Annotated in this window: 108 protein-coding genes and 2 tRNA genes (2 of these 110 only partly in view); 63 read left to right on the top strand and 47 right to left on the bottom strand. The window is 68.4% G+C overall.

The genetic code is table 11. The annotated features are described in order from the left end of the window. The 3 genes in view from RS883_RS07250 to RS883_RS07260 are tightly spaced (at most 39 nt apart) and all read right to left on the bottom strand, a layout consistent with a single transcriptional unit that may run on beyond the window. Positions 1 to 320, bottom strand: partial view of a cyclopropane-fatty-acyl-phospholipid synthase family protein gene (locus RS883_RS07250; RefSeq protein ID WP_315764294.1) — the start only. The gene continues 907 nt to the left of window position 1, outside the view; 320 of the gene's 1,227 nt are visible here — the first part of the coding sequence; the start codon lies at positions 318 to 320; its stop codon lies off the left edge, out of view. Between the two features lie 36 nt (positions 321 to 356). Beyond that, positions 357 to 1,727 (bottom strand): deoxyribodipyrimidine photo-lyase, encoded by a 1,371-nt coding sequence (locus tag RS883_RS07255; RefSeq protein WP_315764297.1) that lies wholly within the window; start codon positions 1,725 to 1,727, stop codon positions 357 to 359. A gap of 39 nt (positions 1,728 to 1,766) precedes the next feature. Beyond that, positions 1,767 to 2,708 (bottom strand): histone deacetylase, encoded by a 942-nt coding sequence (locus tag RS883_RS07260; protein WP_315764299.1) that lies wholly within the window; start codon positions 2,706 to 2,708, stop codon positions 1,767 to 1,769. Between the two features lie 54 nt (positions 2,709 to 2,762). Between RS883_RS07260 and RS883_RS07265 the strand changes: the two genes are divergently transcribed. From RS883_RS07265 to RS883_RS07275, 3 genes are all read left to right on the top strand, one after another. Continuing rightward, a complete protein-coding gene (locus RS883_RS07265; RefSeq protein WP_315764302.1) occupies positions 2,763 to 3,263 on the top strand; it encodes an RNA pyrophosphohydrolase in 501 nt (166 codons plus the stop codon). A gap of 59 nt (positions 3,264 to 3,322) precedes the next feature. Beyond that, entirely contained in the window at positions 3,323 to 4,237 is a 915-nt protein-coding gene (locus RS883_RS07270; protein ID WP_315764304.1) for a DUF481 domain-containing protein, read from the top strand. Positions 4,238 to 4,351: 114 nt separating this feature from the next. Beyond that, positions 4,352 to 5,722 carry a tetratricopeptide repeat protein gene (locus RS883_RS07275; protein WP_315764305.1) on the top strand — a complete coding sequence of 457 codons (1,371 nt, stop codon included), beginning with the start codon at positions 4,352 to 4,354 and terminating at the stop codon, positions 5,720 to 5,722. A gap of 288 nt (positions 5,723 to 6,010) precedes the next feature. On the opposite strand, the gene acnA is transcribed toward RS883_RS07275, so the two are convergent. The 3 genes from acnA to RS883_RS07290 form a co-directional block, all read right to left on the bottom strand. Further along, on the bottom strand, positions 6,011 to 8,680 hold the full coding sequence (gene acnA / locus RS883_RS07280; RefSeq protein WP_315764308.1) for an aconitate hydratase AcnA: 2,670 nt from the start codon (positions 8,678 to 8,680) through the stop codon (positions 6,011 to 6,013). Positions 8,681 to 8,868: 188 nt separating this feature from the next. Next, positions 8,869 to 9,444 carry an SOS response-associated peptidase family protein gene (locus tag RS883_RS07285; RefSeq protein WP_315764310.1) on the bottom strand — a complete coding sequence of 192 codons (576 nt, stop codon included), beginning with the start codon at positions 9,442 to 9,444 and terminating at the stop codon, positions 8,869 to 8,871. A 21-nt stretch (positions 9,445 to 9,465) separates the two neighbouring features. Then, a complete protein-coding gene (locus tag RS883_RS07290; protein ID WP_315764312.1) occupies positions 9,466 to 10,320 on the bottom strand; it encodes a class I SAM-dependent methyltransferase in 855 nt (284 codons plus the stop codon). A 44-nt stretch (positions 10,321 to 10,364) separates the two neighbouring features. Between RS883_RS07290 and RS883_RS07295 the strand changes: the two genes are divergently transcribed. From RS883_RS07295 to RS883_RS07315, 5 genes are all read left to right on the top strand, one after another. Then, the gene (locus RS883_RS07295) at positions 10,365 to 11,021 is read left to right on the top strand and encodes a ComF family protein (RefSeq protein ID WP_315764314.1); all 657 of its coding nucleotides are present in this window, start codon (positions 10,365 to 10,367) and stop codon (positions 11,019 to 11,021) included. Between the two features lie 31 nt (positions 11,022 to 11,052). Next, positions 11,053 to 11,310 carry a glutaredoxin 3 gene (grxC, locus tag RS883_RS07300; protein ID WP_315764315.1) on the top strand — a complete coding sequence of 86 codons (258 nt, stop codon included), beginning with the start codon at positions 11,053 to 11,055 and terminating at the stop codon, positions 11,308 to 11,310. Next, positions 11,307 to 12,128 (top strand): carbon-nitrogen hydrolase family protein, encoded by an 822-nt coding sequence (locus RS883_RS07305; RefSeq protein ID WP_315764317.1) that lies wholly within the window; start codon positions 11,307 to 11,309, stop codon positions 12,126 to 12,128. The genes grxC and RS883_RS07305 overlap by 4 nt, the downstream gene beginning before the upstream one ends. Continuing rightward, the gene (locus RS883_RS07310) at positions 12,125 to 12,580 is read left to right on the top strand and encodes a DUF1178 family protein (protein ID WP_315764320.1); all 456 of its coding nucleotides are present in this window, start codon (positions 12,125 to 12,127) and stop codon (positions 12,578 to 12,580) included. Before RS883_RS07305 ends, RS883_RS07310 begins: the two co-directional genes overlap by 4 nt. A 34-nt stretch (positions 12,581 to 12,614) precedes the next feature. Then, positions 12,615 to 12,691, top strand: a tRNA-Arg gene (locus RS883_RS07315). 21 nt (positions 12,692 to 12,712) lie between these two features. On the opposite strand, the gene RS883_RS07320 is transcribed toward RS883_RS07315, so the two are convergent. Beyond that, the gene (locus RS883_RS07320) at positions 12,713 to 13,993 is read right to left on the bottom strand and encodes a c-type cytochrome (protein ID WP_315764323.1); all 1,281 of its coding nucleotides are present in this window, start codon (positions 13,991 to 13,993) and stop codon (positions 12,713 to 12,715) included. 219 nt (positions 13,994 to 14,212) lie between these two features. Between RS883_RS07320 and RS883_RS07325 the strand changes: the two genes are divergently transcribed. From RS883_RS07325 to RS883_RS07355, 7 genes are all read left to right on the top strand, one after another. Beyond that, positions 14,213 to 14,401, top strand: coding sequence for a hypothetical protein (locus RS883_RS07325; protein ID WP_315764326.1), 189 nt, complete (start codon positions 14,213 to 14,215; stop codon positions 14,399 to 14,401). Positions 14,402 to 14,465: 64 nt separating this feature from the next. Beyond that, positions 14,466 to 15,236, top strand: a complete 771-nt coding sequence (locus RS883_RS07330; protein WP_315764329.1) for an SDR family NAD(P)-dependent oxidoreductase — start codon at positions 14,466 to 14,468, stop codon at positions 15,234 to 15,236. Positions 15,237 to 15,312: 76 nt separating this feature from the next. Then, positions 15,313 to 16,170 carry an MBL fold metallo-hydrolase gene (locus RS883_RS07335; RefSeq protein ID WP_409977403.1) on the top strand — a complete coding sequence of 286 codons (858 nt, stop codon included), beginning with the start codon at positions 15,313 to 15,315 and terminating at the stop codon, positions 16,168 to 16,170. After that, positions 16,155 to 16,877 (top strand): DUF4230 domain-containing protein, encoded by a 723-nt coding sequence (locus RS883_RS07340; protein ID WP_315764335.1) that lies wholly within the window; start codon positions 16,155 to 16,157, stop codon positions 16,875 to 16,877. The genes RS883_RS07335 and RS883_RS07340 overlap by 16 nt, the downstream gene beginning before the upstream one ends. 201 nt (positions 16,878 to 17,078) lie before the next feature. Continuing rightward, positions 17,079 to 17,882 (top strand): hypothetical protein, encoded by an 804-nt coding sequence (locus tag RS883_RS07345; RefSeq protein WP_315764337.1) that lies wholly within the window; start codon positions 17,079 to 17,081, stop codon positions 17,880 to 17,882. 33 nt (positions 17,883 to 17,915) lie between these two features. Next, on the top strand, positions 17,916 to 18,926 hold the full coding sequence (nadA, locus tag RS883_RS07350; protein ID WP_315764339.1) for a quinolinate synthase NadA: 1,011 nt from the start codon (positions 17,916 to 17,918) through the stop codon (positions 18,924 to 18,926). 35 nt (positions 18,927 to 18,961) lie between these two features. After that, positions 18,962 to 19,123, top strand: coding sequence for a hypothetical protein (locus tag RS883_RS07355; protein ID WP_315764341.1), 162 nt, complete (start codon positions 18,962 to 18,964; stop codon positions 19,121 to 19,123). A gap of 141 nt (positions 19,124 to 19,264) precedes the next feature. Here the strand turns inward: RS883_RS07355 and RS883_RS07360 are convergent, their stop codons facing one another. The 3 genes from RS883_RS07360 to RS883_RS07370 all read right to left on the bottom strand — a co-directional run bounded on the left by RS883_RS07360 (position 19,265) and on the right by RS883_RS07370 (position 23,189). Next, entirely contained in the window at positions 19,265 to 20,881 is a 1,617-nt protein-coding gene (locus RS883_RS07360) for an ATP-binding protein (RefSeq protein ID WP_315764343.1), read from the bottom strand. Between the two features lie 93 nt (positions 20,882 to 20,974). Further along, complete coding sequence (locus RS883_RS07365) at positions 20,975 to 22,159, bottom strand: mechanosensitive ion channel family protein (RefSeq protein WP_315764345.1); 1,185 nt, start codon at positions 22,157 to 22,159, stop codon at positions 20,975 to 20,977. Between the two features lie 13 nt (positions 22,160 to 22,172). Further along, positions 22,173 to 23,189 carry a DNA topoisomerase IB gene (locus RS883_RS07370; RefSeq protein ID WP_315764346.1) on the bottom strand — a complete coding sequence of 339 codons (1,017 nt, stop codon included), beginning with the start codon at positions 23,187 to 23,189 and terminating at the stop codon, positions 22,173 to 22,175. Positions 23,190 to 23,335: 146 nt separating this feature from the next. Here RS883_RS07370 and RS883_RS07375 point away from each other — a divergent pair, with 146 nt between their 5' ends. Then, positions 23,336 to 23,890, top strand: coding sequence for a type 1 glutamine amidotransferase domain-containing protein (locus RS883_RS07375; protein WP_315764349.1), 555 nt, complete (start codon positions 23,336 to 23,338; stop codon positions 23,888 to 23,890). On the opposite strand, the gene RS883_RS07380 is transcribed toward RS883_RS07375, so the two are convergent. Genes RS883_RS07380 through RS883_RS07390 form a run of 3 tightly spaced genes read right to left on the bottom strand, consistent with a single transcriptional unit; the run spans position 23,887 to position 26,284 of the window. Then, entirely contained in the window at positions 23,887 to 24,960 is a 1,074-nt protein-coding gene (locus RS883_RS07380) for an acyltransferase (protein WP_315764351.1), read from the bottom strand. The two genes, RS883_RS07375 and RS883_RS07380, sit on opposite strands and share 4 nt — an antisense overlap. Further along, a complete protein-coding gene (locus tag RS883_RS07385; protein ID WP_315764354.1) occupies positions 24,957 to 25,088 on the bottom strand; it encodes a hypothetical protein in 132 nt (43 codons plus the stop codon). Before RS883_RS07385 ends, RS883_RS07380 begins: the two co-directional genes overlap by 4 nt. A gap of 44 nt (positions 25,089 to 25,132) precedes the next feature. Then, on the bottom strand, positions 25,133 to 26,284 hold the full coding sequence (locus RS883_RS07390; RefSeq protein ID WP_315764356.1) for an aspartyl/asparaginyl beta-hydroxylase domain-containing protein: 1,152 nt from the start codon (positions 26,282 to 26,284) through the stop codon (positions 25,133 to 25,135). Between the two features lie 113 nt (positions 26,285 to 26,397). On the opposite strand from RS883_RS07390, the gene RS883_RS07395 reads away from it, so the two are divergent. Genes RS883_RS07395 through RS883_RS07415 form a run of 5 tightly spaced genes read left to right on the top strand, consistent with a single transcriptional unit; the run spans position 26,398 to position 29,652 of the window. Then, positions 26,398 to 27,105, top strand: a complete 708-nt coding sequence (locus RS883_RS07395; protein WP_315764359.1) for a CoA transferase subunit A — start codon at positions 26,398 to 26,400, stop codon at positions 27,103 to 27,105. Beyond that, positions 27,102 to 27,959 carry an HAD family acid phosphatase gene (locus RS883_RS07400; protein ID WP_315764360.1) on the top strand — a complete coding sequence of 286 codons (858 nt, stop codon included), beginning with the start codon at positions 27,102 to 27,104 and terminating at the stop codon, positions 27,957 to 27,959. The genes RS883_RS07395 and RS883_RS07400 overlap by 4 nt, the downstream gene beginning before the upstream one ends. Further along, positions 27,956 to 28,267: a DUF5076 domain-containing protein gene (locus tag RS883_RS07405; RefSeq protein WP_315764362.1), complete on the top strand. Its 312-nt coding sequence runs from the start codon at positions 27,956 to 27,958 to the stop codon at positions 28,265 to 28,267. The genes RS883_RS07400 and RS883_RS07405 overlap by 4 nt, the downstream gene beginning before the upstream one ends. Next, entirely contained in the window at positions 28,267 to 28,914 is a 648-nt protein-coding gene (locus RS883_RS07410; protein WP_315764364.1) for a 3-oxoacid CoA-transferase subunit B, read from the top strand. Before RS883_RS07405 ends, RS883_RS07410 begins: the two co-directional genes overlap by 1 nt. Positions 28,915 to 28,941: 27 nt before the next feature. After that, a complete protein-coding gene (locus RS883_RS07415) occupies positions 28,942 to 29,652 on the top strand; it encodes a hypothetical protein (RefSeq protein WP_315764366.1) in 711 nt (236 codons plus the stop codon). On the opposite strand, the gene RS883_RS07420 is transcribed toward RS883_RS07415, so the two are convergent. The 5 genes from RS883_RS07420 to RS883_RS07440 form a co-directional block, all read right to left on the bottom strand. Then, complete coding sequence (locus RS883_RS07420) at positions 29,649 to 30,113, bottom strand: cupin domain-containing protein (RefSeq protein ID WP_315764369.1); 465 nt, start codon at positions 30,111 to 30,113, stop codon at positions 29,649 to 29,651. The two genes, RS883_RS07415 and RS883_RS07420, sit on opposite strands and share 4 nt — an antisense overlap. Before the next feature lie 4 nt (positions 30,114 to 30,117). Next, a complete protein-coding gene (locus RS883_RS07425) occupies positions 30,118 to 30,549 on the bottom strand; it encodes a DUF5991 domain-containing protein (RefSeq protein ID WP_315764372.1) in 432 nt (143 codons plus the stop codon). A gap of 69 nt (positions 30,550 to 30,618) precedes the next feature. Next, positions 30,619 to 31,848, bottom strand: a complete 1,230-nt coding sequence (locus RS883_RS07430; RefSeq protein ID WP_315764375.1) for an MFS transporter — start codon at positions 31,846 to 31,848, stop codon at positions 30,619 to 30,621. A 52-nt stretch (positions 31,849 to 31,900) separates the two neighbouring features. Further along, entirely contained in the window at positions 31,901 to 33,415 is a 1,515-nt protein-coding gene (locus RS883_RS07435; RefSeq protein WP_315764377.1) for a S10 family peptidase, read from the bottom strand. Between the two features lie 59 nt (positions 33,416 to 33,474). Continuing rightward, positions 33,475 to 34,032, bottom strand: a complete 558-nt coding sequence (locus RS883_RS07440; RefSeq protein ID WP_315764379.1) for a DUF3237 domain-containing protein — start codon at positions 34,030 to 34,032, stop codon at positions 33,475 to 33,477. Positions 34,033 to 34,165: 133 nt separating this feature from the next. On the opposite strand from RS883_RS07440, the gene RS883_RS07445 reads away from it, so the two are divergent. Beyond that, complete coding sequence (locus tag RS883_RS07445; RefSeq protein WP_315764381.1) at positions 34,166 to 35,503, top strand: AarF/ABC1/UbiB kinase family protein; 1,338 nt, start codon at positions 34,166 to 34,168, stop codon at positions 35,501 to 35,503. Here the strand turns inward: RS883_RS07445 and RS883_RS07450 are convergent. Both RS883_RS07450 and RS883_RS07455 read right to left on the bottom strand, forming a co-directional pair. Further along, complete coding sequence (locus RS883_RS07450) at positions 35,485 to 36,225, bottom strand: glycosyltransferase family A protein (RefSeq protein WP_315764383.1); 741 nt, start codon at positions 36,223 to 36,225, stop codon at positions 35,485 to 35,487. The two genes, RS883_RS07445 and RS883_RS07450, sit on opposite strands and share 19 nt — an antisense overlap. Before the next feature lie 165 nt (positions 36,226 to 36,390). Then, the gene (locus RS883_RS07455) at positions 36,391 to 39,291 is read right to left on the bottom strand and encodes a TonB-dependent receptor plug domain-containing protein (RefSeq protein WP_315764385.1); all 2,901 of its coding nucleotides are present in this window, start codon (positions 39,289 to 39,291) and stop codon (positions 36,391 to 36,393) included. A gap of 160 nt (positions 39,292 to 39,451) precedes the next feature. On the opposite strand from RS883_RS07455, the gene RS883_RS07460 reads away from it, so the two are divergent. Genes RS883_RS07460 through RS883_RS07470 form a run of 3 tightly spaced genes read left to right on the top strand, consistent with a single transcriptional unit; the run spans position 39,452 to position 42,425 of the window. Continuing rightward, positions 39,452 to 40,699, top strand: a complete 1,248-nt coding sequence (locus RS883_RS07460) for an extracellular solute-binding protein (protein ID WP_315764387.1) — start codon at positions 39,452 to 39,454, stop codon at positions 40,697 to 40,699. Next, positions 40,696 to 41,577 (top strand): sugar ABC transporter permease, encoded by an 882-nt coding sequence (locus RS883_RS07465; RefSeq protein ID WP_315764389.1) that lies wholly within the window; start codon positions 40,696 to 40,698, stop codon positions 41,575 to 41,577. Before RS883_RS07460 ends, RS883_RS07465 begins: the two co-directional genes overlap by 4 nt. Continuing rightward, the gene (locus RS883_RS07470; protein ID WP_315764391.1) at positions 41,568 to 42,425 is read left to right on the top strand and encodes a carbohydrate ABC transporter permease; all 858 of its coding nucleotides are present in this window, start codon (positions 41,568 to 41,570) and stop codon (positions 42,423 to 42,425) included. The genes RS883_RS07465 and RS883_RS07470 overlap by 10 nt, the downstream gene beginning before the upstream one ends. Here the strand turns inward: RS883_RS07470 and RS883_RS07475 are convergent. The 3 genes from RS883_RS07475 to RS883_RS07485 form a co-directional block, all read right to left on the bottom strand. Then, positions 42,422 to 43,501, bottom strand: coding sequence for an ABC transporter ATP-binding protein (locus tag RS883_RS07475; protein ID WP_315764393.1), 1,080 nt, complete (start codon positions 43,499 to 43,501; stop codon positions 42,422 to 42,424). The two genes, RS883_RS07470 and RS883_RS07475, sit on opposite strands and share 4 nt — an antisense overlap. Positions 43,502 to 43,629: 128 nt before the next feature. Continuing rightward, positions 43,630 to 45,222: an isocitrate lyase gene (locus RS883_RS07480; protein WP_315764396.1), complete on the bottom strand. Its 1,593-nt coding sequence runs from the start codon at positions 45,220 to 45,222 to the stop codon at positions 43,630 to 43,632. Between the two features lie 129 nt (positions 45,223 to 45,351). Next, positions 45,352 to 45,948, bottom strand: a complete 597-nt coding sequence (locus RS883_RS07485; RefSeq protein WP_315764399.1) for a peptidylprolyl isomerase — start codon at positions 45,946 to 45,948, stop codon at positions 45,352 to 45,354. 113 nt (positions 45,949 to 46,061) lie between these two features. Between RS883_RS07485 and trxB the strand changes: the two genes are divergently transcribed. Then, positions 46,062 to 47,033 carry a thioredoxin-disulfide reductase gene (gene trxB / locus RS883_RS07490; RefSeq protein ID WP_315764402.1) on the top strand — a complete coding sequence of 324 codons (972 nt, stop codon included), beginning with the start codon at positions 46,062 to 46,064 and terminating at the stop codon, positions 47,031 to 47,033. Between the two features lie 129 nt (positions 47,034 to 47,162). Here the strand turns inward: trxB and RS883_RS07495 are convergent, their stop codons facing one another. Together RS883_RS07495 and RS883_RS07500 are read right to left on the bottom strand one after the other, a co-directional pair. Continuing rightward, positions 47,163 to 48,470 carry a M28 family metallopeptidase gene (locus tag RS883_RS07495; RefSeq protein ID WP_315764405.1) on the bottom strand — a complete coding sequence of 436 codons (1,308 nt, stop codon included), beginning with the start codon at positions 48,468 to 48,470 and terminating at the stop codon, positions 47,163 to 47,165. 31 nt (positions 48,471 to 48,501) lie between these two features. Then, entirely contained in the window at positions 48,502 to 48,957 is a 456-nt protein-coding gene (locus RS883_RS07500; protein ID WP_315764408.1) for a universal stress protein, read from the bottom strand. Positions 48,958 to 49,115: 158 nt separating this feature from the next. Between RS883_RS07500 and RS883_RS07505 the strand changes: the two genes are divergently transcribed. The 9 genes from RS883_RS07505 (at position 49,116) to RS883_RS07545 (ending at position 55,459) form a co-directional block, all read left to right on the top strand. Continuing rightward, complete coding sequence (locus tag RS883_RS07505; RefSeq protein ID WP_315764411.1) at positions 49,116 to 50,441, top strand: pyruvate dehydrogenase complex dihydrolipoamide acetyltransferase; 1,326 nt, start codon at positions 49,116 to 49,118, stop codon at positions 50,439 to 50,441. A gap of 17 nt (positions 50,442 to 50,458) precedes the next feature. Continuing rightward, the gene (locus tag RS883_RS07510) at positions 50,459 to 50,662 is read left to right on the top strand and encodes a hypothetical protein (RefSeq protein WP_315764414.1); all 204 of its coding nucleotides are present in this window, start codon (positions 50,459 to 50,461) and stop codon (positions 50,660 to 50,662) included. Beyond that, positions 50,655 to 51,038, top strand: coding sequence for an acyl-CoA thioesterase (locus RS883_RS07515; RefSeq protein ID WP_315764418.1), 384 nt, complete (start codon positions 50,655 to 50,657; stop codon positions 51,036 to 51,038). Before RS883_RS07510 ends, RS883_RS07515 begins: the two co-directional genes overlap by 8 nt. Before the next feature lie 127 nt (positions 51,039 to 51,165). Further along, positions 51,166 to 51,531 carry an endonuclease domain-containing protein gene (locus tag RS883_RS07520; RefSeq protein WP_315764422.1) on the top strand — a complete coding sequence of 122 codons (366 nt, stop codon included), beginning with the start codon at positions 51,166 to 51,168 and terminating at the stop codon, positions 51,529 to 51,531. Further along, positions 51,524 to 52,942 (top strand): dihydrolipoyl dehydrogenase, encoded by a 1,419-nt coding sequence (gene lpdA, locus RS883_RS07525; protein ID WP_315764425.1) that lies wholly within the window; start codon positions 51,524 to 51,526, stop codon positions 52,940 to 52,942. The genes RS883_RS07520 and lpdA overlap by 8 nt, the downstream gene beginning before the upstream one ends. A gap of 233 nt (positions 52,943 to 53,175) precedes the next feature. Then, positions 53,176 to 54,600 carry a S41 family peptidase gene (locus tag RS883_RS07530; RefSeq protein WP_315764429.1) on the top strand — a complete coding sequence of 475 codons (1,425 nt, stop codon included), beginning with the start codon at positions 53,176 to 53,178 and terminating at the stop codon, positions 54,598 to 54,600. 45 nt (positions 54,601 to 54,645) lie between these two features. Next, positions 54,646 to 54,721, top strand: a tRNA-Val gene (locus tag RS883_RS07535). Positions 54,722 to 54,741: 20 nt separating this feature from the next. Then, positions 54,742 to 54,999, top strand: coding sequence for a hypothetical protein (locus tag RS883_RS07540; RefSeq protein ID WP_315764432.1), 258 nt, complete (start codon positions 54,742 to 54,744; stop codon positions 54,997 to 54,999). A 4-nt stretch (positions 55,000 to 55,003) separates the two neighbouring features. Beyond that, positions 55,004 to 55,459, top strand: coding sequence for a MarR family winged helix-turn-helix transcriptional regulator (locus tag RS883_RS07545; protein WP_315764435.1), 456 nt, complete (start codon positions 55,004 to 55,006; stop codon positions 55,457 to 55,459). Between the two features lie 3 nt (positions 55,460 to 55,462). Here the strand turns inward: RS883_RS07545 and RS883_RS07550 are convergent, their stop codons facing one another. Continuing rightward, positions 55,463 to 56,014 carry a hypothetical protein gene (locus RS883_RS07550; protein WP_315764438.1) on the bottom strand — a complete coding sequence of 184 codons (552 nt, stop codon included), beginning with the start codon at positions 56,012 to 56,014 and terminating at the stop codon, positions 55,463 to 55,465. Between the two features lie 335 nt (positions 56,015 to 56,349). Here RS883_RS07550 and RS883_RS07555 point away from each other — a divergent pair, with 335 nt between their 5' ends. After that, complete coding sequence (locus RS883_RS07555; protein ID WP_315764441.1) at positions 56,350 to 56,904, top strand: CHAP domain-containing protein; 555 nt, start codon at positions 56,350 to 56,352, stop codon at positions 56,902 to 56,904. 3 nt (positions 56,905 to 56,907) lie between these two features. Here the strand turns inward: RS883_RS07555 and msrB are convergent, their stop codons facing one another. Then, entirely contained in the window at positions 56,908 to 57,396 is a 489-nt protein-coding gene (gene msrB, locus RS883_RS07560) for a peptide-methionine (R)-S-oxide reductase MsrB (RefSeq protein ID WP_315764444.1), read from the bottom strand. A 72-nt stretch (positions 57,397 to 57,468) separates the two neighbouring features. Here msrB and RS883_RS07565 point away from each other — a divergent pair, with 72 nt between their 5' ends. Beyond that, positions 57,469 to 57,723 carry a hypothetical protein gene (locus RS883_RS07565; protein WP_315765024.1) on the top strand — a complete coding sequence of 85 codons (255 nt, stop codon included), beginning with the start codon at positions 57,469 to 57,471 and terminating at the stop codon, positions 57,721 to 57,723. 4 nt (positions 57,724 to 57,727) lie between these two features. On the opposite strand, the gene RS883_RS07570 is transcribed toward RS883_RS07565, so the two are convergent. Together RS883_RS07570 and RS883_RS07575 are read right to left on the bottom strand one after the other, a co-directional pair. Then, on the bottom strand, positions 57,728 to 58,960 hold the full coding sequence (locus RS883_RS07570; RefSeq protein WP_315764447.1) for an ABC transporter permease: 1,233 nt from the start codon (positions 58,958 to 58,960) through the stop codon (positions 57,728 to 57,730). Beyond that, positions 58,957 to 59,883, bottom strand: coding sequence for an ABC transporter ATP-binding protein (locus RS883_RS07575; RefSeq protein WP_315764450.1), 927 nt, complete (start codon positions 59,881 to 59,883; stop codon positions 58,957 to 58,959). The genes RS883_RS07570 and RS883_RS07575 overlap by 4 nt, the downstream gene beginning before the upstream one ends. Positions 59,884 to 59,952: 69 nt before the next feature. On the opposite strand from RS883_RS07575, the gene queG reads away from it, so the two are divergent. Beyond that, positions 59,953 to 61,008 carry a tRNA epoxyqueuosine(34) reductase QueG gene (gene queG, locus RS883_RS07580; protein WP_315764454.1) on the top strand — a complete coding sequence of 352 codons (1,056 nt, stop codon included), beginning with the start codon at positions 59,953 to 59,955 and terminating at the stop codon, positions 61,006 to 61,008. A gap of 213 nt (positions 61,009 to 61,221) precedes the next feature. On the opposite strand, the gene RS883_RS07585 is transcribed toward queG, so the two are convergent. Both RS883_RS07585 and RS883_RS07590 read right to left on the bottom strand, forming a co-directional pair. Beyond that, positions 61,222 to 63,045 carry a DUF885 domain-containing protein gene (locus RS883_RS07585; protein ID WP_409977404.1) on the bottom strand — a complete coding sequence of 608 codons (1,824 nt, stop codon included), beginning with the start codon at positions 63,043 to 63,045 and terminating at the stop codon, positions 61,222 to 61,224. Positions 63,046 to 63,232: 187 nt separating this feature from the next. After that, complete coding sequence (locus tag RS883_RS07590; protein WP_315764459.1) at positions 63,233 to 64,201, bottom strand: alpha/beta hydrolase; 969 nt, start codon at positions 64,199 to 64,201, stop codon at positions 63,233 to 63,235. A 115-nt stretch (positions 64,202 to 64,316) separates the two neighbouring features. On the opposite strand from RS883_RS07590, the gene RS883_RS07595 reads away from it, so the two are divergent. After that, a complete protein-coding gene (locus RS883_RS07595; protein WP_315764462.1) occupies positions 64,317 to 65,522 on the top strand; it encodes a saccharopine dehydrogenase family protein in 1,206 nt (401 codons plus the stop codon). A gap of 87 nt (positions 65,523 to 65,609) precedes the next feature. Further along, positions 65,610 to 66,782, top strand: a complete 1,173-nt coding sequence (locus tag RS883_RS07600) for a carboxynorspermidine decarboxylase (protein WP_315765026.1) — start codon at positions 65,610 to 65,612, stop codon at positions 66,780 to 66,782. 535 nt (positions 66,783 to 67,317) lie between these two features. Here RS883_RS07600 and RS883_RS07605 read toward each other — a convergent pair. Continuing rightward, positions 67,318 to 68,520: a type III PLP-dependent enzyme gene (locus RS883_RS07605; protein ID WP_315764464.1), complete on the bottom strand. Its 1,203-nt coding sequence runs from the start codon at positions 68,518 to 68,520 to the stop codon at positions 67,318 to 67,320. 149 nt (positions 68,521 to 68,669) lie between these two features. Here RS883_RS07605 and RS883_RS07610 point away from each other — a divergent pair, with 149 nt between their 5' ends. Then, entirely contained in the window at positions 68,670 to 69,659 is a 990-nt protein-coding gene (locus RS883_RS07610; RefSeq protein ID WP_315764467.1) for a threonine ammonia-lyase, read from the top strand. Then, positions 69,659 to 69,832: a hypothetical protein gene (locus RS883_RS07615; RefSeq protein ID WP_315764470.1), complete on the top strand. Its 174-nt coding sequence runs from the start codon at positions 69,659 to 69,661 to the stop codon at positions 69,830 to 69,832. The genes RS883_RS07610 and RS883_RS07615 overlap by 1 nt, the downstream gene beginning before the upstream one ends. Positions 69,833 to 69,866: 34 nt before the next feature. On the opposite strand, the gene RS883_RS07620 is transcribed toward RS883_RS07615, so the two are convergent. After that, a complete protein-coding gene (locus RS883_RS07620) occupies positions 69,867 to 71,267 on the bottom strand; it encodes an APC family permease (RefSeq protein WP_315764473.1) in 1,401 nt (466 codons plus the stop codon). A gap of 179 nt (positions 71,268 to 71,446) precedes the next feature. Here RS883_RS07620 and RS883_RS07625 point away from each other — a divergent pair, with 179 nt between their 5' ends. Beyond that, entirely contained in the window at positions 71,447 to 72,061 is a 615-nt protein-coding gene (locus tag RS883_RS07625; RefSeq protein WP_315764476.1) for a superoxide dismutase, read from the top strand. Positions 72,062 to 72,095: 34 nt separating this feature from the next. Here the strand turns inward: RS883_RS07625 and RS883_RS07630 are convergent, their stop codons facing one another. The 4 genes from RS883_RS07630 to RS883_RS07645 are packed head-to-tail and all read right to left on the bottom strand — an operon-like array spanning position 72,096 to position 76,378. Further along, positions 72,096 to 73,412, bottom strand: a complete 1,317-nt coding sequence (locus RS883_RS07630; RefSeq protein WP_315764479.1) for a Coenzyme F420 hydrogenase/dehydrogenase, beta subunit C-terminal domain — start codon at positions 73,410 to 73,412, stop codon at positions 72,096 to 72,098. Next, complete coding sequence (locus tag RS883_RS07635; RefSeq protein ID WP_315764482.1) at positions 73,405 to 74,442, bottom strand: polysaccharide pyruvyl transferase family protein; 1,038 nt, start codon at positions 74,440 to 74,442, stop codon at positions 73,405 to 73,407. The genes RS883_RS07630 and RS883_RS07635 overlap by 8 nt, the downstream gene beginning before the upstream one ends. Then, positions 74,442 to 75,416 (bottom strand): Gfo/Idh/MocA family oxidoreductase, encoded by a 975-nt coding sequence (locus RS883_RS07640; RefSeq protein ID WP_315764485.1) that lies wholly within the window; start codon positions 75,414 to 75,416, stop codon positions 74,442 to 74,444. Before RS883_RS07640 ends, RS883_RS07635 begins: the two co-directional genes overlap by 1 nt. Further along, on the bottom strand, positions 75,413 to 76,378 hold the full coding sequence (locus tag RS883_RS07645) for an MDR/zinc-dependent alcohol dehydrogenase-like family protein (protein WP_315764488.1): 966 nt from the start codon (positions 76,376 to 76,378) through the stop codon (positions 75,413 to 75,415). The genes RS883_RS07640 and RS883_RS07645 overlap by 4 nt, the downstream gene beginning before the upstream one ends. A gap of 116 nt (positions 76,379 to 76,494) precedes the next feature. Between RS883_RS07645 and RS883_RS07650 the strand changes: the two genes are divergently transcribed. Together RS883_RS07650 and RS883_RS07655 are read left to right on the top strand one after the other, a co-directional pair. Beyond that, positions 76,495 to 76,827, top strand: coding sequence for an SWIB/MDM2 domain-containing protein (locus RS883_RS07650; protein ID WP_409977405.1), 333 nt, complete (start codon positions 76,495 to 76,497; stop codon positions 76,825 to 76,827). Further along, positions 76,824 to 77,378 (top strand): DUF1003 domain-containing protein, encoded by a 555-nt coding sequence (locus RS883_RS07655; protein ID WP_315764491.1) that lies wholly within the window; start codon positions 76,824 to 76,826, stop codon positions 77,376 to 77,378. Before RS883_RS07650 ends, RS883_RS07655 begins: the two co-directional genes overlap by 4 nt. Positions 77,379 to 77,532: 154 nt before the next feature. On the opposite strand, the gene RS883_RS07660 is transcribed toward RS883_RS07655, so the two are convergent. Genes RS883_RS07660 through RS883_RS07670 form a run of 3 tightly spaced genes read right to left on the bottom strand, consistent with a single transcriptional unit; the run spans position 77,533 to position 80,398 of the window. Then, the gene (locus RS883_RS07660) at positions 77,533 to 78,636 is read right to left on the bottom strand and encodes an inositol-3-phosphate synthase (RefSeq protein WP_315764494.1); all 1,104 of its coding nucleotides are present in this window, start codon (positions 78,634 to 78,636) and stop codon (positions 77,533 to 77,535) included. Beyond that, positions 78,636 to 79,646 carry a glycosyl hydrolase gene (locus RS883_RS07665; RefSeq protein ID WP_315764497.1) on the bottom strand — a complete coding sequence of 337 codons (1,011 nt, stop codon included), beginning with the start codon at positions 79,644 to 79,646 and terminating at the stop codon, positions 78,636 to 78,638. Before RS883_RS07665 ends, RS883_RS07660 begins: the two co-directional genes overlap by 1 nt. After that, positions 79,643 to 80,398, bottom strand: coding sequence for a TIGR04290 family methyltransferase (locus RS883_RS07670; protein ID WP_315764500.1), 756 nt, complete (start codon positions 80,396 to 80,398; stop codon positions 79,643 to 79,645). The genes RS883_RS07665 and RS883_RS07670 overlap by 4 nt, the downstream gene beginning before the upstream one ends. Positions 80,399 to 80,652: 254 nt before the next feature. Here RS883_RS07670 and RS883_RS07675 point away from each other — a divergent pair, with 254 nt between their 5' ends. Further along, on the top strand, positions 80,653 to 81,633 hold the full coding sequence (locus tag RS883_RS07675; protein ID WP_315764503.1) for a glycosyltransferase family 9 protein: 981 nt from the start codon (positions 80,653 to 80,655) through the stop codon (positions 81,631 to 81,633). Next, positions 81,590 to 81,964, top strand: a complete 375-nt coding sequence (locus RS883_RS07680; protein WP_315764506.1) for a hypothetical protein — start codon at positions 81,590 to 81,592, stop codon at positions 81,962 to 81,964. Before RS883_RS07675 ends, RS883_RS07680 begins: the two co-directional genes overlap by 44 nt. Before the next feature lie 57 nt (positions 81,965 to 82,021). Here the strand turns inward: RS883_RS07680 and RS883_RS07685 are convergent, their stop codons facing one another. Then, positions 82,022 to 82,615 carry a histidine phosphatase family protein gene (locus RS883_RS07685; protein WP_315764509.1) on the bottom strand — a complete coding sequence of 198 codons (594 nt, stop codon included), beginning with the start codon at positions 82,613 to 82,615 and terminating at the stop codon, positions 82,022 to 82,024. A 205-nt stretch (positions 82,616 to 82,820) separates the two neighbouring features. On the opposite strand from RS883_RS07685, the gene RS883_RS07690 reads away from it, so the two are divergent. The 7 genes from RS883_RS07690 to RS883_RS07720 are packed head-to-tail and all read left to right on the top strand — an operon-like array spanning position 82,821 to position 90,326. After that, positions 82,821 to 83,933: an SDR family NAD(P)-dependent oxidoreductase gene (locus RS883_RS07690; RefSeq protein ID WP_315764512.1), complete on the top strand. Its 1,113-nt coding sequence runs from the start codon at positions 82,821 to 82,823 to the stop codon at positions 83,931 to 83,933. After that, the gene (locus tag RS883_RS07695) at positions 83,930 to 84,985 is read left to right on the top strand and encodes an NAD-dependent epimerase/dehydratase family protein (protein WP_315764515.1); all 1,056 of its coding nucleotides are present in this window, start codon (positions 83,930 to 83,932) and stop codon (positions 84,983 to 84,985) included. Before RS883_RS07690 ends, RS883_RS07695 begins: the two co-directional genes overlap by 4 nt. 11 nt (positions 84,986 to 84,996) lie before the next feature. Continuing rightward, positions 84,997 to 86,061 carry a glycosyltransferase family 4 protein gene (locus tag RS883_RS07700; RefSeq protein WP_315764518.1) on the top strand — a complete coding sequence of 355 codons (1,065 nt, stop codon included), beginning with the start codon at positions 84,997 to 84,999 and terminating at the stop codon, positions 86,059 to 86,061. Next, positions 86,058 to 87,167 carry a CgeB family protein gene (locus RS883_RS07705; protein ID WP_315764521.1) on the top strand — a complete coding sequence of 370 codons (1,110 nt, stop codon included), beginning with the start codon at positions 86,058 to 86,060 and terminating at the stop codon, positions 87,165 to 87,167. Before RS883_RS07700 ends, RS883_RS07705 begins: the two co-directional genes overlap by 4 nt. Continuing rightward, positions 87,164 to 88,252, top strand: coding sequence for a CgeB family protein (locus RS883_RS07710; protein ID WP_315764524.1), 1,089 nt, complete (start codon positions 87,164 to 87,166; stop codon positions 88,250 to 88,252). The genes RS883_RS07705 and RS883_RS07710 overlap by 4 nt, the downstream gene beginning before the upstream one ends. Beyond that, positions 88,249 to 89,328 carry a CgeB family protein gene (locus RS883_RS07715; RefSeq protein WP_315764527.1) on the top strand — a complete coding sequence of 360 codons (1,080 nt, stop codon included), beginning with the start codon at positions 88,249 to 88,251 and terminating at the stop codon, positions 89,326 to 89,328. The genes RS883_RS07710 and RS883_RS07715 overlap by 4 nt, the downstream gene beginning before the upstream one ends. Next, positions 89,328 to 90,326: an NAD-dependent epimerase/dehydratase family protein gene (locus RS883_RS07720; protein ID WP_315764530.1), complete on the top strand. Its 999-nt coding sequence runs from the start codon at positions 89,328 to 89,330 to the stop codon at positions 90,324 to 90,326. The genes RS883_RS07715 and RS883_RS07720 overlap by 1 nt, the downstream gene beginning before the upstream one ends. 9 nt (positions 90,327 to 90,335) lie before the next feature. On the opposite strand, the gene RS883_RS07725 is transcribed toward RS883_RS07720, so the two are convergent. Then, a complete protein-coding gene (locus tag RS883_RS07725; RefSeq protein ID WP_315764533.1) occupies positions 90,336 to 91,739 on the bottom strand; it encodes an exopolysaccharide biosynthesis polyprenyl glycosylphosphotransferase in 1,404 nt (467 codons plus the stop codon). A gap of 268 nt (positions 91,740 to 92,007) precedes the next feature. On the opposite strand from RS883_RS07725, the gene RS883_RS07730 reads away from it, so the two are divergent. After that, complete coding sequence (locus tag RS883_RS07730; protein WP_315764536.1) at positions 92,008 to 93,387, top strand: O-antigen ligase family protein; 1,380 nt, start codon at positions 92,008 to 92,010, stop codon at positions 93,385 to 93,387. Here RS883_RS07730 and RS883_RS07735 read toward each other — a convergent pair. Next, entirely contained in the window at positions 93,377 to 95,287 is a 1,911-nt protein-coding gene (locus RS883_RS07735) for an acyltransferase family protein (protein ID WP_315764539.1), read from the bottom strand. The genes RS883_RS07730 and RS883_RS07735 overlap by 11 nt on opposite strands. Positions 95,288 to 95,420: 133 nt before the next feature. On the opposite strand from RS883_RS07735, the gene RS883_RS07740 reads away from it, so the two are divergent. The 8 genes from RS883_RS07740 to RS883_RS07775 all read left to right on the top strand — a co-directional run bounded on the left by RS883_RS07740 (position 95,421) and on the right by RS883_RS07775 (position 105,989). Then, positions 95,421 to 96,581, top strand: a complete 1,161-nt coding sequence (locus RS883_RS07740) for a glycosyltransferase family 4 protein (protein WP_315764541.1) — start codon at positions 95,421 to 95,423, stop codon at positions 96,579 to 96,581. Beyond that, a complete protein-coding gene (locus tag RS883_RS07745; protein WP_315764543.1) occupies positions 96,578 to 97,573 on the top strand; it encodes a glycosyltransferase in 996 nt (331 codons plus the stop codon). The genes RS883_RS07740 and RS883_RS07745 overlap by 4 nt, the downstream gene beginning before the upstream one ends. Then, entirely contained in the window at positions 97,570 to 98,910 is a 1,341-nt protein-coding gene (locus RS883_RS07750; RefSeq protein WP_315764546.1) for an oligosaccharide flippase family protein, read from the top strand. Before RS883_RS07745 ends, RS883_RS07750 begins: the two co-directional genes overlap by 4 nt. After that, positions 98,907 to 100,076, top strand: coding sequence for a glycosyltransferase family 4 protein (locus RS883_RS07755; protein ID WP_315764548.1), 1,170 nt, complete (start codon positions 98,907 to 98,909; stop codon positions 100,074 to 100,076). The genes RS883_RS07750 and RS883_RS07755 overlap by 4 nt, the downstream gene beginning before the upstream one ends. Further along, a complete protein-coding gene (locus tag RS883_RS07760) occupies positions 100,073 to 101,191 on the top strand; it encodes a glycosyltransferase (protein ID WP_315764551.1) in 1,119 nt (372 codons plus the stop codon). Before RS883_RS07755 ends, RS883_RS07760 begins: the two co-directional genes overlap by 4 nt. A gap of 44 nt (positions 101,192 to 101,235) precedes the next feature. After that, positions 101,236 to 102,609, top strand: a complete 1,374-nt coding sequence (locus RS883_RS07765; protein ID WP_315764554.1) for an O-antigen ligase family protein — start codon at positions 101,236 to 101,238, stop codon at positions 102,607 to 102,609. A gap of 76 nt (positions 102,610 to 102,685) precedes the next feature. Beyond that, positions 102,686 to 103,507 carry a WecB/TagA/CpsF family glycosyltransferase gene (locus RS883_RS07770; RefSeq protein ID WP_315764557.1) on the top strand — a complete coding sequence of 274 codons (822 nt, stop codon included), beginning with the start codon at positions 102,686 to 102,688 and terminating at the stop codon, positions 103,505 to 103,507. A 46-nt stretch (positions 103,508 to 103,553) separates the two neighbouring features. Then, a complete protein-coding gene (locus RS883_RS07775; RefSeq protein ID WP_315764560.1) occupies positions 103,554 to 105,989 on the top strand; it encodes a hypothetical protein in 2,436 nt (811 codons plus the stop codon). On the opposite strand, the gene RS883_RS07780 is transcribed toward RS883_RS07775, so the two are convergent. The 4 genes in view from RS883_RS07780 to RS883_RS07795 are tightly spaced (at most 11 nt apart) and all read right to left on the bottom strand, a layout consistent with a single transcriptional unit that may run on beyond the window. After that, positions 105,979 to 107,793 carry a GtrA family protein gene (locus RS883_RS07780; RefSeq protein ID WP_315764561.1) on the bottom strand — a complete coding sequence of 605 codons (1,815 nt, stop codon included), beginning with the start codon at positions 107,791 to 107,793 and terminating at the stop codon, positions 105,979 to 105,981. The two genes, RS883_RS07775 and RS883_RS07780, sit on opposite strands and share 11 nt — an antisense overlap. Further along, the gene (locus tag RS883_RS07785) at positions 107,790 to 108,689 is read right to left on the bottom strand and encodes a glycosyltransferase family 2 protein (protein ID WP_315764563.1); all 900 of its coding nucleotides are present in this window, start codon (positions 108,687 to 108,689) and stop codon (positions 107,790 to 107,792) included. The genes RS883_RS07780 and RS883_RS07785 overlap by 4 nt, the downstream gene beginning before the upstream one ends. Beyond that, positions 108,686 to 110,383: a hypothetical protein gene (locus RS883_RS07790; RefSeq protein ID WP_315764565.1), complete on the bottom strand. Its 1,698-nt coding sequence runs from the start codon at positions 110,381 to 110,383 to the stop codon at positions 108,686 to 108,688. Before RS883_RS07790 ends, RS883_RS07785 begins: the two co-directional genes overlap by 4 nt. Before the next feature lie 11 nt (positions 110,384 to 110,394). Then, positions 110,395 to 111,564: the 3' portion of a polysaccharide biosynthesis tyrosine autokinase gene (locus RS883_RS07795; protein WP_315764566.1), read on the bottom strand. Its footprint extends 957 nt past the window's final position; the window shows 1,170 of its 2,127 coding nt (coding positions 958-2,127); its start codon lies off the right edge, out of view — the gene reads right to left on this strand; it ends in the stop codon at positions 110,395 to 110,397.

The following is a 111,564-nucleotide window of genomic DNA, read 5'->3' on the forward strand; positions in this document are numbered from 1 at the left end:
ACGAACAGCTCGAACAGCGCGGTCGGATCGGGGCTCGCCCATTCGCCCGCAACCCATGCCTCGTACCAGCCCGCCGAACCGCCGGTCGCGAGCCGGTAGAGCGCGCGCCACGATCGAAGGTCGACCACCGCCGCCGCGCCGGGGGCGCGCCCGCCCAGCCGGCGGAATCCGCCGCCAGGCAGCGTCGCGTCGAGCGACCCTGTCGCCAGCCCGCGGTCGATCCGGTCGAGCAGCGCGGCGAACAGCCGGTCGACGCCCGCCCATACGCGCCCGCGCACCTCGCCCGTCCGCCGTCCCCGATTGCGTAGCATTCCGCTCATCGCCGCTCCCTTGGGCAGGGGCGCGGCGAAGCGCAATCACTTCATTTGCTTCGCCGCGGCGAGCGCCCGCTCGCGCGCCTCGCGATGGCCGATGATCTTGGCGGGATAGTCGCGCGGGCGGCAGCCGGCTTCGTCGGGATCGTGGATCGCCGCGTCGCCCAGCGCCTTCAGCTCCGGCACCCATTCGCGGATATAGTCGGCAGCGTCGAACTTCGCCGACTGGGTGAGCGGCGCCATGATCCGCACGAACATGTTCGAATCGACCCCCGACCCGGCGGTCCACTGCCAGTTGACCGCGTTCGACCCGTAATCGGCGTCGACCAGGCAGTCCCAGAACCAGCGCTCCCCCTCTCGCCAGTCGATCAGCAGATGCTTGATGAGGAAGCTCGCCGTAATCATCCGCACGCGGTTGTGCATCCAGCCCGTCGTCCAGAGCTGGCGCATGCCCGCATCGACGATCGGGTAGCCGGTTTGGCCGCGCTGCCAGGCGCGCAGGTCCGCCGCCACGCCCTTGCCGCCTCGCCACGGAAGCTTGTCGAAGCTCTCCCGCGCGTTCTTCGTCGCGTAATCCGGGAATTGCAGGATGACGTTCTGCGCGAAGTCGCGCCAGGCGAGTTCGGACAGGAAGGTGTCGACCGATCCGCCGGCATCCTCTGTCCTGTGCCACGCCTGTGCCGCCGAGATCTCGCCGAAATGCAGGTGCGGCGACAGGCGCGAGCTGCCCTCGATCGAGGGGAGGTTGCGTTCGGCGTCATAGGCGTCGGCGTGGCGGCGAAAGGCGTCGAGGCGCTTGTGCGCGCCGGCCTCGCCCGGCTGCCACTCGGCAAAGCCGCCGGCCCAGTCGGGCTTGGTCGGGAGCAGCGACCAGTCGGCGAGCTTGTCCGACGTCGGCCATTTGGCGGGGGCGGGGATGCTGCGCGGCCGGGGCGTCGGGTGGGGCGGCGGCATGTGCTGGCGGAGCGCCCGCCAGAAGGGGGTGTAGATGCGGAACGGCTTGCCGCTGCCCGTCGTGACCGATCCGGGGCGGGCTAGGTAATTACCGTCGTGGCAGCAGAGCTCCAGCGACTTGGCGACGGCGCGCTCGGCATTGCGCCACCAGGGTTCGTAGTGGCGGATACAGTGGACGCGGGCGGCGCCGGTCTCTTCGGCGAGCTTGGCGAGCACCTCCGCCGATTTGCCACGCCGCAGGATCAGCCGCGATCCCTTGTGCTTTAGGTCGGCGGCGAGGCTTTCGAGGCTGTGGTGGAGCCACCAGCGCGAGGCGCCGCCCATCGCGTGATGCTTGGGCGCGTCGTCGTCGAGAATATAGACGGGGATGACCGGCCCGTCCTCGCACGCCGCGGCGAGCGCGGGCTGGTCGGCGAGGCGCAGGTCGCGGCGGAACCAGACGATGACGGGATCGGGCATGCTGGCCTTTCGTAACGTCCAGGGGCGACGCCCCGCCCGCTAAACCGTTCCGCCGGCCGCCCCAGCTGGCCCAAGGGCGGTATCGCCGAGCATCGCGGCGCCCAGCGTCAGGATCGAGGCCACATGACGCTGCGCCACCTCCAGCGCGTCCTCGCCATAGCCGCCGCCGAGCGCACTCGCGACCGGCAGGCCGCGGGCGCGCGCGAGGCGGGCGATCAGCCGCTCGCGCTCCGCCAGCCCGCCCAGCGTCAGCGACAGGCGGCCGAGCCGGTCGCCGACGAACGGGTCGACGCCCGCCTGATAGAGGATGAGGTCGGGGCCGAAATCGTCCAGCAGCGGCACGAGCGTGGCCGCCAGCGTCGCCAGATACTCGTCGTCACCGACCCCGTCCGGCAGCGGCACGTCGAGCGTCGATCGTGCCTTTCGCGCGGGGAAGTTCTTCTCGGCATGGATCGAATAGGTGGCGATGTCGGGCCGCCCGGCGGTGAGCGCAGCGGTGCCGTCGCCCTGATGGACGTCGCAATCGACGATCAGCACGCGGCCGACCGTCCCTTCCTCGACCAGCCGGATGGCGGCGATGGCGAGGTCGTTGAACACGCAATAGCCCGCGCCCGTGTCCGCCAGCGCATGGTGGCTGCCCCCGGCGGTGTTCGCGGCATAGCCCCTGTCCATTGCCAGCCGCGCGGCGAGATAGGTGCCGCCCGGCACCGCCTGTGACCGCGCCGCGACCGCGGGCGTGACGGGGAAACCGATGCGCCGCTGCTTTACCGAGGGCACGCGTGCCTCGATCACTTCGGCGACGTAATCGGGATCGTGCGCCGCCTCCAGCCACCGGCGCGGCATCGGCTCGGGCGCGTGCCAGTCGAGCGCGGCGCCGCTTTGGCGCAGCAGGTCGCGGACCAGGCCGTTCTTGTTCCACTGATAGGTGCTGCGCGCGGGCGCCGGCGCGACATAATCGGGATGATGGACAATCGGGATCACGCATCCCTAGTTAGGGGCCTGCCCGCCCCCGCGCCAATCCCGGAGCCCGCCGCCATGTCCGCCTATGCCGATCTTCCCTATCGCCCCTGCGCCGGCGTGATGCTGCTCAATGCCCAGGGCGAGGTGTTTGTCGGCCAGCGGCTCGATTCGGTGCTGGAGGCGTGGCAGATGCCGCAGGGCGGGATCGATCCGGGCGAGGATGCGCTGGAAGCGGCAGTCCGCGAACTGGGCGAGGAAGCGGGGATCGCCCCCGACAAGGTCGAGCTGGTGGCGGAAGCGGGGGAGGAACTCACCTACGACCTGCCCGACGACCTGATCGGTAAGGTGTGGAAGGGCAAGTGGCGGGGGCAGCGCCAGCGCTGGTTCCTGTTCCGCTTCCTGGGCACCGACGACGACGTCAACATCCAGACCGCCGAGCCCGAGTTTCGCGCCTGGCGCTGGGTCGCCCCGGCCGAGCTTCCCGAGCTGATCGTCCCGTTCAAGCGCGAGCTCTATGCGCGGCTGCTCGAGATCTTCGGCGAAGTGCTCCGCGCGCACGACGGGCGGGTTCGCTGATCGAACCGGCTTGCCCTAGCGTCATCCTGTCGCCGCTTTTTGTCGGATAAAGGACGAAGATGCCGCTGTTGCAGTCCTTTCCCCTTGTTGCGGTCGCGATCGTGTCGGGTGATGATCCGATCAACCAGGCGCAGCCGGTGACGATTCCGGTCGAACTCAAGGCGATGCTCGATGCCGCGATCGCCAGCGGCAACGAGGGCGAGGTCGATACGCTCGTCAAATATGCCAATGAGGTGAAGATCCCGGCCGCGCCCGCGATGTCTCGGATCGCCCAGGCGTGGAAGAACGACCGCTATGCCTCGGCGCAGAAGCGGCTGCGGGAGGCCGACTTCCTGTCGCTCATCAAGGGACGAGCGGAGGTCGCCGCGTTCCAGACGAGCGGCAATTCGGACAATATCGGCGTGTCGGGCAAGCTGGAGGTCACGCGCGAGGGGCTGCGCTGGCGCCACAAATGGATGGCGCAGGCCGATTACCAGGAAAGCTTCGGCATCGTCTCGCGTGAGCGTTACGTCGCCGCTTACGAGCCCAACTACAAGGTCGACGACCGCCTCTATTTCTATGGCGCGGCGCAGTTCGAGGCGGACCGGTTCCTGGGATACACCAGTCGTTACTCGGCGTCAGTCGGTGCCGGTTACACGCCGATCAAGCGGACGGGCATGTCGCTGGAGGTCGAATTGGGGCCGGCGTTCCGGCGCACCGACTTCATCGACCAGACGCTGGAGAACAACATCGCCGCGCGTGGGTCGATCGACTTCGATTGGCAGCTGACGCCCAGCCTGACGCTCCGCCAGGATGCGTCGGCCTATCTGCAAAGCGCCAACAGCACGGTGTCGAGCGTCACCGCCTTGAGCGCCAGGGTGCTGGGGCCGCTACAGATGCAGTTCTCCTATGTCGTGCAATATGAATCGGCACCGCCGGTCGGCCGGGTCAGCACCGACACGACCAGCCGCGCGTCGGTCGTCTATGCGTTCTGATGAAGTAACATCGGAAACCGGCCACGAAGATTGGCGGTTTTGACCCGCTTTCACTGCTGACGTCCACTTTCCATCTGCTATTGCACTGGTAAACTATCGGTTCAGGGGCGTTCGATGTCGAGTTCTGATCTTGCCAAAGCAAGGCGTCTCGACGGTTGGAAGTCTATCGCCGCCTATTTCAACCGCGACCGTACGACGGTGATGCGCTGGGCGCGCGAACGGGCATTGCCCGTTCGGCGGCTGCCCGGCGGGAAGCAGGGATCGGTCTTCGCGTTCGAGGACGAGCTTGCCGCCTGGGCGCTCCAGCAGGGGGATGCGGAGCCGGACGTGGTCGCGCCTGCGCCGCCGACCGATCCCGAGCCGGAAGTCGATGCGCCTGCGCCGCCGCCTGCGCCCCCGGTCCGGCGAATGCGAGGGCGGACGCCGATCGCGCTGGCGGGCGCGGTGGTGGCGGTCGCGGTCGTTGCCGGGGTGGTGCTCTGGCGTGATCCGGCGCCCGCGGCGCTGGCGATGCCGCGTGATCCTGCCGTCGCCAGCACCTATGTCGCCGCGCGCGACGCCTGGGCACGGCGGACGCCCGAGGATCTGAACCACGCGATCAAGCTCTACCAGCAGGTGATCGCGCGCGATCCGGGCTTTGCGCCGGCGCATGCCGGGCTCGCCGAGGCGTGGCTGATCCTCCACGAATATGGCAGCCTGGACGAGCCGACCGCCTTTCGCCGCGCGCGGGCGGCGGCGGAGGCGGCGCTGGCGATCGATCCGGAGCTGCCGGCCGCGAACCGGGCGATGGGCTTCATCGACTATTGGTGGTCGGGCGATGCCGATCGGGCGCTCTCACGGTTTCAGCGCGCGATCGACCATGATCCGCGCGATTGGCAGACGCATTTCTGGCTGGCCAATGTGCTTGCCTATATGGGCCGTGACGCGGGTGCCCAGCAGCAGTACGAGATGGCGCGGCTGTTGTCGCCCGGTTCGCGGGTGATCGATGTCGAGCAGGCATGCTCGCACTGGCTGGCCGGGCGCGACACGCTCGCGATCGCCCAGCTGACCACGCTTGCGCAGGCGATGCCGGGCGATGCGACGATCCAGACCTGCCTGTCCTGGGCTCGGATCGGGCAGGGCGACATCGCCGGCTATGCCCGGGCGGTGCGCGAGCGGGCGCGGCTGCGCGGCGACCCGCAGCTGCTCGAACGGTCGGCGGCACTGGACGCGGCCGTGGCGAGCGACCCGGCGCGCGCGATCGCGGTCGTCATCGCCCAGGCGCGGGAGGAAATCGCGGCCGGCGCCCGACGGCAGCGGGAGGCGCCAGCCTTCTTCGCGTCGTCGATGGGGGATCGTGCGTCGCTGCTTGCGTTGCTGACCGAGGCAGTCGATCTGGGCGAGCGCTGGTCGACCCGGCCGCTCACCCGGCGCATCGCCGCGCGCTGGCAGGGCGACGCGGCCATCATGGCGCTGCTCCGCCGAGTCATGGTGACCGACGCGTAGTTCCCTCACCAACCGGCCGAACCGCGCGATTCCGCCGATTGCCGCAATTTGCAACACGGGCCGCGACCGCACTCTGCGGCATAGCTTGCGCGAGCAGTGAGGCGCGGGGGCGCGCCGAAACGGCTTTCCGCGGGCCTGTGCTTCGCCTTCTGACCGGGGGGAGAAGGAAGAAGCCGCCAGCGGTGCGGCCCGGACGAGGGGTGACGTCCGGGCCGCCACCCACATCGGACAACGAAAAAGGGCGGCCCGGCTTTCACCGGACCGCCCTTTTTCTCACGTCCTTACCCCTCAGGCGGCGAGCTTGCGCAGCACGTACTGGAGGATGCCGCCATTGAGGAAATACTCCAGCTCGTTGGCGGTATCGATGCGGCACTTGGTCAGGAACGTCTCCTTGGTGCCGTCGGCGCGCGTCAGTTCGACCTCGACGTCCTGGCGCGGCTTGAGCGAGGCGACGCCCAGGATCGTGAAGGTTTCGTCGCCGGTCAGGCCCAGCGTCTGGCGCGTCACGCCGTCCGCAAAGACCAGCGGCAGCACGCCCATGCCGACCAGGTTCGAGCGGTGGATGCGCTCGAAGCTCTCGGTGATGACCGCGCGGACGCCGAGCAGGTTGGTGCCCTTCGCCGCCCAGTCGCGCGACGAGCCGGTGCCATATTCCTTACCGCCGATGACAACGAGCGGCGTGCCGTCCGCCTTGTGACGCTGTGCGGCGTCATAGATCGGCATGACCTCCTGGCCATAGCGAGTCATGCCGCCCTCGATGCCGGGGACCATCTCGTTCTTGATGCGGATGTTGGCGAAGGTGCCGCGCATCATGACCTCGTGATGGCCACGGCGCGCGCCATAGCTGTTGAAGTCGCCCTTCGAGACCTGATGCTCCATCAGCCACTTGCCCGCCGGGCTGTCGGCCTTGATCGAGCCCGCAGGGCTGATGTGGTCGGTAGTGATCGAATCGCCCAGGATCGCCAGCGGCTTGGCCTCGACGATGTCGCCGACCGGCGCCGGCGTCATGTCCATGCCCTCGAAATACGGCGGGTTGGCGATATAGGTCGAAGCGGGCGGCCACGCATAGGTGTCCGACCCCTCGACGCTGATGCCCGCCCAGTGGCGATCACCGGCATAGACGTTCGAGTAGCGCGAGCGGAACATCTCGTCATCGATGTTCGCCTCGATCACCTGGCGGACCTCGTCGTTCGAGGGCCAGACGTCCTTGAGGAAGACCGGGCCGTCGGTGCCTTCGCCCAGCGGCGTCGAGTAGATGTCCTCGGTCACCGTGCCCTTTAGCGCGTAGGCGACGACGAGCGGCGGCGAAGCGAGGAAGTTGGCGCGCACGTCGGGCGACACGCGGCCCTCGAAGTTGCGGTTGCCCGAGAGGACCGAGGCGGCGACGATGTCGTTGCCGTTGATCGCGGCCGAGATCGGCTCCGCCAGCGGACCCGAATTGCCGATGCAGGTCGTGCAGCCATAGCCGACGAGGTTGAAGCCGACCGCGTCGAGATCGGCCTGCAGCCCCGCCTTCTCCAGATAGTCGGTGACGACCTGCGATCCGGGGGCGAGCGAGGTCTTGACCCACGGCTTGGGGCTGAGGCCCTTCTCGCGCGCCTTGCGGGCGACGAGGCCGGCGGCGACGAGCACCGACGGGTTCGAGGTGTTGGTGCAACTGGTGATCGCGGCGATGACGACGTCGCCGTCGCCGATGTCGTGGCTTTCACCCTCGACGCCGACGCGGGCGGGGGCGTCCTTCTTGTAGACCTTGGCGAGGTCGCCGTTGAACACGTCGTCGACGTCGGTCAGCGGCACGCGGTCCTGCGGGCGCTTCGGGCCGGCGAGGCTGGGAACGACGGTCGACATGTCGAGCTCGAGCGTGTCGGTGAACACGGGATCCTCGGCATCGTCATGGCGCCAGAAGCCGTTCGCCTTGGCATAAGCCTCGACCAGCGCGACATTCTCTTCCGAGCGGGCGGTGAGACGCATATAGTCGAGCGTGCGATCGTCGACGGGGAAGAAGCCGCAGGTCGCGCCATATTCGGGCGCCATGTTGGCGATCGTCGCCCGATCGGCGAGGCTCATCGAGGCGAGGCCGGGGCCATAGAACTCCACGAAGCGACCGACCACGCCCTTGGCGCGCAGCATCTGCGTGACGGTGAGGACCAGGTCGGTGGCGGTGATGCCCTCCGACAGCTTGCCGGTCAGCTTGAAGCCGACGACTTCCGGGATCAGCATCGACACGGGCTGGCCGAGCATCGCCGCCTCCGCCTCGATCCCGCCGACGCCCCAGCCGAGCACGCCCAGCCCGTTGACCATCGTCGTGTGGCTGTCGGTGCCGACCAGCGTGTCGGGATAGGCGATGGTCGAGCCGTCGGGTGCGTCCGACGACCAGATCGCCTGGCTGACATACTCCAGGTTCACCTGGTGGCAGATGCCCGTGCCCGGCGGAACGACCGAGAAATTGTCGAGCGCCTTCGATCCCCACTTCAGGAACTCGTAGCGCTCGCCGTTGCGCTGATACTCGATCTCGACATTCTGCTCGAACGCCTTGGGCGTGCCGAACTCGTCGACCATCACCGAGTGGTCGATCACGAGATGGACGGGGACCTGCGGATTGATCTTGGCCGCGTCGCCGCCCAGGCCGGTGATCGCGTCGCGCATCGCCGCCAGGTCGACGACGCAGGGGACGCCGGTGAAGTCCTGCATCAGCACGCGCGCGGGGCGATACTGGATCTCGCGGTCGCTGCGGCGCTCCTTCTGCCAGTCGACGATCGCCTGCGCGTCGTCCGGCGTGACGGTCGTGCCGTCCTCGAAGCGGAGCATGTTCTCGAGCAGCACCTTCATCGAGAAGGGCAGGCGGCTGACGTCGCCCAGCTTCGCGGCGGCCTTGGCCAGGCTGTAATATTGATACGACTTGCCGCCGACGGTGAGCGTGTCGCGAGTGCCGAGCGTGTCGTTGCCGATGGCGGTCATTCAAAGCCTTCCCGGTCTGTCCGGTCGCGGCGGGGAGGCGGCAGGAAGGCCGCGCGGGCGCGCCCGGCGATGTTGCGAATGCGAAGATTCGTGGGGCGCCTTAGCAAGGGGCGGGAGGGGGAAGGGGGCCGCTATCGACTTCGCGATCGGGGCATAAGCGGACCGTCCCGGTCCCTGCGGCAACGGCGTCAGGTCACCCGCATCAACTGCGAGGGAAACGGCGCGGCGAGCGTCAGCGCGTCCGCCACCGGTGCGGTCAGCCACGTCGCCTCATCCTCGGCTGCGAGCAGGACGGGCATCGCCTTGGGATGGATCGGCGCGACGAGCGGGTTGGGGTCGGTGGTGAGGAACGCCATCAGCGGCCCCTCCGGCCCCGGTCGCCACACGCCGGCGAAGCTGGTGATCGCTTGCGTCGGCACGTCGAACCATCGCGCGGTCTTGGCGCCCGCGGCGCCCTCCCACTCGCAGAAGTCGGTGAAGGGCACGAGGCAGCGGCGCGCCGGATCGCCGAGCGCGCGGCGCCAGAAAAGCGAGCCATAGTTGCGGACGTTGGTCACCGCCTTCTGGGTCGGCTGGCCGCTCTTGCCGGTGACGGTGATCGGAAAGCCCCAGCGCATCGGCGTCAGCCGCCGTTCGCCGCCGACCTCGTGCACCGTCCAGGCGAGATATTTGGGGAAGAGTTCGGGCGGCGGCAGCTGGAGGTCGGGCGGGTAGGGCACCCGGACGCCGTATCGCTGGGCGAGCTCGGCCTGGGCGGCGCTCATGCGATAGCGGTTGCACATCGGCTAGGCGTCCGGACCGCCCGGTTTGAGCGCCGCCGCCAGGCTCGCCGTGGCGCTGCCGCGACGGGCGGGCTTGGGCTGGCTGGGATCGGGTGCCCAGCCGGTGAGGAAGACGATCTGGAAGCGCTCGGTCACGCGGCCGTCGGCATCGGCGCGCGCGGCGAACGCCTCGGCCGCGCGGGCGAGCGCGGGGCGGGTGAGCGGCGGCGTGCCCTTTAAGAGGTTGGTCGCCGCCATGCCGCGCAGATCCTCGATCAGGCGTCCAAGGCCCGCATAGCGGACGGCGAGCGGCTCGATATCGGCGACGGGCAAGGTGAGGCCGGCGCGTACGAGCAGGTCGCCCGCCGACCTCACGTCTATCTGCGGGTGGACGCGCGCGACGGCCCGCGGCGCCTCCCCCTCCAGCAGCGCGGCGCGCAGGACGGGAAGGCTGCCCGCGCCGACGAACGCACCGAGGAACAGCCCGTCGGGCCGCAGCACGCGCCGGGCGAGCGCCAGCGCGCCGGGCACGTCGTTGACCTGGTCGAGCACGCCGGCGGTGACGACGCAGTCGAAGCTGGCATCGGCGAAAGGCAGGCGATCCTCGTCCCCCTGCACGCCGCCCGCGCCCTTGGCAAAGGCAAAGCCGGCGTCGAGCCGCGCGACGCGAGCGCCGGGCGGGGGCATGAAGGCGCCGTCGAAGCAGCCAATGTCGAGAAAATCGGTGAGCGGTCGCTTCACCCCCTCCAGCCGCTCCATGATGCCATCGAGCATCGCGGCGCGAAGGAAGTCGTGGCCGGCATAGCCCGATGCGGCGCGGTCGCGGCGAAGGCGCCGGGCGCTTCGCGAGAAGGGTTCGGGGGGCGGGGAGCTCGCCATCGCGGGCGCTTGTGCGCCGGGCGGCGGCCCCGCACAAGGGGGCGGTGAGGGGGATTGTCGCCAGGAAGATCGTCGCCAAGGTGGCCCACGCGCTCGTCGACTATGCGCTGCCGCCGCGATGCCCGGCCTGCGCTGCGGTGACGGGCGAGATGCACCGTTTCTGCGCCGGATGCTGGCAGCGGCTCGACTTCCTGCCGGTGGAGGATGCGCGCGTGCGGGCGGCGGTCGCCTATGGCCCGGTCGCACGAGACGTGCTGCTCAAGCTCAAATACGCGCGGCGGCTGGGGCATGCCGAGCCGGTGGCGGCGGCGATGCGGCGGCTGATGCCGGCGGGTGCCGAGCTGATCGTGCCGGTGCCGCTGGCGCGCGGGCGGCTCTGGTCGCGCGGCTATAACCAGGCGGCGCTGATCGCCGGCGCGCTGGGGCGCGGCGCGGGGGTGCCGTTCAGGCACGAGCTGTTGGTGCGGACGCGCGCGACGCCGGTGCTGCGCGGGCTGGGGCCGGGCGAGCGTCGATGGGCGGTCGCGGGCGCCTTTGCGGTGCGGGATGCAACCGCCATTGCGGGGCGGCACGTCGTCCTGGTCGACGACGTGTTCACGACGGGCGCGACGTCGGAGGGGTGCGTCGCCGTGCTCGAGCGCGCGGGCGCTCGCGTCACCACGCTCGTCTTTGCGCGCGTGATCGCGGGCGAGGACGATTGACAAGCGCGCTCGCGCTTTCCACCTCAACCCGATGGCGCAGATCGAAATCTATACCAAGGCATGGTGTCCCTATTGCACCCGCGCAAAGCGGCTGCTGGGCGACAAGGGCGTCTCCTACGAGGAGTTCGACATCACCATGGGCGGGCCGAAGCGCGCGGAGATGATCGACCGCGCGGGCGGCCGGACCACGGTGCCGCAGATCTTCATCGACGGGCATCATGTCGGCGGTTCCGACGATCTCGCCGCGCTGGAGCGTGAAGGGCGGCTGGACGCGCTTCTGAACGCGTGAGGATTGCGCTTCTTCAGATGAGTGGCGGCATCGACCCGGCCGCGAACGGCCGGGTTGTCGTCGAGGCGATCGAGGCGGCGGCAGCGGGCGGGGCGGCGATGCTGTTCACGCCCGAAATGTCGAACCTGATCGACCGCGATCGCGCGCGGGCGGGCGCCAGTATCGTCGCCGAGGATGCCGACCCTGTCCTGGCAGCGGTGCGAGCGGCTGCGGCGGCGCATGGCGTCTGGGTGCATCTGGGATCGCTGGCGATCCGTCGTCCCGACGGGCGCTTCGCCAATCGCGCCTTCGTCATCGACGATACGGGCGCGATCCGCGCACGGTACGACAAGCTTCATTTGTTCGACGTCGACATGGGCGGCGGCGATCGCTGGCGCGAATCGGCGGTCTATGCAGCCGGCGAGGAAGCCGCGGTGGTGGCGACGCCCGCGGGTCGGCTGGGCCTGTCGATCTGTTACGACCTGCGCTTCCCGGCGCTCTATCAGGCATTGAGCGCTGCGGGCGCCGAGCTGCTGGCGGTGCCGGCGGCGTTCACGCGGCCGACCGGGGCGGCGCACTGGCAGGTGCTGCTTCGTGCGCGGGCGATCGAGAATGCGTGCTTCGTCGTCGCCGCGGCGCAGACGGGCGAGCATCAGGACGGCCGCGAAACTTATGGCAGGTCGCTGGTGGTGGACCCCTGGGGCGAGGTGCTGCTCGATATGGACGAGGCGCCCGGGCTAGGCTTTGCCGAGATCGACCGCGATCGCCTGGGCGAGGCGCGGCGGCGGGTGCCCGTGCTCGATCATCGCCGCACCATCCCGCCGGTGGCGGCGTCGTGATCGTCTTCGACCTGCGCTGCGGGACGGGCCATGTGTTCGAGGCGTGGTTCGGCTCGTCCGCCGCCTATGAGGAACAGCGCGCCGGCGGGCTGGTCGAATGCCCGATGTGCGGTGATCGCGGTGTCGAGAAGGCGGTGATGGCGCCCAATGTCGGCGCCAAGGGCAATCAGCGCAGCGCAGTGCCGGCGCCCGCACCGTCCGAGACCCCGTCGCCCGAAGCGATCAAGGCCGCGCTCGCCGCGATGGCGGCGGCGCAGGCCAAGGCGCTGGAAACCTCGCAATGGGTCGGCGCCGCCTTCGTCGACAAGGCGCGCGCGATGCATCTGGGCGATGCGCCTCAGGCACCGATCCACGGCCAGGCGACGCTCGCCGACGCCAAGGCGCTGGTGGAGGAAGGCGTGGCGATCGCGCCCCTGCCGTTCCCCGTCGTTCCGCCCGAGACGCGCAATTGATTCCACCGGCGCCCTGCCATAGGGCTTGGGCCGTGCCCCGATAGCTCAGCAGGACAGAGCAACGGTTTCCTAAACCGCAGGTCGGGAGTTCGAGTCTCTCTCGGGGCACCAACCCGCTATTCTTCGAAGAGCCTACGGATTGGCGGGCACCGGCGCGTCCACGGCTCGTACCGGCGCGGTGCCGAGCGAGCGGCTGGCATAGAAGAGCGACACCGCCTCGATCTCCTTGTCGGTCATCCGGGCGGCGACGGCGGGCATCGGGTTGGCCGGAATGTCGCCGCCGCGCACGCCCGAGCGATAGAGGCGAAGCTGGTCGCGCAGGTAGAGCGGATACTGACCGTCGAGACCGGGATACGCCCGCGCGGCGGCGGCGGTGATGCCGTGGCAGCTGGCGCAGGCCCCCACCTGGCGATCGGGGAGCCCTTGCGAGGCGATGCGCTCGCCCAGCGCCAGCACCGCGGGTGTCGCGCGGACTTTGGCCCCGCCGACCTTCGGCTGCGACGAATAGTAGCTTGCCAGGCCGGCGATCTGGTCGGGGGTGAGTTGGACGGCGACGTTCTGCATGATGCCGCTCTGGCGAACGCCGGTGCGATAGAGGTCGAGCTGCCGGACGATCTGGTTGCGGTTCAGGAGCGCGATGTTCGGGATGCCGCCGCTTGCGCGCGATCGGCCGTCGGTGCCGTGACAGGCGACGCAGCTCTTGCCGATCTCGGCAATCTCCGAGCTGTGGCCGAAGCCCAGCGCCGGGGTCGAGAAGTTGACCGCCGCCTCCGCGGTCTGGGTGCCGCCGATGACATAGGGTTGCGGCCGGAAATCGCCCGGCGGCAACGCGGGCGGCGCGCCGGTTGCCCGCTTCATCGCGCCGAGCGTGATGCTGCGATACTGCTCGTAGTTCATCGACTTCATCGCGCGGAGGAAGGCGACCATCGCCCAGACCTCGTCGTCGCGATCGCCGGCGGGCCAGGCGGGCATCGCGCTGTATTTGACGCCGTGCTTGACGATCCAGAACAGCTCCGACGGCGAATAGTCCTTGAGCGATCCCATCAGATATTGCGGCTGCGGGCGCATCGACATGGCGATCGGGTTCTGGCCCATGCCCGGCGCGCCGTGGCAGTTCGAGCAGACCCGGTCGTAATGCGTCGCCCCCTTCTCGATCAGCGCGGCGCTGTTGATCTCGGCCGGGGGCTGGAGATTGCGCGAGTGGAACGCGACGGATCGCTGGAACGCGAAGTGCAGGAAGCTCGCCCAACCCTGCGGATGCGGCGTCGATGCCGCCAGGTTGAGGACGCCGGTCATCGCCAGGAGCATCGCACCGATCAGGCCGACCAGGCCCATGGTGCCGATCGGGACGAGCCAGTGGCGGATCTTCCGCGGGAAGAACTCACGCCAGATGCCTCGTCTGAGGTCACTCACGGCTTGATGTTCATCAATGACATGGCTTGTCGCGAACCGGCGAATTGCATGCCGGTTCCGTCCCTGCCGCCGCCGGGATGCGAATGTCCGCAAACGTCCCTAATCGGGCGCGAGCTGACGACGCCGCATTGGCTTCATCGATCGAGGCTGTAGGCTGGAGATCCGGTTGGTTCGAGGTCGCCCGTGAAAAACGTCCTGATCGCTACCCGAGTGCTAGTCATGCTCACATTGCTGTTCCTGCCGGCCATCGCGGTCCTGCTGGCGGTCGCGTTCCTCAGCGGGTCGACACGCTGGTTCGGGTTCATCGGGCTGCCGGCCGTCCTGCTGAACCTGGTCGTCGTCCTCGCCAGGCGTGACAAGATCTGGGCGTGGACTGGATCCGTCGCGGAGAGGCACGCGCGGCCCTGATGGCAGGGAACGCATAAGCGCCTGATTCGCTTTGCCTTTGGAGTTTTTCCGAAGGAGACGGCGCATGGGCGGACTGGCAGTCATCACGGGCGCATCGAGCGGCATCGGGCGCGAACTGGCGAAGATCGCCGCGCGCGAGGGCTATGAACTGATCCTCGTCGCGGACGAGCCGCAGATCGACGCGGCGGCGGGCGAACTGCGCGGCACGGGCGCCAAGGTCGAGGCGGTCGAGGCCGATCTCGCGACGTTCGAAGGCAACGACCGGCTGCTCGCGGCGGTCGGCGGGCGACCGATCGACATCCTGATCGCCAATGCCGGCCGCGGGCTCGGCCACGCGTTCGTCGAGCAGTCGCCGGAGGAGTGGCGCCGCGTCATCGATACCAACGTGACCGGCACCACCTATCTTCTGCAAAAGGCGGCGCAGGCGATGGCGGCGCGCGGCGAGGGGCGCATCCTCATCACCGGGTCGATCGCGGGGCTGATTCCCGGCAGCTATCAGGCGGTCTATAACGGCACCAAGGCGTATCTCGACAGCTTCGCCTATGCGCTGCGCGAGGAGCTGTCCGACACCGGCGTCGAGGTGACGGTGCTGATGCCCGGGCCAACGGACACCCGCTTCTTCGAGCGGGCCAAGATGCTCGACACGCCGGTGGGCAAGGACGACAGCAAGGAAGATCCCGCGCTCACCGCCGAAAACGGCTGGAAGGCGATGATGAACGGGTCGGCGCACGTCGTGTCGGGCGCCAAGAACAAGGTCGAGGCGGCACTGTCGCACGTCATCCCGGACAGCGTGCTCGCGCGCCGGCACACGTCGATGGCCAAGCCGGAGGAATAAGGCGCGCGCCCTTCCCCGCGATGGGGAGGCACCGGGCGGCCTTGCCGTCGGGGGCGCGTGCCGCCACATGGGTGGCATGAACACGCTTCCGGTCGGCGAGGCCGTGCCGCTGAGCCCGCTGGTGACGCGCATCCTGGCGGGCAATGCCTCGCCCTACACCCATACCGGCACGCAGACGCATCTGGTGGGAAAGGATACGCTCGCCGTCATCGATCCCGGTCCGGAGGACGAGGCGCATCTCGCCGCGCTACTCCGCGCCATTGCTGGCCGGCCGGTCGAGGCGATCGTCGTCACCCACACCCACCGCGACCACAGCCCGCTGGCGGCGCGGTTGCGCGAGGCGACGCGCGCGCCAGTCATCGGCTGCGCGCCGCTGACGATGGACGATGACGGCCCCCGCGCCGACGCGGCGTTCGACACCGACTACGCCCCCGATCGCGTGCTCGGCGATGGCGAGCGGATCGACGGGGCGGGGTGGACGCTTCAGGCGGTGGCGACGCCGGGGCACACCTCGAACCATCTCGCCTTTGCGTTGCCGGAGGAAGCGGCGCTGTTCAGCGGCGACCATGTCATGGGCTGGTCGACGAGTATCGTCTCGCCGCCCGATGGCGACATGGGCGACTATATGGCGAGCCTGGAGAAGCTGATCGGTCGCGAGGAGCGCGTCTATTATCCGGGGCATGGCGAGGCGGTGGACAATCCGCAGCGGCTGGTGCGCGGGATGCTGGGCCATCGCAAGCAGCGCGAGGGTCAGATCGTGCGGCTGCTCGCGCGGGGTCCGTCCGACGTCCGCACGATGGTCGACGCGATGTATGTCGGGCTGGATCAGCGGCTGAAGGGCGCGGCGGCGCGATCGGTGCTGGCGCACCTGTTCGACCTGCGGCGGCGCGGGCTGGCGACGGGCGAGGAGGGCGGCACATGGCACGCCGCATGAGGCGCAGCGAACCCTGGCGGTTGATCGTCGCGATCGCGCTGTTGCTCGCGGTCGTCGGCGGGTTGCTGTACGCGTGGCAGGATTATCGCGACCGAGCGGTCGTGACCAAGCCCGCCGAGGCACCCGAAGGCCCTGCCGTCACACAGATCGTCACCGCGCGGATGGCGGGGATGAGCCAGCTTCGCGTCGCGCGGCTGTCGGGCATCGTCCAGGCGGCGGCAACCGACACGCGCTGGGGTGGGCTGCTCAAGTCGGGTCGCGTCGCCAAGATGCCTTATTCGGTCGACTACACCGTCGACCTGTCGCGGCTGTCGACGCGCGACCTTCAATGGAACGAGGCGGAGCGGACGCTGATCGTCGACGCGCCCGACATTGTCGCCGACCGCGCCAATGTCGACGAGGGGCAGGCGGTGGTGGTCGAGCGCAGCGGCACCTTCGTGACGCGCGGCGCGGGCGAGGCGCTGGGGACCCGCGTGTCGCGCGCCGCCGATCGTGCGGCGGTCCGGGAGGCGACGAGCCCCGAGCGGTTGGCGCAGGCGCGCGAACTCGCCCGCGGGGCGATCGCGCGAACGCTCGCCGCACCGCTCAATGCCGCGGGTCAGCCGGATGCGCGCGTCGTCGTGACCTTCCCCGCCGAGCGCGGTCGCAGCGGTGCGCGCTGGGACCAGTCGCGCACCCCGGCCGAGGTGCTGGGGAACGGGCAATAGAGAGCTCGTCACCTCGGACTTGATCCGGGGTTCTGCTTCTTGACTATCGGCAGGAAGAAGAAGCGGGATCCCGGCTCAAGGCCGGGATGACGATAGAGGTAGCGCTCGGCCAACTTCGCCGCCAATCGTAAATCGTCGGCGCATCGATCCACCATCTATGGTAATGCGTTCCTCCATCGGGCTTTGCGGGGAGCTTGGGGGATGGGGACGACTTTCGGGAACACGGCGCGGCGGTCGCGCGGCGACGATCGTTTCTTCGCGATCAGTTCGCTGGTCATGGCGGCGACGGTGGTCGGTGGCTTTTCGACGCAGCTGGCGATGGGGCGATCGAGCTTCGGCGCGCCGCCGCTCATCCATGTTCATGCCGTCGTCTTCATGGGCTGGGTCGCGATCTATGTCGTGCAGACCTGGCTGGCGGCGACGGGCGAGCGCGCGCTGCACCGGCGGCTCGGCTGGGTGGCGGCGGTCTGGGCGGCAGCGATGGTGGTGATGGGGATCGCCGTCACGATCGGGATGGCGCGGCGGGGCATGACGCCGTTCTTCTTCCAGCCCGCCTATTTCGTCGTGATGAACACGCTGTCCGTGCTGTTCTTCGCCGGGCTGACGATTGCGGCCATCGTGCGGCGGCGGCAGCCGGGATGGCACAAGCGCCTGCATTATTGCGGCATGGCGGTGCTGCTCGCCCCCGCCTTTGGTCGACTGCTGCCGATGCCGCTCCTGATCCCGCATGCGGGCGAGGCGGTGTTCGCGGCATTGATGCTGTTCCCGCTGGCGGGCGTGATCGCCGATCGGCGGCGAAGCGGGCGCGTCCATCCGGCCTGGGGCGCGGGGATCGTCACGCTCATCGCGATGCAAGTCGCGATCAACGCGCTGGCGTTCGGCGGGCCGGGCGCGGCGTTCCACCGGGCGATCGCGTCGGGCACGCCGGGGGCGGCGCTCGATCCGCTCGCCTTTCCGCCGCCGCCCGGCGCTCCCTTGATTACCGGGCGCGCTGCGGCCATGTGACGCCCCGAACTTCCACGGGGTCAAGGGTACGGAATGGACGCGCGCAACGGCATCGGCGGATCGCTTCAGGGCGTGGACCTTCTGGCGGAGATCGACCGGCTGAAGCGCGAGCGCAACGCCGTGATCCTCGCGCATTATTACCAGAAGCCCGAGATCCAGGACCTGGCGGACTTCGTCGGCGACAGCCTGGAGCTGAGCCGCAAGGCCGCGGCGACCGATGCCGACGTCATTGCCTTTTGCGGCGTCCGCTTCATGGCGGAGACGGCGAAGATCCTGAGCCCCGACAAGACCGTCATCCTGCCCGACATGGACGCCGGGTGCAGCCTGGAGGACAGCTGCCCGCCCGAGCAGTTCGCCGCGTTCCGCGCGCAGCATCCCGATCACATCGCGCTTACCTACATCAACAGCTCGATGGAGGTGAAGGCGCTCAGCGACATCATCGTCACCTCCTCCTCCGCCGAGAAGATCATCGCGCAGATCCCGGAGAGCCAGAAGATCATCTTCGGCCCGGACAAGCATCTGGGCGGCTATCTGGCGCGCAAGTTCAACCGCGACATGCTGCTATGGCCGGGCGTTTGCATCGTCCACGAGGCGTTCAGCGAGACCGAGCTCCTGAAGCTCAAGGCCGAACATCCCGGTGCGCCGGTGGCGGCGCATCCCGAGTGCCCGGCGCACATCGTCGATCATTCGGACTATGTCGGCTCGACCAGCGGCATCCTCGACTATGCCAAGACGATGCCCGGCGACACGCTGATCGTCGCGACCGAGCCGCACATCATTCATCAGATGCAGAAGGCGGTGCCGCACAAGCTGTTCATCGGGGCGCCCGGGGCGGACGGAAACTGCAACTGCAACATCTGCCCGTACATGGCGATGAACACGCTGGAGAAGCTCTACGTCGCGCTCCGCGACCTGAGCCCGCGGATCGAGGTGGACGAGACGCTGCGGCTGAAGGCCAAGGCGAGCCTCGACCGCATGCTCGACATGGCATCGGCGAGCGTGGGGCAGGGCGATCTCGGCCCGGTCAAGGTCACCGGCGACTGAGCGAGCGGCTACCTGCGCCGGTCCATGAGGGCGAGGTGTCGCTTCGCATCGGCGCGCGTGTGGTGGCGGGCGCGCGGGTGCGGATCACCAGCGGCGGCTTGCTCGCGATCGGCGCGATGACGGGGATGATCCTGCTGAGCAGCGCGGCGATCGTCGAGGCGGCGGGACGGGCTGCGGCAAGGAAGCGGTTGTCCTGAGCTATCGTGCTGCCGCGAAGGCGGGAGCCTTCGTCGAGCCTTGTACCCCGGCGAAGTCGGGTCCAGTTACGCGGCGCTGGTTGCGTTACACTTACGTCGGCTTTCCCAACTAGGCCCCGGCCTCCGCCGGGGCACAAGTGATTATGACCGCACCAAGTCCCTGATCCGGGTCGCCAGCGCATCGATCGCGAACGGTTTGGTCAGCACCGCCATGCCGGGCTCCAGCTGCCCGTTGTTGAGCAGCGCGTTCTCCGCGAAGCCGGTGATGAAGAGGACGTGGAGATCGGGGCGCTTCGCGCGCGCGGCATCGGCGAGCTGGCGGCCGTTCATGCCGCCGGGCAGGCCGACATCGGTGACGAGCAAATCGACCCGCGCGCCCGATTCGAGCACGCGCAGCCCCGTGCTGCCGTCGACCGCCTCGATCGCGGCATAGCCTAGGTCGTGGAGCACATCGACGATCAGCAACCGGACCGAGGGTTCGTCGTCGACCACCAGCACCGTCTCGCCCGCGCCCGCCGGCGTGCTGACGACCGGCTCCAGCGTCGGCAGTTCGGGCTCATCGTCGCCGTGATAGCGGGGGAGGTAGATGCACACCATCGTGCCCTGATCGACCTCCGAATAGATCCGCACCTGTCCGCCCGATTGCTTGGCGAAGCCGTAGATCATCGAGAGGCCGAGGCCGGTGCCTTCGCCGATCGGCTTGGTGGTGAAGAAGGGATCGAACGCGCGCGCCTTGACCTCCGGCGTCATGCCGGTGCCGGTGTCGCTGACGCAGAGCGAGAGATACTGGCCCTCGGGCATGTCGAGCTGCCGGCTGGCGGCGGCGTCGATCCAGCGATTGCACGTCTCGATCGTGATCCGCCCACCCTCCGGCATCGCATCGCGTGCATTGATGCAGAGATTGAGGAGCGCGTTCTCGAGCTGCGAACCGTCGACGATCGCCGTCCACAGGCCGCCGGCCGCGACATTCTCGATCGCGATCGAGGGGCCGACGGTTCGCTGGATCAGCTCGATCATCCCCGCGACCAGCCGGTTGACGTTGACGGGCTTGGGCAGGAGCGTCTGGCGCCGGGCAAAGGCGAGCAAACGGTGCGTCAGCGCCGCCGCGCGCCGCGTTGCCCCTTGCGCGGTCAGTAGGTATTTCTCGACCTCGCTCAGCCGACCCTGATTGATCCGCATCTGGGACAGTTCGAGCGCGCCTGAAATGCCGGCGAGAAGATTGTTGAAATCGTGCGCCAGACCGCCGGTAAGCTGGCCGACCGCTTCCATCTTCTGCGACTGGCGCAGCGCCTCCTCGATCTGCGCGCGCTCCTCGACCGCGGCGGCAATGCGCGCCTCCAGCGTCTCGTTGAGGGAGCGGAGTTCGGCTTCGGCCCGGGCGCGATCGCTGACGTCCTTGAACAAGACGGCGACCTGTCGCAGCGATGCGGGTTCGAGGCGAAAGGACGAGACCTCGAGATAGCGGCCGGTCGCCACCAGTTCGCGCTGGAAGCGGATCGGCTCGCCGGTGTGCAGCACCTGACCATAGAGCTCGACCCAGCCGTCGGCCTCGTCGGGCACCATCTCGCGGACTTTCTGCCCGACGACGTTGGGGATGCCGGCGTTCCGCTCATAGGCAGGGTTGGCGAGCACATGGACATAGTCGCTCGCCGGGCCGTGCGGGCCATCGAGGAACTCGATGACGCAAAACCCCTCGTCCATCGTCTCGAACAACGCGCGGTATTGGTCGAGCTCAACCTGGGGTTGGGGCTGCGACATCATCGGCGCGGATCCTGATGCATTGTCCTGACCTTATCCTGCATCAATCAAATCGGCGGTAGCGCATATGGTTTCGCGAGCAAGAAGAAATGGTCACACCGCGTCGTCATCCACCGCACGGACGGGCTGAACCTGTGGATAAGGCATGACGAGCGTGCCGTCGGGGGCGGCGGTGAAGGTCGTCTGCGTCGGATAGGCGATCTCGATACCGTCGGCGTTGAAGCGACGCAGGATCTCGATGCCGATCGCGGTGCGCGCGTCGTAGAAGGCGACATAGTCGGGACCGGGACTGTCGAACTCGACCTCGAAGTCGAGGCTTGAGGCGCCGAAGCCGACGAAGCCCGCGCGGATGAAGCTGCGCTCGTGCGCCTCGACAATCTCCTTGAGGATGCCGGGGATGCGGGCGAGGACTTCCGGTGCAGTCTGATAGGTGACGCCGATCGCGAACTTGGCGCGTCGGTGGCTGCGCTGCGTGTTGTTCTGGATTTCCTTGTCGAGCAGGTTCTTGTTCGAGATGATCCGCTCTTCGCCCTGGAAGCTGCGGATGCGTGTCGACTTGAGGCCGATCGCCTCGATACTGCCCTGTGTCGTGTCGTAGCTGATGCTGTCGCCCTTGCGGAACGGCTTGTCGAAGATGATCGACAGAGCGGCGAACAGGTCGGCGAAGATGCCCTGTGCGGCAAGACCGATGGCGATGCCACCGACGCCGAGACCGGCGACCAGGCCGGTCACGTTGACGCCCAGATTGTCCAGCACGACGATCAGCGCGATCGCGAACACGGCAAAGGTGACGAGCAGGCGGATGAGGCCGAGCGCGGTGCCCAGCGCCTCGCTGCCGCGGTGGTCGGTCCGCGTCCGCGCCTCGACCAGCCCCAGGATGACCTCCCGCACCCAGATCGCCGCCTGGAACACGGCGGCGATGGTGAAGAGGAAGTTGACCGTGGTGACGATGCCCGCAGGGGCGTCCGCCACGCCGACCACGAGCTTGGCGGCGATCATCGTCATGAAGAAGCGGTTGGTGCGCGCGATCGCCCGGCCGAAGATGCCGGCCCAGCCGGTCACGACCGGCTGCCGCTCGCAATAGCGGCGGCCCCAGCGCTTGATCCAGTCGAGCGCCAGGACGATCAGCGCGGCGACGCCGATCGCGATGCCGATCTGCAGCCAATGCTCCCCGATCCATTCGACGCCGTCATGGACGAGGCTGTTGACCTGACGCTGCGCTGCGTCGGGGTCGAAGTCGAGGATGTCGGCGCTGTTGGCCGCGGCGGTGTTGCTCATGGAAGCTCCGTCGTCACGCTGCCTTGGCAGGCGCGCCCTCTTCGTCGAGTTCGGCCAGGAAGGCGATCAGCCCGCGCTCGCCGCGCGTCAGGTGACGCGCCGCGCGCGGTAGCTTGAGCCGCTGCTTGAGTGCAAGCTGTGCCGCCTTGTCCTTGCCGAGTGCGACAAGGGCGGGGTGGACATAGCTTTTGCGGGCGATGGCGGGGGTGTTGCCAAGCGCCTCGACCACCGGCTCCAGCATCGTCTTGAGGCCGATCGGCTCGGGCGCGAGCGCCAGCGCCTCGAACGCGATCGCGCTCGCACCCCAAGTGCGGAAATGCTTGGCGGTGAACGGCGCGTCCATCGCCTCGCGAATATAGTCGTTGACGTCGCCGGAGGTCACCGGCCGCGCCTCGCCCGCATCGTCCAGATAGCCGAACAGGTGCTGGCCGGGCAGGTCTTGGCATTTCTTGACGAAGCGGATCAGCGAATTGTCGGTGATCGTCAGCACGCGCAGCTTGCCCGACTTGGCCTTGTACTGGAGGCGCAGGCGCGTGCCCGTCAGCTTAGCATGGCGGCGGCGAAGCGTCGTCGCGCCATAGCTCTTGTTGGTCTTGGCATAGCCCTCGTTCCCGACGCGCAACCGGCCGAGGTCGAGCAGGCGGACGACCGCGGCGATCGCGCGTTCGCGCGTCAGCTTGCGGGCGGCCAGGTCCTTCTCGACCCGCTTTCGCAGCCGGGGCAGCCGTTCGCCGAACTTTGCGCAGCCCGCATATTTCGCCGCCTCCTGCGCTTCGCGGAACTCGAGATGATAGCGGTACTGCTTGCGGCCCTTCTCGTCCCAGCCGACCGCCTGGATATGGCCGTTGGGATCGGGACAGAACCATGCATCGCGATAGGCGGGGGGCAGGCCGATCTTGTTCAGCCGGTCGATCTCGTCTCGATCGGTGATCCGCTCGCCATCCGCATTCCAATAACCCCAGCCGTGACGCATCTTGCGGCGGGTAATCCCGGGCTGGCTGTCGTCGCAGTAGCGGATGGTGTCGGACATGGCGTGGCGAGGGAACTCAAGTCATTGGGGAAGCGGCGGTTCAATGCGTCTTCGTGCGCTTTCGTTCCGCGAGGCAAGGCGAGGAACCGGGAAGGGCGGGGCCGGGTTGAGCGCATCGAACCCCCAAGCATATGGAGTGCCCCCGAATGGCCGACCTCAACGGAAGCCGCGTGCTGATCCTCGCCACCGACGGTTTCGAGCATGACGAGCTGTTCAAGCCGCGCCAGGCGTTGCTCGATGCCGGCGCCGAGGTGACGCTCGCCTCAATCAAGACCGACCCGATCCAGGGCGTGAAGAACGACAGCGACCCGACCGAGACGATCACCCCCGACATGACGCTCGATCAGGTCGATCCCGATGATTACCACGCGCTGCTGCTGCCCGGCGGCGTCGGCAACCCCGACAAGATGCGGATGGAGGACAAGGCGATCGACATCGTCGAGGCCTTCATGGACGACGACAAGATCGTCGCGGCGATCTGTCACGCGCCGTGGCTGCTGGTGGAGGCTGACGTCGTCGACGGGCGCCGGGTGACGAGCTGGCCGTCGGTGCGCACCGACCTGGAAAATGCCGGCGGCGAGGTGGTTGACGAGGAAGTCGTGATCGACGGCAACCTCATCACCAGCCGCAAGCCCGACGACATCCCCGCGTTCAACCAGGCGCTGATCGACGCGCTGGAACAGGTGGGCGCGGAGGCCTAACGGAGCGCGGGGGTGCCGCTGGGTGCTCCCGCAACCCGCCGCCGATTGATCCAGGCCTGGGCGGGCATTTCGACGAAGCGATACAGGAACGCGGAGGCGGCGAGCACCATCGCCGCATAGAGCGCGATCAGCGGCCAGGGCACCGGTCCGCCGGCCGACACGAAGGCGAGCTTGAACGCCTTCCACATCAGGAAATGCGCGAGATAGGTCGCATAGCTCCATTCGCCGAGACGGTGGAGGATCGGATGGCCGAGCGATCGCGGGTCGGTGGTCGCGAGCGCGAGCAGAAGGCTCGCGAAGACCGTCGGGATCGCCGCGGTCTGAGGGAGCCAGCCGATGCTCCAGGCGATCGTTGCGGCGGTGGCCACGGCAATGGCGATCGGCGCGGCGCCTGAAAGGCGGCGCGACCAGAGCGCATGGACCAGCATCCCGATCGAGAAGCCGGCAAGGCAGCGGATCACGCCATGTCGCGCGATGTCGTGGCCGAGGTCGGTGGTGCCGCTCAGTGCGAAATAGCCGGCGAGCGCGGCGATCAGCGCCGCGATTGCGCCGATCAGCGCGACCGATGGCAGCCGCCGCGCCGGTATCGCCAGAACGATGGCGGGAAAGACCAGATAGGCAGCGAACTCTGCGGAGATCGACCAGGCGGGATCGTTCCAGGCGAGCGCTGAGGTGAAGCCCCAATTCTGGATGAGCAGGAAGTGGAGCGGCAGCTCGGCGAACGGAAACTCGGTCTCGTCATGTCGGCCCGTCGCCCAGAGCAACAGCGCCAGCACGACCCCGCCCGTCAGCACGACCGCGTGGAGCGGCCACACGCGGGCAAAGCGGCGGCGGAGGAAGCCCGGCACCGCTGCCCAGCCGCTCGCGCGGACGCGATCCCGCCACGCGAGCGCGATGACGAAGCCCGAGAGGACGAAGAAGAAGTCGACCGCCAGATAGCCATGGTCCAGCACCGCCATGACCGGCGCGGGGACGGGCGGCAGCGACTCCCGGATATGATAGAAGACGACCAGCCACGCGGCGATCCCGCGCGCGCTGGTGAGGGCGCGAAGCTCGCCCGGCTTGCTCACGGATCGCGCCGCAGAAAACCCTTGCGCGCAGGCCCGCCCTCCCGGTCGAGATCGTCGCGCGACAGCAGGCGCCAGGCCGCAAGCAGCATCAGCCCGTGGGTCAGGAGGATGGAGAAGCCGTCGACCATGTCGCCCTTCGCTAACCCAGCAGCGTTGATGCGTGGTTAAGGCGTCAGGCGTCGTCAGCAACGATGCCGTGCGCCTCGACCGCGCCGAGCAGCGCGGTGATCGCCGCGCGCTCGTCTTCGCCGATGTCGGGTCGCCAGACCTCGAACAACAGGACCACGCGGTCGCTGGTGCCGCGGTTCCATGCTTCGTGCTCGAAGCTGTCGTCGAAGATCAGGAGCTCGCCCTCGCGCCACTCGCGCGTGTCGGCGCCGACGCGAATGCCGCAGCCGGGCGGCACGATCAGCGGCAGGTGGCAGATCAGGCGCGTGTTGAAGACGCCGTGATGCGGGCGGATGTGCGTACCGGGGCGGAGCCGCGAGAACAGCGCCATCGGTGACCGTGTTCCGATCGCCGGCTGCGGTGCCTGTGTCAGTGCCGCCATCGTCGCCGGACATTGGTCGGCATGCACCGGATGGGGCTGCCCACCCTCGAACAGGTGCACCGCGCCCCAGGCGGGATCGTCGAGCAGGTGGTTGGCGGGCGCGGGCTGGTCCGGCGTCGACGCGACATAGGGCGCGAACGGCTCGCCATCGGCGAGGAGCGCCATCAGCTCGTCGCGGATCGCCGCGGTTGCCGCCTCCACGCGCGGCGCCCAGTCGAACTCGGCGCGCTCGAAGAAGGCGCGTTGGGCGAGGCCGGGATAATAGAACATCGACGGCTGTTGCACATGGAGCTCACGCCGGCCGAGCAGCAGCTCGATCGCCTCGCCGACGCGCGGCGGCACGTTGCCGGCGGTCAGGCCCGCATCGGTCAGCGTCGCCTCCATCGTCTCCGCGAAGCGGCGCGACGCGTCGGCGGTGAAGCGCTGCGCCTCCTCCAGCGCCGGGTGCAGCGAGGCGTGTGGCGGCGTATGCGCGGCGGCGTTGAAGGCGGTGCGATAGAAGCGGACCGCGGTGCGATCGTCGCCCGCGCGCCGCGCCGACGCCGCGCGCGCCAGCAATGCGGGCAGGTGGCGGGGGCTGAGCGCCAGCGCGGCGGAGAGCGCCGCCTTCTCGCCTGCGGCATCGCCCAGCCGCGCCTCGATCCCGGCGAGCATCGTCCAGCCATCGGCATCGGCGCCGGGCTCTGCCACGATCCGCCCGAGCATCGCCTTTGCGCCGACGAGGTCGCCGCCGCGGGCGAGGGACAAAGCGGAGGCGAGCGAATCGGTGACCATCGCCGCCGTTTAGAGCGCGGCGGCACGCGCACGGCAATCATCCGCGATTGCGTCCGCCCGCCCGGCTTTGTAGTCACCCGCCCGACGCCCCGACCAGCCCGAGGACCCCGCCGATGCAGAAGCTCTATCCCGATGCCGCCGCCGCATTGGACGGCCTGCTCCATGACGGCATGACGATCTGTGCCGGCGGGTTTGGCCTGTGCGGCATTCCCGAGCGGCTGATCGACGCGATCCGCGACCACGGCGTCAAGGATCTGACGATCGCCAGCAACAATGCGGGCATCGACAACGAGGGCCTCGGCAAGCTTCTCCGCACGCGCCAGGTCAAGAAGATGATCTCGTCCTATGTCGGCGAGAACAAGGAGTTCGAGCGGCAGTATCTCGCCGGCGAGCTGGATGTCGAGTTTTGCCCGCAGGGGACGCTCGCCGAGCGTTGCCGCGCGGGCGGGGCGGGCATTCCCGGTTTCTATACCAAGACCGGCGTCGGCACGAAGGTGGCCCAGGGCAAGGAAGTGAAGGTCTTCGACGGCGAGGAGTACATCCTCGAGCGCGGCATCCGCGCCGACCTGTCGATCATCAAGGGGTGGAAGGCGGACGAGATGGGCAACCTCATCTTTCGCAAGACCGCGCGCAACTTCAATCAGCCGATGGCGACCGCCGCCAATATCTGCGTCGCCGAGGTCGAGGAAGTGGTGCCGGTCGGCAGCCTCGATCCCGACGCGATCCATCTGCCCGGCATCTATGTGAAGCGGATGATCGTCGGTGCCCCGTACGACAAGAAGATCGAGTTCCGCACGGTGCGGAGCCGCGAGGCGGCGTGATCCGGATCGGTGCCCTGATCGTCGCCGGCATGCTCGCCGGGTGCGCGGCGACGCCGCCGCCCGCCGCGAGCCAGGCGGCGCCCGCCCAACCGGGGCGTCATTATCGCTGGCAGCTCGGCTCGGGTGAGGCGGCGGTGCTGTCGGCCCAGGCGCATCGGGCGATGGCGACCTTTGTCGCCGCGCACGCCAAGGGACCGGCGACGAGCGTGGTGCTGGCGTCCGGATCGACGCCCGCGGCGCCGCGCTTCGAGACATGCGGGGCAAAGCCGCGCGCGGTCATCTACGACATCGACGAGACGGTGCTGCTCAACACCGGCGCCAATTACGACAGCGCGGTGCGCGGCGACCCGCCCTTCGACCCCGCACGCTGGGCAAAGTGGGAACGGAACGGCGCGACCAAGGTCGAGGCGGTGCCCGGCGTCGTCGACGCGATCGCCGCGATCCGCGCGGCCGGCGTGACCGTCGTGTTCAACTCCAACCGCGATCGTGCGGCGGCAGCGCCCACCGCTGCGGCGCTCGCCTCTGTCGGGATCGCGGGCTCGGTGCCGGGCGACACGCTGCTCCTCAAGGGCGATGTCGCGCCCGGCTCGGCCAAGGATCCGCGCCGCGCCGCCGTCGCCGCGCGCTATTGCGTGATCGCGATGGCGGGCGACAATCTCGGCGACTTCGCCGACGCCTTCAACGACAAGTCGCTGTCGACGCCCGCCCGCCGCGCACTGGCGCAGAGCCCGGCGCTGACGCCGCTCTGGGGCAATGGCTGGTTCCTGATCCCCAATGCGCTCTATGGCGGCTGGGAGGGCGCGGGCTTCGACGACCTGTTTCCCGCCGACAAGCGCTGGAGCCCGGAGTCGTGAACGAGCCCAAGCATGCGATCAAGCTGGAGAATGGCGACACGCTGACCGACGCGTCGTCCGAGGTGGCGCGGATCTGGGTCACGGACGGGGCGGGCAGCAGCGTCTGGATCAACGCGGCGGTGCTCCAGGACCCGGAAGTGTTCGGCTATCTGATGGCGGACACGATTCGGCACGCCGCACGCGCCTACGCGCAGACCTGGGAGCTGGACGAGGACGAGGCGCTTCAGGCGATCGTCAACGGCAATTTTTCGGAGCTGCGCGACCAGCTTGGCGACATCGAGACCATACAAGAAGGGAAGCTGAACTGATGGCCTGGACCCGCGACGACATGGCGGCGCGCGCCGCGCGCGAGCTTCGCGACGGCTTCTACGTCAATCTGGGCATCGGAATCCCGACGCTGGTCGCCAACCACATTCCCGACGGCGTCACCGTGACGCTCCAGTCGGAGAACGGGATGCTCGGTATCGGGCCGTTCCCGTTCGAGGGCGAGGAGGATCCCGACCTCATCAACGCGGGCAAGCAGACGATCAGCGAGCTGCCGCACTCGGTCTATTTCAGCTCGGCCGACAGCTTTGCCATGATCCGCGGCGGGCATATCGACCTGACCGTTCTGGGCGCGATGGAGATCAGCGAGGGCGGCGATATCGCCAACTGGATGATCCCCGGCAAGATGATCAAGGGCATGGGCGGCGCGATGGACCTGGTCGCCGGGGTCAAGAAGATCATCGTCGTCATGGAGCACAACGCCAAGGACGGCAGCCCCAAGTTCATTCCCGCTTGCACGCTGCCGCTGACGGGCAAGAACGTCGTCGACATGATCGTCACCGACCTGGCCGTGTTCCAGCGCGTGGATCACGACAGCCCGTTCCGCCTGATCGAGCTTGCCGCAGGCGTCACCGCCGATGAGGTCGCGGCCAAGACGACGGCGAAGTACGAGGTGGCCGTCGCGGCCTGAGCACCGCCCCAACGAAGAGGTTCTGTGATGCGTATCCTGACCGCCGCGGCCGCCGCCGTGACGATCGCCGCCGCCATGCCCGCGGCAGCCGCCGACTATCCGGACATTCCAGAACCGATGGTGTTCGACATGATCCGGCCGCTCGGCGCCAAGAAGGGCGAGCTGGAGATCAACGCGCTCGCCACCACGCCGCTGTCGGGTCAGTCGCGGGTCGTCGAATGGGCGCCGGAGATCGAATATGCGGTCACCGACGGGTTCGCGATCGAGTTCGAGCTGCCGTTCGAAAACGCGCGCCTGACCGAGCTCAAGCTGGGTTTGCAGAAGACGTTCGGGACGATGGACAATGGCCGGATCGCGCACGGCGTCCAGTATCTCGGCATCTATGACCGGCACGACGACAGCGCGTCGCATGCCGTGCTCTACATGATCGGGCGGCGCCACAGCGAGAAGCTGAGCACGATGACGATGGTCGGTGTCGGCGACGTCCGCGTCGGGCAGCCCGAGAGCGAGGCGGGCCTGCTCGTCAACCACTCGACCTTCTATCACATTGCCGAGGACAAGGTTGCGGGCCTCGAGCTCAACTACAAATCGGGTCAGGACGGCGGCGTGCTGGCGATGCCGCAATATCATGGGTCGCTGGCGAAGAAGGTCGCGATCCAGGCGGGTGCGGGCGTCGACAAGCAGCGCGGCGCGAAGGCGCGGCCGGTGGCCGGACTGCGGCTGATCCGCGAGTTCTAGAAGGGCGCGCCGCTCACCGGATCGCGCTCGGGTCCGGGCACGGCGGCGATGCGCGCGCGGATCGCGTCGTCGGCCGCCTCGGTGACGATGTCCCAGTCCTGTCCCGCAGGATAGGCGCCGACGATGGCGAAGTCGTCGCTCGCGCGCTCGCATTTGTGGCCGGTGCCGGCGGGCAGCAGGATCGCATCGCCGGCCGCGATGTCGATCGCTTCGCCGCCCGGCCCGCCGACCGTTAGCGTCGCACGGCCGGCGTAGCAGCCGAGCACCTCGTGCGCGGTCGAATGGTAATGATGATAGTCGAACACGCCGTCCCGCCATGCCGGCGGCCATCCGTTCGTCCCGAACCGCGCCTCGAACGCTGAGGCGAGGTCGGGATCGTGCAGCGCGGCGCGATAGAGGCGGACCGGCAGCGCCGGATTGTTGGGGATGCCGCCGCGTGGCCCGAGCATCAGCCGCTGCATGCCGTCAGCCCTTGCGGAAATAGGTGCCGGTCTTTCCCTTGATCCCGTCGGGCTCGTACGCGCCCCAGCTCGTCACCACGCCGCGCGGGCCGCGGGTCAGCGTGAAGAGGGTGGCGCCGGGCTGATAGCGGGTGACGCCATACTGGTTCTTGATGCTGCCGTCGGCATAGCTCTTGAACGTGATCCGCATGCCGCCGCGCGTCGGGACGGCGGTGCAGCGGATATCCTCGTTCGACTGATAGCCCTGCGCCGTCAATCGGCAGCCGCCGCGGCCGCCGAGTACCAGACGATGCTCGACGCCGATGGAGATGCCCTTGCCCAGCGCGTCGCGGCCGAGATCGGCATCGAAGACATAGGTGCCGGTCCAGCCTGGCTGAGCCGCCAGCGGCGCCGCCGCGCCCATGATCGCCAGTGCCGCGATCGCCAGTCCACGCATCGAACCACTCCCTGATTGTTGCCAGTGAAGCCTAGGCCGCGGGAGAGAACGCGTGGCTGAACGCGCGGTTCATGCGGGCGACAGCCGGCCGCGCGTCTCCGGGATGGCGATGGCGAAGAAGACGAGGCCGATCGCCGCCACTGCCGCCAGCGTGACGAAGGCGGCGCCGAAGCCCGCCCACACGACGATCGCGCCGGCCAGGCTGGTGCTGAGCGCGCCGCCTAGGCCCTGTACGGTGGCGACGGCCCCTTGCGCGACGTTGAAGCGGCCGGTGCCGCGGGTGAGGTCGGCGATGATGATCGGGAACAACGCCCCGAAGATGCCGGCACCGATCCCGTCGAGCAGCTGCACGCCGAGCAGCCAGGCGGGCGCATCGAAGAGCGGATAGAGCAGGCCGCGCAGCGTCAGCATCGCGAACGCGGCAAGAAACAGCGGCTTGCGGCCCCAGCGATCCGTCCGCGCGCCGACGATCAGCGCGACCGGGATCATCACCACCTGTGCCCCGACGATGCACGCGGCGATAAGCGACGTCGCACTGCCGCTGCCGACGATCCGCGCGAGTTGCTGGCCGACCGTCGGCAGCATCGCGGCGTTGGACAGGTGGAACAGGAAGCAGGCGCCGGCAAAGGCGGCGATCGCGGGGTGGCTGCGCAGCGTCTGCCACAGTGATTGCGGCGGCCGTTCGTCCTTTGCCTCGCCCATCCCGCGCGCCACACGGTGATCGATCGCCTTGGGATCGATTATCAGCGTCGCGCCGATGCTGAGCAGCGCGAACAGCGCCATCAGCCAGAACACCACTTGCGGCCCGAAGCTGAAGGCGAGCACGCCGGCGAGGCCTGCCGACACCGCGTTGCCGGCATGGTTGAACGCTTCGTTGCGGCCGATGCGGCGGGTGAACAGTTTCGGCCCGACGATTCCGAGCGAGATCGCGGCGATGGCGGGGGCGAACACGGCGGCGGCGATCGCGGCGATCGACTGGCCGATGGTGACGAGCGCGAACCCCTCGACCAGCGGCAGCGACACGGCCGACAGCGTGACCGCGACCGCCGCGGCGATCAGCAGCGCGCGCTTGGCATGGACGCGGTCGACCAGGCCGCCGGCGGGTGCCTGGGCGATCAGCCCGGCAATCCCCGCGATCGTCATCACCGCACCCGCGCTCGCCTCCGACCAGCCATGCGACGGCCCGCGGACGGCGACGAGGTAGATGGCAAGATAGGGACCGAGCCCGTCGCGCACGTCGGCGAGCACGGCATTGAGCGCATCGAGCGCGATGAGCGAGCGGCGATGCGGAGGCGTCATGCGGGCGAGAACGCGCCGCACGCCCCCGCGGCGCGGCCCTTCGTCCGCTATGTCACCTTGCGCGGATGAAGGCGCGAATATCGCTCGACAATTTCTTCAGGTCGTCCTCACGCACGTACATCATGTGGCCAGCGTGGTAATATTGCCAGACGATCCGCCCATCCGTGGGGATGCCGGTGCGGTTGAGCGAGTATTCGGCGCCGAAAAAGGGCGTCGCGAAATCGTAATAGCCCTGGCCCACGAACACGCGCAGGCCCGAATTCTCGCGCATCGCGGTGCCGATGAACGGCGCGACGTTGAGATAGCCGGAGCCGCCGCGCGGCCCTTCACCGATGTTCCAGTCCCAGTCGCGCACCCCGCCGATCGAGGAATAGGTGAGGTCGGGCGAGTATTTCAGCCCCTCGCGCGACCACTGGTTCATCGCCGCGGTGTATGCGCCGTCGATCGCGTAGAAGCTGGGATCGTTGTCGGGGGTCTCGCCTGCATTGTCATAGTCGCGGCCGGTATAGCGCGTGTCGAGCCGGCCGATCACCAGCCCGCGATCGCGCAGCAGCTCCTTGTAGAAGCGGCTGGGCGAGAGGCGCAGGTCAGCGTTCGCGAGGTACGCCTGGCTGACGCCGGTGAAGCGCGACAGTTGCGGCAGGATCGCCTGACGCTCCTGCGCGCTCAGCGAATTGCCCTTGAGCAAGGCGGCGGCATAGGGGCCGATCGCGAACTGGCGCGCTTCCTCGACGAACGCCTCGACCGTCGCGGGCTTGTTCTGCACCTTGTCGTGGAACCAGGCGGTCGCCGCCATCGATGGGAGATTGGTGACGTAGCCGAGCTCGTTGCCCGGCGTGTCGGCGGCCTGGCTGAAGTCGAGAATCGAGGAGATCAGGATGATCCCGTTGATTGCGACGTCGGTGTACGACCCCTCCAGCTCCTTGATGACCGCGGCCGAACGCGTGGTGCCATAGCTTTCGCCGCCGATGAACTTGGGCGCGTTCCAGCGGCCATTCTCGTTCAACCACAGGCGGATGAACGCCGCCATCGACTTGGCATCCTTGGTGACGCCCCAGTAATCCTTGGGATCGGTCTTGCCGAGCGCGCGGCTGAAACCGGTGCCGACGGGGTCGATGAAGACGATGTCGGTGACGTCGAGCAGCGATTCGGTGTTGTCGACGATCGGATAGGGCGGGGCGCCGTCGTCGCGCGCATCCGACGGGATGACGACCCGCTTCGGCCCGAACGCGCCCATCTGGAGCCAGAGCGATCCCGATCCCGGCCCGCCGTTCCACAGGAAGGTGACGGGGCGGTTCGGGTCGACGGGCCCTTCCTTGATGTAGCTGTACGAAGTGATTGAGGCGAGCGGCTTGCCGTCCTTGTCCTTGAGGTACGTGTCGCCCGCGATCGCACGATAGGCGATGCGCGTGCCGCCGAAGGTGCCGCTGTGCCGGGTGATCGAGCGGATGGGCGCCGGAATCGTCGCATCGGCGGCGACATCCGCCTTGGCATCAGGCTTGTCCTGCGCGGCGAGCGGCGCGGCAACGGCGAGGGCGGCAAGGCAGGCGAGCGAACGAAACGACATCCGGATTTTTCCCCTTTGCCGCCGGTTATTGCCGCGAGACCGCCCCGCTGCAAGCGCGCTCAGGTCACGGCATAGACGCGGACGATCGCCTTGTTGGGCAGGCGCGCGCCGACGCAGATGAAGACCGTTTCATTGAGCCAGCGATGCGGCCCGTCACCGACCTCGAAACTCGGGCAGGCGCGGAAGTAATAGGCGCCGGGCGGCACGATCTCGCCCGCCATCATGCGCTGCATGACCGCGGGCGGCGCACGGCGCAGGCCGCTGTTCTGGACGGAGATCGCCTGGCCGTCGTCCGCCTTCAGCCAGTAATGCGCGAACACGCGGGTCAGGCCGTCGCCGGCGCGGATGCCCTGCCAGTCGGCCCCGCCCGGCATCACCCGGCCGTTGAGCCGCGGGCCTTTGACGGTGCCGCCGACGATCGGAACGATGCGGCGGCGGATGCCGTCGATCGTGCCCAGTTCCTCGATCGGGCCGAGCTCGACATCCGCCTGGAACACGAATTCGAGGCCGGGGGTGGGATAGTCGTTCATCGTCTGGGCTGCCTCCGCCAATGCCGGCATCGCCCCCGCCGCGGCGCCGAGTGCGAGCATCGTGCGCCGTTCGATCCCGTCTGCCATCGCCATCCTCCCCGCTATGTTGTTCCGGATAGCTATAGCGCCTCAGGTCGCGAAAGCCATGGTAGGGCGCTGAGGAATACCTTCCTTGGCCTTGGCTGCGGAACCGCATCGGGTCGCGCTTCGCTGTTGCCGCATGGCTCATGAAGAGAATGCGCGGCATCGCGCGGTGCCGAGCGGGCGGCTGGCCCGACTGGGCGGGTTCGGTCGGCTGGCGGGCGGCGTCGCCGGCGGCGTGCTGGCCGAAGGCGCGCGGCGGTTGGCGAGTGGGGAGCGGCCGAAGCTCGGCGACCTGATCCTCACTCCCGCGAACGCCGCGCGTGTCGCCGACCGGCTGTCGCACCTTCGCGGTGCGGCGATGAAGCTGGGGCAGATGATCTCGATGGACGCGGGCGATCTGCTCCCGCCCGAACTGTCGAGCATCCTCGCGCGGGTTCGCGACCAGGCATACCGGATGCCGCCGGCGCAGCTCGACGCCGTGCTACGCGCCCAATGGGGCGCCGACTGGCGCCGCCGCTTCCGCCATTTCGAGGCGGCGCCGATGGCGGCGGCGTCGATCGGACAGGTCCATCGAGCGACGCTGCCCGATGGCCGCGTGCTCGCGATCAAGGTCCAGTATCCGGGCGTCGCCGAAAGCATCGACGCCGATGTCGACAATGTCGCGGCGCTGCTGCGCGTCTCCGGCCTGCTGCCCGCAGGCCTCGACCTCTCACCCCTGCTCGCCGCCGCCAAGCGGCAATTGGCGGAAGAAGCGGACTATGTGCGTGAGGGCGAGCAGATGCGCCTCTATGGCCAGCGGCTGGCCGGCGACGCGCGATATGTCGTGCCCGCGCTCGAACCCACGCTGACGACGCCGCGCGTGCTCGCGATGAGCTTCGTCGAGGGACGGCCGATCGAGACGCTCGCCGACGCCGATCAGGCGACGCGCGATCGGGCGATGACGTCGCTCATCACGCTGGTGCTGCGGGAGCTGTTCGCGTTCGGGACGATGCAGACCGATCCCAATTTCGCAAATTACCGCTGGCAGCCGGAGACGGGCGCGCTGGTCCTCCTGGACTTCGGCGCGGCGCGGGAAGTGCCGGCGGAGACGGCGGACGCCTATCGTCGGCTGATCGCGGCGGGGTTGGCCCGCGACCTCGATCGCATTCGCGATATCGCGGTCGAGACGGGGTTTCTGGGTGAGGGCGCCGTCGCCGCGCACCGGTCCTCGGTCAACCGGATCATCGAGGCGATCGACGCCTCGCTCAACCGGCCGGGGTCGTTCGACTTCGGCGACCGTGCGTTCGTACCGGTGGTGCGCGAAGAGGCGCGGACGCTCGCCGCCGATCGCGCGACCTGGCACGTGCCCGATGCCGAAACCTTGTTCGTCCAGCGCAAGGTCAGCGGCACCGCGCTGCTCGCCGCGCGGCTGAAGGCGCGGGTCGACGTCCGCGGCCTCGCCGCAACGGCGGTGGGTCAGGCGTCCGCGAAATAGGGGTGGGCGAGGACGCGCTGCGCGTTGATCGCGCCGGCCGCGCTGTCGTTGACCAGCCGGTCGCCGGCCACCGTGCGATAAAGCGCGACCACCGCCTCGATCCGGGTGAACCGGCCGCCGGCCGCCGCGACGCGGGTGTAGAAGTCCCAGTCGTTGCAGTTTCGAAAGCTGGGGTCGAAGCCGTTGACCGCGAACACCGCGGTGCGCCGGACGATTGCCCAGCTCGGCCCGATCACGCCGCCGCTCGCCAGCGCGGTGCGAATGCAGCCGCCGTCCCAATGGCACTCCGGCGCCTGGGCGATGCCGTCGGCCTCGACCCGCGCGAAATGGCCGACGACGATGTCTGTGGTGGTCGACGCCGCGGCGCTCAGCAGCGCGCGGGCGGCACCCGGCAGCCACAGGTCGTCGCTGTCGAGAAAGGCGATCCAGTCCGACCGCGCCCGCGCCGCACCGGCGTTCCGCGCGTTCGAGGCGCCGCCGTTGCGCGGCAGCAGCACCGCCTCGACCCGGTCCGGATACTGGCGTTCGAGGGCGGCGATGACGGCGGCGCTGTCGTCCGACGATCCGTCATCGACGATGATGACGCGCGCGGGGGCGGGGTCCTGCGCGAGCACGCTCTCGACCGCGTCGGCGACGCTGTGCGCGCGGTTGTAGCACGGGACGACGACGTCATAGGCGGCAAGCGGCGGATCGGCCGCGAAGAGTTCGCTGATGGGCTGCATGCCCGAGCTATGTTCGTTGAAGCTGCGACGGGCAAGCGCTTGCTCCGTATCCTGCTCTGTTCCCCGGCGAAGGCCGGGGTCCAGTTGGTAGGCTTCCGAAATGAGCGCTGCGCCCGGTGACGAACGTCTCCCACCTGAACCCCGGCCTTCGCCGGGGTGCAAGGATTACCGCCGGTCGAGATTCACCTTCGCGCCCATGTAGAAGAAGCGCCCGATCGGCGAGATCGGCACGTTGGTCTCGAAGCCGATGTCGGGCTTCTGGTCGGCCAGGTTGTTGACGCCGCCATAGAGCGCGAAGTTCGGCTCGACCGCGACCTCGACGCGCACGTCGTGCTGCCACAGATCCTTGTAGCGGAAGTAGCGCGGATCGACATAGCTCGCCGCGCCGTCGGTCTCCTGCCGCGTGAAGCGTCGGACGCCGTTCTGCCAGCGCAGATTGTAGCTCAGCGTCACCGCATCCATCGTCCAGGTGGGCGAGAAGGCGGCGTTCCACTGCGGGCGGAAGATCGTGTCGACCTGGTTCTCGATCGCTGCGCCCGGCGTCGCGATCCGCTCCAGCCGGTCGAGATAGCCGCCGATCAGGCGCAGGTCGAAGCGGCCCATCGCCCCCGCCTCGAACGCATAGGCGGCGTTGAACTCCAGCCCGCGGGTGCGGAACGCGGCGACGTTCTGCGGCTGGACGGTATAGCCGTCGATGAACCCCGTGCCGCGCTGACGGCTGATCGACCGACAGAACGCGTTGTCGAGGTCGGGCTGGTCGACGCACAGCTCGGCCACGACGTTCGCATCGGGCGTGTTGATCGCGTCGCGAAGGTCGATGTCGTACCAGTCGACCGCGATCGACAGGCCGGGGACGAAGCGCGGACGCAGCACCACGCCCGCGGTCCAGGTCGTCGCCGTCTCAGCCCTCAGATCCGGATTGCCCGATTGGGTGCCGGGGATGAAGATCGTCGCATTGGGGTTGTTGGCGGCGGTGAAGGCGGCGTTGTTGCCGCCCAGTGAGCTGATGAGCGCCTGGCAATTGGCGGCGCGGAACTCGGTCCCATTACCCCGATTGCCGAGGTAGCACGGGTCGGAGAAGAAGTTGCTGGTGCCGGTGCGCGGCTGAAAGATCTCGCCGATGTTGGGCGCGCGGACCGACCGGCCATAGGAGGCGCGGAAGCTGATGTCCCTGACCGGCGCCCAGATGCCGTTGAACTGATAGGCGCGCGCCGTCCCGATCGTCGAATAGTCCGAGATGCGGCCCGCCGCGCCGAACGACAAGATCGACGCGAACGGCGCGTCGGCGAGCAGCGGTACGTTCAACTCGCCGAACGCCTCGCTGACGTCGAACGAACCGTCGGACGGCGTCGGGATGATGTACTCGTCATACTGGTAGAAGCGATTGTCGACGAGCGCCTGCGCCGGCCGGAAGCGGCTGGTCTCGCGCCGGTACTCGCCGCCGACCGCGAACTGCACGGGGCCGCCGGGCAGCGCGAAAAAGGCGCCGAAATCGCCGGTCAGCGTGGCGTTGGCGACCGACTGGGTGATGCGCGCATCGCTCGCCGGATCGCTGAGGTAATAGGCATAGGAAGCCGGATCGACGGTGGTGCCGCCGAACAGGTTGACCGGCACGCAGCCGTCCGCCCGCGCGGCGGTCGAGCGACAGACCGCACGGCCCGTGGCCGGATCGCGCACCGCATCGAGGGCGGCGGTGAAGCGGTCGGCCAGGCGATCGTTGCGTTTGATCGCCCGCACGTCGGTCTGGCCATAAGTATAGCTGACGTCGTAGCGTGCGTGATCCGACAGCCGGCCGGTCACGCTGGCGACGCCGCGCCAGGTGCGGCGGCGATCGGTCTCGCCGCGGCGGGGGATGTCGAAATTGTTGCGGCTGACGTCGATCGAGGTGAGGCCCTCGGCCTGCGCCGCCTGAAGGATCGAGGCGGGGATGAACGGATTGTCGAGCGCGATCGTCGCCGGATAATTGCCGCCGAAGCCGCTGAAGCTCGTCACCGTCGTCTCGACGAACTTGCCCTCCAGGTTGATCTGGAACGCGTCCGACGCCTCGTAGCGGGAGAGGATGTTGACCGCGTGGCGGCGCGTCGCGGGCAGGATGTCGCCGATATAGCCCGCGACCGGCGTGTCGTCGCCGCCGACCGAGTAGCCGTCGTTCACCAGCAGCGCGCCCGGCGTATAGAGCGCGCCGTCGCCGCGGAACACGCGGTCGCCGATGACGATGTAGCCCTGGTTCGAGCCATAGGGGTAGCGAAGGTCGCGCACCGGCACCTTCTGATAGCTACCGGGCCGCGCCGGATCGAAGTCGTTGGCGTTGACGAAGAACTGCCGCTGCGCCAGCGCCAGATAATCGCGGTCGTCGTTCGAGAGGGGATCGTCCTCGTTGAACTCGTAAGCGACCGTCAGATTGGCTTTGCCGCCGGCGAAGTTGCGGCCCGCGACGATCGATGCGAAGCGGTTGCCGGCGTCGCCGCGCTCCGAGATGCCCACCTGGCCGCGCGCGGCGATCCCGTCGAAGTCGCGCTTGAGGATGAAGTTGACGACACCCGAGACGCCGTCCGCGCCATAGATCGCCGACGCGCCGCCAGTCAGCACGTCGACCCGGTCGATCAGGTCGACGGGGATGGCGTTGATGTCGACCGCCGCCGTGTCCGGCTGCGCGGCGACATGCCGCCGTCCGTTGACGAGAACGAGCGTGCGCGCGGTGCCAAGCCCGCGCAGGTCGAGAAGATTGAGTCCGACCTGACCGAAGCTGCCGTCCGCCTGATTGCGTCCGGCGGTCCGCGTGCTGTCGAGCGAGTTGGTGAGCGCCGGCACGCGCTGGAGGAAGGTGGTGACGTTGGTGTTGCCCGACCGCTCGAGCGTCGCGGCGTCGAGCGAGACGATTGGATTGGGTGCGGCATAATCGGGACGGGCGATGCGCGATCCGGTGACGACGATGTCGTCGGCGGCGGGCGCGGCCGGCGTGGTTTCGGGCGAGGGCGGCGTTTCCTGGGCGAAGGCGGCGGGCGCCCACAGGAGCAGTGCTGCGCCGGCGAGTAGTCCGCCGCGCGTTGAAGTGCCGAACGCCATCTGATGGTTCCCCTTTGCGGCCGCCATGCGTTGCGCAGGTCGGGCCGAAGTCAGGAACGTGCCGGGAACGGAATGTTTCCGGCACGTTTCCGTACATCGCTATGGCGCGTCGATGTGCGACCTGCCACCCTGGTCTTATGGACCTGTTCGGACGCCCGATTTGATCGCCCTGAACCGGCGTGCGCTGCTTGGCGGCGGGGCCGCGCTGGCACTCGGCGGGTGCGGCGGGCGGCGGTCGGGCGGGCCGCTTCGTTTCTGGGCGACGGGTTATGAGGGCGATTACTCGCCGCTGTTGATGCCCGACTTCACCCGCGCAACCGGGATCGAGGTCGAGGTTCAGTCGCTGCCCGGCACCGCCGCGCACGAGAAGTTCCTGACCGCGTTCGCGGGCGGGGTGCTGCCCGACGTGTTCATGCTGCCGTCGGGCTGGGTGGGCGAGTTCGCGATGGTCGGCGCGGTGGCGCCGGTGCCGTCGCCCACGCTCATCGAGGACATGATGCCCGCCTCGCTGGAGATTGCGCGGGTGGGATCGCGCGACTTTGCCGTGCCGTGGTCGGCGGCGCCGCAGGTCCAGTATTTCCGGCGCGACATCCTGGGCGAGATCGGGCTTGCGACGCCGCCGGAAGACTGGGCGAACTGGCGGGCAATGGCGCGCGCGCTCAAGGCGCGGCGACCGGACGAGTATGTCATCCTCGCGCTGCTCAACTGGCCCGACACGCTGTTCTCGATGCTCTATCAGACGGGCACGGTGCTGCTGCGCGACCGCGACACGCGCGGCAATTTCCGCTCCCCGGAGGCGGCCGAAGCGTTCGCCTTCTATGCCTCGCTGTTCGAGGAGGGGATGGCGCCCCGCGCGCTCTCGACCGAGGTGCAGGATCCCTTCGCCGCCTTTGCCGAGGGACGCTACGCGATCTGGCCGAGCTGGCCGACTTTGCTCCTCGATCTCCACCGCCGGGAGGCCGAGCTGCCGCGCGAGCGCTGGGGCCTGTCGCGATTGCCGGGACCGATGGGGCCGGGGCCGGCGACGATGGTCGCCAACAGCCTGTGCGTCGCCGCCGCTACCCCGCGGCCAGCCGAGGCGTGGGCGCTGGTCCGCCACCTGACCTCCGCCCCCGCGGAGCTGCGCGTCCAGCGGCTGATCGGCAATCTGCCCGCCCGCGCCAGCGCCTGGGCCGATCCACAGATGGCGACGCCGCTGCTCCAGCCCTTTGCCCAGCAGATGCAGGCACCCGCGATCGCACCCAAGGTCGTCGAGTGGGAGCGCATCCAGAACGAAGTCCAGCTCGTCGCCGAGCGGATGGTGCGCGGGCAGCTGACGGTGGCCGAGGCGCTGACGACGATCGACACGCGGATCGACCGCATCCTCGCCAAGCGCCGCGCGCTGGTCGAGGCGGGGCGGATCGCATGACGCGGCAGGAACGCGCCGCCTGGGTCTTCGCCGGCCCCGTCCTCGCGGCGATCGCGGCGATGCTGGTGCTGCCGGTCGCGCTGGCGCTAGTGCTGGGGCTCACCGACTACAGTATCTATGCGCTGGCGGACGGCGGCAATCTTCGCTTCGTCGGGCTCGACAATTTCGCCGAGCTGTTCCGGACGCCGTTGTTCTGGCGAGCGCTCGCCAACACCGCGCTGTTCGCGCTCTTGGGCGTGCCGATGGCGATCGGTGCGTCGCTGTTCGCGGCGCTGCTGCTCAACGACGCGGCGGTCCGGTGGAAGCCGGTGTGGCGCGTCGCCTTGTTCGCGCCCTATGTCACCAGCGTCGTCGCGACCGCGATCGTGTGGCGGTTCCTGCTCAACACGCGGTTCGGGATCATCAACCATGCGCTGGGGATGGTGGGTATCCCGCCGGTCGACTGGCTGGGCGATCCGCGCGCGTCGATCCCGGCGATCCTGCTGTTCGTCACGTGGAAGATCTTCGGCTACAACATGATCGTCTTCACCGCCGCGCTGTCCGCCGTGCCGGGCGAGCTGATGGAGGCGGCGCGGCTGGACGGCGCGTCGCGATGGGGGCGGTTCCGCCACGTCACGCTGCCGGCGATCGGGCCGACGCTGCTGCTCGCCGCGGTGATGAGCGTCGCGGGCTTCCTCCAGCTGTTCGCCGAACCCTATGTGATGACGATGGGCGGGCCGGCACAAAGCACCGTCACCGTCCTCTACTTCATGTTCGACGAGGGGTTCCGCTGGTGGAACCTGGGTCAGGCATCGGCGACCGCGCTGATCCTGTTCGTCCTGATCTTGGGCGTGACCGCGATCCAGACGCGGGTCGGGCGACGGTATCAATGGCTGTGAAGCGGCGCACGATCCGCGCGGTGGCGGTCAACGGCGCGGCGGCGGCGCTTACCGGAGTCGTGCTGCTGCCGCTCGTCTGGATGGTGACGGTGTCGTTCATGCCGCGCGGCGCCTCCTCCCACGCGCCGCCGCCCTTCTGGCCCGAGCGGTGGAGCTGGGAGAATTATTACGAGCTGCTGGTCCGCCGCGCGATCGACGGGGCGTGGTTCGACTATCGGATCGTGCCGGCGCTCATCAACAGCCTGGGCATCGCCGCGCTCGCGACCTTGCTCGGGCTCATCCTGACGGTGCCCGCGGGCTATGCCTTCGCCAAGCTGCGCTTCACCGGGCGCGAGCGGCTGCTCAAGCTATTGATCGCGGCGTTGGTGGTGCCGGGGCAGGTGGCGATGCTGCCCTTGTTCCTGATGTTCAAGGAACTGGGGCTGGTGAACAGCTACGCCGGCGTCATCCTGCCCGGCCTGGCCGGCGTGTTCGCGGTGCTGTTCGTGCGCCAGGCGGTGCTGGCGATCCCCGACGAGATGCTCGACGCCGCGCGGATCGACGGGGCGGGGGAGGGGCGGATCTTCGTCTCCATCGTCCTGCCGCTGATCGCGCCGATCACGGTCACGCTGGCGCTGTTCATTTTCCTGGGAAGCTGGAACGACTTCCTCTGGCCGCTCATCATCCTGTCGGATCAGACTCGCTATACGCTGCCCGTCGCGGTCGCGGCGATCATGCGCGAGCATGCGGCGGACGGCGAGCTGATGATGGCGGCGTCGGTGGTGACGACGCTGCCGGTGCTGCTCATCTTCCTGCCGCTCCAGCGCTTCTACATCGGCGGGCTGCTGGGCGGCAGCGTCAAGGGTTAGCGGGGGAGGGCGTCGCCTGCGGCGTCGAACACCTGGACGCGGAACGGTTGCGCGCCGAAGCGGAGCCTTTCGCCCAGCGTGACCGCGCGGTCGCCGGGAAGCTGTGCGACAAGCGACCCGCCGTCCCCCGCGCCGAGATGCGCGAAGGAGAGCGGGCCGAGCCGCTCGAACAATTCGACCGCGCCGACGAAGGGCCCGTCGCTGTCGGGCTCCAGATGCTCGGGGCGGATTCCGATCGTCACCGGCGCCCCTACCGACCCGCCTTCGGCTCGCGCAATGCTGCGCAGCATCTGCCCGTCGGACAGCCGCAGGACGATCCCGCTGCCATCGACCGCGTCGATCGTCGCGGGGAGGAGGTTGATCCCCGGCGCCCCGATCGCCCGCGCCACCGCCAGGCTGGCGGGCCGGGCATAGAGGTCGAGCGGCGCGCCGACCTGCTCGACGCGGCCCGCGCCCATTACGACGATGCGATTGGCGAGCGTCATCGCCTCGAGCTGGTCGTGAGTCACATAGATCATCGTTGCGCCCAGCCGTCCGTGCAGCCGCGCGAACTCGTGCCGCATGCGCACGCGCAGCTCCGCATCGAGGTTCGACAGCGGCTCGTCGAGCAGCAGCACGCGCGGCTCGCGCACGATCGCGCGGGCAATCGAGACCCGCTGGCGCTGCCCGCCCGACAGCGCGGCAGGGCGGCGGTCGAGAAGGGGGGTGAGCTCCAGCGTCTCGGCGACCGCGGCCACCCGGTCGCGCACCTCGGCGCGGGGCCGGCGCGCGACCTTGAGGGGGAAGGCGATGTTCTCCGCGACGGTCAGGTGCGGGTAGAGCGCATAGGACTGGAATACCATCGCCAAGCCGCGATCGGCGGGGGCGGCGTCGGTCACATCCTCGCCGCCGATCAGCACGCGGCCCGCGCTCGGCGTCTCCAGCCCGGCGATCATCCTGAGCAGCGTCGACTTGCCGCACCCCGACGGCCCCACGATCACCGCGAACTCACCATCGGCGATCGACAGGTCGGTGGGCTCCAGCACCGTGGTGGTGCCGAAACGCTTGGTCAGGCCGCGGATGTCGACGGTCGCCACGTCAGGACGGCGTGGCTGGGCAGGGGGTCATGCCGCCACGGTGACGCTGCCGGCTGCGGCTGGCAAGCGCGCGAAACAGCCCGCCCCGTTTGGCACGGGACGGGCTGCCTTCCTCCCCAGGAAGTCGGTCAGGCCGCGAACTGGTTCATCGTGTTGTGCGTGCCGCCGGCCTTCAGCGCCGCCTCGCCCGCGAAATAGTCCTTGTGGTCGTCGCCGATGTCGGAGCCGGCCATGTTCTGGTGGCGGACACAGGCGATGCCCTGGCGGATCTCCTGCCGCTGGACGTTCCTGACGTAGCCGAGCATCCCCGCCTCGCCGAAATATTCGCGCGCGAGATTGTCGGTCGACAGCGCCGCGGTGTGATAGGTCGGCAGCGTGATAAGGTGGTGGAAGATGCCCGCCCGCGCCGCGGCATCGCGCTGGAAGGTGCGGATGCGCTCGTCGGCCTCCGCCGCCAGCTCGCTGCCGTCATAATCGACGCTCATCAGCTTCGCGCGGTCATAGGCCGAGACGTCGCGCCCGTCCTTGGTCCAGGCGTCGAACACCTGCTGGCGGAAGTTGAGCGTCCAGTTGAAGCTGGGCGAATTGTTGTAGACGAGCTTTGCGCCCGGCACGACGGCGCGGATGCGGTCGACCATGCCAGCGATCTGCTCGATGTGCGGCTTCTCCGTTTCGATCCAGAGCAGGTCGGCGCCGTTCTGGAGGCTGGTGATGCAGTCGAGGACGCAGCGATCCTCACCCGTGCCGGTGCGGAACTGGTAGAGGTTCGACGGCAGCCGCTTGGGCCGCATCAACTGGCCGTCGCGGTTGATGACGACGTCGCCATTCAGGCTCCCGGCATCGACCGGCTCGCAATCGAGGAAGCGGTTATACTGGTCGCCCAGGTCGCCGGGCTCTTTCGAGTAGGCGATCTGCTTGGTGAGGCCCGCGCCCAGCGAGTCGGTGCGCGCGACGATGATGCCGTCATCGACGCCGAGCTCGAGAAAGGCATAGCGGATCGCGCGGATCTTCTGGAGGAAGTCCTCGTGCGGCACGGTCACCTTGCCGTCCTGGTGGCCGCACTGCTTCTCGTCCGAGACCTGGTTCTCGATCTGGAGCGCGCAGGCGCCCGCCTCGATCATCTTCTTGGCGAGGAGGTAGGTCGCCTCCGCATTGCCGAAGCCCGCATCGATGTCGGCGATGATCGGCACGATGTGCGTCTCGTGATGGTCGATCGCGTTGAGGATGCGCTTTTCCTCGACCTCGTTCCCAGCCTCTCGCGCCTTGTCGAGGTCGCGGAAAAGGCCGCCGAGCTCGCGCGCATCGGCCTGGCGCAGGAAGGTGTAGAGCTCCTCGATCAGCGCGGGGACGCTCGTCTTCTCGTGCATCGATTGGTCGGGCAGCGGGCCGAAGTCGCTGCGCAGTGCCGCGATCATCCAGCCGGAGAGATAGAGGTAACGGCGCTTGGTGGTGCCGAAATGCTTCTTGATGGCGATCAGCTTCTGCTGACCGATGAACCCGTGCCAGCAGCCGAGCGACTGGGTGTAGGCGGCCGGGTCGGCGTCATAGGCGGCCATGTCGGCGCGCATGATCCCGGCGGTATAGCGCGCGATGTCGAGGCCGGTGGCGAAGCGGTTCTGCGCGCGCATCCTCGCCACGCCCTCGGGCTCGATCGCGGCCCAGGGCGCGCCGGCGGCGGCTATGGTGCGGGCGGCATCGGTAACGGCTTGGTGGTAGGTCATGGCACGTCTCGCTTCGTTGGCGTGCCCTCTGCCTAATCGCCGCCATTCAGCATCACGATGGCTGCTGTGCTTTTTTGACGTGTTCCGGTCGCCGGATCATGGCCTCAGCCTTGTTAATCTGTAAACTCTTTACTTGAGTCTTGTCGCTTTCAGTACCTTGATCGGCGCCGCGATCATCTGGCCCGGGAAGTGGCCACCGGGCTGCGTCGGGGCGTCGAGGATCGTGTAGATCACGTCCATCCCCTCGACCACGCGGCCGAACGCGGCATAGCCGAGATTGTCGCCCGGCTTCGACGGATCGGCGTCCAGGCTGGGCTGGTCGCCGACGCTGATCGTGAAGTCGCCGCGTGCGCTGCCCGGCTCGAACCGCGCGACGCTGATCGCCCCGTCGACATGTTTGACGCCGGTCTGCGTCGTCGGCTCGTGCTTGATCGGCGGGAGCGCGCGCGCCGGCGCGTTCTGGACGCCGAACTGGACGAAGCCGAACTTATCGCCCGCCTTGACCGTCCGGTAGAAGGTGATGCCGTCCAGCCGCTTTTCATCGACATATTTCAGGAAGTTGGCGGCGGTGATCGGCGCGCGCTCGGTCTCCACCGCGACGACGAAGCGGCCCTTGTCGGTGTCGATCGCGACCCGCTCTGTCCGCGGCTCGACGGTCGGGGTCGGCGCTGGCGCGGGGGCGGGCACGGTCTGGACGGCCGCGAGGAGAAGGCAAACGATCGGCATCAGGGTCACAAACCAAACTCCTTTGTCCGGGCGGTCCGGCGACCCCATGTTGCAGCAAACCGCCCCGGATCGTAAGGCCGGGGCATCCCGATTTCTCGACGAAAGTACCTTCGATGACGACTCATTCGACCCGCATGCTGATCCTAGGGTCCGGTCCCGCCGGGCTCTCGGCGGCGATCTATGGCGCGCGGGCGGGGATGGAGCCGATCGTGGTCCAGGGCATCCAGCCGGGCGGTCAGCTGATGACGACCACCGATGTCGAGAATTACCCCGGCTTTCGCGAGGTCGTGCAGGGCCCCTGGCTGATGGGCGAGATGCAGGCGCAGGCCGAGCATGTCGGTACCCGGATGATGTACGACACCATCGTCGAGGTCGACCTGACCCGCCGCCCGTTCCGCCTGATCGGCGACGGCGGCGACGTCTATGAGGGCGAGGTGCTGGTGATCGCGACGGGCGCACAGGCCAAGTGGCTGGGCCTCGACAGCGAGGAGTCGCTGAAGGGCAAGGGCGTCAGCGCGTGCGCGACCTGCGACGGCTTCTTCTATCGCGGCAAGAAGGTGGCGGTGATCGGCGGCGGCAACACCGCGGTCGAGGAGGCGCTGTACCTCACCAACCATTCGCCCGACGTGACGCTGATCCACCGCCGCAATAGCCTGCGCGCCGAGAAGATCCTGCAGGCGCGGCTGCACGCCAACGAGCGGATCTCGGTCCTCTGGAACAAGGAGGTCGAGCGATTCGTCGACGGCGGCGGCACCGCGGGGCTGGTCGCGCTGGAACTGCGCGACACGGTGACGGGCGAGCTGTCGACGCTGGACGTCGACGGCGGCTTCGTCGCGATCGGCCACCATCCCGCGACCGAGCTGTTCCGCGGGCACCTCGCGCTCGACGAGGACGGCTATATCGCGGTGGAGACGGGATCGACGCGCACCAGCGTCCCTGGCGTGTTCGCGTGCGGCGACGTGATGGACAAGGTCTATCGCCAGGCGGTGACCGCGGCGGGCACCGGCTGCATGGCCGCGCTCGATGCCGAGCGGTTCCTGGCAGAAGCGGAGTTCGTCGAGGAGCAGGCCGAAGCCGCGGAGTAAGGCCATGTGCTCCCGCGAAGGCTGGAGCGCTTCTCTTCCTTCGTCATCCCGGACTTGATCCGGGATCCCGCTTTTTCTCTGACCGTCGAGAGGCAGCGGGACCCCGGATCAAGTCCGGGGTGACGAGATTTAGCGAGCGGGCGCCGCCCTGCCAGCAAACGTCACGATGCTCTCCGCACCACCCGCCAGTGCCGAGACGCCGAAGAAGTTGTCGTCGACGATTACCCCCTTCGCCGTGAACGCCGTCGCGTCTGCGCCGACATCGGCATGGTCGGTCCAGTCCTGGCCATCGTTGCGGCGCCAGTGGATGCGATACCCCGTCGCGCCCGGCACCGCCGCCCATTTCAGCACCGAATCGACCCCCAGCGCGCCATCGACGCTCACCCCCGTCGGGGCAGAGGGCGCGTCGGCCAGCCGGCGCAGCACCGCGACGTTGATCGCCGTCACCTTGGCAGCATAGTCGAAGTCCATCTTGTCGATGGTGTCGCCATAGATGCGGCCATTCTCGGTGCGCAGGTTCTGGTGCTGCTGGTCGTAATTCTCGACCCCCACGGTGAAGCGGACCGCCGGGTAGCCGAGGCGCAGGAACGCCTCATGGTCGCCGCCGCGGCCGAAGCGGTCGGGGCGGCGGACCGCAAACACGTCGAGTGCGCCGGGCATCCCCTTGGCGACCGCGTCGATCGCCTTGGCGAGCGCGCGGCTGGGGCCGTCGTCCTCGCCGCCGTCGCCGCGCCGCTTCTTGGCCTCCTCGATCGTCTCGACCTGGCGGATGCCTTCGGAAAAGACGCGGACGCGGTCGGTGACGCGGCGGCCGTCCTGGCCGACGGTGTTGCCGACGATGTCGTTGTTGAGCACCGCATCGACCGTCCAGCCGCGCGCCTTCGCGGTCTCGGCAAGCAGGGTCGCGCCCCACAGGCCCTGCTCCTCACCCGACAGCGCGGCATAGATGATCGTCGCGCGATGCTTGCTCTTCGAAAGGATGCGCGCCGCCTCGATCGCGAGCGCCACGCCCGAGGCGTCGTCGTTCGCGCCCGGCGCCTCGCCGCTGGCGTCCATCACGTCGGAGTTGCGGCTGTCGAGATGGCCCATGACGATGACGACGCGCCCGGGCTCAGTGCCTTTCTGAATGCCGAGCACGTCGACGATCTCGACCCCGTTCGGCGCGCGCGGGCCGGTGAAGCTGCGCGCCAGCCGCTCGGTGGTGATGCACCCGCCGCACGCCTTGCCGATCGCCTTGAACTCGGCCTCCACCCAGTTGCGCGCGGCGCCGATGCCGCGCTTGGGGTCGGTGGTCGTGGAAGCCGAATGGCGCGTGCCGAAGCTCACCATCTTGGCGACGTCGGCGCGCATCCGCTGCGGCGACGGCGCCTCCTGCGCGGCGGCGGGGACGGCCGCGATCAGGACGGGCACGGCGAAGATCAGGGGTGTGTGGCGCATCGTGCGATAGGGACGCCCCGCCGCCTGCCTGTCAACTAAGGCGATCAATCCCGTCACGATCCAGGCTGCCGGGGATGATCATCACCGGTACCGGCAGCGCGCCCGCATCGGTGCCCGCAAAGTGGCTGACCAGCGGCCCTGGCGCGCCGCTCGCCGCCGCGCCCAGCACGAGTGCGGCGATCTCCGGATTGGCGGCGATCATCTCGCGCACGATCTTGGGGCCGTCGCCCTGGCGCACGGTGATCGAAGGCTTCAGTCCCGATTCGGACAGAAGCGTACCCGCCGCACCCGCGACCAGCGCCTCTGCATGGAGGCGTGCTTCCTCCTCCATCGTCGCCATCACGCCGCCCCACTGGACGAACTCCGTCGAGGGGACGAGCGCCAGGATCTCGACCGATCCGCCCGTCTTGACTGCGCGCCGCGCGGCGAAGCGCATCGCGATCTCCGCCTCCGGACTTTCGTCGATCACCACCAGATAGGTGCGCATGCCGGCCAATCCTCTCCCCGTCTGAACCAGAGGTGGACGCCCGCGCGTTCGGGCGCAAGATGAGCCGTACAGATACGTATGCGTGCCCCTTGCCCTTGACCCCGCGCGGCCGGATGGCGAAGAGGCGGCAACCCTAGGGAAAAGGCAGGATCCCCTCGATGTCGATCGAACTCAAGATGCCCGCACTCTCGCCGACGATGGAGGAGGGCACCCTCGCCAAGTGGCTCGTCAAGGAAGGTGACGTCGTCAAGGCCGGCGACATCATGGCCGAGATCGAGACCGACAAGGCGACGATGGAATTCGAGGCCGTGGACGAAGGCACGATCGCCAAGATCACCGTCGCCGAAGGCACCGACGGCGTGAAGGTCGGCACCGTCATCGCCATTCTCGCCGAAGAGGGCGAGGACGCGTCTTCGGTCGAGGCGCCCAAGGCCGACGCGACGCAGGACCCCTCCAAGGCCGAAGCGCCCAAGGAAGAGCCCAAGCAGGCAAAGTCGGAAAGCGCCCCTGTGCCGACGCCCGCGCCGGCCCCCGCCGCCAAGAGCGACGATAGCGGCCGCGTGAAGGCGAGCCCGCTTGCCCGCCGCCTTGCCGCCGAGCAGGGGGTCGACCTGTCCGGCGTGACCGGCAGCGGCCCCAACGGCCGCATCGTCAAGGCCGACCTGGAGGGCGCCAAGTCTGGCGCCGTCGCGCCGAAGGCAGAAGCTGCGCCTGCGGCCAAGGCCGACGCCGCCGTCCCCTCGACCGGTGCCGCGCCGACGCCCGAGACCAAGGCGGTCTGGTACGACGAATCGATCCCGCACGAGGTTTCGAAGCTCTCGAACATCCGCAAGACGATCGCGCGCCGCCTGACCGAGGCGAAGCAGACGATCCCGCACATCTATCTGACGCTCGACATCCGCCTCGATGCGCTGCTCAAGCTGCGCGGCGAGCTCAACAAGGGGCTGGAGAGCCGCGGCGTGAAGCTGTCGGTCAACGACATGCTCATCAAGGCGCTGGGCGTGGCGCTGGAGGCGACGCCCAAGTGCAACGTCACCTTCCTGGGCAACGAACTCGTCAGCTATCATCGCGCCGACGTGTCGGTCGCGGTCTCGACGCCGACCGGCCTCATCACCCCGATCGTCCGCGATGCCGCCAACAAGGCGCTGTCGAAAATCTCGACCGAGATGAAGGAACTGGGCGCGCTGGCCAAGGACAACAAGCTCAAGCCCGAGCAGTATCAGGGCGGCACCGCCAGCCTGTCGAACATGGGCATGTTCGGGATCAAGCAGTTCGAGGCGGTCATCAACCCGCCCCAGGGCATGATCCTGGCGATCGGCGCGGGCGAGAAGCGTCCCTATATCGTCGACGACGCGCTGGGCGTCGCCACGGTGATGTCGGCAACGGGCAGCTTCGACCACCGCGCGATCGACGGCGCGGACGGCGCGCAGCTGATGAAGCTGTTCAAGGAGCTGGTCGAAAGCCCGCTGGGCATGATCGCCTGAGGTGAGGGGGACGGCCCATGCCGATCCTGCGCGTCCTGATCGAGGTCCTGCACGTCGTCGCCGGGGTGCTGGCGGCGCTGCTGATCGGGGGCGCCGCGGCCTGGGCCTATCCGGTGGGCAAGGCCAATATCTGGCTCGTCACCTATGTCTCGATCGGGGTCGTCGTGCTGCTCGGCATCCGGCCGGTGCTGCGCGCGGCAAGGGGAAATGCGCATGAGTGAGCTACCGCCCGACAAGGCGCCGGCGCTGCGCGTCACGACGATGCCCGCCGACGCCAATGCCTATGGCGACATCTTCGGCGGCTGGCTGATGAGCCAGATGGACATGGCCGCGGGCCTGGTCGCCGCGCGCTTCTCCAAGGGGCGGGCGGTCACCGTCGCGATGGACGGCATGCAGTTCCACGCCCCCGTCGCGGTCGGCGACGAGGTGTCGGTGTTCTGCGACATCGTGAAAGTCGGTCGCACGTCGATGACCATCGCCGTCGAAGCCTGGCGCCGCGACCGCCACCAGGAGGAACAGTGCCGCGTCACCCAGGCGCGGTTCGTGTTCGTCGCGGTGGATGAGGCAAAGCGGCCGCGGGTGATCGGTGAGGGGTGAAATGCCTTCTTCCCCCTCTCCCCTTGAGGGAGAGGGAGGGGCCCGCCCGGCGCAGCCGGGTGGGAGGGTGAGGGGGCGTGGTTACGATGCGTCGACCCTCGCGCACGCAAAGCGCCTCCGCCGCGACATGACCGACGCCGAGCGCCGCTTCTGGTCGATCCTTCGCGGTGCACAGATCACCGGGGCCAAGTTCCGTCGCCAGCAGCCGATCGGCCCCTATATCGTCGACTTCGTCTGCCAGTCGCACCGCCTGGTCGTCGAAGTCGATGGCGGCCAGCACAGCGCCGGAGCCGATGCGGACCGCACCGCCTGGCTGAACGCCGCAGGTTACCGCGTCATCCGCTTCTGGAACAACGAAATCACCAGCAATCTCGATGGCGTGGCGGCGGAGATCGCGCGTGTCCTCGCCACCCCTCACCCTCCCACCGCTGCGCGGCGGGCCCCTCCCTCTCCCTCAAGGGGAGAGGGGTTTGATGGAGCACTAAATGGCTGACACCTACGACCTCATCGTGCTCGGTTCGGGGCCTGGCGGCTATGTCGCGGCGATCCGCGCGGCGCAGCTGGGGCTCAAGACCGCGATCGTCGAGCGTGAGAATCTGGGCGGGATCTGCCTCAACTGGGGCTGCATCCCGACCAAGGCGCTGCTGCGCTCGGCCGAGATCTTTCACTATATGCAGCATGCCAAGAATTACGGCTTGGCTGCCGAGAAGATCAGCGCCGACCTGGACGCCGTGGTCAAGCGGTCGCGCGGCGTCGCCAAGCAGCTCAATCAGGGCGTCACGCACCTGATGAAGAAGAACAAGATCGCCGTGCACATGGGCGAGGGCAAGCTGACCGGGAAGGGCAAGCTTTCCGTAACCGACAAGGACGGCAAGGCGACCGAGCTCAGCGCGAAGCACATCATCCTGGCGACCGGTGCGCGGGCCCGCGACCTGCCCGGCACGCCCGCCGACGGCAAGCGGATCTGGACCTATCGCCACGCGATGACGCCGGCGGAGATGCCGACCAAGCTGCTCGTCATCGGATCGGGCGCGATCGGGATCGAGTTCGCGAGCTTCTATAACGACATGGGTGCCGAAACGACGGTCGTCGAGATGATGGATCGCATCGTCCCCGTCGAGGATGCGGACGTCTCGACCTTCCTTGAAAAGTCGCTGACCAAGCAGGGCATGCGCATCCTCACCAAGGCGGGCGTCAGCGACATCAAGGTCGGCGAGGGCGGCGTGTCGGTCAAGCTGAAGGACAAGGCCGGCAAGGAGACCTCGGAGACGTTCAGCCACGTCATCACCGCGATCGGCATCGTCCCCAACACCGAGAATTTGGGGCTCGAGGCGCTGAAGGTCGAGGTCAATGATCGCGGCTTCCTCGTCACCGACCCGATGTGCCGCACCAATGTCGACGGCCTCTGGGCGATCGGTGACATCACCGCGCCGCCGTGGCTGGCGCACAAGGCGAGCCACGAGGGCGTGATCGCGGCGGAGTCGATCGCGCAGGCGCTCGGCAACAAGGATGTGCATCCGCATGCGATGGACGTGCGGAACATCCCCGGCTGCACCTATTGCCACCCGCAAGTGGCGTCGGTCGGCTTGACCGAGGCGAAGGCCAAAGAGGCCGGCTACTCGGTGAAGGTCGGCAACTTCCCCTTCATCGGCAACGGAAAGGCGATCGCGCTGGGTGAGGCGGAAGGCTTCATCAAGACGGTGTTCGACGCCAAGACCGGCGAGCTCTTGGGCGCGCACATGGTCGGCGCCGAAGTGACCGAGCTGATCCAGGGCTATACCGTCGGCAAGCAGCTCGAGACGACCGAGGTCGAGCTGATGCAGACCGTCTTCCCGCACCCCACGCTGTCCGAGATGATGCACGAGAGCGTGCTGAGCGCGTACGGCAAGGCTTTGCATATCTGAGCGGCAACAAGGCCGGACCAGCACGAACGGACCAACATCGCCGTTCGTGCTGGGCCTGTCGAAGCACGTGATCTGGGGGCACCGCTTCTGACACGTCCTTCGACAAGCTTAGCACGAACCGGAACGTACGGGCCGAACAAAGCCCGCTGACAGCGGCATTTTTCGCAGGCATGCTGCGTGCCATGCGTAACCGTATCTTTGCGCGACCCGGGGCCGCGCTGGCGATTCTTGCAATGCTCTCGGCCTGCGGGGGCGGCGGGAGCAACGGCACCGGGGCGACGGTCGTGGTGCCCCAGCCGACACCCACCCCGACGCCGACCGCCAGCCCGCCCGTCACCGGCGCCTGTTCGCTGCGCTCGCGGCAGGACTGGGTGCTCGCGCAGATGCGCGAATGGTATCTGTTTCCCGAAACGCTGCCCGCATCGCCCGATCCGGCGAGCGTCACCAACCTGGACGACTGGGTCGATGCGCTGACCGCGACCGTGCGGGGGCAGGGGCGGGACCGCTACTTCACCTATGTCACCTCGATCGCGGAGGAGAACGCCTTCTACAGTTCGGGCGCGAGCGCGGGGTTCGGCTTCCGGATCGGCGCGAACCAGGGCGACCGGCGCGCGGGCATCCTCGAAGCGTTCGAGAACGCGCCGGCGCTGGAGGCGGGGCTGGATCGCGGGACCGAGCTGCTCGCGATCGGCACGACGACCGCGAACCTGCGCAGCGTCTCCGACATTATTGCCGCGGAGGGGACCGGCGGCATCAACGCGGCGCTGGGGCCGTCCGACGTTGGCGTCACCCGCGTGCTGCGCGTGCAGGACGCCAGCGGCACGCGGGTCGTGACGCTGACCAAGCGCGAGTATGACATCGCCCCGGTCTCCTCGCGCACCGGCGTCCGCGTACTCGATACTGCCGCAGGCAAGGTCGGCTATGTCAACCTGCGCACCTTCATCGATCCGGCGAGCCCCGCACTCCGCTCGGCGTTCGCGCAATTCAAGGCGCAGGGCGTTCGCGATCTCATCATCGACCTTCGCTACAATGGCGGCGGGCTGATCTCGGTCGCGGGGGTGCTGGGCGACCTAATCGGCGGCGGGCGGGCAACGTCCGATGTACAGAGCCGCGTGACCTTCCGCCCGGAAAAGAGCGGCGAAAACGAGACGCGCTACTTCAACCAGCTGGCCGAGACGGTGACGCCGCGGCGGATCGCGTTTATCGGCACGGGCGGAACCGCGTCAGCCAGCGAACTCGTCATCAACGCGATGATCCCGTATCTGGGCGCCGACGTCGCGCTGATCGGCACCAACACCTTTGGCAAGCCGGTCGGCCAGATCGCGCTCGACAAGAGCGAGTGCGACGATCGCCTGCGCGTCGTCGCCTTCTCCGTGCGCAACCGCGACAATCAGGGCGACTATTATAGCGGTCTCGCCTCCACCGTGCGGGCGAGCTGCCAGGCGATCGACGATCCGACCCGCCCGCTCGGCGACCCGGCCGAGGCGTCGACGGCCGCGGCGCTCGACTTCCTGGCCGGACGCAGCTGCACGCCGATCGGGCCGGGCGTCGCAGCCCTGTCCGCGAGTGCCGAGCGCACGCCGGCGGCGGGGCAGCGCCGCCTCGTCTCGCCCGACCGGCCCACGCCGTCGCAGCGCGAGGTGCCGGGTTCGTTCTGACGGGTCTTGCCCGGTCGCCGACGCTCGCCTAACCAGCGGGTTCTGGGGCGGTTAGCTCAGTTGGTAGAGCGCCTCCTTTACACGGAGGATGTCGGCGGTTCGAGCCCGTCACCGCCCACCAGAGATTTGGGGGAGAGCCGCATGATCCGCACACGCCTGCTTGCGCCGTTGTTGGCGGCGGCCGTGCTCGCGGGATGCGGCGGCGCCGACCAGGGCGCCGCGGACGGTAATGCGGCGGACGAAGCGCTGACCTCGAATGACGAGCCCATCTATGCCGGCGACAACCTGACCGCGATCGATGCCGCGGCCAACGGAGCCGCCGCGCAGCCGCTGGCGCCGGACACGCCGTCCGAGGGCGAACCGGCCGTGCCGGCGAATGCGACCGACACGGCGGAATGACGGCATGAGCAACGGCGGCGACCATGATGCGGGCGGCGTGACCCAACTGACGCTGCTCGACAGCTTCGTCGGCTATCACCTGCGCCGCGCCTCCTCGCGCTTTGCCGCGGGGTTCAGCGAGAGCGTCGGACCGCTCGGCATGCGTCAGGTGCTGTTCGGCATCCTGACCGTCGTCCACGACAATCCGGGCATCCGCCAAGGCGCGGCGGGCGAGGCGCTGAGCATCCAGCGCGCGAACATGGTGAGCCTGGTCAACGAACTCGTCGATCGCGGACTGATCGAGCGGCGCGTGTCGGAAGTCGACCGCCGCGCCTTTGCGCTGGCGCTGACGCCGGCGGGCGAAGTGCTGGTTGAGCAGGGGCTGGAGCGCATCCGCGTCAACGAGGACGCTTTGCTACGCACCTTGTCGCCGGCCGAGCGCGAGCAGCTCGTCTCGCTGCTCAGCCGGATCGAGGGCTAGGCGTCAGTTCGGCAACGCCGTCGTGTCGACCTTCTCGACCCAGGCCGGGTAGAAGCTCGGCTGGCGAGAGGACCAGCCCGACGCCGTCGCCGCCGCTTCGCTGATCGACTGGAGCAGCCGGCGGCGAAGGTCGGGGTGGAGCGTCGGCAGCGCCGCCGCCGAGCAGAAGGCCCCCGGCAGCCACGGCCGAACCTCGGCACCGATCAGCCGTTCATAGAGGAAGCGATACGCCGAGAAGCTGGTCAGCCGTCCCTGGCCCAGGTCGAATGCCGACAGCGTGATGAGCGGCGCCATGAACGGCTCGACCGCATCCAGCCCGTTGTCGTCGGGCACCATCGCGCGGACTTCCGGCAGGCGATCGTACATGCGCGCCTGGGCGCGGATGCTCGCGGCCTCCACCACGTCGCGCGACCAGCGCGACAGCGCGTCGTCGCGATCGAGGCCGATATCCAGCGAGCGGCGCACATAGCGCTGCGTCGCGGCGGGAAACCCCGCAAATTCCTTCATCTCTGAAAGGGTCATCGCCCCTTCGGCTGGCTTCATCCTTGCGCCCATTGATCTTCACCCATCCCGCTCAATGCACGTTTCACCGTAGCAACTCATGGTTAACGCTCCCCTTAACCACTTCGTCGCGTCCGGTTCATGAAAGGAAACATGGATCGTGGTGCGACGCAACATGCGTTGCGACGGTCGGAGAGGCTGACCCTAAAAGAGGCAGATTTCCGCCGATGCACCCTTAAGGGTCACGCCGATCAGGGCGAGTTCCGAACCGCCATTTCAACTTACCGCCATCCGTTCACCGTTCATCGGATCGACAGGTTGCGGGGGTTTCCCCGGCCGCCGGCCCCTGCTTAACACCCGCTCGGGCAAGAACGGGACTCGGGGGTTCCATGAAGTCGGTTGGTCTGGCGGCGCGTTTCGCCGCGGTGGTGGCGTGTGCTTTTTTGACGGCGACGCCGGCATTCGCGCAATTCTGGCAGTGCGCGCCTTATGCTCGGAAGATTTCGGGCATCCAGATTCATGGCAATGCGAATACCTGGTGGGGCCAGGCGGCCGGCCGCTATGAGCGCGGCACCAAGCCGAAGGTCGGTGCGGTGCTGGCAATGTCGTCCAGCCGCCGCATGCCGCTCGGCCACGTCGCGATGGTCTCGCGCGTCGTCAGCGATCGCGAAGTGCTGCTGACCCACGCCAACTGGTCGCGCCGCGGGGGGATCGAGACCGACGTCCGCGCGATCGACGTCTCGGCCGCGAACGATTGGAGCGAAGTACGCGTGTGGTACGGCCCGATCGGCGGCCTGGGGACCAGCAGCAACCCCGCCCGCGGCTTCATCTATTCGGGCGATGCGCCCGCAATCGAGCAGGCCCCGGCGCCCGAACTGCCCCCGGTGACGCTGGCGAGCGCCGCGCGCGTCGCCGTCGACAGCGCGGTGGTGATCGCCGAATAAGGTTCAGGCGGGGCGGAAGCTCAGCGCCACGCCGTTCATGCAGTAACGCTTGCCCGTCGGCGGCGGGCCATCGTCGAAGACATGGCCCAGATGCCCGCCGCAGCGGCGACACAGGATCTCGGTCCGGCGCATCCCCAGCGTGTTGTCCGCACGCTCGATCACCGCATTGTCGCGCGCGGCATAGAAGCTCGGCCAGCCGGTCCCGCTTTCGAACTTGGTCGAGGATAGGAACAGCGGCAGCTCGCACCCGGCGCAGCTGAAGATGCCCCGCCGTTTTTCCTTGTTGAGCGGCGAGCTGTATGGCCGCTCGGTATCCCCATCCCGCAGCACGCCGTACGCCGCGGGCGACAGGCGCTTTCGCCACTCGGCATCGCTCAACATGAACGGATAGCGTTCCGCCGCGCGCGAGGGCGGCGAGCCGCAAGCGGTGGCGAGCACGGCCAGTGCCGCACTCGAGAGGAAGCCGCGGCGATCGGGAAGGGGCGTCGACATGGGAATTGATATGGGCGCGGCGCGCGGAACCGCAACATAGGTTGACGCGCTATGCGGCTGGAGGCCAGACGTATGTCATTCCAGCAGCTTAACCCGCCAATTCCCGTCCATGTCCTCGAACGCGGACCCGGACTCGCTTTTGCGGTGATCGATTACGGGCCGGAACACAATTTGATCTGGGTCACCGCGCTCGACGCCAATGGCGAGATCTGGTGTGCGCCCAATCCGAAGGTGCGGATGCAGGGCAACTGGACGATGGGCCGCGCCCGACCCGCCGCCGTCGCAGCGGAACGAGACGCTTGTGCCGGGGATGCGGTGGCGGCCTGACGCGTCAGGCCCTGGCTTTTCCCTTCCGCCACCGGAACTTGGGGCCGGCCGACTGGAGCACGCCGCGCCGAAAGGCGCGTGCGCCGATCGTGACGGTCAGCGCCACCCAGGCGAGCTGCCAGCCGAGCGCGAGGACGTGCGGCATGACCGCGCCGTCGCTCGCCGCGCGTGCGACCATGGCGAACGGTGAACTGAACGGGAAGATCGCCGCCGCGCTCGCCACCCAGCCATCGGGATTGGCGGCAGCCGCGCTCGCCAACCCGAACATCGCGACCTGAAAGATCGTGATCGGCAGCGATAGCATCTGGATCTCGCGCGGGGTCGCCGCCTGTGACCCGACGCCAAGGAACACCGCGCCGAGCAGCAGATAGGCCATGGTGAAATAGGCGACGAACAACGCCGCGAACGCCGGGCCGCCGAGCGCCGGCGCCATCCCCGCGAGCGCCGCACCGACATTGCCGGGCAGCACGCTCGCGACGTTGGCAGCAATCGTGCCCCAGAACGCGACGAAGGTCAGCGCGACACCGAACATGCCGACCAGCTTGCCCAGGAACACCGCCTCCAGCGGAACGGCGGCGGCGAGCACCTCAATCACCTTGTTCGACCGCTCCTCCGCCATCGACGAGACGACCTGGCCCGCGAGAAGGAGCGTGAGGAAGAACAATGCGAACACGGCGAAGAAGCCGCCCTCGTCGCGGCTGACGGGGGCGGCGCGGGCGCGCGCGACCTCGACCAGCCGCGCGGTGCTGCGCGGCGCGGCGCCGCTCGCCTCGATCCGCAGCGCCTGGTCGGCGAGCGAGGCGAGATAGGCGGCCGAGCGCGTGCCGATCGGCGCGTGGAGCACGGTCGGCCGGTCGAGCGCGCCGAAAAGCACCGCCGTCACCTGCGTCGTGCGGCTGTCGAGTGCGGCGCGCGCCTGACGTTCGGCATCGCCGGTCGGGGTGCGCAGGTCGAGAACCGGCGGCGCATCGCGCTCGCGAAAGATCCCGCGCAGGCTGCGGTCGGCGGCGATCAGGGCGGCGCGGTCGGCCGGCGTGACGATCGCGACGATGCGAAGGTTGCGCTCGCCCCGCTCGGCGATGCTCGCCGCGCCCATGCCGCCGATTGCCGCCGACAGCCCCATGAACAGGAAGGGCGCGAACAGGAACAGGAGGAACGTCGGCGTGAACACCGTAGAGGTGAAGTCGCGCCGGGCGATCGTCAGCGTCTGGCGCGTCAGGCGTTTGAGGTTGCTCATGCCGCCACCTCGTCGTTGAGCGCTTCGGGGCCGACGATGCGGACGAAGACGTCGTGCAGGCTGGGCCGCTCGATCGAGAGGCCAGAAATGCCGTGCCCTGCGGCGATCAGCCGGGAGAGCAGCGGCTCGATCCCCTCGTCGGGTACGACGAAGCGCCAGCCGTCGCCCTCCTTCACGGCGTCGTTCGGCAGTAGCGCGGGCAGGCCCTCGTGCGCAAAATGCGGGACATAGTGCGCGCGGTAAGGCAGCGTGGCGCGTGCGTCGGCAACGGTCCCCTCGAACCGTGCCCGCCCGCGCGCGATGATGGTCAGCCGGTCGCACAGCCGCTCGGCATGGGCCATGACGTGGGTCGAGAACAGGATCGTTGCGCCGCGATCGCGCTGGACGCGGATCAGACGCTCCAGCCGGTCCTGGTTGACGGGGTCGAGGCCCGAGAAAGGTTCGTCGAGGACGATGAAGTCGGGTTCGTGGACGACCGAGCCGAGCAACTGGACGAGCTGCGCCATGCCCTTGGACAGCTTGCGGATCTTCTCGTCGGCGGCGTGACCGATCCCGGCTTCCTCCAGCATCGTCTCCGCCCGCTTGCGGCCCGTCCGCCAGTCGAGCCCGCGCAGCGCGCCCATGAATGCGATCGCCTCCTTGGCGCGCATGCCGGGATAGAGGCCGCGTTCCTCGGGCAGATAGCCGACGCGGTCGCTGGCCTCGCGCGGGCGCGCGTGGCCGAGCAGGGTGCGTTCGCCCTGGTCGGGCTCCAGGATGCCGAGCAGCATGCGCAGCGTCGTCGTCTTGCCCGCGCCATTGGGGCCGAGCACGCCATAGATGCTGTTCGCGGGTACCGCGATGTCGATGCCGTCGACCACGCGCCGGTCGCCGAACCTTTTGACCAGCCCATGCGCCTGAAGCGCCAGTTCGGGTGCCTGCAACGTCGATCCCCCTGCAATCACGCGCCATTCGCCTGATCGCTGCGAAACTGGTAGCGGGCGCGCGTGGCCATGCACAAGTCGATTGAGGACCGCATCCGCGACAAGGCGGCCGAGCTCGGCTTTGCCGCCTGCGGCTTCGCGCGCGCGGACGCCGCGCCCCGGACCGGCGAGCGGCTGCGGCAATGGCTGGCCGATGGGTGCCACGGCAGCATGATCTGGATGGAGGGCCGCGCCGACCAGCGCGCGAGCCCGGCCGGCCTCTGGCCCGAGGTGCGCAGCGTCATCGCGCTCGGCATGAGCTATGCCCCCGCGGTCGATCCGCTGGCGCTCGAGGGGGTGGGGGATCGCGGGCGCATCTCGGTCTATGCGCAAGGGGCCGACTATCACGACATCGTCAAGAAGGCGCTGAAGGCACTCGGCCGGTGGCTGGTCGCCGAGGCGGGATGCGAGCTCAAGGTGTTCGTCGACACCGCGCCCGTCATGGAAAAGCCGCTGGCGGAAGCGGCGGGGCTCGGCTGGCAGGGCAAGCACACCAATCTCGTCAGCCAGGCGCATGGGAGCTGGCTGTTCCTAGGCGCGATCTACACGACGCTGGAGCTGGCCGGGGAGGGCGGCGGGCGCGACCGGTGCGGATCGTGCGACGCGTGCCAGCGCGCATGCCCCACCGACGCGTTTCCCGCGCCCTATCGCCTCGATGCGCGGCGCTGCATCTCCTACTGGACGATCGAGCATGCCGGCCCGATCCCCGACGAGATCGCGTTGGCGATGGGCAACCGCATCTATGGCTGCGACGATTGCCTGGCGGTCTGTCCCTGGAACAAGTTCGCGGCGGCGGCAGCGGCGAACCGCGCCTTTTGGCCGCGCGCGGAACTGGTCGCGCCGTCGCTGGCGGAGCTGCTGGCGCTCGACGATGCCGGGTTCCGGCAGGTGTTCGCCGGCTCGCCGATCAAGCGGATCGGGCGCAACCGGATGGTGCGCAACTGCCTGATCGCGGCGGGGAACGGCGGGGACGCGTCGCTGCTGCCGGCGGTGCGGGCGCTGCTGGACGACGAGGATGACGTGGTGCGGGAAGCGGCGGTTTGGGCGATGGCGCGGCTGAGTATGGCAAGCGCCGCTGCCTCATAAACCATGTACCCCGGCGAAGGCCGGGGTCCAGTTGGGGGACGTTGGTGGCTTCCACCCAAGCCTTCCCGACTGGGCCCCGGCCTCCGCCGGGGCACAAGCAACGGGAGGCGCCGCTCCTTCAACCGTCATCCCGGACTTGATCCGGGATCCCGCTTTCTTCTTGCCGCGCTGAACAAGAAGCGGGACCCCGGCTCAAGGCCGGGGTGACGACGATTACCCCTTCTTCGCCGCGATGTACGCGTCGACCACCTGCTCCAGCACTTCCAGCGGCATGATGCCGTTTGCCAGCACCGCCTCGTGGAAGTCGCGGATGTCGAACTTGGGGCCGAGCGCCTTCTTCGCGCGGTCGCGTAGCTCGGCGATCTTGAGCTGGCCGACCATGTAGCTGGTCGCCTGGCCGGGGTTGTTCATGTAGCGGTCGACCTCACGCTTAAGGTCAATCTCCGACAACGATGAATTGTCGCGGAAGTATTGCTGCGCCTGCTCGCGCGTCCAGCGCTTCGAATGCATGCCGGTGTCGACGACCAGTCGGATCGCGCGCCACATCTGGAGCGAGAGCATGCCGAACCGCTGATAGGGATCCTTGTAGATCCCCATCTCGTCCGCCAGCCGTTCCGAATAGAGGCCCCATCCCTCGGTATAGGCGCTGTAGCCGCCAAGCTTGCGGAACTTCGGCAGGCCCGCCAGCTCCTGCGCGCGGGCGATCTGAAAATGGTGGCCGGGCGCGCCCTCGTGCACCGAGATGCCCGAGTTCTGGACCTTCTGCACCTGGCTCATGTCGGCGAGGTTGACGTAGTAGATCCCGGGCCTCGAGCCGTCGGGGGCAGGGCGGTTGTAGAAGGCGGTGGAAGCGGTCGCCTCGCGCCATTTCTCGACCGCGCGGACCTCCAGCGGCGCCTTGGGCAGCACGCTGAACCATTTCGGCGCCTTGCCCATCACCTCGGCGATGGTGGCGCGGGCGTCGGCGAGATACGCCTCCTTGCCCGCCTCGCTATTCTCGTATTTGAAACGCGGATCGTCGCGGATGAAGGCGAAGAACGCCTTCAGGTCGCCCTTGAATCCGGTCTGCTTGCGGATCGCGTCCATCTCAGCGCGGATGCTGGCGACCTGGCGCAGGCCGAGCTGGTGGATCTGATCGGCGGTGAGGTCGGTGGTCGTGAAGTTGTAGAGGCGCGCGGCGTAATAGGCGTCACCGCGCGGCAGGCTCCACGCGCCGTTATTGCCCTTGGCCTTCGCCTCGATCTCGTCCAGCGCGGCGAACAGCGTGTCGTAGCCGGTCTTGAACGGGCCGGTCAGCGCGGTGCGCGCGTCGGCGAGCAGCTTTTCCTTGGTGGCGGCGGGCGCGTCGAGCGCGGCGACCTTCTTGGCGAAGTCGGCCATCACCGTGCTGTCGGGGCCCGCGGAGAAGGGTGCGCCGACCAGCACCTTCTTCGCATCGGCACGGGCGGGGGCGAACACCATCTGCGGCGGGATGATGCCCTTGGCCGCCTGCATCCGCATCTTCGCCGCGACCTCGCGCATCGCGCGCTCGGTCTCGCGGATGCGGGCGATATACGCCTCGGCATCGGCGACGCTCGCCACCTTGTGGTTGTTGATGAGGAAGACGGGGATCTCGCCCGCCGGGCTGCCGTTGGTGGAAACGGGGAAGCTATAGTCGCGCCATTCGAACTGGCGGCGCTGGTTGGCGACCTGGAACTCGTAAAGGCGGTAGGTGAGCTTGCCCTGCGTCCCGAGTTTTGCCGGATCGAAGCGACGCTTCATCTCGGCGAGCGTCGCCTCCGCCATCTGCATCCGCTGCTCGCCCGTGCGGCCGGTATAGTCGTCAAGCTTGTCGTAGTTCGCCTTGCCGCCCAGCGACGTGGTCTGCTCCGGGCTGAGCGCGGTCGACGCGTCGAACGCGGCGTCGAGGAAGGCGTTGAGCCGGGTGTCCTCCGCCTCGGCCCCGGTGGCGGCGGCGGGCGCCTGCTGCGCCGAGGCGACGAGCGGGAGCGGCAGGAGCAGGGCGGCGGACAACAGCAAGCGAGTGGAAACGACCAAGCGAACCTCCTGATTTTGCGAGGACGCTATGCGCTGGGGCGGGGCGGGGCAAGTTGGTTTCGGCAGTTACGGGCGTCGTTGTGCTTGGCCCTGGACCCCGGCGTGCGCCGGGGTGGTGACCCCTTGGGCCATCGCATTCGCTCCCACCACGGCGAAGGCCGGGGTCCAGAGCCAAGCAGGACAGAGACTAACCCCCCGCCGCCATCCGGTTCGCCCAGGTCGCGTACAGCGCGCCCCAGCCATGCGCGGGATGCTGCGGGTCGAGCGCCATGCCGAAACCATGGCCGCCCTTGTCGTAGAAATGCGCCGCGATCGACACGCCCGACGTGCGCGCCGCCGCGATCATCGCGGTGCTCATTTCCAGCGGGACGATCGGGTCGTCGGCGGCGTGGAGCAGGAACAGCGGCGGGGTATTCGCATCGACGCGGCGCACCGTGTCGTACCGCGCCGCGGCCTCGTTCATCACCGACGGGCCGAGCAGGTTGGCGCGCGACCGGCTGGGCGAGCCGGTTTCCGCCAGCGTCGTCACCGGATAGACGAGGCCCGAGAAGTCCGGCCGTGCCGGCATGCGATCCGTCGCGTCGACGGGCTCGTAAACCGGATCGTTGTACGCGGTCGACAACGCGGCGCCGAGATGCCCGCCGGCCGAGAAGCCGAGGATGCCGAGCTTCTTGGGGTCGATCCCGAACGCGCCCGCCCGCGACCGGATGATCCGCATCGCCCGCTGCGCGTCCTGGAGCGGTACGTCCGCGCGGTTCGCCCAGCCTTCACCCGGCAGGCGATAGACGAGCGCGAAGACGGTGAAGCCGAGCGGATTGAGCACCTTGGCGACATTGTGCCCCTCATTCTCGACCGAGACGAAGGCATAGCCGCCGCCGGGGATCGAGAGGATGCCGATGCCGTTGGGGTTGGCGGGGCGATAGACCGACAGCGTCGGCTTGGCGATGCCGCGCAGCCACAGCTCGCGCCCGGCGGGGCCGTAGCGGACGAGGCTGGGCAGCTTGGCGGGCATTCCCGGCGCCTTGCCCGGCCACAGGTCGAACGTCTCGCGCGGCGGCCAGGGCAGGTCGCTCGGCCGATCGTCGCCGGTCTGCGCCCGCGCGGCGCCTGCCGCGATCAGTCCGGCACCCATGCCCAATACAGTCCGTCGATCCATCGTCGTCCCCTCCATCATTGTCATCGCGGCTTCACATCCCCGCGCAAGGCTTTGCATCCCGTGGCCCGGTCCCATATGGGGCCGCGATCCCCTTACTCGCGCGAAAGGCTCTCAGGTGAAAGACGTTCTGGTGATCGGTGCGGGCGGCGTTTCCTCCGTCGCGGTGCACAAGATGGCGAAGAACCCCGAGCTGTTCGGCAAGGTGACGCTCGCCAGTCGCCGCAAGTTCAAGTGCGATGCGATCGCGCAGTCGGTCAAGGAGCGCTTCGGCGCCGACATCGACACGGCCGAAGTCGATGCCGACGACGTCGACGCGACCGCGCGGTTGATCGAGCAGGTCAAGCCCAAGCTGCTCGTCAACCTGGCGCTCCCCTATCAGGACCTCAACCTGATGGAGGCGTGCCTCAAGACCGGCACCGACTATCTCGACACCGCCAATTACGAGCCGCGCGACGAGGCCAAGTTCGAATATGGTTGGCAGTGGGCGTATCAGGATCGCTTCAAGGAAGCCGGCCTGATGGCGCTGCTCGGTTCGGGCTTCGATCCGGGCGTCACCAGCGTGTTCGCGACCTATATCAGGAAGCACCTGCTCGACACGATCGAGACGCTCGACATCCTCGATTGCAACGGCGGCGACCACGGCCAGCATTTCGCGACCAACTTCAATCCCGAAATCAACATCCGCGAAGTGACCGCGCCCGCGCGGCACTGGGAAGGTGGCGGCTGGGTCGAGACGCCCGCGCTCAGCGAGCGTCAGGTGTTCATCTTCGACCAGGTCGGCGCGAAGAACATGTACTTGATGTACCACGAGGAGCTCGAAAGCCTCGTCAAGCACATCCCCGAGATCAAGCGCGCGCGCTTCTGGATGACGTTCGGCGAGCAGTATCTGACGCACCTGCGCGTGCTCCAGAACGTCGGCATGACCTCGATCGAACCGGTGATGTACGAAGGGCGAGAGGTGATCCCGCTTCAGTTTCTAAAGGCGGTGCTGCCCGAACCCTCGACGCTGGGCGAGACGACCAAGGGCAAGACCAACATCGGCGACATCGCCACGGGCATGAAGGACGGGGCGGAGAAGACCGTCTATGTCTATAATGTCTGCGATCACGAGGACGCCTATGCCGAGACCGGCAACCAGGCGGTGAGCTACACCACCGGCGTGCCGGCGATGATCGGCGCGGCGCTGATGCTGAACGACCAGTGGCGCGGCACCGGCGTTTTCAACATGGAGGAGTTCGATCCCGACCCTTTCATGGACATGCTCAACCAGCATGGCCTGCCCTGGCAGGTGAAGGAACTGCCCGAGCCGCTGCGGTTCTGAGTCGAGCCGTCACCCCAGCCTGCGCTGGGGTGACGTTCTTCTGATGGAATGAACATGAAACCCAACGACACCCGCGCCGCGGCGCCGATGACCACCAAGTCGGGCGGCGCGGGGGCGTTTGCCCGCTTCGACCTCGCCCGGGTGCCGAGCCCCTGCTTCGTCGTCGACAAGGCGGCGATCGAGCGTAACCTGTCGATCTTGGCGGACGTCCGCGACCGGGCGGGCGTGAAGGTGCTGCTGGCGCTCAAGGCGTTCTCGATGTGGTCGCTTGGACCTCTGGTCGGCCAATACCTAGACGGCACGGCGACGTCGGGCCTGTGGGAAGCGCGGCTGGCGGCGGGGCACTATACGGGCGAGGTCGCGACCTTCTGTGCGGGCTACAAGGCCGACCAGATCGCCGAGGTCTGTGCGCTGTCGGACCATGTCATCTTCAATTCGCCCGGCCAGCACCGCCGCTTCGCCGCCGAGTTGCAGGCCGCTCGCGATGCAGGCGCGCAGTTCGACGTGGGTCTGCGCCTCAACCCGATGCATGCCGAGGGCGAGGTGCCGAAATACGACCCGGCCCAGCCGCACTCGCGGCTCGGCCATCCGGCCGACCAGCTCACCGCCGCCGATCTGGAGGGGGTGACGGGGCTTCACATCCATTCGCTGTGCGAGCAGGACTTCCCGCCGCTCCGCCGCACCTGGGAAGCGCTGCGCCCGCGGATCGAGCCGTTCCTCGGCCAGCTCAAATGGCTGAACTTCGGCGGTGGGCACCATATCACCCGCGCCGACTACCAGCGCGACGATCTGGTCGAGTTCCTGCGAGGCGTGAAGGCCGACACGGGTCTCGAGGTTTATCTCGAGCCCGGCGAGGCGATCGCGTTCGACGCGGGTATCCTGGTGGGCGAGGTGGTCGACGTGATCGACAATGGCATGGCGGTCGGCATCGTCGACATTTCCGCGACCTGCCACATGCCCGACGTGATCGAAGCGCCCTATCGCCCGGCGATGCTGGGCGAAGCGGACGAGGGCGTCGTCGTGCGCCTCGGCGGGCCGTCGTGCCTGGCCGGCGACATCCTCGGCGACTATCGCTTCGCCGAGCGGCCGGCGCCGGGCGCGCGGATCGCGTTCCTGGATCAGGCGCATTACTCGATGGTCAAGACGACGACCTTCAACGGTGTGCCGCTGCCCGGCATCGCGCTGTGGGACTCGCGCGACGACAGCCTGGAGATGGTGCGCGAGTTCGGGTGGGAGACGTTCCGGGATCGGTTGTCGTAACGCCCCGTAGAACCACCCACCCCATTCGTGCTGAGTAGAGACCGAGTAGCTGCGCAAGCAGCATATCGAGGGCTCGTATCGAAGTACGGTTGCGCGCACCAACCTGTCCTTCGATACGCCATTTCGATACGCGGCTTGCGCCGCTACTCGACGGCTACTCAGGACGAACGGGGGAGGTGGATCGCGGACGGGTTCTCCCCGCATCGCCTTGTGGGACTTGCATAGCCACGGCGTCGGAATGCGACGCGAGTCTTGTGTGGGACGGGTTTAGGTCGTCCTGAGCGCGTCTCCCGTTCCCAGCAACCACCGTTCGTGCTGAGTAGAGGCCGAGTAGCGGCGTAGGCGCTTATCGAGGACTCGTATCGAAGTACGGTTCCGCGCGCCAACCTGTCCTTCGATACGCCGTCTCGATACGCCGCTTTGCGGCTACTTGATGGCTACTCTGGACAAACGGGAGGCGGGCGTCGGCACTTAAAACAAGAAAGGCGGCGGAAGCCTTCGCCTCCGCCGCCCTTTTCTGTCCAAGAGCCCAGGATCAGCCCCGGCGCGCGCCCAGTCGAACGACGTTGCCGGTGTCGGCCTCGTCCTCAAGCCCGCCGTACAGCGTAGCCATCGGCTCGTCGGTCACCTCGATGGTCTCGTCGGTGCCGAAGCCGTTGAATGCGGTACGCATCGCCGAGCCATAGGCGCCGAGCATCCCGACCTCGATATAGTCGCCCGTATCGACGTCGGCGGGCAGGTCAAACGGCCCGGCCATGTGGTCGAGGTCGTCGCAGGTCGGCCCGTAGAAGCTGAACGCCAGGTCCTTGGCACGGCTGTCCTGGTCGCGCAGCAGCTGGACGGGGAAGCGCCAGCCGACATGCGCGGCATCGAACAGCGCGCCATACGCGCCGTCGTTGATGTAGAGCTCATCGCCGCGGCGCTTCTCGACACGCACGATCAGCGAGCTGTACTCGGCGCACAGCGCGCGGCCGGGCTCGGCCCAGAGCTCGGCCGAATAGGAGATCGGCAGGCTCTCGAACGCGCGGTGGATCGTCTCGAAATAACGCTCGAGCGGCGGGGGCTCCATGCCGGGGTAGGCCGACGGGAAGCCGCCGCCGACGTCGATGACGTCGACCGTCACCGCCGCCTCGACGATCGCCATGCGGACGCGCTCCATCGCCTGGGCATAGGCGTCGGGCGACATCGCCTGGCTACCGACGTGGAAGCAGATGCCTAGCGTGTCGGCGGCCTGACGTGCGGCGAACAAGAGGTCCTTGGTCTCGCCCGGGCCCGCACCGAACTTCGACGCTAGGCTGAGCTTCGACAGCTCGGACGAGACGCGGATGCGGACGCACAGCGTCAGATCCTCGGCCGCCTTGGTCGCGCGAACGATCTTCTCCAGCTCCTCGATCGTGTCGAGCGAGAAGGTGCGCACGCCGTGCTTGAAATAAGCCTCGGCGATCGCCTCCTCGGCCTTGACCGGGTGCATGAAGCAGAGCGTGGCGTCAGGCAGCGTGCGCGAAACCAGCCGCACTTCGCCGATCGATGCCACGTCGTAATGCGTGACCCCGTTGTCCCACAGGATCTGGAGTAAGTCGGGCGACGGGTTCGCCTTGACGGCATAGAGCGTCCGACCCGGGAACTTCTCGACGAAGAACCGAGCCGCACGAGCCGCAGCGTGCGGACGAACCAGCGTTACCGGCTGAACCGGTCGAAGGGTACGAGCTACCCCCAGCGCGCGATGATGCTTGGCCAATTCAAGGGACCTCCAATTGCCTTTCGGCATACGGTGACAAAAGCTGCCTTGCGGTTGGAAGTCCCATGGGGCAGCGGAGGGGGCACATAGGGTCCACCCCCCGGGGTGTAAAGCGATTCTGCACGGCTTTTTGGGCGACGAGGCGATTTGTGACGTTTCTGCGACAACCGACGAGAGCAGGGGTTCGCGACGCCGCCGCCAAGGTTGCGGCGATCCTGCCGGCCAGCCCGCTGTTCGTGGTCGACGTCCACGGCCAAGCCGTTGCGTTCAAGGCGGAATCTCTCCAGCCGATGGGTGCGTTCAAGCTGCGCGGCGCGTGGCACCGGCTGACCGCGATCGCCGATGAGGATCGCGCGAAGGGCGTGGTCGCCTTCTCGTCGGGCAACCATGCGCAGGGTGTGGCGTGGGCGGCGCGTCGCTTGGGCATGCCCTGTGTCATCGTGATGCCGGCCGACGCACCCAAGGTGAAACGGGACGCGACGTTGGCCATGGGCGGCGAAGTGGTCAGTTACGACCGCAAAACCGAAAGCCGGGAGAAGATCGCCGCGCATCTGGCACATGCGCGCGGCGCGGTTCTGGTGCCGAGCTTCGACGATCCGTGGATCATCGAGGGGCAGGGGAGCGCCGGGATCGAGGCGGCGCGCCAGGCCGAGGCGCAGGGCTTCGGCCCGATCGAGCGCGTGGTCGTGCCGTGCGGCGGCGGCGGGCTTGCCGCAGGGCTGGCGCTGGCGCTGCCGGACGCGGCGATCGTCACGGCCGAGCCCGAAGGATGGGACGACATGGCGCGCAGCCTGGACGCCGGCTGGATCGAGCCGGTGGGCGAGGGCGCGCCGCCGACCGCTTGCGATGCGCTCCAGACCACGCGCGTGAGCGAACGGACGTTCGAGGTGCTCGCGCGCCGCGGCGCGACCGGCGTGGCGGTCACCGAGCGCGAGGTGCGCGATGCGCAGCGCTGGGCCGCGACCAAGCTGCGGCTGGTGGTGGAGCCGGGCGGCGCGGTGGCGCTGGCGGCGCTCCTGTCTCGGCGGGTCGAGGCCCGGCCGGGGACGCTGGTGCTGTTGTCGGGGGGGAACACCGATCCCGGCGACTATGCCCGCGTGCTGGCCGGGGAGGCCGCGGTCGTGGCGGAGCCCGCCTGATGCCCGCACCCTCCGCCACCGCCTCCGCCCTGCTCGCCATCGCGATGATCGGCGTGTTCGCGCTGTTCATCGGCGCCGTCCTGCTCTGGCGCCGCGGCGAGCGGCAGAAGCCGGTGCTGATGGCGCTGGCGGCGCTCGTCACGCTGGCGAACGTGCTGATCTGGACGGTCTAGGCGCCGTCCGTGCTCCCGCCTTCGCGGGAGCACATCAACCCACCCGCAACCGGCTGTTACGGCGGCCATATGCCAGATAGATCGCCAGCCCGATCACCGTCGCGATCGCGAACCGGCCCTGCGTCGTCGCGGGCAGGCTGGCGAACAGATAGAGGCAGCCGGCGATCGCCAGCGTCCCAACCAGCATCGGGGCGGGGCAGCGGAACAGGCGCGGCATGTCGGGCGCGGTGCGGCGCAGGATCATCATGCACGCCGCCACCGCGATGAACGCGACCAGCGTGCCGGCATTGGCGAGCTCCGCCAACTCCGCGATCGGAAAGAACCCCGCAATCGACGCGCTGACGAGGCCCGATAGCAGCGTGATGCGGATCGGTGCGCCCTTGGCGCTGAGCTTGGCCAGCCATTGCGGCAGCAGCCCGTCGCGCGCCATCGCCAGGAACACACGGCTCTGCCCGTACATGAAGACGAGAATGACCGACGGGAGCGCGACGACCGCGGCGAGCGCGATACCCTGCGCCGCGGTCACCTGACCCACCGACCGCAGCACCAGCGCCAGCGGCTCGGGCGAGTCGGCGAGCTGGCGGAACGGCATCGCCCCCACCGCGGCCAACGCGATGATCATGTAGATGCTCGTGCAGGCGATCATCGACCCGACGATGCCGATCTTGAGATCGCGCGTCGGGTTCTTCGCTTCCTCGGCCGAGGTGGCGACAGTGTCGAAGCCGTAAAAGGCGAAGAACACGATCGCCGCCGCCGCCATCACCCCGCGCTGCGTCCCGTCGATCTCGCTCGACCCGAAGCCATAGGGCATGAAGGGGCTGAGATTGTCCGCATCGAAGGCGGGCGCGGCGAAGACGACGAAGACGGTCAGCGCGACCAGCTTGATCGCGACGAGGATGATGTTGAGCGTCGCGCTCTCGCGCGTGCCGGCGATCAGCATCCCCATCACCGCCAGCGCGACCAGCACCGCCGGCAGGTTGAGGAGCCCGCCGGCATGCGGCCCGGCCAGCAGCGCGGGGGGCAGCGACACGCCCGCCGATTGCAGCCATCCGACCAGATAGCCGGACCAGCCGACCGCGACGGTCGAACAGACCAGCGAATATTCGATGATGAGCGCCCAGCCGACGATCCAGGCGACCGTCTCACCGATCGCGGCATAGCTGAAGGTATAGGCGCTGCCCGCCGCGGGGATCATGGTCGCGAGCTCGGCATAGGCGAGCGCGGCGCATGCACAGACCGCACCGGCGATCGCGAAGGCCAGGATCACCGCCGGTCCCGCACGCTCCGCGCCGACGCCGGTCAGCGTATAGATGCCGGTGCCGACGATCGCGCCGACGCCCAGCGCGATCAGGTGCGGCCAGCCCAACGTCTTGCGCAGGCCGCCACCCGGATGCGCGGCTGCCTCCAGCCCCTTTCGCGGACCCCAGATCGACATCGCCTTCACTCCCCGCTTTCGTATCGTTGGCAACCTCCTTCCACGCCCCGCGCGCCGGATCAATCGCCACGCGCGACAAAGCGCCGCGGTACGGTTGCGAAACGATGGCGGCGGACCCATTGAGGGTCGACGGCGTTCCTTCGCCGAACCCGATCGCCTTATCCCAGGAGGAAGCTTCCATGGCCTTCGAACTGCCGCCGCTGCCCTATGCCTATGACGCGCTGGAACCGACCATCGACAAGGAAACGATGACGTTCCACCACGACAAGCATCACGCCGCCTATACCGCCAAGCTGAACGAGGGCGTCGAGAAGGACGGGCTCGAGGGCAAGTCGATCGAGGAGATCCTGGCCAGCATCTCGTCGGCGTCGACGCTGGTGCGCAACAATGGCGGCGGTTACTGGAACCACGACTTCTTCTGGAAGACGATGGGCGCGGCGGACGAGCGCGGCCAGCCCTCGGCCGAGCTTCAGGCGGCGATCGACCGCGACTTCGGCGGGCTCGATAAGCTCAAGGAAGAGTTCAACACCAAGGGCGCGGGCCAGTTCGGCTCGGGCTGGGCCTGGCTGATCGTCGACGCGAGCGGCACGCTCAAGGTCACCTCGACGCCCAATCAGGACAACCCGCTGATGGACGTGGTCGATACCAAGGGCACGCCGCTGCTCGGCAACGACGTGTGGGAGCACGCCTATTACCTCACCTACAAGAACGACCGCCCCGGCTATCTGAAGGCGTGGTGGGACGTGGTGAACTGGAACACGGTGTCGCAGCGCTTCGCGGACGCGACCGCCTGACGACCATGGGGGCGGGGCCTGATCGGCTCCGCCCTTATTTCGGCTTCGGCCAGGCGAGCCGCTGGTAGTTTTTCAGCGCCAGCCGCGCCGGCACGAGATAGATGGCGTGCCACCCGGTCGCTCGCGCCATCCAGGCCAGCCGATGGCTCGCCCGCGCGATCCAGCGACGCACCCGATAGACCCATTTGCGGCGGAGCGGCAGATCGCCACCGCCCGGCGCCACCCGCTTTCGCAGCGGCAGCCGCGGCGGATAGTGCCGCAGGCGCCAGCTCAGCCCCTCGCGCCGGTGCCTCAGCCCCGCCGCCTGCGTATTGGCGATGAAGTCGGCGTCGACCGGTTCCAGCGTCAGCCGCTCGCCCTCGATCGCCTCGCGCACGATCGCTGCCAGCGCGGGATCGCGGACGATGACGACGTTGGTACCGCGGCCGTCGGACGAATAGGGCTCGACCCAGGCATCCCCGAACGCGATGTCCGCCGTCTCCGCCACGACATCGTCGCAATAGTCGCATGCCGGGTTCTGGAAATAGCCCGCGCCCCAGTCGCCATCGGCCAGGTGCCACCAGTCCTGCCACCGCGCGCTGCCGTCGCGCAGCGTCAGATGCGCGGTGTACCAGTTGGCGGGGCGATCGGCGTTCTTCTGCCGGTACTCGACTGCGGCGACGTCTTCGATCGGGACCTCGAGCTGCCAGGCAAAGCTGTCGACCAGCCGCGCGCTCTTCATGTGTCCGCAGAACAGGCCGAGCGTGTGGGTGATGCGCTCGGCCAGCACCGGTTCCGCCGCGCGGGCGAGGTGCACCGCCTTGATGAAGCAGGGCACGCCGACGATCGCATAGCGGCCGGGCACCGCGCGGATCTCGGCGAGCACGGACGACAGTTCGACAGGATAGTAGCGGGAGCGGGCGCCCGCCTGCACTTCGGCGACACTGCGCGACAGGCGATAGCCGAAGAAGCGGCCGTCGGCGTCGGGATCGGCGGGGGCGACATGCGCGACACCTTCGACCAGGCCACGGCGCAGCAACTCGGCCGCGACCCAGCTCACCATCCCGCCGGAGCTGCCGCCGGCCCGAAACTCACCCTCGGCGACGTGGCCGACATAGGCCGCCTCGAACCGGCCGATCCTCGTGTCTGCGACCGGCGCGGCGGGAAAGCGGGCGTCGGCGATCGCGTTCTCGTCCACGGCGTCCGGCGAAAAGGGACAGGTGCGGGCGAACGCTTCGCCCTGGATCGCGTCCGGCCGCTCGGGCTTGAGCTGGCCAACCCGGTCCCATCCCATCGCACCCGCCCCCGCGCAGCCGCCACAGCCGATGCAGAGGTCGGCGGCAACGACATCGGCGGGGCGAAGCTCAGCCAAGCGCCGCCTCCAGCCAGGCGACCGACCTGTCGCGCAGCGCGGCGATGCGCTCGCCTGCGCCCGGCGGCTCCGACAGCAGCGTGTCGAGCGTCGCGGGCTCCGTCGCCTCGGTGACGATCTGCCGCTCGACTGACAGCTTGGCGGCGAGGTCGCGCACCTTGTTGAAGCGATAGGGCGAGGGCGCGGTGACGAACGGCCGGTCGTAGCGAAGCGCGAACACGCAGCCGTGGAAGAAATTGGTCGCGACCGCACTCGCTCCCGCCATCGCCGCGGGGAAGTCGAGCGGCCCCACATCGATGCGCTGCTCGTCCGCCCAGTCGTTGCGATAGCCGAGGCTGACGATGCGCAGGCCGCGGCGACGAGCGCCCGCCCGGATTGCCTCGACGAACCAGCCGGGAAAGCCGTGGCCATAGACGATCAGGTCGCCGCCGCACTCTGCCTGATCGGCGGGTGGGAAGGCGAGGCAGGGGTCGAGCACCAGCGCCGGCTCGCGCCCCGTCCCCGCGCGGACGATCGCCGCGCCATTGTCGTCGCGAACCGACAGATGGTCGAACCGCGCGAGCTTCGCCGCCCAGGCCTGCTCGATCCCCTGCGCCGCGTCGTGATTGCCGAAGCTTGCGGCATAGGCGATCCGGCGGTGGGTGTTCAGCCCCTCGCCGAAGAAGATCGGTTTGTAGCCGTACCAGGGGTGGCGGAAGTTCCAGACCTCGTCGCTGCCGATGACGACCGCGTCCCACTCGCCCGCGCTTTCCGGCCGATCGAGGTCGAAGCGCGGCGATTGCGGCAGCGCCTCGAACGCGTCGAGGAAGGCGCGCGTCTTGGCCGCGAACGCCTTGCGGTCGCCGGGCAGGCCATCGGGCAGCTGCGGATCGAGCGCGTTGCGCCACTCCCGCCGCCGCACGACATGCGAGTCATGGTCGAGCAGCACCGCATCATGGCCTAGGCCGCGCAGCCCCTCGACCAGGCAGCGCGCCTGCCAATAGGAGCCGTAGTTGATGCAGCGATGAAAGGTGAGGACGCCGACGCGCATCAACGGCCATAGATGCGGTCGAGCACCTCGGCAGAGGCGACGAATTGGTCGGCGGCGGGATCGAAGCGCGGGCTGACCGCGAGTGCCCGCGCCCATTCGGCAGCGGCGCGGCCGCCCCATTCATCAGGCGGATCGGCAAGGCGGGTGGCGGCGGTGCCGTCGAACCGCTCGGCGGTGAAGTCGTAGAAAGAGCCGCCGACATTGCGCAGCGCCGCGCCGCCCTCGGTCCCGTAGAACGCCGCCTCGATCACCGCATCGCGGCCGGCGTGCAGGCGCCACGAGCAGGCGAGCCGCACCTGGGTGTCGCCGGCCGCGAACTGCGCGAGCGCGAAGTCCTCGACCTCGCCGGGTTGGAGCGGCACGCCGCCGCTCGTCAGCCGCGCATCGACATCGCCGATCGCCGGAAAGCCGAGCGTCCAGAGCGCGAGGTCGACGAGGTGCACGCCAAGGTCGACCACACAGCCGCCGCCCGACTGGACGGGATCGTAGAACCACGGCTTGTCGGGACCATAGGCATTGTGGAACGTGAGATCGACCGCGAATACCCGGCCAAGCGCGCCGCCGCGCACCAGTGCGGCGATTTCCGCCATCGCCGCGGTGTGGCGATAGGAGAGGTCCAGGCCGAGTAGCCGATCGGCCGCGCGCGCGGCATCGACGACGGCGCGCGCCTCCGCGGCGCTGCGGCCGAGCGGCTTCTGGCAGAACACCGCGACGCCCGCGTTCAGCGCGGCGATCGACTGCTCGGCATGAAGCGCGCTCGGCGTCGCGATGACGATGCCGTCGAGATCCTGCGCGAGCATCGCGTCGAGCCCGTCGACCTGCACCGCACCGGGCGCGAGCGCCGCTGCTTCCGCCGCGCATTCGGGCGAGGGGTCGCAGATCGCTGCCGCCTCGACCGCGCCGGTGTCGAGCATCGCGGCCATGCGGTGACGACCGATCCAGCCGGTGCCCAAAAATCCGATCCGCGGCTTCATGGGAATGTCACCAGCGCCTTGACGAAGCCCTCGGGCTTGTCGCGCGTGGCGTCTAGGGCGTCGGCGAGCCCCTCCAGCGGGTATCGATGCGTATAGAGCGGTTCGGGGTCGAGCCGGCCGCTCGCGACCGCATCGATCGCCTCGCGCACGCCCTGAATCTGGATCGCGGGATCGCGCTCGTGCGCGTTGACGACGTCGATGCCCTTCCAGTTCCAGTTCTGCATGCTCACCTGGCGCGGCCCGTCCTGGTGATAGCCCGCAATGACGAGACGACCGCCGAAGCCGATCAACTCGCCGGCCAGGTCGAGCGGCCATTGCTTGCCCACCGCCTCGATCACGCGTTCGCACATCGCGTCGCCGGTCAGCGCCTTGACCGCGTCGATGATCGCATAATGGTGGTGCATCGCGATCGTCTCGGCCGCGCCATAGTGGCGCGCAAGGTCGAGCGATTCCTGCCGACGCGAGATGGCGATGACGCGCGCGCCGGCCTCGCTCGCCAGCCGGGTCAAAACGGCGCCGAGGAAGCCGATGCCGATGATCGCCACCGTCTGACCCGCGCGGATGTCGCTGCGGCGAAAGATGTTGAACGCGCAGCCGAGCGGCTCGCCGGGAAACGGCCGATCGCCGAGTTCAGACGGCAGCTTCACCGCCATGTCGGCGCGCACGACGTCATATTGCGCGAAGCTGCGATAGGAGAGGGCGGCGATGCGATCGCCGGGCGCAAAGTCGGTCACGCCGTCGCCGACCGCGTCGACCACGCCCCAGCCTTCGTGGCCCAGGTCGCCCGGCGCCGTCGGATAGGTCATCCATTCGAGGCCCGCCCAGGGCTCCAGGTTCGACGCGCAGACGCCGCAGCCTTCCAGCCTGATGCGAAGCTCGCCCGCACCGGGTTCGGGCCGGTCCACCTCGGCGATCGTCACCACGCCAGGACCGCTCACCACGGCCGCCTTCATCGATTGCATGTATTCCCCTTCCGCAATGGCGCGAACGGCGCATCGGCCAAAGCGTTCCATCTGTGCAACCATTTGATCGCCAAGCGGGTTTCGCCCATCACCACCAACCGAAAAGGGCGATGACGATGGCGCGGACGGCCGAACAGCGCGGCAAGCAGGAAACGGCGGCAGCCGAGAAGAAGGTCAAGAAGACGGGCAAGCCGGCCGGCGGTGCGCGCGGCGGCATCACCGCGCCCGTGCAGCCCTCCGACGACCTCGCCGTCGTCACCGGCAAGGATCCGCTGCCGCGCAGCGAGGTCGTGTCGAAGATGTGGGAATACATCAAGAAGAACGATCTTCAGAATCCCAAGGACAAGCGCGAGATCCTGGCGGACGACACGCTGGAGAAGATCTTCGGCGGCAAGAAGAAGGTGTCGATGTTCGAGATGAACAAGCACCTGTCGAACCACCTGAAATGAGTGGCGCGCGCGGCGATGCCGTCGCCAATGCGGCGGCGCGCCGCGCGGCCGACACGCCCGGCATGACGGCGACGCTCGCCGCCAACATCGCGCGCCTGCGCGAGCGGCGACGCGCGGAGGCCGAGCGCGCGTCGGCAAGCGAGCGGGTCGCCGCGGCGATCACCGGCTTCACGGGATCGATGACGTTCGTCGTCATCCACCTGCTGCTGTTCGGGACCTGGATCCTGGCCAACACGGTTGGCCTGCCGGGCATCCCGGCATTCGACCCCAGCCTGGTCGTGCTGGCGATGGCTGCGTCGGTGGAGGCGATCTTCCTCTCCACCTTCGTCCTGATCAGTCAGAACCGCATGGCCGCCGCCGCCGATCGCCGCGCCGACTTGGACCTTCATATCGGGCTTCTCGCCGAGCATGAGCTGACGCGGGTCGCGGCCTTGCTCGAGGCGGTGGCGTCGCAGGTCGGGGTTCGGCACGACGACCCCGAGTTCGCGGAGGTCAAGCGCGACGTGGAGCCGGAGAAGGTGCTCGACGCCCTGGATGAGGGTGAGGCGTAAGGCGTGCTCTCGCTCTCCTCTATGTTTCCCCGGCGAAGGCCGGGGCCCAGCTGGGAAGGCCGCCGTGACGACGCGCAGCGCTCCCAAACCGAAACCTTCCCCACTGGACCCCGGCCTTCGCCGGGGAAGTAAAAAGGGGAGGGCAGTCCACGCCTCACCCCTCGATGAACGCCTCCACCGCCGCGCACGCCTCGTCGTCGGTCATCTGCACCGGCGGGTGCTTGCAGAACCACGCCGCCGCGGGCAGCAGCGGGCCCGCCAGACCGCGATCGCGCGCGACCTTGGCGCAGCGGATCATGTCGATCGCGACACCGGCCGAATTCGGCGAATCCTCGACCGACAGTCGAAGCTCCAGGTTCATCGGCACGCCGCCGAACATCCGGCCTTCCATACGGAGGAAGCAGACCTTGTTGTCGTTCTGCCACGCGACATAGTCGCTGGGACCGACATGGATGTTCTCGTCGACGAGGCGCGTTGCCGCGACCGACTGCACCGCCTCGGTCTTCGAGGTCTTCTTGGAGGCGAGGCGCGAGCGGTTGAGCATGTTGGCGAAGTCGGTGTTGCCGCCGGTGTTGAGCTGATACGTCCGTTCGAGCTCGACGCCGCGCTTCTTGAACAGGTCGGTCAGGACGCGGTGGACGATCGTCGCGCCCAGCTGCGCCTTGATGTCGTCGCCGATGATGGGCACCCCCGCCGCGGTGAAGCGGTCGGCCCAGTCGGGATCGCTCGCGATGAAAACGGGAATGTTGTTCACGAACGCCACCCCGGCTTCCAGCGCGCATTCGGCGTAGAATTCGCTCGCCTTCTGCGACCCGACGGGCAGGTAGTTCATCAGCACGTCGGCCTTGGCGTCGCGCAGCGCCGCGATGACGTCCTCGGCGCTCGGCTCGGCCTCCTCGGCGACGCGGAAGCTGCGGTCCTCGGGAAAGTCGCCCATATGGTCGGCAACGCCGTCGAGCACGCGGCCCATGCGGACCACCGCGCCCGTCTCCTCGACCCGATCGCAGAAGACCGCGGTGCAATTGGGCTTGGCAAAGATCGCCTCTGCGACGTCGCGGCCGACCTTGCGCTTGTCGACGTCCCAGGCGGCGACGACGCGGATGTCGCTCGGGTGATAGCCGCCGATCGTCTCGTGCATCAGCCCGATCGTCTCGTTCGCGCCCGCGCGGTAATGGGACAGGCCCTGCACCAGCGAGCTGGCACAATTGCCGATGCCGACGATGGCGACGTTAATGCCGCGGCGTTCGGGGGAAAGCATCAGGCGGCGCTCCGTTCGGCGGCGAGGCGCTCGTCGCGGTTAAAGGCGAGGGGGGTGAGTTCGGGCGCCGCCGGCGGCTCGGCCGGGGCGGGCGGGGCGGTGAGGCCCTGCGATCCGCCGCTGGCGGGCGCATAGCGATCGATCATCCAGGCGCAGAAATCGGCAAACGCCTGTGGATCGCGCGCGGGACTGGTGTGGTGCGGTGCGATGCCGAGATGCTCGGGCGTGAAGCAGAAGGTGACGGTGACGTCGAAGTCGGCCAGCGCCTCCATCTGCCGGTCGAACCAGTCGACCGCGTTCGGGCGGAAACTGTCGGCCCAGGACAGGCCGGTGCGGATGCGCCGCGTGCCCAGCCGCTTCATCCACGCCACGGCTTCGTCCAGGCGGGGGTCCTCGAAATGGAACCACTGCATCAGGCCGATGTCGGCGGCATGGCGCGCATAGGTGTCGAGCGCGGGCTTGGGCGTCCCGTCCTCGCGGATCAGGCCGAGATAGAAGTGGCGGTAATAGGACGATCCCTCCGCCTCCCGGTGGCGCGTCTCGGCGCCCCAGCTCATCGGCAGGTCGAACAGCGAGTACCAGAAGATGCGCGGCGCCTTGTCCTTCAGGAGCGTGGCGGTGCGATCGAGGCCGAAGACCTGCACCTCCTCGGCCCCGAAGGAGCTGACGCCGACCTCCGTCACCCAGACCGGCTTGTCGGTGACGGCGCGGATCTCGTCGATCTTGGCCGGCCACTGGTCGAGCGGCCACAGGTTCCAGTCGAGCGGGAAGCCGTGGACGGCGACGACGTCGACCGCCTCCAGCGCGCCATGTCCTTCCATCCGCCGCAACCAATGCGTGTCGATCGGCGACATGCCGCCCAGCACGCGCGTCATGGCCGGATTGACCGCGCGGATCGAATTGCCCGCCGCGATCACGTGGCTTGCGAACATCGACCAGTCGGGATCGATCGACGGATCCCAGTGCGACTTGTTGTTGGGCTCGTTCCAGAGCATCGCCGCTTCGATCAAGCGCTTGTTCCCTTCGAAGGATAGACCGCGGCGGGGCCGTGCTCGGCATAGGGCACCGGCGCCGTGCGGCAGAGATAGACGTCGGGCTCGGCGGTTCGCTGCACCGTGAAGCCCGCGGCGCGCAGCATCGCCTGCGTCGCGGCGGCGTTGGGCGCCCACCAGTTGGTCCAGTCGCCCGCGAACCTGCGCTCGATGAAATGGAGCTTTGGATAGGCGGGGTCGTCGAAATAGGGCGGGGGCGTCGTCGTGCCCGGCAGGAAGAACGGATGGTCCTCGGCCACGTCCAGCACCTCGGCCGATCCTTGCTGCATCGTCTGGAACAGCATCAGGTCGCCGGCGACATGCTCGCGGATCAGGTCGAGCGCGAGCAGCGGGTGGCGCAGGTGATAGAGCACGCCCATGAAGATCACGACGTCGAACCGCTCACCGAGCGACGCGACGTCATAGACCGAGCATTTCGCGAACTCGACGGTATCGAAGCCGAGCGCGTCGGTGGCGAGCCGCGCCTGCGCCAGATAGCGGTCGTCGCTGTCGATGCCGAGCACGCGGGCGGCGCCGCGCCGCGCCATCTCGACCGAATAGAAGCCCGCGTTGCAACCGATGTCGAGCACGCTCTTGCCCGTCAGATCGGCGGGCAGGTCGGCGGCGAAGCGGCGGAACTTGTCCCCCGGATAGTCGCCGAGGAAATGGTCGGGCGCAGTCCACTGACCGCCCAGGTCGATATTGTGGAACCAGGGTCCGAGCTCGGCCACGCGCGCGGCGAGCGCCGGGTCTCCCGCTTCTTCTTTCCTGTGCAGCGTTTGATGCAAAAGCCGAACCCCTCCGCCCGAGAACACATCATCGGGCAGCCCAGGGCGATCCGATTGGTTTCGATGCGCGAACGAACATTGTGCGCACGCTGTTCCCAGAAAAGCAACAAAGCTGGCAATCTTGATCTGGATTAAGCCTTTCTGATTTTTGCGGAAATTTGGGAACAAGCCTGCGGGGCGGCGCGCTTGCGGCAGCCATGGCGGCGGTGTTCGAACTCTGGACCAAAACGATGCGGGAACGCGATTATCCGCGTGCCTGGACGCTGGCCGACACCTCGCTCCGCGCGCGCGATCCAGCGACGCGGGACGATCCCCGGCTTCCTTATCATGAGCGCTGGGTGTGGGACGGGACGGCGCCCGACGGTCGCGACGTGTTGGTGCGCTGCTATCACGGGCTGGGCGACACGATCCAATATGCCCGCTTCCTGCCGCTGCTCGCCGCCCGCGCTCAGTCGCTGACGATCGAGGTGCAGCCGCGGCTGCTCGCGCTGCTGCGACCGCTGGTGCCGGGTGCGAGCTGGGTGCCGTTTGACCCCGCGCACCCGCTGCCGGCGGCCGAAGTCGACATCGGCATTACCGAACTCGACTTCGCGCTGCGGGCGGCCCCCGGCGACGCGGTAGTCCCGTACCTGACGGCCAAAGCCGCTGCGCTGCCTTCAGGCACCGTGGCGCTTTGTTATGGCGCGGGCGACTGGGATGCCGATCGGTCGATCGCGCCAGAAATGCTCTCACAGGTTTGCGGGAGCGTGCCGTGCGTCACGCTGATGCCAGGCGCCTCGCCGCTGAAGGTGCTCAACCCGGCGGGCTGCCCCTTCGACATGAGCGAGACCGCCGCGCTCGTCGCCGGCGCCTCGCTGGTCGTCACGGTCGACACGATGATCGCGCACCTCGCCGGCGCGCTCGGTCGGCCGGTGTGGCTGATGCTCAAGGCCGAACCCGACTGGCGCTGGAACCCCGCCGCGCGCGACAGCGACTGGTATCCGACCGCGCGCCTCTATCCGCAGCCGCAGCCCGGCGACTGGGCCGGCGTGATCGCGGCCGTGCTTCACGATCTCATGCTTGCAAGGGAGCCGAACGATGGACCAGCGAACGACGCCGGTGGTGCCCGTGTCCTGGGGCGAGTTACTCGACAAGATGACGATCCTCGACATCAAGCGCGCGCGATTGGTGCGGCCTGAAGCACGCGCGAACGTCGAGCGGGAGGCGCGGGCGTTGGGCGCGGTCGGCTCGCCCGCGCTCCAGCACGAGGGGGTGGCGGGCGCGTTCGCCGAGCTCCGCCGCGTTAACGAGCGGCTCTGGGATATCGAGGACGCGATCCGCATCGCCGAAGCGAAGGCAAGCTTCGGCGCCGAGTTCGTCGGTCTCGCCCGCGCCGTCTATCAGCGCAACGACGAGCGCGCGGCGATCAAGCGGCGCATCAACGACCTGATGGGCTCGGAACTGACCGAGGAAAAGAGCTACGCGCCCTACCGGCCGGCGGCGAGCGCCGGCGTTGCCCTGTCCACCTGAGACCCGTTCGTGCTGAGCTTGTCGAAGCACGTGGTCGCAGCACGCCCTTCGACAAGCTCAGGACGAACGGAGTAGCGGGTTCGGGCGCTCGTTGAGGGTGACCAGGCGCACGTGATCGCCCTCGATCGCGAGCGTCGTGACTGAAGCGGGATCGCAGTCGAAGTCGAGCAAGCGGTCGAGCGAGAGCCCGATCGCCAGCGCGACGACGCCGCGGATCACGTCGCAATGCGAGACGCACATTGCCGCCTGCGCATCAATGCAGCGAACGAAGTCGAGCGCGCGCGCGGCGGCTGCGTGCATCGTCTCGCCGCCCGGAACCGTCGCCGTTGCGCGATGCGCGTTCCACGCGTGCCAGCGCGGATCGCGCGGCAGGGCATCGAAGCGCTGGCCGGTCCAGTCGCCGAAGTCGATCTCGTCGAGCGCCGCCTCGATCACCGGTGCCCGACCCGGCGCGACAATCGCGGCGGTCTCGACCGCGCGGCGGCGCGGGCTGCTGAACACCGCATCGATCGACAGTGACGACAGATGTGCCGCGAGCGCTGCCGCTTCCGCGCGGCCGGCGGCGTTGAGCGCGATCTCCGACCGACCGCTCAACACCCGACCGACCTCGTCATGCGCGGCGTGACGGACAAGATAAATCAGGCGCCGCATCGGCTCTCCACTTGATCTAGATAAAGAAGAAGCTTCGGTTCCCCGCAAAATACTCGAAAACCAACGTATTTTGCTGATCGCGCGGAACCAAGAAGAAGAAGAAGGTTTGATGCTTCCGAAACGATCTCCGGGTGGGCGGCAGAAGAACGCAAGCTATTTAGCTGTTCGGACGAAAGTTGATCTGGATCAAGGCGGGAGGGAATATTTGGAACATGTCCTGATTACGGGCGGAGCAGGCTTTATCGGCCGATTCGTCGCGGACGAACTCCTCAGCCGCGGCAACCGCGTTCGCGTGCTCGACAGCCTGATCGATCAGGTCCACGGCGCCACCGACGGCTCGGCGATGCTCAACCGCGAAGCCGAACTGATCCGCGCCGACGTACGCGACAAGGCGGCGGTCTCGCGCGCGCTCGACGGCATCGATTCCGTCATCCACCTCGCCGCCGAAGTCGGCGTCGGCCAGTCGATGTACGAGGTTGAGCGCTATACCTCGACCAACGACGTCGGCACCGCCGTGCTGTTCGAGGCGCTGATCGAAAAGCCCGTGCGCCGCGTCGTCACCGCCTCCTCGATGAGCATCTATGGCGAAGGCCTGTACCGCGATGCCGATGGCGAGCTGGTCCAGGACGCCGATCGCCCGACGCTGCGCGACGGACAGGCCAATTGGGAGCCCGTCGACGATCTCGGCCGCCCGCTGACCCCCGTCGCCACGCCCGAGTGGAAGCGGCCCAATCTCGCCTCGATCTATGCGCTCAACAAATATGTGCAGGAGCGCACCACCCACATCATGGCCGCGCCGTACGGGATGGAGGGCGTGTGCCTGCGCCTCTTCAACGTCTATGGCCCGGGTCAGGCGCTGTCGAACCCCTATACCGGCGTGCTCGCGATCTTCGCCTCGCGCCTGCTCAACGGCCAGCAGCCGATGATCTTCGAGGATGGCGAGCAGCGGCGCGACTTCGTGCATGTCAGCGACGTCGCGCGCGCCTTTGCCGACGCGCTGGTGCTGCCCCAGGCGGCGGGCGGCACGTTCAACATCGGGTCGGGACACCACCGGTCGGTGACGGAGGTCGCGACCGAACTCGCCCGCGCCATGGGCAAGAACGCGATCGAGCCCGAGATCGTCGGCAAGGCGCGCATCGGCGACATTCGCCACTGCTTCTGCGACACCAGCCTGGCTGCAGACAGGCTCGATTTTCGCGCGACGCAGGATTTCCAGGCCGGGCTTGCCGAACTTGCCGAATGGGTGGCGCAGCAGACCGCGCAGGATCGCGTGGCGGAAATGCGCGCGCAGCTAGAGGCGCGGGGACTGGTCGCATGAGCGACGCCATCCTCGTCACCGGCGGCGCCGGCTTCATCGGCTCCAACCTCACCGACCGGCTGGCGGGCGAGGGGCGCCGCGTCATCGTCTATGACGCGCTGTCGCGGGCGGGCGTCGAGACCAATCTCGAATGGCTGCGCTCGCGTCATGGCGATCGGATCGAGGCGGTGATCGCCGACGTTCGCGACGGTGATCGGCTGGCGCATGAAGCGGCGCGGGCGGGCGCGGTGTTTCACCTGGCGGCGCAGGTCGCGGTGACGACCAGCCTGGTCGACCCGCGCGAGGATTTCGCGATCAACATCGCCGCGACGCTCGACCTTCTGGAGGCGCTGCGCACGCGCAACCCGGCGGCGCCGATCGTCTTCGCCTCGACCAACAAGGTGTACGGCGACCTCAGCGACATCGCGTTCACCGTCGAGGGCGAGCGCTACGTGCCGGCCGACGCGGAGGTTCGCGCGCACGGCATCGGCGAGGCGCGGCCGCTCGACTTCCATACGCCCTATGGCTGTTCGAAGGGCGCGGCGGACCAATATGTGCTCGACTACGCGCGCAGCTTCGGCCTGCGCGCCGCGGTGCTCCGCATGAGCTGCATCTACGGCCAGCGCCAGATGGGGACCGAGGACCAGGGGTGGGTCGCGCATTTCCTGATCCGCGCGCTCGAGGGCAAGCCGATCACGCTTTATGGCGACGGGCGGCAGGTGCGCGACATCCTCGACGTGCGCGATGCCGTCGACGCGTATGTCGCCGCTTGGTCGAATATCGACGCCGTGGCGGGCCGCGCGTTCAACCTGGGCGGCGGGCCCGATAATTCGGTCAGCCTGCGCGAGCTTCTCGCCCAGATCGGAGAGCTGATCGGGCGCGAGGTCGAGATCGGCTATGACGACTGGCGCGCGGGCGACCAGCGCTATTTCGTCGCCGACACGCGCGCGGCGGAGGCGGCGCTGGGGCTCGGCCCGAAGCGTCCGTGGCGCGAGGGGGTCGAACGGCTGGCGCACTGGCTGTCCGAAGCGCGCGGCCTGCCGATCGGCGCCGCCAGCCGGGTGGCCGCGTGACTCGCCTGTTGATGACAGCCGATGCCGTTGGCGGCGTCTGGCAATATGCTCTCGATCTTGCGCGCGCGCTGGCGCCGCTGGGGACCGAAACGGTCTTGGCGCTGCTCGGCCCGGCGCCCGACGCGGCACAGCGACGCGCGGCGGAAGCGGTGCCGGGCCTGCGACTGATCGAGACTGGCTTGCCGCTCGACTGGCTTGCCGAGGACGAGGACGCGGTCCGCGCCTCTGGGGCAGCGGTCGCTACGCTGGCCGTGCGCGAAGGCGCCGACCTCATCCAGCTCAACCAGCCCGCGCTCGCCGCCACGCCGATGCCCGCGCCGACGATTGCGGTGCTGCACAGCTGCGTCGCGACCTGGTGGCAGGCGGCGGGCGAGGGGGCGATGCCCGAAGCCTTCGCCTGGCAGACGCGATTGGTGGCGGACGGGCTTGCGCGGGCGAGCGTCGTCGTCTGCCCGACCCAAGCCTTTGCCGATGCCGCGACCCGCGCTTATGCGCTGCGGCGCTCGCCGATGGTAATCCACAATGGCCGCGCGCCGGCGGTGGTCGCGGCGGCGCCGATGCGCGACTTCGCCTTTACCGCCGGTCGCCTGTGGGACGGCGGCAAGGACGTGGCAACGCTCGACCGCGCGGCGGCGATGCTCGGCGTGCCGTTCGAAGCGGCCGGACCGCTCGCGGCTCCGAATGGGGATCGGGTCGAGATTGCACACCTGACCGCGCTCGGCCGTCTCGACGACGGTGCGGTCGCCGCGCGCCTGACCGAGCGCCCCGTCTTCGTGTCGGCCGCGCGCTATGAGCCGTTCGGGCTTGCGGTGCTGGAAGCGGCGCAAGCGGGCTGCGCACTCGTCCTGTCGGACATTCCCACCTTTCGCGAGCTGTGGGACGGCGCGGCGGACTTCGTCGCCCCCGGCGATGCCGCGGGGTTCGCCGCCGCCACTGCCGCGCTGATCGCCGATCGTGATCGCCGGATCGCGCAAGGCGAAGCGGCACAGGTTCGCGCACTCGACTACACGCCCGACCGCATGGTCGCGGCGATGGCGGCTATCTACGCGCCGCTTTTACAGCGGGTGGCGGCATGAGGATCGCCTATTTCACCCACTCGCTCGCGTCCTGCTGGAACCACGGCAACGCGCATTTCCTGCGCGGCGTGCTGCGCGCGCTGATCGAACGCGGGCATCAGGTCCGCGCCTATGAGCCCGCCGGCAATTGGAGTCTGACCAACCTGCTCGCCGATCACGGTCGCGAGGGGCTGAACGCCTATGACGCGGCCTATCCCAATCTCGGCTCGATCGCGTTCGAGAGCGATGCCGATCCGGCCGAGCTGATCGGCGACGCCGACCTCGTCATCGTCCATGAGTGGAACGAGCCCGCGCTCGTCGCCGCGATCGGACGAGTGCGTGCGGCGGGCGGGCGTTTCCGCCTGTTGTTCCACGACACCCACCATCGCGCAGTCAGCGATCCGGAGGCGATTCGCGCCTTCGACCTGTCCGGCTATGACGGCGTCCTCGCCTTTGGCGAGGCATTGTCCGAAGTCTATCGCCGCTGGGGCTGGGGCGACCGCGTCTGGACCTGGCACGAGGCCGCCGACATCCGCCATTTCCACCCGCCGGCCGAAGAGGGCGAGCGCGCCGGCCTCGTCTGGATCGGCAATTGGGGCGACGGCGAGCGGACCGAGGAGCTGGAACGCTTCCTGTTCCGTCCGGCGCAGGATGCCGGGCTGCCGCTCGACCTGTATGGCGTCCGCTATCCCGACGAGGCGCGGGCGATGCTCCGGCGCTACGGCGTCGCGTTCCATGGCTGGGCGCCCAATGCCGCCGCGCCGGGGATCTTTGCGCGCCACCTCGCCACCGTCCATGTGCCTCGGCGATATTACACGACGATCCTCCCCGGCATCCCGACGATCCGCGTGTTCGAGGCGCTGGCGTGCGGCATTCCGCTCGTCAGCGCACCCTGGGACGATGCCGAGGGGCTGTTCACCCCTGGCCGCGACTTCCTGTTCGCCGAGGATGGCGAGGCGATGGCGCGCCACCTGCGCGCGCTCGCCGCCGATCCGGCGATGCGCGCGGAACTCGCCGCCCACGGCCTTGCCACCATCCGAGCGCGCCACAGCTGCGACCACCGCGCCGACGAGCTGCTGGCGATCGCCGCCACGCTCGACACCCCCGATCTGGAGACCGTCGCTTGAAAATCGCCTTCTACGGATCGAGCCTCGTCTCCTCCTATTGGAACGGTGCCGCGACCTATTATCGCGGCATCCTCCACGCGCTCGCGCGGCGCGGCTACGACATCACTTTCTACGAGCCCGACGCGTTCGGGCGGCAGCAGCATCGCGACATCGACGCGCCCGACTGGTGCCGCTCGGTCGTCTATCCCGCGACCGACGAGGGGCTGCGCTCGGTCCTGGCCGAAGCGGGCGGCGCCAACATCGTCGTCAAGGCGAACGGCGTCGGCGTGTTCGATCGCGAACTGCTGGAGGGCGTGGTCGAGCTCGGCCGGCCGGGGGCGCTGAAGCTGTTCTGGGACGTCGACGCCGCCGCGACGCTGGACGAGATGCGCGGCGATGCCTCGCACCCGGTGCTCGCCGCTTTGCCCAAACTCGACATGGTGCTGACCTATGGCGGCGGGCCGCCGGTGGTGGACGCCTATGAGGGGTTCGGCGCGGCGACGTGCGTGCCCGTCTATAACGCGCTCGATCCCTCGACGCATCATCCGGTGCCGGCGGACGATCGCTTCGCCTGCGACCTCGCCTTTCTCGGCAACCGGCTGCCCGACCGCGAGGCGAGGGTGGAGGAATTCTTTCTCAAGCCCGCCGCGCTGCTGCCAGAGCGCCGCTTCCTGATCGGCGGCAACGGGTGGGAGGACAAGGGGATGCCCGGCAACGTCCGTCACCGGGGGCATGTCTACACCGCCGAGCACAACGCCTTTAACGCCAGCCCCCTGGCCGTGCTCAACGTCGCGCGCGACTCGATGGCGAATGTCGGCTTCTCGCCCGCGACCCGCGTGTTCGAGGCGGCCGGCGCCGCCGCCTGCCTCATCACCGACGCGTGGGAGGGGATCGAACAATTCCTGGCGCCCGACACCGAAGTGCTCGTCGCCCGTGACGGTCAGGACGTCGCCGACCATGTCGCGGCGCTGACGCCCGAGCGCGCCAAGGCGATCGGCGAGGCGGCACTGGCCCGCGTGCTGGCCGAGCACACCTATGAGCTGCGCGGCGAGCAGGTCGATGCACTTCTCAAGACGGCGATGGCCGAGCGGCGGGTGGCGGCATGAAGCTCGTCGTCCTCGGTCTCAGCCTCTCCTCCTCCTGGGGGAATGGCCACGCGACCACCTATCGCGCGCTCCTCCGGGCGTTCGCGGCGCGCGGGCATGAGGTGCTGTTCCTTGAGCGCGACGTGCCGTGGTATGCCAGCCAGCGCGACCTGACCGATCCCGATTTCTGTCGGCTCGATTATTACGCCGACCTCGACGAGCTCGCGCGCTGGCGGAGCGAGATCGCCGCGGCGGATGCGGTCATCATCGGCTCCTACGTGCCCGACGGCGTCGCGGTGGCGCGGCTGGTGCGCGGCTGGCGTGAGGGGACACTCGCCTTCTACGACATCGACACGCCGGTGACGCTCGCCAAGCTCGAGCGCGGGGACGAGGAGTATTTGTCGGCGGCGGTGATCCCGCTTTACGACCTCTATCTCTCATTCACCGGCGGGCCGACGCTCGACCGGCTGGAGCGGCAGTTCGGCTCGCCGATGGCACGGGCGCTCTACTGCTCGGTCGATGCCGACGCCTATGCCCCGGTCAGCGTGCCAAAGCACTGGGACCTGTCTTATCTCGGCACCTACAGCCCCGATCGGCAGCCGACGCTGGAGCGGCTGCTGATCGAGCCGGCACGTGCGCGGCCCGATCTGCGATTCGTCGTCGCGGGGCCGCAATATCCTGAGGACATCGACTGGCCCGCCAATGTCGAGCGGATCGAGCATTGCCCGCCTGCCGACCACGCGGGCTTCTATTCTGCCTCGCGCCTGACGCTCAACGTGACGCGCGCCGACATGATCGAAGCGGGCTGGTCTCCTTCGGTCCGGCTGTTCGAGGCGGCGGCGTGCGGGACGCCGATCGTGTCGGATCGCTGGGAAGGGATCGACGACCTGTTCGCACCGGACCGCGAGATCGTGCTCGCCGATGACGCCGTCGACGTGCTCGCCGCGCTCGATCGCGACCTGGTGTCGGTGGGCGAGGCGGCCCGGCGGATCGTGCTGTCCGTCCACACCGCCGCGCACCGCGCCGCCGAACTCGAGCGGCACCTGGGCGACGCGGCGAAGGCCAAGAACAAGCCAGAACAAGAGGAGAGGGTATGATGGGTCACGAAACCGGAGTGGCGGTCGTCGCCGGCGGCGCCGGCTTTATCGGATCGCATCTGTGCCAGGCATTGGTCGCGGCCGGACAGGAGGTGATCTGCATCGACAATCTCCAGACCGCGCGCCCCTCGAACCTTCAGGCGCTGGAGGGGCTGCCTGGTTTCACCTTCGTCGAGGCGGATATCGTCGCCCCTTTGCCCGAAACGGTGCTACGCGCCGCCGAGCGGGTCACGCGCATCTACAATCTCGCCTGTGCCGCCTCACCGCCGCAGTACCAGGCCGATCCCGAGCACACGATGCTCACCAACGTCGTCGGCACGCATCACCTGCTCCGGCTGGCCGAGCGGGCGGGGGCACGGTTCCTGCTCACCTCGACCAGCGAAGTGTACGGCGATCCCGAAGTCCATCCCCAGCCCGAGAACTATCGCGGCTGGGTGAGCTGCACGGGCCCGCGCGCCTGCTATGACGAGGGCAAGCGCGCGGCGGAGGCGATGACCTTCGACTATGCGCGGATGGGCCGGGCGGAAGTGCGCGTCGCGCGCATCTTCAACACCTATGGCCCAAACATGAGCCCCGACGACGGGCGCGTGGTGTCGAACCTCATCTGCCAGGCGCTGGCCGACCGCGAGATCACCGTGTTCGGCGACGGCAGCCAGACGCGCAGCTTCTGCTATGTCGAGGACATGGTCCGCGGGCTAATCGCGCTGATGGAAAGCGACATCGACGGGCTGGAGCCGGTCAATCTCGGCAATCCCATCGAGCTGACCGTTGGCGATCTTTGCGAACGCGTGCTGGCGCTGACAGGAGCCGATCGCGCGCGCGTGGTGTTCCGGCCGCTTCCGACCGACGACCCGCGCCGCCGCCGGCCCAATATCGACCGCGCGCGCGACCTGCTCGGCTGGGTGCCGGAGATCGGGCTTGAGGAAGGGCTGGCGGCGACCTGCGCTTGGTTCGGGCGCGAACTGGCGTCGCCGGTGGTCACGCAGCAGGCGGCGTAAGCGAGCGCCTCAGAACGCGTTCCGGTGGACCAGCACGCGGACGGTCTGGATGATGATGACGATGTCGCGCCAGATCGACCAGTCGTGCAGATATTCGAGATCGGCGTGCAGCCGATTGGTGAGGTCCGACGTCCGCTCGGTCGCCCCGCGAAAGCCGCGGATCTGCGCCAGGCCGGTCAGCCCCGGCTTGGCGGCGTGGCGATGCCAGTAACGCCGGTCGACTTCCCAGAACAGCTTGTTCTCCGCCCGTGATCCCAGCGCGTGCGGACGCGGTCCGACGATGCTCATGTCGCCGAGCAGGACGTTGAAGAGCTGCGGCAGCTCGTCGATGCTGGTGCTGCGGATGAATCGGCCGATCGGCGTGATCCGGTCGTCGCCGCGACTTGCCGACCGCACGCCGGCGCCGTCGCTGCCCTCGACGCGCATGCTGCGGAACTTGTACATCTGGAACAGGCGATTGCCCTGACCGATGCGGGTCTGGACGAACAGCACCGGCCCCTTGCTCGTCGCCTTGACGAGCAGCGCGACGATGGCGAGCAACGGCAACAGCCCGATCAGCGCCGGGAGCGACAGGCCGATGTCGAGCATCCGCTTGACCAGCGCGTCCGACTTGCTGAGCGGGCCATCGGCGACGACCAAGGTCGGCGTGCCCTGGTGATGGTCGAGCGCGAGCGGGGCAACCCCGCTCAGCTCGGGTGCGATCAGCTCGCTCCGGATATTGGCGCCCTTCAGCATCTCGACCCATCGTCCGCGGCGATCCGGCGGACAGGCGACGATGACACGATCGGCACTCTTCAACAGCATCGCGAGACGGTCGAACATCGTCGGGCAGTCCTGCTGCTCCGGATCGATCTCCGACCCGGCATGGATCACCGTCGAAAAGCCCCGCGGGTCGAACATATAGTCGCCGTCGACGATGATCGCGACGCAATAGGGATTGCCCGCAACGCTCAGATGCGCCCGGCGCAGGAAGACGTGGCGCAATACCGAAATGGAAAGGAGACTCAGCACCGAACCGCCGGCGAACACGACTCGGGAAATATCCTCGCTCGTCTTGAGGTAGAAGGCGAACAGCACGACCGTGCCGATCGACAGCAGCAGCGCCTGGATCGCGCGGACCATGCCGACGCTGGGCCGTACGATGACCTCGCTGGAATAGGCACGGGCCGTGAGGGCGAAGGCGCCATAGATCACCATCACCACGGTGGCGAACAGCAGCCACTGTCCACTGTCGGTGATCCGCGGGTAAAGCTGTGAGGTCGCAAGGAAACTGAAGAAGATGCAGATGAGGTCGATCGCAACGAGCGAGGCGTAGACGCGGGCACGCCATGCAGCGCGGTTGCTGAGGATCGACGCCGTGTCCGCACGCCCGGCGCGTTGAGTCGCCCGTAGAGAGTGCGCCTCGACGTTCATCAAATCCCCCTGACGCCCGCAGCCCCCACGGCACGCGCTGACAATCTGCAAATTGTTCGGCGTTCTGTTGCTCCGGGCTATAGACCCAAAGTGGTGCAACGCACAGTGCAAAGGTCGCACTAACTGTCCAAAAATGCGAAACGGCGCCTCCCGGTTCTATTTTCGAGTTGGTTGGTGCGGCGCAACAACATGGATGGTGGCAGCTTGCACGAGCGACCCGACACGTCCAGAGTCGGGCGATAGCGCGCATAAACGAGTTCGGTCAGCGATGGATCTTCAACGTCAACAGGGCTGGCTGGAGCAGCTTGGCCTCAATCAGCCCGGCGCCGGCCGGCGATCGGCATTTCGCGACACGCGCGCTGGGCTGCGGACGACCGCGCTGGCAGCGCTGATGATCCTGGTGATGCTGGGGCCGATCATGACCTTCGGCGGGTTCAGCCTGTCGGACGAAGGTGCGGTGGAGCGACAGTCCGGCTATCTGATGGTGCTTGGCCTCAGCATCTATGCCGCGCTGCCGAACGCGACGCGCGCAAGCTGGCTGTTCATGCCGATCGCCCTGCTGGCGGCGTTCGGTTGGTGCGCGATCAGCCTGTTCTGGGCAATCGACCCCGATACGGCGGTGCGCCGCCTGGTGCTGACGATGACGGTCGCGACCAGCGCCTTCGTCCTGGTGCGGCACAGCCGCTGCTCCAGCGTTCTCGACGTGCTGCGCTGGTCACTTTTTTGCGGCATCGCCGTCAGCTACCTCTTCGTGGCGATCGACCCGACCATCGGTCTCCACGAAGTGCGTTTCGACACGATGGGAAGCGGCCTGCCGGGCCAGTGGCGCGGCATCTTCGGCCACAAGAACTTTGCCGGCGCCGCGGCGGCATTGTGCATTATCCTGTTCCTGTTCGATGCGGCCAAGTACAAGCTGGCGATGCGGATCGGCGTGATCGTCGTCTGCGCCTACTTCGCGATCCGGTCCGAATCGAAGACGGCGATGGGCATGCTCGCGCTCGCGGTGCTCGGCGGGATCGTCTTCCAGCAGTTCAACAGCCGCCTGCGCGCGTTCCTGATCCCGGCGATCATCATCGTTGGCTCCACGATCTCGATCATCGGCGCGATGTATGCGCCAACGATCCAGCAGAACGTGCTCGATCCGAAGGCATTCACCGGGCGCGGACTGATCTGGTCGACGCTGCTCAACTATTGGAGCGATCACCCGATGGGCGCGGGGTTCGGCTCGTTCTGGAACATCGGTGGGTACAGCCCGATTTATCAGTACGGAAAGGGCTTCGTGACGACGATCACCGTTGGTCACTCTGGCTATCTCGATCAGCTGGTCGCGGTGGGGCTGATCGGGATGCTGCTGATGGTGGTGGCGACTATGGTCTGGCCGCTGATCGTGTTGCTGCGCAATCCCGACATGTCGCGTGGGCGGGCGGCGCTGTTCACCGCGCTGCTCGTCTTCTGCATTGGCCACAACGTTACCGAGACGAGCCTGTTCGAGCGTGACGCGATCGTCAGTACGATGCTGTTCCTGACCGTCGCGCTGATCGCCTATCACACGGGAACGCCGCGCCGCATCCAGCGGAGCGAGGGCAAGGACCGACGCAGCGCGGGTGACGACCTGCTGTCCCAGATGCGAAGCCGCGCTAGGGGTTGAGCCGGCCCTTTTCGACCAGCGCGCGGGCGATCTCGCGTGCGCCGGCGGGCGTCAGGTGCGAATGGTCGAAGTGGAAGGGCGAGCCGTCGGTCGTCAGCACCCGGCAGCGGCCGCCCGGACATTCGGCCGCGACCGCCGAGACGTAGGTGGCACCGGCCGCGGCGATCGGCGCCGCCATCTCGCGATCGAGCGCGATCCGCTTCGCCAGCCGATACCGTTCGGGTAGGCTCGGGTCGCTCGCCTCGCCGGCGCGGACGATCAGCAGCGGCAGGTCGGCGTCATATTCCACCGACGGTCCCAGCACGATGACCCTCGCGCCGCGCCCGCGCAGATAGCGGATCGTCTCGATCAGTGCCGGCATCTCGAAATCCAGCCAGCGGCCCGAAAGCACCACGGCCTGCGTCCGGGCGAAGTCGAGCCGCATTCCCGCCTCGATCGCGCGGCGGCAGCCGAGTACGCCCTTTCCGTGGAGGAGCGGGCGGCAACCGGCGGCGGTGACCTGGACAAGGTGGGTGGGGGCGATCGCCTCGCGCAGCGCAGCCGACAGGTGCGCACCGTGGCTGTCGCCGAGCAGGACGATGTTCGGCCGGTCGCTCGCCAACCGCAGACAGTTCAGGTCGTATGGCTTGCCCGTCGGTAGCGAAAAGCAGCGGTCGGTGTCGAACTGCGCGCGCCCGGCGGCGCTCGTATCAAAGCCGAGGTAAGAGGCGGCGCGCGCGAGTTGAGGGGGTAGGGGACGGATGGTGTCGGCGTAGGTCGCCAGCGCCAGTCCCGCTGCTACGGCGAACGCGATCCCGGCGGCCGCAAGCTTGTGCGGGCCCCAGCCATAGCCGCTGCGGAAGCGGCGGATCGCGGGTCGTTCGACCAGGCGATAGGAAAGCATCGCCGCGCCAAAGGACAGCGCGATCAGTGCCGCCGCATCGACCAGCCGCAGCGTCGAACCCGCATAATGCTGGTAGAACGCGATGATCGGGCGGTGCCAGAGATAGAGCGAATAGGAGATGAGGCCGATTGCCCGCATTGGCGCGAGCGACAGCAGCCGCGCGCTCGGCCCCGTCTCGCCATAGGCCAGCAGGACTGCCGTCGCGACCGCGGGCGGGATCGCCCAGGGCACCGGGAACGACCAGCCGCCGCTGATGACGACGCAGCTCGCGCCAAGCACTGCCAGCGCCGTGAGGCTCACCCAACCGCGCAGTCGCGCCGACGCGATCGCAGGAAAGGCGCCGAGCGCCACCAGCGCCCCCAGCGACAACTCCCACACGCGTGCTGGCAGGAGGAAGAACCCGGCCGATGGATCACGCGCTGCGAGCCACGCGCCGACGCCGAGCGAGACCACGGCCAGCCCGCCGAACACCATCGCCAGCCGCCGCCGTGACAGGCCGCGCAGCGCCATTAGCAAAAAGGGGTGGAGCAGATAGAATTGCTCCTCGACCGCGAGCGACCAGGTGTGGACCAGCGGCTTGGCATCCGAGCTTTGCGCGAAATAGTCCGCGGTGAGGTAGAAGTAGATATTGGAGCCGAACACGCTGGTCGCCGCGGCGCTGCGGCCCAGGTCACGGATCTGATTGGGAAGCAGGATCAGCGCGCCGGCGACCAGCGCCACCGCCATCATCGCGCCGAGTGCGGGCAGGATGCGAACGATCCGGTGGCGATAGAAGCGGGCGAGGTTGAAGCTGCCGTTGGCCAGGTCGCGCAGGATGATCCCGGTGATGAGATAGCCGGAGATGACGAAGAAGATGTCGACGCCGATGAACCCGCCGCGCAGCTTCGTCAGCCCGCAATGCAGCAGCAGGATCGGTACGATCGCGACCGCACGCAGCCCGTCGATGTCGCGGCGGTGCCGATGCGCGGCCGTGCCGGCACCCCCGCCCGTGTCGCCTCCACCGCTCGTCGCCAGCACAATGCCCCCTTGGCGCCGGGCTTACAGGCGCGTCGAGGACGGCGCCAGTCCCGGTGCCGCCCTCGACGCTCGCGGGTTCAGATGATAAGGGAGCGCCTGTGCTGCACTGCGGCACGGGGGCAAGGGGGCGAGCGTGACGAGGACCGGTCAGCCTGACGCGCCGCGTCCGCGCGTGCTTCAGGTCATCACCCATCTGGCGATGGGCGGGGCCGAGGGCGTGGCGATGAGCCTGATCGACCAGCTCCGCAAGGACTGCGACTTCACCCTGTTCGCGGTGCTGAATGACGGCGCGGGCGGCGCTGTCGGACAGGACATGCGCAAGCGGCTGGACGCCTGGCAGGTGCCGGTGCGCCATGGCTGTGCCGGCCGCTTCAAGTCGGGCGGCGTCGTGCTGGCCGCGCTGCGGCTCGCCCGGACGATCCGGAAGCGGCGGATCGACGTCGTCCACGTCCATACCGAGATTCCCGAGCTCACCCATGCCGTCGCCTGCACGCTGTCGGCAGGGGCGCGGCGGACGCCGCTGATTCGAACCGTTCACAATACCGAGCTCTGGATCGACTGGCATGCGATCGGGCGGCGGGTGACCCAGCGGCTTTCGCATGGCGAGGCGGTAGCGGTTTCGCGGAGCGCGGCGGAGGCAGATGCAGCGATCGCCACGCGAAGCGCGCGCCCGCCCGCACAGGTCGTCTATAACGGCGTTCACCCGCCGCCACGCCGCGACCGGAGCGGCGCCTCGCCCTTTCGCCTGTTGTTTGCCGGGCGGCTGGTGCATCAGAAGGGCGCCGACCTGCTTCCCGCCATCCTCGCCACCGCGCACGCGCGCACGGCTCGCCGCGATGTCGAGCTGACGATCGCGGGCACGGGCGTGATGCGGGACGAAGTCGAGCGCGGGCTCGTCGATGCGCTGTCCGGCTGGACGGTCCGGATCGTACCGCCGATCGAGCGGCTGGCTGAGGCGCTCTCGACCTATGACGCGGTGCTGCTGCCCTCGCGGTTCGAGGGGTTTGCGCTGCTCCCGCTCGAGGTGCTGATGGCGGGCGTGCCGCTGGTCACCACCGATGCGCCGGGCCTTAACGAGGCGATTGCGCCGGATTATCCCTTTCAGGCGCATGTCGACGATGTCGAGGCGATCGCCGCCAAGCTGGTGCGGGTGATCGAAGATCCCGCCGCGGCGCGGACGATCGCCGGCGCGGCCGGCGACGCGCTCGCCAAGCGCTTCGGGCCCGAGGCGATGGCGCGCGCCTATCTGCTGCGCTATCGCGCGCTGGCGGGGAACGGGGCAGGAGTCGGGTGAAGGTCGTCGTCGGGATCAAGGCGCTCAACGAGGAGCGGCACATCGCCGCCTCACTCGAAAGCGCGCTCGCCTCGGTCGCGCCGTTTGGCGGCGGCGTGGTGCTGGCCGATAGCGGGTCGAGCGATCGCACGATCGAGATCGCGCGCGGCTATCCGGGTGTCCGCATCCTCCAGCTCGCCAATCCGGCGGAGCGTGGGTGCGGGACGGGGGCGCAGCTCGCCTTCCAGTCGGTCGAGGCCGAGTATTTCTACCTGCTCGACGGCGACATGGTGCTCGATCCCGCCTTCCTCGCGGCAGGGATCGCGTTCCTTGACGCGCATCCCGACCATGCCGCAGTCGGCGGGGTCGTGCGCGAGGCCAATACCGACAGCATCGAGTTCGAGCTGCGCGCGCGCAACGACCGCATCAAGGGGAGCGCGGTGGCGGGCGAGGTCGACCGGCTCGATTGCGGCGGCCTCTACCGGGTCGCGGCGGTGCGCCAGGTCGGTTATTTCGCCGACCGCAATCTCCACGCGTTCGAGGAGTTTGAATTGGCCGCCCGGCTGCGCGCCCGCGGCTGGCGGCTGTCGCGGATCGACGTGCCCGCGGTCGAGCATCACGGCCATTCGACCGGCGGGTACAAGCTGATGCTCCGCCGGCTTCGTAGTGGCTATGCCGGCGGGCCGGGCGAGGTGATCCGCGCCGCGTGGGGCCATGCGCATTGGCCACAGGTGCTCCGCCACTTCGCGCAGCTTCGCTACAGCGTCGCGGTGGTCGGCTGGTGGAGCGTGCTGCTCCTCCTGCTCGCGCTCGGCCAATGGCTGGCGGCGGCGGTCCTGCTGGTGCTGCCGACCGCCTTCCTGTCGTGGCGGCGGCGGAGCGGGCGGCTGGGTCTCTATTCCTTCGTCACCTGGAACCTGATCGCGCTTGGCTTCCTCCAGGGGCTGTTCCGCCCCCGCCGCTCGCCTGCCGACCCGATCCGCGCACGGCAATTGTCGGGCGGAGGCGAATGAGCCGCAGCGGCGGTTTCACGTCGAAGTTCGTCTGGACCGCGGGCACCTTCGGCCTGTCGGCGGGGCTGCGCTTCGGCCTGAACGTCGCGCTGTCCTGGCTGCTCGCGCCCGAGATCATGGGCATCATGGTGATCGTCAACGCGGTGCGGCTGGGCGTCGACCTGCTCACCGATGTCGGCATCGAACAGAATATCGTCCATCACCCCGACGGCCTCGATCCGCATTTTCGCGACACCGCCTGGACGATGCAGGTGACGCGCGGGTTGATGCTGAGCTGCGTGTTCGTGCTCGCGGCGCCGTGGCTTGCCGACCTCTACCAGATCGACGTGCGCATCTTCCTGGTCGCGGCGCTGTCGCCCGTCCTCGCGGGCCTGCATTCGACGGCGATTTACGTCCTCGTCAAACGGCTCGAGGTGCCGCTGCGCAGCAGCTTCGAACTGGCGACCGAGTTCTTGGCGGTCGCCGTCACCGTCGCGCTCGCGCTATGGCTGCGGTCGGTCTGGGCGCCGGTGTTCGGTCTGGTGGCCGCGGTCGCGATGCGCTCGGCGCTGAGCTATGCACTGCCGGAGGCGAGGCAGCGGCTGCGGATCGACCGGGCGGTGGCGCTGCGCATCCTCCACTTCGGCAAGTGGATCGCGATCACCACCCTGGTGACGTATGCCGCGACCTATCTCGACCGCTTATATCTCGGCCGCGTCGCGCCCCTGGCGCTGGTCGGCATCTATGGCATCGCGCGGGCGGTCGCCGAGGTGCCGACGTCGATGGCGCGGCGGATGAGCTATCAGGTGGTGTTTCCGGCGCTCGCCGGCGCGACGGACGCAGACCGCGGCGATCGCCTGAAAGCCTTGGGCACGTCGCGGCTGTGGTTCACGCTGGCGCTGTGCATGGGGCTTGCCGCGACTTCGGCGCTTGGCGACGTGATCGTGCGGTTGATCTACGATCATCGCTACGAAGGAGCAGGCTGGATGCTGTCGATCCTGCTGATGGGCGGGGTGATGGCGGTGCTGTCCAACCTCAACGAGGCGCTGTTATTGAGCGCGGGGCGGCCGCATTACAGCACGATCGCCAACGTCACGCGGCTTGCCACGCTGGCGGTGCTGATGCCGTCGGGGTTCGCTTTTGCCGGAGTGCCCGGGGCGATCGTCGCGGTGGCGGCGACCGAGCTGCTGCAATATGGCTATATCGGCGTCGGGCTGACGCGCGTGCGGATGGCGTTCTGGCGTCAGGACGCGGCGGTGCTCGCGGCAAGCGCCGGGCTGTTCGCGGCGATCCTGGCGGTGCGCGCGGCGGCAGGCTGGGGGAGCCCGCTGGCGGCGATGGGGGAAGCGTTGCGATGAAGCGCCTGCTGATCGTCCAATATGCCGGCGACTATCGCGAGTCCGATCGTCTGCGCCGCGAAGAGGGCAAGGAGATCTATTACGGCCACGGCTATGTCCTCGACCAGCTCGAGGCGGTCGCGGCGACGGGTGTCGAGGTCGGCTTCCTCTGTTGCCTGGCGCCGAAATACGAGGAGCGTTTGCCGAACGGGATCGTTGCGATCGGCACCGCGACTAATCCTGATCGCAACCCGCGCCCGGTGATCGAGGCGCTGGCGAAGTTCAGGCCGACGCACCTGTGGATCCAGGGGCCGATGCCGTCGCTGATTCGCTGGGGGCTCAAGCATTCGGGCGCGGCGGAGATGGCGGTGGTGCTCGCCGACAGCTTTGCCAACCGCTTCTATCGCTGGCTGCGTTTCGACAAGCTGCCGCCGATGCTTCGCGATCCGCGCGTGACGCTGATCGCCAACCACGGCGCGAATGCGGCCAGAGCGCTGGTCGAGCTCGGCGTCGATGCGGGTCGCGTGATCCCCTGGGACTATCCGCATGTCCGCACGCCGGACCAGTGGCCCGCCAAGGCGCGGGCGGAGGGGCCGCCGTTCGAGCTGCTCTATGTCGGGTCGGTGTCGAAGAAGAAGGGCGTCGGCGATCTGATCGACGCCGTGGCCCGGTTGGTGCCCGCGCTCGACCTTCGGCTGACGGTCGCCGGGGTGGGCAAGATCGAGATGTTCGAGAAGCTGGCCGCTCGGCGGGGCATTGCCGATCGCGTGCGGTTTCTGGGTCTTGTGCCGAACAACGAAATTCCGGCGATGATGCATCGCGCCGCCGCTGTCGTGGTTCCCAGCCGGCATAGCTTCCCCGAGGGCCTGCCGCTGACGCTCTACGAGGCGCTGTCATCGCGAACCCCCGTGATCGCTTCGGATCACCCGATGTTCGGCGGGCACCTGGTGGACGGCGAGAGCGCGATGATCTTCCCGGCGGGCAATGCGGGCGCGCTGGCAGCGGCGATCGAGGATGTGCTGACCCGACCTGACCTCTACGAGCGATTGTCGGCGGGGGCGCCGGAGGCGTGGGCGCGGATGCAGAACCCGGTCAAATGGGGCGAGATGGTCGCGCGCTGGGTCCGCGGCGAGCCTGCCGACCGCGATTGGCTGGCGGCGCACAGCGTCGCGCATCTGCCGCGATGAAGGGATCCGTACAGTTCGCGATGACGCACTCCGCGATCGGGGGGCTGCGCGAAATCTGGAACGACGTTGCGGCGGGTCTCGCCGCGCGGGGTCATGCGACCGGACGCTTCGTCCTCTACCCGCCCGAGCGGCTCGAGGACGCGGTGGGCGGCGAGGATTGGCACCATGTCGTCGCCGAACGCCCCCGCTCGCCGCTGGCGGCGGTGCGGATGCTCGCCGCGCTGGTCCGCTATCTGCGGCGCGAGCGACCGGCGGTGGTCGTGACGGCGATGCCGACGGCCAACGTCATCCTGCCGGTCGCGGCTTTGCTGGCGCGAACCGGCACGCGGGTGATCGTCACTCATCACTCGCCGACCGACACGCATTCGCGGAAGCTCGACGCGCTCGATAGCCGAACCGGCTGCCTGCCAAGCGTGGCCGCGGTGGTCAGCGTCTCCGACGCCGTCGCCGCGACGCTGGCGCACAAGCCCGCCGGCTATCGCGCCAAGCGGCTGACGATCCACAATGCGCTGCCGGAACGGGTCGAGGCGCTGCTTGATGGTCTCGCCCGACCGCCGCGAGCCGAAGCCGATCCGGCCCGGGTCGTCGCGCTGGGTCGGCTGACACGGCAGAAGAACTATCCGATGCTGCTCGACGCGGTCGCGCGGACCAAGCGGACGGTGCTGACGATCGTCGGCGGCGGCGAGGACGAAGCGGCCCTGCGCGATCAGGTCGCGCGGCTGAACATCGGCGACCGCGTCGTCTTCGCCGGCGCCACGTCGCGGGAGGCGGCGCTGGAACACGCCGCCGCCGCCGACATCTTCGTTCAAGTCAGCCTTTACGAGGGGCACAGCCTAGCGTTGATCGAGGCGGCGCGGCTCGGCCTGCCGCTCATCGTCTCGGACGTGCCCGTCCAGATTGAGGGCGTGACGCTGCCGGGCGGTGAGCCGGCGGGCGCCGTCGTTCCGCTCGGCGATATCGACGCGCTCGCGCGGGCGATCCAGTCGCTTGCCGACGATGGCGAGGCCCGGCGCCGTGGCTCGGCGCTGGCCCGCGAGCTGGCGCTCGGTTGCTCGAACCGGCGGATGATCGACGCCTATGAAAAGGTGCTGGCGCGCGCCGGCGCCGCTATTTAGACCGGCTGCATGCGCACGATCCCGGCACTGGCGAGCATCCACTGATGGCATCGCGCGCCTATCGCCGACCATATCGTGCATCTGCGGCCACGTACGATACCCGCCTCCGCAGGCGCCGGTGGATCGTCGCCAATCTCGCCTTCGCCGGTCTTCTCTTCATGATCCTGATCGGCACCGCGCCGCTTCAGGACTGGGTCATGGCCGGCCGATCGGGGCAGGGCGACATCGTCAACCAGGTCCTGATCATCGGCCTGTTCCTTTTTCTTTTCTTCGGCAACGGGTCGCGCATCTACCTGCGCCAGCTGATGCCGCTGCCGCTCGGTATCGTCATCCTGCTGGCCTATTGCGCGCTCTCGCTGACCTGGGCGGTGGCGCCGTGGATCTCGCTGCGACGCTGGGTTCAGACGGTGATCATCTTCTGGATGACGTTCCGGTGCGTCCGCGATCTCGGCTACGATCGGACGGTGAAGATCGTACGCTACGGTCTGATCCTGCTGCTGGTGGGCAATTACCTAGCCGTGTTTGGGACCGACTTCGGCATCCACACCGCGTTGCCGGGAGATGAGTCCACCGTCGTCGGGAACTGGCGCGGGCTGATGCCGCACAAGAACATCGCTGGCGCCGCCTGCGGTTTCACGATCCTTTTCCTCGTGTTCGATCGTCGCGACGTGCCGCGCTGGATCGCGTGGCCGACGATCGCCGCATCGCTCGTCTTCTTGAACTTCGCCGAATCGCGGACATCGGAAATGATCCTGATCGTCGCGCTGGGCGCGGGCTGGCTGAGCCGCCTTTACAGCGCTGATTATCGAACGGTGATCGGCTTCTTCGCCCTGCTCTGCACGCTGTTCGCGTTGCAGGTCGCGTCGCTCTATTCCGGGACGCTTCGCGAGGTGTTCAACGATCCGTCGGCGCTGACCGGACGCGGGTCGATCTGGCCGCTGCTGATCGAATATGCGCAGGCGCATCCGTTGACCGGTGCTGGGTATAGCGGGTTCTGGCAAGTGGGCGACAATGGACCGATCTGGACGCTGACGGACAATTGGGTCGCGCGCTATGCCGGGCATGGCCACAATGGCTATCTCGACCTGCTGGTGACGCTGGGCATTCCTGGCCTTGTTCTGGGCGTGGTCTTTCTGGTGATCTGGCCGCTGACGCGCTTGTTGCTGAGCTTGTCCGTCGCCCCGCCTCAGCGGGCACTGCTGATCGCCACGATCGCCTTCGCCGCGGGGCACAACCTGACCGAATCGAGCCTGCTGACCGGGCCGGCGGTGGTCCAGCACTTCCTGACGATCGCCATCGCGTTGGTCTATGTGCTCTCGGAAGGCAGCGAGGGGCTGCATCATCGCCTGCGCGTCCGCGCGCTCCGCTCGCTGCGCCTGCGTTCGCCGGCCGCCAGTCGCCCGAGGATGAGGCGCTGACCGTGTCGTCACGAAACCGTATCGCGCCGGGCTTGGTCGGGCTTGGGGGTTGATGTTGACGACGATTGACGGGAGCATGGCGATCAAGGGGGTCATGCCGATGCAGCACGAAGATGGGGGAGGGGACGCGCGTGAGCCCGCCATCCCCACCGTGCGCATCGGCGGCATCCGCATCGCTCGCCTGACCCGCGACGGGCTAAGCCGGATCATGCAGCGCGACGTCGCCGATGCCCGTGCGGGCACGCGTCGACTGCCGCGGATCGTCACCAGCGCCAATGGCAGCGTCATCGCCGATTATCATGCCGATCCGGTCCAGCGCGCGCTGATCGACGCCGCCGACATCGTCGATGCCGACGGTATGCCGCTCGTCTTCGCCAGTCGTATCTTCTGCCGCGAGCCGCTGGCCGAGCGCACCGCGACGACCGATTTCCTCCTCGATGCGGCCGAGATGGCGGCGAAGGCGGGTATCCGCTTCTACTTCATCGGCGCGCGGCCGGGCGTGGCGGCACGCGCGGCAGAGCATCTGCGCAGCCGATACCCGGACCTTAAGGTCGCGGGCGTCCGCCACGGCTATTTTAAGCCCGATCAGGTGCCGGCGATCTGCGAGCAAATCGTCGCTTCGGGGGCGGACGTGCTGTGGGTAGGCATGGGCAGCCCGCTTCAGGAGCGGTTCGCGGTCGAGAACCGGGAGCGGTTGGCCGGGCTCGGCTGGATTCGCACCTGTGGCGGGCTGTTCGACCATTATGGCGGCGGCGTGTCGCGTGCGCCCGCCTGGATGCAGTCGATGGGGCTCGAATGGGCCTATCGCGCTGCACGCGAGCCGCTGCGGCTGGGGGTGCGCTATCTCACCTCCAGCCCGATCGCGATCTACCATCTCTTGACCAAGACGGGCGATTAGGTCAGTCGAACCGCCATCCTTCCCCCACTGGTGATCGATCGACAGGATGGAGCAACGTGCCCGGCGCAACATCCGCTATGAGGATTTCGTCAAGCCGAAGCGTCGGCGCTGGCCCTGGATCCTTGCCGCTGTGACGCTCGCCGCGATCGCCGCAGCGGCCACTGCCGCTTACTTCTGGTGGGCACAGCCGAGCGGCCCGCCCGCGACCCCGCCGCCCGCGCTGTCGAGCGCCGGCGCGCCGGTGCAGAACGAACGCTATCAGTGGCGACCGGTCGCGATCGGCGGGGGCGGCATGATCTCCGGCCTGTCGATGGACGCGGGCGGCAAGACCTTCGTCATCCGCACGGACGTCTATGGCGCGTATATCTGGGACAAGGGTGCCAATCGCTGGAGCCAGCTCGTCACCGCCGCATCGATGCCGGCGATCGACCGCGTCCAGAACGGCGCGGCTGAGGGCGCGTACGAGATCGTCGTCGCGCCTTCTCGCGCCGAGCGGATCTACATGGCGATCAAGGGCCGCGTCTATCGATCGGACGATCAGGGGCGCAGCTGGACGCTGCCCGGCGCTGGCAATCCGTTCCCGCTGACCTGGGACGCCAACAGCGAATATCGCCTGCACGGCCCCTTCATGGCGGTCGACCCGCGCAATCCCGATCTCGTCTTCCTCGGCACGCCGGGTAACGGCCTGTGGCGGTCGGCGGACGCGGGCGCGAGCTGGGCGCGCGTCGCCAGCGTGCCGGTGAGCGTCGATCGCAACCCCGATGCTGCAGGGGCGCAGGCGCCGGGCACGATGCTGTGGTTCGAGCAGCCCGCGGGTGGCAAGCCGACCGGCCGCCTGTTCGCACTGGCGCCCGGCACCGGCATGTTCGTCTCCTCGAACGGCGGCCTCAGCTTCACCCCGCTCGGCACCGGAGGGCCGCGCACGCTTCAGCGCGGCGCGTTCGATCGCCAAGGCAATTTCTGGGGCGGCGACGATCATTCCAAGTCGATCTGGTCGTTCAAGGGCGGCCAGTGGACCGACGTCACCCAGGCCAAGGGGCTGAAGGCACTCGACTACGCCGCAGTCGCCGCCAATCCGCGCGCCGACCAGGTCATCATCATCGATCGCAGCGGTAACGGGTACCAGACAAGCGACAGCGGCGAGAGCTGGTCGAGCTTCGGTCACAGCGCCGAGGTCGGGCCGGGCGATCCGCCGTGGTTGCGCACCGCCGATACCGCCTTCTTCACGACGGGCGACCTGCTGTTCGACCCGGTCGTCCCCAATCGCCTCTGGACCGCGCACGGCGTCGGCGTCTGGTATGCAGACGTGCCCCCGGGCAGCGCCGTCGCCGCCTGGGTCAGCCAGACGCGCGGGATCGAGGAATTGGTCGCGAACGACGTGATCCAGCCGACCGGCGGCGCGCCGCTGTTCGCCGGCTGGGACTTCGGCATCCATGTGAAGAGCGACCTCAATGCCTTTTCGACAACGTTCCAGCCTGGCGAGCGCGCGCTGATCTCTGCGCAGCAGCTCGACTGGACGCCGGCGCGCAAGGGCTTCGTCATCACCAACGCGTCCGACGCGCGGATCGGCTGCTGCGCCGACGGCAATTCGGTGATGGCGGGATACAGCAGCGACGGCGGGCGCAGCTGGCGCAAGTTCGGCTCGCTGCCGACGCCGCCGGGCACCAAGGAAGACGATCCGTGGCGGATGTCGTTCGGCACGATCGCGGTCTCTTCCAGCAACGCCGATAACATCATCTGGGCGGCCGCCTGGAACCGCCAGCCTTTCTATACCAAGGACGGCGGGGCCAGCTGGAAGCCGGTGGAACTGCCCGGCGCGCTGAACGAGACGCCCGGTTCGTTCGGTCACCAATGGTATCAGCGCAAGACGCTGACCGCGGACAAGTCGCAGCCTGATACCTTCTACCTCGTCCACAGCGGCGACGGCGGCAACGCGCCGCTGCTGGGCTTGTGGCGCACGCGGGACGGAGGGGCGACCTGGTCGCGGACGTTCGAGGGGGAGATCGCGCCCTCGAGCAACATGGCGGCGAAGCTGCGCTCGGTGCCGGGCCATGGCGGCCACCTGTTTTTCACCTCGGCCTTCGAGCACACCACCGACACGACCCTGCGCCGCAGCCGTGACGGCGGCGCGACCTGGGACCTGGTACCGGAGGTCAACCGGGTTGACGATGTCGCCTTCGGCAAGGCGGCGAACGGCGCGGCGTACCCGACGATCTTCATCTCGGGCCGGGTGGGCGGCGTCTATGGCATCTGGCGGTCGACCGACGATGCCAAGAGCTGGCAGCAGCTTGCCGACTTCCCCAACGGCACGCTCGACCAGGTGACCGTGATCGGTGCCGACCCCGACGTGTTCGGCCGCGTCTATATCGGCTACAAGGGATCGGGCTGGATCTGGGGCGAGCCGGCGCCGTGCAAGCCCGCACCGCGCGGACCGCGCGCCGCCGAGCAGTGCGTCGGCGTGGCCCCCGCCGTCAGAAACTGATGCGGCGGCGCGCGATCGCCAGGCCGGCGAGGGGTAGCGCGAGCACCCAGATCACGCGGTCCTGATAACGCTGCGACTGGTTCGACAGGCCGCCGCAGATGAAGGCGTTCCCGACCACGCCGGCGACGAGCAGCGCCGCAGGGACGCCGCCGCGCGAGCCCGTTCGCCGGGCGGCAAGCAGGAGGACGAGAAGCCCCCCTGCCACCATCGGCCAGATCAGCAAGCGATAGACGCCGGTTGGCAGCGCGCCGCGCTCGGCCGGTGAAGCGGCGATGGCGGCGCGGATCGTCGGCGGCATCCGCTCGGCAACGCCCGGATCGGCGAGCAGCGGCATCCGGAAGTCCTCCAGCCCCGTCAGCGTCAGCTGGCGAATTGCGCCGGCCGCAAAGGTCTGAGCGACCCAGCCCGGATGGTCGGCGACGACTGCGCGGACAAAGGCGAAATGCTCGGCCGCGATCCGTGCCTGGAGGTCGGCATCGACCGCGGTGAAGATGCCGATCCGCGGATCGGGGCTCCACATCAGCACGTCGGTGGTCTGCGGCGCGCGTCCGGCGAAGCGGCAGAGCGCGAACCGCGGATCGGGGCAATGCTCGTTCAGCCACGCCGTACCGGGACCATCGGCAATCAACCGCATCGCGAGGAACGGCGGGCGGATCGGCTTACGCCCCAGCGCCATCGCCACACCCTTGGCAAAGATCGCGTCCCCGACCGGCCCCGTCGCTGCGGCCACCAGCACCAGCAGCGGCGCGGCGAACCGGACACCGCCAACCCGGAACATGGCGAGCAGCAGCCCCAGCAGCGCCAGCCCCGTGATCAGCAGCACGTGGGAACTATGGATCAGCGCGGCATAGGCGAGCAGCGCCAGCCAGAACACGCGCCAGCCGAGCGTTTCCTTGTCCCAGCGCGCGATGGCCACGCTCGCCGCGACGATGGCGAGGCCGGCGAACAGGTCGGGCAGCAGAAACGACACGAAATAGGGCAGCGACGTCAGCATCGCGACACCGAGCACCGCGCCGGTCAAGAGCGCGAAGCATCGCGGATCTCGCGCCGGGTCGACCACATGTCGCGCCGCGCCGATCAGCACCGCGCCGGCGAGCAGCGCCTGGACCACGACGGGCCAGGCCATGCTGCCGAACAGCACACCCAAATAGAGGAGCAGCCCGTAGAAGATCGACCGGCCGAGAATGACGTTCTTGGCAACGCTGGAGGGTGTCTGTGCCGGTGCGGCGTCAGGTGCCGCCTCGACCCGGTCGGACCAGATCGTCGAGCGGCCGGTCAGCTTCATGCCGAGCGCGTCTGCGCCGCGGATGTAGCTCGTCGTGTCCGAGAAGTAGATCGGCGTGCCGTTAACCAAGGCCGGCCAGGCGAGCAGCAGGCCAAGCAGGAACAGCAGCCGCTGGCGCCAGCTCAGCCGCCCCGCCGCGCCGCGGAAGACGAAGTGCTTCTGCACGAAGAACTTGGCGCAAAAGGAGCTGCCGAGCGTCAGCAGCAGCGCCGCGGCGTATGGAAGGCGCGCACCCTCGAACAACAGCAGGAAGGCGAGATATTCGGCGCCGCGAAACGCCAGGCTGGTGAGCGCGAAGCGTGCGAGGTCGCCGCGCGCGCCGCTGGTTCTTGCGAACACGAAGCGGCGGATCAGCACGAAGTTCATCGCGAACGCCGCCACAAAGCCGATCGCCACCGCGATGCGCGGGTCGATGCCGAAGACTTCGTGAAGCAGCACCGGCAGCCCGAAAGAGACGGCGGCACTCAGCACGCTGGTACCGAGATAGCGCGTCATCTGACGGGCGAGCGCGCGGCTCATCGGCTGCCCAGTCGCTTGTCGATCATGTCGGCGATGAGGATGAACATGCCGATGTTGAGCGCGAACAGGTAGAGCATCACCGTCTTGTCCGTGATGTTCTCGAGCAGGAACACATCGTAACCGAGCGACACGGTGCCCATCGCCATCAAGCCGGCAAACACCGGAAAAAAGGCGCGGACGGGCGCGAAATACACGCCGGTGCGCAGGATGATCTTGATGAAGCGAACGGTGTCGCGAACCGGCTTGATGTGCGACTTGCCGGTGCGTTTGGCATAGCCGATCGGCACGAAGATCACGTCGAGAAAGTTGGTCAGCGTCGCCAACGTAATGGTGATGGTGAAGCTGAACCCGTCGGGCAGGATGCCGAAGAAGCGCTCGCTCACGTCCTTGCGGAACACGCGCATGCCCGAATTGATGTCGGGAACGGGGCGGCGGGCGATGTACGACACCCAGCGCTTCAGGAAGAATTTGGGGAAGGCGCGCACCTTCGAATAGGTGACGTTCTCGCCGACCCGGGCACCGACCACCATGTCGCGGCCGCGGCACAGCTCGACCAACTCGCCCAGCCGCTCGTTGGGATAGGTGCCGTCGGCGTCGGTGATCGCGATATACTCGCCATGCGCCTGCCGGATGCCGGTCTTCAGCGCCGCGCCATAGCCGCGATTGAGCGGATGGTGGACGACGCGCAGCTGCGGATATTGCGTGACCAGCCGTTCGAGAATCGAGGCGCTGGCATCGACCGAGCCGTCGTTGACGACGATCACCTCGTGCGGCGGCGCCTCTGCCAGCGCGCGGTCGAGCTCGGCGATGGTCGCCTCGATCGAGGCTTGCTCGTTGAAGCAGGGGACGATGACCGAGAAGGTCGGCACGTCGCCCGTTTCGCTCTCCGCGCTCATTGTCTGACGATGCCCCCCGTCGGCAGGCCCCCGTGCCCGCGCTGATGCGGCGCATAGCCGGTCGAGCGGGCTTGCGGAAGCGTTCGGGTGCGCAGGCGATAGAGGTCGAAGCGCTCGTCGCCGGTCGCGTTTCGCTCGGCGCCGAGGAAGGCCGTGGCGCCGCGAAAGGCGGCAACATCGGCGGGCTCGGCGATAAAGTCGCCGTAAGCGCCGCGCGCGCCGATGCGGCGTTCGCCAGGGGGCGGCAGCGGTTCGTTGAGCAGCATCACGACCTCGCGACCGGTCTCGCGACGGAGGCGCCGGGCTTCGGCGAGGATTCGGCCGGGCGTCACGGCTGTGGCTTCGGTGCGCTTGAGTCCGACGACGTCGGCGAAGGCGTGTTGGCGCAGAGAGTAGGTAGGATTGCGTGAATAATAGGGAAGGGCCTCGCCCATCGTGTCCGGATCGGTGATGACGATTGCGTCGCCAAGCCCGGCATCGTCGAGGCGAGCCGCGACCGCGGCGATCGCGCTCTCCGGCCGGCCGGCAGCGCCATTGGCGATCGCGCGCGCGCTGACCGCGAGTTGGCTGGCGAGCAGCAGGGCGAAGGCGATGCGGCCTGCACGCTCGAGCCGGCGGACGAGCGGGGAACCGGGGCTGGGCACCATGCTGGACGACAACCAGAGCAGCGTCAGGTCAAAGGCGACGATCAGCGCGGCGTGGCGATAATGGCCGGGATAGATGCAAGCAAACACGACTTGCAGGCCGATCAGCGCGGCCGCGGCGGCGAAGAGGGCGGGGGGACGGCGGACGAACACGCCCAGCGAACCGATCAGCAATGCCGCCGCGAGCAGCTGAAGCGCCGGATTGACGAAGAAATTGCCCCAGAGCCGAGCAAAGCCGGTGCCAGGAATCAGCATCAAAGCGCGAGCGATCGGTGCCATCGGCTCGATCCCGGGCGCGTCCTCAACGGGAGGGAAGACGGACCAGGCACAGAGCGCAACGCCGGTCGCGACCAGTACGCCGCCGATCGCGAGCGGACGAAACGCTGCCCCTGCGCCCCGTTCGCGGATCATGTCGAGCGCCCAGAACAGCCACAGGGCGCCCGCCAGCACGACCGAATGGACGTTGGTGTTGCACAGCAGGGCGAGGATGAGGCCGAGCCAGATGCCGCGCTCTCGCAGCCGAGGATAAAGCGCGGCAAAGCCGAACATCAGCAGTACCGAGACGCCGTAATTCCGCGCGACGACGGTATATTGGTAGAGCGCGATCCCGCCCAGCGCGAACAGCGCGATGAGCGGCAATCGCAGCCTCGAAACGCCCAGGAGCGCCACGAACCCGGCGGCTGCTGAGAACGCCAGGATCGGAAGGATGGTCAGCGATCCGGTAAGGTCATGGCCGATGCGGAGCAGCAGGTGCCAGAGCAGCGGGTGCCCATAACCGCGCGCGAGCGCCGGCATGTCGGCCAGCGTGTCGCCGCGTAGCGCAAGGGAAAGCGCGCGGATCTCGTCGCGCCACATGACGTGATTGGCGGCGAGGGAGAGCGCGCCGCCGAGCCAGGCAAGAAAGACGAGGAGGAGGCCGAGCGAGCGCCGTCGCGATTGCGGCGCCGGCTCGAACCAGTTGTCCAGCGAGGACCAGCCGAACCGTAGCCAAGGCGCCTCCCCATGATGCGATCGCCTGAGCGATGCATTCACGGGGAGGGGGGCCGTCATGCGAGCCAGGCTTAGGCGCGCGCTTCCTGATAGTAGGTTGAGTACTTCTTGCCGTAATAGTAATAGGCGCCGACGGCCTGCGAACTGGTGTCCACCATCGTGAACATCGCACCGACCAGGTTGGCACCGTCGCCGCGCAGGAAGCCCGCCGCCGACGCGACCGCGTGCTTGGGCGTCGCATCCCACTTGATGACCAGCGCGACCGCGTCGGCCAGCGCCGCGAGGAAGCGACCATCGGCGAGGCCGACGAGCGGCGGCAGGTCGAGGATGACGACGTCATACTGCGCCGACAGCTCGTCCAGGATCTTCGGCATCAGGTCGTTGCCGAACAGGTTCTCCGACGTGAAGTAGGGCTTCTGAACGACGATCTGGTCGAGACCCTCGACGCCGCTGGGACGGATCGAGTCCGCCAGCGATACCTCGCCGTGGAGGACCTCGACGATGCCGGGATCGCCGGCATTGACCGGCGTGATCGTGCGCAGCTGTGCGCGGCGGACGTCGGCATCGACGATGATCGTGCGATCGCCGTTGAGCGCCATCGTCCGCGCCAGTGCCAGCGCCGTCGTCGTCTTGCCCTCGCTCGGCAGGGCCGAGGTGAGCGCGATGATCTTGGGGCGCTGGCCGTCGCCGCGCACGCCGATCAGCGAGGCGCGCGCGTTGCGCAGCGCTTCGGCGAACTGCGACGTCGGCTTCTCGATGAGGAGATCGGCCGGACGATCGGTCTTCTTGACGTTCGGCACCGCGGCGATGAGCGGCACGCCGAGCTCGGCCTCGACCTCGTCGATCGAGCGAAGCCCGGTGACCATCAGTTCCTGCACGGTGATGACCGCGATGCCGAGGCCTAGGCCCGCGAGCAGCGACAGGAGGATGAGCAGCGGACGGTTGGGCCAGCTGGGCGCCGGCGGCGTCTCGGCGGTGTCGATGATCTGCGCCTGCGCGATCGAGTTCTGCGCCGCCTGACGCGCGTCGAGGGCGAGCTGCGCCATCTTGTCATAGGCGGTGTGCTTGCTGTCGGCGTCGCGCTGAAGGCTGGCGGCGATGACCGACGCACGGGCATTCTCGCCCTGGCGCCGCTCGAGCCCGTCCATCGATGCGCGCAGGCTGGCGGCGCGCGCCTCGGCCGCGCTGGCGTCGGCGGCGAGCGAGCGGAGCACACGGTTAGCCTCGTCGCGGATCTGCTC

This window comes from Sphingomonas sp. Y38-1Y (genome assembly GCF_032391395.1).
Classification (GTDB): Bacteria; Pseudomonadota; Alphaproteobacteria; order Sphingomonadales; family Sphingomonadaceae; genus Sphingomonas.

Bases quoted from the DNA above. Each gene is read 5' to 3' on its own strand.
- RS883_RS07255 (WP_315764297.1), bottom strand. From the start codon at position 1,727: ATGCCCGATCCCGTCATCGTCTGGTTCCGCCGCGACCTGCGCCTCGCC.
- RS883_RS07265 (WP_315764302.1), top strand. From the start codon at position 2,763: ATGTCCGCCTATGCCGATCTTCCCTATCGCCCCTGCGCCGGCGTGATG.
- RS883_RS07270 (WP_315764304.1), top strand. From the start codon at position 3,323: ATGCCGCTGTTGCAGTCCTTTCCCCTTGTTGCGGTCGCGATCGTGTCG.
- RS883_RS07275 (WP_315764305.1), top strand. From the start codon at position 4,352: ATGTCGAGTTCTGATCTTGCCAAAGCAAGGCGTCTCGACGGTTGGAAG.
- acnA (WP_315764308.1), bottom strand. From the start codon at position 8,680: ATGACCGCCATCGGCAACGACACGCTCGGCACTCGCGACACGCTCACC.
- RS883_RS07285 (WP_315764310.1), bottom strand. From the start codon at position 9,444: ATGAGCGCCGCCCAGGCCGAGCTCGCCCAGCGATACGGCGTCCGGGTG.
- RS883_RS07290 (WP_315764312.1), bottom strand. From the start codon at position 10,320: ATGGCGAGCTCCCCGCCCCCCGAACCCTTCTCGCGAAGCGCCCGGCGC.
- grxC (WP_315764315.1), top strand. From the start codon at position 11,053: ATGGCGCAGATCGAAATCTATACCAAGGCATGGTGTCCCTATTGCACC.
- RS883_RS07325 (WP_315764326.1), top strand. From the start codon at position 14,213: ATGCTCACATTGCTGTTCCTGCCGGCCATCGCGGTCCTGCTGGCGGTC.
- RS883_RS07330 (WP_315764329.1), top strand. From the start codon at position 14,466: ATGGGCGGACTGGCAGTCATCACGGGCGCATCGAGCGGCATCGGGCGC.
- RS883_RS07335 (WP_409977403.1), top strand. From the start codon at position 15,313: ATGAACACGCTTCCGGTCGGCGAGGCCGTGCCGCTGAGCCCGCTGGTG.
- RS883_RS07340 (WP_315764335.1), top strand. From the start codon at position 16,155: ATGGCACGCCGCATGAGGCGCAGCGAACCCTGGCGGTTGATCGTCGCG.
- RS883_RS07345 (WP_315764337.1), top strand. From the start codon at position 17,079: ATGGGGACGACTTTCGGGAACACGGCGCGGCGGTCGCGCGGCGACGAT.
- nadA (WP_315764339.1), top strand. From the start codon at position 17,916: ATGGACGCGCGCAACGGCATCGGCGGATCGCTTCAGGGCGTGGACCTT.
- RS883_RS07360 (WP_315764343.1), bottom strand. From the start codon at position 20,881: ATGTCGCAGCCCCAACCCCAGGTTGAGCTCGACCAATACCGCGCGTTG.
- RS883_RS07365 (WP_315764345.1), bottom strand. From the start codon at position 22,159: ATGAGCAACACCGCCGCGGCCAACAGCGCCGACATCCTCGACTTCGAC.
- RS883_RS07370 (WP_315764346.1), bottom strand. From the start codon at position 23,189: ATGTCCGACACCATCCGCTACTGCGACGACAGCCAGCCCGGGATTACC.
- RS883_RS07375 (WP_315764349.1), top strand. From the start codon at position 23,336: ATGGCCGACCTCAACGGAAGCCGCGTGCTGATCCTCGCCACCGACGGT.
- RS883_RS07385 (WP_315764354.1), bottom strand. From the start codon at position 25,088: ATGGTCGACGGCTTCTCCATCCTCCTGACCCACGGGCTGATGCTGCTT.
- RS883_RS07390 (WP_315764356.1), bottom strand. From the start codon at position 26,284: ATGGTCACCGATTCGCTCGCCTCCGCTTTGTCCCTCGCCCGCGGCGGC.
- RS883_RS07395 (WP_315764359.1), top strand. From the start codon at position 26,398: ATGCAGAAGCTCTATCCCGATGCCGCCGCCGCATTGGACGGCCTGCTC.
- RS883_RS07410 (WP_315764364.1), top strand. From the start codon at position 28,267: ATGGCCTGGACCCGCGACGACATGGCGGCGCGCGCCGCGCGCGAGCTT.
- RS883_RS07415 (WP_315764366.1), top strand. From the start codon at position 28,942: ATGCGTATCCTGACCGCCGCGGCCGCCGCCGTGACGATCGCCGCCGCC.
- RS883_RS07420 (WP_315764369.1), bottom strand. From the start codon at position 30,113: ATGCAGCGGCTGATGCTCGGGCCACGCGGCGGCATCCCCAACAATCCG.
- RS883_RS07425 (WP_315764372.1), bottom strand. From the start codon at position 30,549: ATGCGTGGACTGGCGATCGCGGCACTGGCGATCATGGGCGCGGCGGCG.
- RS883_RS07430 (WP_315764375.1), bottom strand. From the start codon at position 31,848: ATGACGCCTCCGCATCGCCGCTCGCTCATCGCGCTCGATGCGCTCAAT.
- RS883_RS07435 (WP_315764377.1), bottom strand. From the start codon at position 33,415: ATGTCGTTTCGTTCGCTCGCCTGCCTTGCCGCCCTCGCCGTTGCCGCG.
- RS883_RS07440 (WP_315764379.1), bottom strand. From the start codon at position 34,032: ATGGCAGACGGGATCGAACGGCGCACGATGCTCGCACTCGGCGCCGCG.
- RS883_RS07445 (WP_315764381.1), top strand. From the start codon at position 34,166: ATGGCTCATGAAGAGAATGCGCGGCATCGCGCGGTGCCGAGCGGGCGG.
- RS883_RS07450 (WP_315764383.1), bottom strand. From the start codon at position 36,225: ATGCAGCCCATCAGCGAACTCTTCGCGGCCGATCCGCCGCTTGCCGCC.
- RS883_RS07455 (WP_315764385.1), bottom strand. From the start codon at position 39,291: ATGGCGTTCGGCACTTCAACGCGCGGCGGACTACTCGCCGGCGCAGCA.
- RS883_RS07465 (WP_315764389.1), top strand. From the start codon at position 40,696: ATGACGCGGCAGGAACGCGCCGCCTGGGTCTTCGCCGGCCCCGTCCTC.
- RS883_RS07470 (WP_315764391.1), top strand. From the start codon at position 41,568: ATGGCTGTGAAGCGGCGCACGATCCGCGCGGTGGCGGTCAACGGCGCG.
- RS883_RS07480 (WP_315764396.1), bottom strand. From the start codon at position 45,222: ATGACCTACCACCAAGCCGTTACCGATGCCGCCCGCACCATAGCCGCC.
- RS883_RS07485 (WP_315764399.1), bottom strand. From the start codon at position 45,948: ATGCCGATCGTTTGCCTTCTCCTCGCGGCCGTCCAGACCGTGCCCGCC.
- trxB (WP_315764402.1), top strand. From the start codon at position 46,062: ATGACGACTCATTCGACCCGCATGCTGATCCTAGGGTCCGGTCCCGCC.
- RS883_RS07495 (WP_315764405.1), bottom strand. From the start codon at position 48,470: ATGCGCCACACACCCCTGATCTTCGCCGTGCCCGTCCTGATCGCGGCC.
- RS883_RS07500 (WP_315764408.1), bottom strand. From the start codon at position 48,957: ATGCGCACCTATCTGGTGGTGATCGACGAAAGTCCGGAGGCGGAGATC.
- RS883_RS07505 (WP_315764411.1), top strand. From the start codon at position 49,116: ATGTCGATCGAACTCAAGATGCCCGCACTCTCGCCGACGATGGAGGAG.
- RS883_RS07510 (WP_315764414.1), top strand. From the start codon at position 50,459: ATGCCGATCCTGCGCGTCCTGATCGAGGTCCTGCACGTCGTCGCCGGG.
- RS883_RS07515 (WP_315764418.1), top strand. From the start codon at position 50,655: ATGAGTGAGCTACCGCCCGACAAGGCGCCGGCGCTGCGCGTCACGACG.
- RS883_RS07520 (WP_315764422.1), top strand. From the start codon at position 51,166: ATGACCGACGCCGAGCGCCGCTTCTGGTCGATCCTTCGCGGTGCACAG.
- lpdA (WP_315764425.1), top strand. From the start codon at position 51,524: ATGGCTGACACCTACGACCTCATCGTGCTCGGTTCGGGGCCTGGCGGC.
- RS883_RS07530 (WP_315764429.1), top strand. From the start codon at position 53,176: ATGCTCTCGGCCTGCGGGGGCGGCGGGAGCAACGGCACCGGGGCGACG.
- RS883_RS07540 (WP_315764432.1), top strand. From the start codon at position 54,742: ATGATCCGCACACGCCTGCTTGCGCCGTTGTTGGCGGCGGCCGTGCTC.
- RS883_RS07545 (WP_315764435.1), top strand. From the start codon at position 55,004: ATGAGCAACGGCGGCGACCATGATGCGGGCGGCGTGACCCAACTGACG.
- RS883_RS07550 (WP_315764438.1), bottom strand. From the start codon at position 56,014: ATGGGCGCAAGGATGAAGCCAGCCGAAGGGGCGATGACCCTTTCAGAG.
- RS883_RS07555 (WP_315764441.1), top strand. From the start codon at position 56,350: ATGAAGTCGGTTGGTCTGGCGGCGCGTTTCGCCGCGGTGGTGGCGTGT.
- msrB (WP_315764444.1), bottom strand. From the start codon at position 57,396: ATGTCGACGCCCCTTCCCGATCGCCGCGGCTTCCTCTCGAGTGCGGCA.
- RS883_RS07565 (WP_315765024.1), top strand. From the start codon at position 57,469: ATGTCATTCCAGCAGCTTAACCCGCCAATTCCCGTCCATGTCCTCGAA.
- RS883_RS07570 (WP_315764447.1), bottom strand. From the start codon at position 58,960: ATGAGCAACCTCAAACGCCTGACGCGCCAGACGCTGACGATCGCCCGG.
- queG (WP_315764454.1), top strand. From the start codon at position 59,953: ATGCACAAGTCGATTGAGGACCGCATCCGCGACAAGGCGGCCGAGCTC.
- RS883_RS07590 (WP_315764459.1), bottom strand. From the start codon at position 64,201: ATGGATCGACGGACTGTATTGGGCATGGGTGCCGGACTGATCGCGGCA.
- RS883_RS07600 (WP_315765026.1), top strand. From the start codon at position 65,610: ATGACCACCAAGTCGGGCGGCGCGGGGGCGTTTGCCCGCTTCGACCTC.
- RS883_RS07615 (WP_315764470.1), top strand. From the start codon at position 69,659: ATGCCCGCACCCTCCGCCACCGCCTCCGCCCTGCTCGCCATCGCGATG.
- RS883_RS07620 (WP_315764473.1), bottom strand. From the start codon at position 71,267: ATGTCGATCTGGGGTCCGCGAAAGGGGCTGGAGGCAGCCGCGCATCCG.
- RS883_RS07625 (WP_315764476.1), top strand. From the start codon at position 71,447: ATGGCCTTCGAACTGCCGCCGCTGCCCTATGCCTATGACGCGCTGGAA.
- RS883_RS07635 (WP_315764482.1), bottom strand. From the start codon at position 74,442: ATGCGCGTCGGCGTCCTCACCTTTCATCGCTGCATCAACTACGGCTCC.
- RS883_RS07640 (WP_315764485.1), bottom strand. From the start codon at position 75,416: ATGAAGCCGCGGATCGGATTTTTGGGCACCGGCTGGATCGGTCGTCAC.
- RS883_RS07645 (WP_315764488.1), bottom strand. From the start codon at position 76,378: ATGCAATCGATGAAGGCGGCCGTGGTGAGCGGTCCTGGCGTGGTGACG.
- RS883_RS07650 (WP_409977405.1), top strand. From the start codon at position 76,495: ATGGCGCGGACGGCCGAACAGCGCGGCAAGCAGGAAACGGCGGCAGCC.
- RS883_RS07655 (WP_315764491.1), top strand. From the start codon at position 76,824: ATGAGTGGCGCGCGCGGCGATGCCGTCGCCAATGCGGCGGCGCGCCGC.
- RS883_RS07660 (WP_315764494.1), bottom strand. From the start codon at position 78,636: ATGCTTTCCCCCGAACGCCGCGGCATTAACGTCGCCATCGTCGGCATC.
- RS883_RS07675 (WP_315764503.1), top strand. From the start codon at position 80,653: ATGGCGGCGGTGTTCGAACTCTGGACCAAAACGATGCGGGAACGCGAT.
- RS883_RS07680 (WP_315764506.1), top strand. From the start codon at position 81,590: ATGACGATCCTCGACATCAAGCGCGCGCGATTGGTGCGGCCTGAAGCA.
- RS883_RS07685 (WP_315764509.1), bottom strand. From the start codon at position 82,615: ATGCGGCGCCTGATTTATCTTGTCCGTCACGCCGCGCATGACGAGGTC.
- RS883_RS07695 (WP_315764515.1), top strand. From the start codon at position 83,930: ATGAGCGACGCCATCCTCGTCACCGGCGGCGCCGGCTTCATCGGCTCC.
- RS883_RS07700 (WP_315764518.1), top strand. From the start codon at position 84,997: ATGACAGCCGATGCCGTTGGCGGCGTCTGGCAATATGCTCTCGATCTT.
- RS883_RS07705 (WP_315764521.1), top strand. From the start codon at position 86,058: ATGAGGATCGCCTATTTCACCCACTCGCTCGCGTCCTGCTGGAACCAC.
- RS883_RS07715 (WP_315764527.1), top strand. From the start codon at position 88,249: ATGAAGCTCGTCGTCCTCGGTCTCAGCCTCTCCTCCTCCTGGGGGAAT.
- RS883_RS07720 (WP_315764530.1), top strand. From the start codon at position 89,328: ATGGGTCACGAAACCGGAGTGGCGGTCGTCGCCGGCGGCGCCGGCTTT.
- RS883_RS07725 (WP_315764533.1), bottom strand. From the start codon at position 91,739: ATGAACGTCGAGGCGCACTCTCTACGGGCGACTCAACGCGCCGGGCGT.
- RS883_RS07730 (WP_315764536.1), top strand. From the start codon at position 92,008: ATGGATCTTCAACGTCAACAGGGCTGGCTGGAGCAGCTTGGCCTCAAT.
- RS883_RS07750 (WP_315764546.1), top strand. From the start codon at position 97,570: ATGAGCCGCAGCGGCGGTTTCACGTCGAAGTTCGTCTGGACCGCGGGC.
- RS883_RS07755 (WP_315764548.1), top strand. From the start codon at position 98,907: ATGAAGCGCCTGCTGATCGTCCAATATGCCGGCGACTATCGCGAGTCC.
- RS883_RS07760 (WP_315764551.1), top strand. From the start codon at position 100,073: ATGAAGGGATCCGTACAGTTCGCGATGACGCACTCCGCGATCGGGGGG.
- RS883_RS07765 (WP_315764554.1), top strand. From the start codon at position 101,236: ATGGCATCGCGCGCCTATCGCCGACCATATCGTGCATCTGCGGCCACG.
- RS883_RS07770 (WP_315764557.1), top strand. From the start codon at position 102,686: ATGGCGATCAAGGGGGTCATGCCGATGCAGCACGAAGATGGGGGAGGG.
- RS883_RS07775 (WP_315764560.1), top strand. From the start codon at position 103,554: ATGGAGCAACGTGCCCGGCGCAACATCCGCTATGAGGATTTCGTCAAG.
- RS883_RS07780 (WP_315764561.1), bottom strand. From the start codon at position 107,793: ATGAGCCGCGCGCTCGCCCGTCAGATGACGCGCTATCTCGGTACCAGC.
- RS883_RS07785 (WP_315764563.1), bottom strand. From the start codon at position 108,689: ATGAGCGCGGAGAGCGAAACGGGCGACGTGCCGACCTTCTCGGTCATC.
- RS883_RS07790 (WP_315764565.1), bottom strand. From the start codon at position 110,383: ATGACGGCCCCCCTCCCCGTGAATGCATCGCTCAGGCGATCGCATCAT.